General features: G+C 58.4%; 101 protein-coding genes, 3 pseudogenes and 1 riboswitch (2 of these 105 cut by a window edge). Of the genes and pseudogenes, 35 read left to right on the top strand and 69 right to left on the bottom strand.

The features are described 5' to 3' along the window. On the bottom strand, positions 1 to 154 hold the start of the coding sequence (locus tag AAFN47_RS08870) for a DUF4396 domain-containing protein (RefSeq protein ID WP_499808853.1). It extends 749 nt beyond the left edge of the window; 154 of the gene's 903 nt are visible here — the first part of the coding sequence; its start codon is at positions 152 to 154; its stop codon lies beyond the left edge, outside the window. A 401-nt stretch (positions 155 to 555) separates the two neighbouring features. Between AAFN47_RS08870 and AAFN47_RS08865 the strand changes: the two genes are divergently transcribed. The 3 genes from AAFN47_RS08865 (at position 556) to AAFN47_RS08855 (ending at position 3,285) form a co-directional block, all read left to right on the top strand. Further along, positions 556 to 1,542: a taurine ABC transporter substrate-binding protein gene (locus AAFN47_RS08865; protein WP_499808852.1), complete on the top strand. Its 987-nt coding sequence runs from the start codon at positions 556 to 558 to the stop codon at positions 1,540 to 1,542. A gap of 71 nt (positions 1,543 to 1,613) precedes the next feature. After that, the gene (locus tag AAFN47_RS08860; RefSeq protein WP_499808851.1) at positions 1,614 to 2,414 is read left to right on the top strand and encodes a taurine ABC transporter ATP-binding protein; all 801 of its coding nucleotides are present in this window, start codon (positions 1,614 to 1,616) and stop codon (positions 2,412 to 2,414) included. 4 nt (positions 2,415 to 2,418) lie between these two features. Then, the gene (locus AAFN47_RS08855) at positions 2,419 to 3,285 is read left to right on the top strand and encodes an ABC transporter permease (protein WP_499808850.1); all 867 of its coding nucleotides are present in this window, start codon (positions 2,419 to 2,421) and stop codon (positions 3,283 to 3,285) included. A 15-nt stretch (positions 3,286 to 3,300) separates the two neighbouring features. Here the strand turns inward: AAFN47_RS08855 and AAFN47_RS08850 are convergent, their stop codons facing one another. From AAFN47_RS08850 to AAFN47_RS08830, 5 genes are all read right to left on the bottom strand, one after another. Then, the gene (locus tag AAFN47_RS08850) at positions 3,301 to 3,606 is read right to left on the bottom strand and encodes a PepSY domain-containing protein (RefSeq protein ID WP_499808849.1); all 306 of its coding nucleotides are present in this window, start codon (positions 3,604 to 3,606) and stop codon (positions 3,301 to 3,303) included. A 20-nt stretch (positions 3,607 to 3,626) separates the two neighbouring features. Then, on the bottom strand, positions 3,627 to 4,175 hold the full coding sequence (locus tag AAFN47_RS08845) for a protein-methionine-sulfoxide reductase heme-binding subunit MsrQ (protein WP_499808848.1): 549 nt from the start codon (positions 4,173 to 4,175) through the stop codon (positions 3,627 to 3,629). A gap of 198 nt (positions 4,176 to 4,373) precedes the next feature. Further along, entirely contained in the window at positions 4,374 to 6,815 is a 2,442-nt protein-coding gene (locus AAFN47_RS08840) for a GcvT family protein (protein WP_499808847.1), read from the bottom strand. Between the two features lie 72 nt (positions 6,816 to 6,887). Further along, on the bottom strand, positions 6,888 to 8,048 hold the full coding sequence (locus AAFN47_RS08835; protein ID WP_499808846.1) for an NAD(P)/FAD-dependent oxidoreductase: 1,161 nt from the start codon (positions 8,046 to 8,048) through the stop codon (positions 6,888 to 6,890). 13 nt (positions 8,049 to 8,061) lie between these two features. Continuing rightward, a complete protein-coding gene (locus AAFN47_RS08830) occupies positions 8,062 to 8,298 on the bottom strand; it encodes an Lrp/AsnC ligand binding domain-containing protein (RefSeq protein ID WP_499808845.1) in 237 nt (78 codons plus the stop codon). 196 nt (positions 8,299 to 8,494) lie between these two features. On the opposite strand from AAFN47_RS08830, the gene AAFN47_RS08825 reads away from it, so the two are divergent. Then, positions 8,495 to 9,322 (top strand): hormone-sensitive lipase, encoded by an 828-nt coding sequence (locus tag AAFN47_RS08825; protein ID WP_499808844.1) that lies wholly within the window; start codon positions 8,495 to 8,497, stop codon positions 9,320 to 9,322. Between the two features lie 19 nt (positions 9,323 to 9,341). On the opposite strand, the pseudogene ccoS reads toward AAFN47_RS08825, so the two are convergent. The 8 genes and pseudogenes from ccoS to ccoN all read right to left on the bottom strand — a co-directional run. Then, positions 9,342 to 9,488: pseudogene (gene ccoS / locus AAFN47_RS08820) on the bottom strand (cbb3-type cytochrome oxidase assembly protein CcoS); the annotation flags it as partial. After that, positions 9,485 to 11,791: a heavy metal translocating P-type ATPase gene (locus AAFN47_RS08815; RefSeq protein WP_499808843.1), complete on the bottom strand. Its 2,307-nt coding sequence runs from the start codon at positions 11,789 to 11,791 to the stop codon at positions 9,485 to 9,487. The pseudogene ccoS and the gene AAFN47_RS08815, both read right to left, overlap by 4 nt. Further along, entirely contained in the window at positions 11,788 to 12,294 is a 507-nt protein-coding gene (locus AAFN47_RS08810; protein WP_499808842.1) for a FixH family protein, read from the bottom strand. The genes AAFN47_RS08815 and AAFN47_RS08810 overlap by 4 nt, the downstream gene beginning before the upstream one ends. Before the next feature lie 5 nt (positions 12,295 to 12,299). Continuing rightward, the gene (gene ccoG / locus AAFN47_RS08805; protein ID WP_499808841.1) at positions 12,300 to 13,862 is read right to left on the bottom strand and encodes a cytochrome c oxidase accessory protein CcoG; all 1,563 of its coding nucleotides are present in this window, start codon (positions 13,860 to 13,862) and stop codon (positions 12,300 to 12,302) included. A 145-nt stretch (positions 13,863 to 14,007) separates the two neighbouring features. Beyond that, positions 14,008 to 14,871, bottom strand: coding sequence for a cytochrome-c oxidase, cbb3-type subunit III (gene ccoP / locus AAFN47_RS08800; RefSeq protein ID WP_499808840.1), 864 nt, complete (start codon positions 14,869 to 14,871; stop codon positions 14,008 to 14,010). Positions 14,872 to 14,899: 28 nt separating this feature from the next. Beyond that, a pseudogene (locus tag AAFN47_RS08795) lies at positions 14,900 to 15,052 on the bottom strand (cbb3-type cytochrome c oxidase subunit 3); the annotation flags it as partial. A gap of 9 nt (positions 15,053 to 15,061) precedes the next feature. Beyond that, positions 15,062 to 15,796, bottom strand: a complete 735-nt coding sequence (gene ccoO / locus AAFN47_RS08790; RefSeq protein WP_499808839.1) for a cytochrome-c oxidase, cbb3-type subunit II — start codon at positions 15,794 to 15,796, stop codon at positions 15,062 to 15,064. Between the two features lie 12 nt (positions 15,797 to 15,808). Further along, the gene (ccoN, locus tag AAFN47_RS08785) at positions 15,809 to 17,428 is read right to left on the bottom strand and encodes a cytochrome-c oxidase, cbb3-type subunit I (RefSeq protein WP_499808838.1); all 1,620 of its coding nucleotides are present in this window, start codon (positions 17,426 to 17,428) and stop codon (positions 15,809 to 15,811) included. A gap of 226 nt (positions 17,429 to 17,654) precedes the next feature. Here ccoN and AAFN47_RS08780 point away from each other — a divergent pair, with 226 nt between their 5' ends. Then, positions 17,655 to 18,137, top strand: coding sequence for a hemerythrin domain-containing protein (locus AAFN47_RS08780; protein ID WP_499808837.1), 483 nt, complete (start codon positions 17,655 to 17,657; stop codon positions 18,135 to 18,137). Between the two features lie 90 nt (positions 18,138 to 18,227). Here AAFN47_RS08780 and AAFN47_RS08775 read toward each other — a convergent pair whose 3' ends face one another. The 3 genes from AAFN47_RS08775 to AAFN47_RS08765 all read right to left on the bottom strand — a co-directional run bounded on the left by AAFN47_RS08775 (position 18,228) and on the right by AAFN47_RS08765 (position 19,979). Further along, entirely contained in the window at positions 18,228 to 18,752 is a 525-nt protein-coding gene (locus AAFN47_RS08775) for an RES family NAD+ phosphorylase (RefSeq protein ID WP_499808836.1), read from the bottom strand. Beyond that, positions 18,749 to 19,138, bottom strand: a complete 390-nt coding sequence (locus tag AAFN47_RS08770; protein ID WP_499808835.1) for a hypothetical protein — start codon at positions 19,136 to 19,138, stop codon at positions 18,749 to 18,751. The genes AAFN47_RS08775 and AAFN47_RS08770 overlap by 4 nt, the downstream gene beginning before the upstream one ends. Before the next feature lie 109 nt (positions 19,139 to 19,247). Beyond that, on the bottom strand, positions 19,248 to 19,979 hold the full coding sequence (locus AAFN47_RS08765; RefSeq protein ID WP_499808834.1) for a Crp/Fnr family transcriptional regulator: 732 nt from the start codon (positions 19,977 to 19,979) through the stop codon (positions 19,248 to 19,250). Positions 19,980 to 20,220: 241 nt separating this feature from the next. On the opposite strand from AAFN47_RS08765, the gene hemN reads away from it, so the two are divergent. Both hemN and AAFN47_RS08755 read left to right on the top strand, forming a co-directional pair. Beyond that, entirely contained in the window at positions 20,221 to 21,567 is a 1,347-nt protein-coding gene (hemN, locus tag AAFN47_RS08760) for an oxygen-independent coproporphyrinogen III oxidase (protein WP_499808833.1), read from the top strand. Positions 21,568 to 21,624: 57 nt separating this feature from the next. Then, a complete protein-coding gene (locus tag AAFN47_RS08755; protein WP_499808832.1) occupies positions 21,625 to 23,238 on the top strand; it encodes a GMC family oxidoreductase in 1,614 nt (537 codons plus the stop codon). Here AAFN47_RS08755 and AAFN47_RS08750 read toward each other — a convergent pair whose 3' ends face one another. Next, complete coding sequence (locus AAFN47_RS08750; protein ID WP_499808831.1) at positions 23,239 to 26,187, bottom strand: ATP-binding protein; 2,949 nt, start codon at positions 26,185 to 26,187, stop codon at positions 23,239 to 23,241. A 413-nt stretch (positions 26,188 to 26,600) separates the two neighbouring features. Between AAFN47_RS08750 and AAFN47_RS08745 the strand changes: the two genes are divergently transcribed. Together AAFN47_RS08745 and AAFN47_RS08740 are read left to right on the top strand one after the other, a co-directional pair. Then, the gene (locus AAFN47_RS08745; protein WP_220226734.1) at positions 26,601 to 26,906 is read left to right on the top strand and encodes a hypothetical protein; all 306 of its coding nucleotides are present in this window, start codon (positions 26,601 to 26,603) and stop codon (positions 26,904 to 26,906) included. A 10-nt stretch (positions 26,907 to 26,916) separates the two neighbouring features. Next, entirely contained in the window at positions 26,917 to 28,827 is a 1,911-nt protein-coding gene (locus tag AAFN47_RS08740; RefSeq protein WP_499808830.1) for a RiPP maturation radical SAM C-methyltransferase, read from the top strand. A 57-nt stretch (positions 28,828 to 28,884) separates the two neighbouring features. Here the strand turns inward: AAFN47_RS08740 and AAFN47_RS08735 are convergent, their stop codons facing one another. From AAFN47_RS08735 to aptA, 7 genes are read right to left on the bottom strand one after another with little or no spacing between them, the layout of a single operon-like run. Beyond that, complete coding sequence (locus AAFN47_RS08735; protein ID WP_499808829.1) at positions 28,885 to 29,868, bottom strand: ABC transporter substrate-binding protein; 984 nt, start codon at positions 29,866 to 29,868, stop codon at positions 28,885 to 28,887. 26 nt (positions 29,869 to 29,894) lie between these two features. Continuing rightward, positions 29,895 to 30,755 carry an ABC transporter permease gene (locus AAFN47_RS08730; RefSeq protein ID WP_499808828.1) on the bottom strand — a complete coding sequence of 287 codons (861 nt, stop codon included), beginning with the start codon at positions 30,753 to 30,755 and terminating at the stop codon, positions 29,895 to 29,897. Continuing rightward, entirely contained in the window at positions 30,752 to 31,648 is an 897-nt protein-coding gene (locus tag AAFN47_RS08725; RefSeq protein ID WP_499808827.1) for an ABC transporter permease, read from the bottom strand. Before AAFN47_RS08725 ends, AAFN47_RS08730 begins: the two co-directional genes overlap by 4 nt. Then, complete coding sequence (locus AAFN47_RS08720) at positions 31,648 to 32,445, bottom strand: ABC transporter ATP-binding protein (protein ID WP_499808826.1); 798 nt, start codon at positions 32,443 to 32,445, stop codon at positions 31,648 to 31,650. Before AAFN47_RS08720 ends, AAFN47_RS08725 begins: the two co-directional genes overlap by 1 nt. Positions 32,446 to 32,481: 36 nt before the next feature. Further along, entirely contained in the window at positions 32,482 to 33,936 is a 1,455-nt protein-coding gene (gene hydA, locus AAFN47_RS08715; RefSeq protein ID WP_499808825.1) for a dihydropyrimidinase, read from the bottom strand. A 57-nt stretch (positions 33,937 to 33,993) separates the two neighbouring features. Next, the gene (locus AAFN47_RS08710; protein ID WP_499808824.1) at positions 33,994 to 35,241 is read right to left on the bottom strand and encodes a Zn-dependent hydrolase; all 1,248 of its coding nucleotides are present in this window, start codon (positions 35,239 to 35,241) and stop codon (positions 33,994 to 33,996) included. Between the two features lie 21 nt (positions 35,242 to 35,262). Then, positions 35,263 to 36,582 carry an omega-aminotransferase AptA gene (aptA, locus tag AAFN47_RS08705; RefSeq protein WP_499808823.1) on the bottom strand — a complete coding sequence of 440 codons (1,320 nt, stop codon included), beginning with the start codon at positions 36,580 to 36,582 and terminating at the stop codon, positions 35,263 to 35,265. Positions 36,583 to 36,837: 255 nt separating this feature from the next. On the opposite strand from aptA, the gene AAFN47_RS08700 reads away from it, so the two are divergent. Beyond that, positions 36,838 to 37,473, top strand: a complete 636-nt coding sequence (locus tag AAFN47_RS08700; RefSeq protein WP_499808822.1) for a TetR family transcriptional regulator C-terminal domain-containing protein — start codon at positions 36,838 to 36,840, stop codon at positions 37,471 to 37,473. A 293-nt stretch (positions 37,474 to 37,766) separates the two neighbouring features. Further along, positions 37,767 to 37,919: a hypothetical protein gene (locus AAFN47_RS08695; RefSeq protein ID WP_499808821.1), complete on the top strand. Its 153-nt coding sequence runs from the start codon at positions 37,767 to 37,769 to the stop codon at positions 37,917 to 37,919. Positions 37,920 to 37,970: 51 nt separating this feature from the next. On the opposite strand, the gene AAFN47_RS08690 is transcribed toward AAFN47_RS08695, so the two are convergent. Both AAFN47_RS08690 and AAFN47_RS08685 read right to left on the bottom strand, forming a co-directional pair. Beyond that, positions 37,971 to 38,903, bottom strand: a complete 933-nt coding sequence (locus AAFN47_RS08690; RefSeq protein WP_499808820.1) for a DMT family transporter — start codon at positions 38,901 to 38,903, stop codon at positions 37,971 to 37,973. 114 nt (positions 38,904 to 39,017) lie between these two features. Further along, a complete protein-coding gene (locus tag AAFN47_RS08685) occupies positions 39,018 to 40,133 on the bottom strand; it encodes an Mrp/NBP35 family ATP-binding protein (protein WP_499808819.1) in 1,116 nt (371 codons plus the stop codon). Positions 40,134 to 40,340: 207 nt separating this feature from the next. Between AAFN47_RS08685 and AAFN47_RS08680 the strand changes: the two genes are divergently transcribed. The 6 genes and pseudogenes from AAFN47_RS08680 to AAFN47_RS08655 form a co-directional block, all read left to right on the top strand. Then, entirely contained in the window at positions 40,341 to 40,625 is a 285-nt protein-coding gene (locus AAFN47_RS08680; RefSeq protein WP_220226722.1) for an acyl carrier protein, read from the top strand. A gap of 52 nt (positions 40,626 to 40,677) precedes the next feature. Beyond that, positions 40,678 to 41,169, top strand: coding sequence for a 3-hydroxyacyl-ACP dehydratase FabZ family protein (locus AAFN47_RS08675; RefSeq protein WP_499808818.1), 492 nt, complete (start codon positions 40,678 to 40,680; stop codon positions 41,167 to 41,169). 16 nt (positions 41,170 to 41,185) lie between these two features. Beyond that, complete coding sequence (locus tag AAFN47_RS08670) at positions 41,186 to 42,388, top strand: beta-ketoacyl-ACP synthase (protein WP_499808817.1); 1,203 nt, start codon at positions 41,186 to 41,188, stop codon at positions 42,386 to 42,388. Between the two features lie 52 nt (positions 42,389 to 42,440). Then, on the top strand, positions 42,441 to 43,724 hold the full coding sequence (locus tag AAFN47_RS08665) for a beta-ketoacyl-ACP synthase (RefSeq protein WP_499808816.1): 1,284 nt from the start codon (positions 42,441 to 42,443) through the stop codon (positions 43,722 to 43,724). Between the two features lie 50 nt (positions 43,725 to 43,774). After that, on the top strand, positions 43,775 to 44,812 hold the full coding sequence (locus AAFN47_RS08660; RefSeq protein ID WP_499808815.1) for a zinc-binding dehydrogenase: 1,038 nt from the start codon (positions 43,775 to 43,777) through the stop codon (positions 44,810 to 44,812). Further along, a pseudogene (locus tag AAFN47_RS08655) lies at positions 44,809 to 45,717 on the top strand (lipid A biosynthesis lauroyl acyltransferase); the annotation flags it as partial. The gene AAFN47_RS08660 and the pseudogene AAFN47_RS08655, both read left to right, overlap by 4 nt. Positions 45,718 to 45,889: 172 nt before the next feature. On the opposite strand, the gene AAFN47_RS08650 reads toward AAFN47_RS08655, so the two are convergent. From AAFN47_RS08650 to cobA, 5 genes are all read right to left on the bottom strand, one after another. After that, positions 45,890 to 46,321, bottom strand: a complete 432-nt coding sequence (locus AAFN47_RS08650) for a L,D-transpeptidase (protein ID WP_499808814.1) — start codon at positions 46,319 to 46,321, stop codon at positions 45,890 to 45,892. Between the two features lie 199 nt (positions 46,322 to 46,520). Then, on the bottom strand, positions 46,521 to 47,501 hold the full coding sequence (gene cbiB, locus AAFN47_RS08645) for an adenosylcobinamide-phosphate synthase CbiB (RefSeq protein ID WP_499808813.1): 981 nt from the start codon (positions 47,499 to 47,501) through the stop codon (positions 46,521 to 46,523). 7 nt (positions 47,502 to 47,508) lie between these two features. Next, positions 47,509 to 48,519: a threonine-phosphate decarboxylase CobD gene (cobD, locus tag AAFN47_RS08640; RefSeq protein ID WP_499808812.1), complete on the bottom strand. Its 1,011-nt coding sequence runs from the start codon at positions 48,517 to 48,519 to the stop codon at positions 47,509 to 47,511. Then, the gene (locus AAFN47_RS08635) at positions 48,516 to 49,817 is read right to left on the bottom strand and encodes a cobyrinic acid a,c-diamide synthase CobB (protein WP_499808811.1); all 1,302 of its coding nucleotides are present in this window, start codon (positions 49,815 to 49,817) and stop codon (positions 48,516 to 48,518) included. Before AAFN47_RS08635 ends, cobD begins: the two co-directional genes overlap by 4 nt. Continuing rightward, entirely contained in the window at positions 49,817 to 50,605 is a 789-nt protein-coding gene (cobA, locus tag AAFN47_RS08630; RefSeq protein ID WP_499808810.1) for a uroporphyrinogen-III C-methyltransferase, read from the bottom strand. The genes AAFN47_RS08635 and cobA overlap by 1 nt, the downstream gene beginning before the upstream one ends. 70 nt (positions 50,606 to 50,675) lie before the next feature. Here cobA and AAFN47_RS08625 point away from each other — a divergent pair, with 70 nt between their 5' ends. Then, positions 50,676 to 51,044: a hypothetical protein gene (locus AAFN47_RS08625; RefSeq protein ID WP_499808809.1), complete on the top strand. Its 369-nt coding sequence runs from the start codon at positions 50,676 to 50,678 to the stop codon at positions 51,042 to 51,044. After that, positions 51,028 to 51,765: a cobalt-precorrin-6A reductase gene (locus tag AAFN47_RS08620; RefSeq protein ID WP_499808808.1), complete on the top strand. Its 738-nt coding sequence runs from the start codon at positions 51,028 to 51,030 to the stop codon at positions 51,763 to 51,765. The genes AAFN47_RS08625 and AAFN47_RS08620 overlap by 17 nt, the downstream gene beginning before the upstream one ends. On the opposite strand, the gene cobM is transcribed toward AAFN47_RS08620, so the two are convergent. From cobM to AAFN47_RS08545, 15 genes are all read right to left on the bottom strand, one after another. Continuing rightward, the gene (cobM, locus tag AAFN47_RS08615) at positions 51,762 to 52,538 is read right to left on the bottom strand and encodes a precorrin-4 C(11)-methyltransferase (RefSeq protein WP_499808807.1); all 777 of its coding nucleotides are present in this window, start codon (positions 52,536 to 52,538) and stop codon (positions 51,762 to 51,764) included. The two genes, AAFN47_RS08620 and cobM, sit on opposite strands and share 4 nt — an antisense overlap. Next, a complete protein-coding gene (gene cobJ, locus AAFN47_RS08610; RefSeq protein WP_499808806.1) occupies positions 52,535 to 54,370 on the bottom strand; it encodes a precorrin-3B C(17)-methyltransferase in 1,836 nt (611 codons plus the stop codon). Before cobJ ends, cobM begins: the two co-directional genes overlap by 4 nt. Then, the gene (gene cobI, locus AAFN47_RS08605) at positions 54,360 to 55,103 is read right to left on the bottom strand and encodes a precorrin-2 C(20)-methyltransferase (RefSeq protein WP_499808805.1); all 744 of its coding nucleotides are present in this window, start codon (positions 55,101 to 55,103) and stop codon (positions 54,360 to 54,362) included. Before cobI ends, cobJ begins: the two co-directional genes overlap by 11 nt. After that, entirely contained in the window at positions 55,100 to 56,359 is a 1,260-nt protein-coding gene (gene cbiE / locus AAFN47_RS08600; RefSeq protein WP_499808804.1) for a precorrin-6y C5,15-methyltransferase (decarboxylating) subunit CbiE, read from the bottom strand. Before cbiE ends, cobI begins: the two co-directional genes overlap by 4 nt. A 2-nt stretch (positions 56,360 to 56,361) precedes the next feature. After that, entirely contained in the window at positions 56,362 to 57,000 is a 639-nt protein-coding gene (locus AAFN47_RS08595; RefSeq protein WP_499808803.1) for a precorrin-8X methylmutase, read from the bottom strand. A gap of 2 nt (positions 57,001 to 57,002) precedes the next feature. Next, entirely contained in the window at positions 57,003 to 58,151 is a 1,149-nt protein-coding gene (locus AAFN47_RS08590) for a sirohydrochlorin chelatase (RefSeq protein ID WP_499808802.1), read from the bottom strand. After that, positions 58,148 to 58,378 (bottom strand): DUF6732 family protein, encoded by a 231-nt coding sequence (locus tag AAFN47_RS08585; protein ID WP_499808801.1) that lies wholly within the window; start codon positions 58,376 to 58,378, stop codon positions 58,148 to 58,150. The genes AAFN47_RS08590 and AAFN47_RS08585 overlap by 4 nt, the downstream gene beginning before the upstream one ends. Positions 58,379 to 58,622: 244 nt before the next feature. Next, positions 58,623 to 59,261, bottom strand: coding sequence for a cob(I)yrinic acid a,c-diamide adenosyltransferase (gene cobO, locus AAFN47_RS08580; protein WP_499808800.1), 639 nt, complete (start codon positions 59,259 to 59,261; stop codon positions 58,623 to 58,625). Continuing rightward, positions 59,254 to 63,003, bottom strand: coding sequence for a cobaltochelatase subunit CobN (gene cobN, locus AAFN47_RS08575; RefSeq protein WP_499808799.1), 3,750 nt, complete (start codon positions 63,001 to 63,003; stop codon positions 59,254 to 59,256). Before cobN ends, cobO begins: the two co-directional genes overlap by 8 nt. Before the next feature lie 2 nt (positions 63,004 to 63,005). Next, positions 63,006 to 64,079 carry a cobalamin biosynthesis protein CobW gene (cobW, locus tag AAFN47_RS08570; protein WP_499808798.1) on the bottom strand — a complete coding sequence of 358 codons (1,074 nt, stop codon included), beginning with the start codon at positions 64,077 to 64,079 and terminating at the stop codon, positions 63,006 to 63,008. A 5-nt stretch (positions 64,080 to 64,084) separates the two neighbouring features. Beyond that, positions 64,085 to 64,609 carry a bifunctional adenosylcobinamide kinase/adenosylcobinamide-phosphate guanylyltransferase gene (cobU, locus tag AAFN47_RS08565; RefSeq protein ID WP_499808797.1) on the bottom strand — a complete coding sequence of 175 codons (525 nt, stop codon included), beginning with the start codon at positions 64,607 to 64,609 and terminating at the stop codon, positions 64,085 to 64,087. Further along, positions 64,606 to 65,343 (bottom strand): CbtA family protein, encoded by a 738-nt coding sequence (locus AAFN47_RS08560; RefSeq protein ID WP_499808796.1) that lies wholly within the window; start codon positions 65,341 to 65,343, stop codon positions 64,606 to 64,608. The genes cobU and AAFN47_RS08560 overlap by 4 nt, the downstream gene beginning before the upstream one ends. Before the next feature lie 12 nt (positions 65,344 to 65,355). After that, positions 65,356 to 65,535 (bottom strand): CbtB domain-containing protein, encoded by a 180-nt coding sequence (locus AAFN47_RS08555; protein ID WP_499808795.1) that lies wholly within the window; start codon positions 65,533 to 65,535, stop codon positions 65,356 to 65,358. A 41-nt stretch (positions 65,536 to 65,576) separates the two neighbouring features. Further along, positions 65,577 to 65,903, bottom strand: a riboswitch (cobalamin riboswitch). Positions 65,904 to 65,956: 53 nt separating this feature from the next. Then, a complete protein-coding gene (locus AAFN47_RS08550; RefSeq protein WP_499808794.1) occupies positions 65,957 to 66,709 on the bottom strand; it encodes a GGDEF domain-containing protein in 753 nt (250 codons plus the stop codon). Positions 66,710 to 66,995: 286 nt separating this feature from the next. Next, positions 66,996 to 68,453, bottom strand: a complete 1,458-nt coding sequence (locus tag AAFN47_RS08545) for a cobyric acid synthase (protein WP_499808793.1) — start codon at positions 68,451 to 68,453, stop codon at positions 66,996 to 66,998. Between the two features lie 468 nt (positions 68,454 to 68,921). Here AAFN47_RS08545 and AAFN47_RS08540 point away from each other — a divergent pair, with 468 nt between their 5' ends. Both AAFN47_RS08540 and AAFN47_RS08535 read left to right on the top strand, forming a co-directional pair. Then, entirely contained in the window at positions 68,922 to 69,902 is a 981-nt protein-coding gene (locus AAFN47_RS08540; protein ID WP_499808792.1) for an SH3 domain-containing protein, read from the top strand. 29 nt (positions 69,903 to 69,931) lie between these two features. Beyond that, a complete protein-coding gene (locus AAFN47_RS08535) occupies positions 69,932 to 70,948 on the top strand; it encodes a L,D-transpeptidase (protein WP_499808791.1) in 1,017 nt (338 codons plus the stop codon). 31 nt (positions 70,949 to 70,979) lie between these two features. Here the strand turns inward: AAFN47_RS08535 and fdhF are convergent, their stop codons facing one another. Together fdhF and AAFN47_RS08525 are read right to left on the bottom strand one after the other, a co-directional pair. Continuing rightward, positions 70,980 to 73,769 (bottom strand): formate dehydrogenase subunit alpha, encoded by a 2,790-nt coding sequence (fdhF, locus tag AAFN47_RS08530; RefSeq protein WP_499808790.1) that lies wholly within the window; start codon positions 73,767 to 73,769, stop codon positions 70,980 to 70,982. A 21-nt stretch (positions 73,770 to 73,790) separates the two neighbouring features. Then, complete coding sequence (locus tag AAFN47_RS08525) at positions 73,791 to 75,467, bottom strand: NADH-ubiquinone oxidoreductase-F iron-sulfur binding region domain-containing protein (RefSeq protein ID WP_499808789.1); 1,677 nt, start codon at positions 75,465 to 75,467, stop codon at positions 73,791 to 73,793. A gap of 283 nt (positions 75,468 to 75,750) precedes the next feature. Here AAFN47_RS08525 and AAFN47_RS08520 point away from each other — a divergent pair, with 283 nt between their 5' ends. Both AAFN47_RS08520 and bmt read left to right on the top strand, forming a co-directional pair. Continuing rightward, positions 75,751 to 76,761 (top strand): glycine betaine ABC transporter substrate-binding protein, encoded by a 1,011-nt coding sequence (locus AAFN47_RS08520; protein ID WP_499808788.1) that lies wholly within the window; start codon positions 75,751 to 75,753, stop codon positions 76,759 to 76,761. A gap of 110 nt (positions 76,762 to 76,871) precedes the next feature. After that, positions 76,872 to 77,882, top strand: coding sequence for a betaine--homocysteine S-methyltransferase (bmt, locus tag AAFN47_RS08515; protein ID WP_499808787.1), 1,011 nt, complete (start codon positions 76,872 to 76,874; stop codon positions 77,880 to 77,882). Between the two features lie 95 nt (positions 77,883 to 77,977). Here bmt and AAFN47_RS08510 read toward each other — a convergent pair whose 3' ends face one another. The 3 genes from AAFN47_RS08510 to AAFN47_RS08500 all read right to left on the bottom strand — a co-directional run bounded on the left by AAFN47_RS08510 (position 77,978) and on the right by AAFN47_RS08500 (position 81,038). Next, positions 77,978 to 78,550: a hypothetical protein gene (locus AAFN47_RS08510; protein WP_499808786.1), complete on the bottom strand. Its 573-nt coding sequence runs from the start codon at positions 78,548 to 78,550 to the stop codon at positions 77,978 to 77,980. A 176-nt stretch (positions 78,551 to 78,726) separates the two neighbouring features. Next, a complete protein-coding gene (locus tag AAFN47_RS08505; RefSeq protein WP_499808785.1) occupies positions 78,727 to 79,392 on the bottom strand; it encodes a ferredoxin in 666 nt (221 codons plus the stop codon). Between the two features lie 86 nt (positions 79,393 to 79,478). Then, on the bottom strand, positions 79,479 to 81,038 hold the full coding sequence (locus AAFN47_RS08500) for a trimethylamine methyltransferase family protein (protein ID WP_499808784.1): 1,560 nt from the start codon (positions 81,036 to 81,038) through the stop codon (positions 79,479 to 79,481). A gap of 335 nt (positions 81,039 to 81,373) precedes the next feature. On the opposite strand from AAFN47_RS08500, the gene AAFN47_RS08495 reads away from it, so the two are divergent. From AAFN47_RS08495 to AAFN47_RS08465, 7 genes are all read left to right on the top strand, one after another. Then, on the top strand, positions 81,374 to 82,075 hold the full coding sequence (locus AAFN47_RS08495; protein ID WP_499808783.1) for a corrinoid protein: 702 nt from the start codon (positions 81,374 to 81,376) through the stop codon (positions 82,073 to 82,075). A gap of 84 nt (positions 82,076 to 82,159) precedes the next feature. Continuing rightward, positions 82,160 to 82,747 (top strand): DUF1638 domain-containing protein, encoded by a 588-nt coding sequence (locus tag AAFN47_RS08490; RefSeq protein ID WP_499808782.1) that lies wholly within the window; start codon positions 82,160 to 82,162, stop codon positions 82,745 to 82,747. 176 nt (positions 82,748 to 82,923) lie between these two features. Continuing rightward, positions 82,924 to 83,568 carry an exopolysaccharide biosynthesis protein gene (locus AAFN47_RS08485; RefSeq protein WP_499808781.1) on the top strand — a complete coding sequence of 215 codons (645 nt, stop codon included), beginning with the start codon at positions 82,924 to 82,926 and terminating at the stop codon, positions 83,566 to 83,568. 147 nt (positions 83,569 to 83,715) lie between these two features. Further along, on the top strand, positions 83,716 to 84,021 hold the full coding sequence (locus AAFN47_RS08480) for a virulence factor (RefSeq protein ID WP_499808780.1): 306 nt from the start codon (positions 83,716 to 83,718) through the stop codon (positions 84,019 to 84,021). Further along, complete coding sequence (locus AAFN47_RS08475) at positions 84,018 to 84,923, top strand: methylenetetrahydrofolate reductase (protein ID WP_499808779.1); 906 nt, start codon at positions 84,018 to 84,020, stop codon at positions 84,921 to 84,923. The genes AAFN47_RS08480 and AAFN47_RS08475 overlap by 4 nt, the downstream gene beginning before the upstream one ends. Before the next feature lie 10 nt (positions 84,924 to 84,933). Next, a complete protein-coding gene (locus AAFN47_RS08470; protein WP_499808778.1) occupies positions 84,934 to 85,890 on the top strand; it encodes a methyltetrahydrofolate cobalamin methyltransferase in 957 nt (318 codons plus the stop codon). Positions 85,891 to 85,910: 20 nt separating this feature from the next. Then, positions 85,911 to 87,959 (top strand): ASKHA domain-containing protein, encoded by a 2,049-nt coding sequence (locus AAFN47_RS08465; RefSeq protein ID WP_499808777.1) that lies wholly within the window; start codon positions 85,911 to 85,913, stop codon positions 87,957 to 87,959. On the opposite strand, the gene AAFN47_RS08460 is transcribed toward AAFN47_RS08465, so the two are convergent. Then, positions 87,918 to 88,862: a LysR family transcriptional regulator gene (locus tag AAFN47_RS08460; protein ID WP_499808996.1), complete on the bottom strand. Its 945-nt coding sequence runs from the start codon at positions 88,860 to 88,862 to the stop codon at positions 87,918 to 87,920. The two genes, AAFN47_RS08465 and AAFN47_RS08460, sit on opposite strands and share 42 nt — an antisense overlap. A gap of 146 nt (positions 88,863 to 89,008) precedes the next feature. Between AAFN47_RS08460 and AAFN47_RS08455 the strand changes: the two genes are divergently transcribed. Both AAFN47_RS08455 and AAFN47_RS08450 read left to right on the top strand, forming a co-directional pair. Continuing rightward, positions 89,009 to 89,269: a hypothetical protein gene (locus tag AAFN47_RS08455; protein WP_499808776.1), complete on the top strand. Its 261-nt coding sequence runs from the start codon at positions 89,009 to 89,011 to the stop codon at positions 89,267 to 89,269. 325 nt (positions 89,270 to 89,594) lie between these two features. Further along, complete coding sequence (locus AAFN47_RS08450) at positions 89,595 to 90,608, top strand: GlxA family transcriptional regulator (RefSeq protein ID WP_499808775.1); 1,014 nt, start codon at positions 89,595 to 89,597, stop codon at positions 90,606 to 90,608. Between the two features lie 8 nt (positions 90,609 to 90,616). Here the strand turns inward: AAFN47_RS08450 and AAFN47_RS08445 are convergent, their stop codons facing one another. Continuing rightward, positions 90,617 to 93,127 carry a GcvT family protein gene (locus AAFN47_RS08445; RefSeq protein ID WP_499808774.1) on the bottom strand — a complete coding sequence of 837 codons (2,511 nt, stop codon included), beginning with the start codon at positions 93,125 to 93,127 and terminating at the stop codon, positions 90,617 to 90,619. Between the two features lie 265 nt (positions 93,128 to 93,392). Here AAFN47_RS08445 and AAFN47_RS08440 point away from each other — a divergent pair, with 265 nt between their 5' ends. After that, positions 93,393 to 95,093 carry a hypothetical protein gene (locus AAFN47_RS08440; protein ID WP_499808773.1) on the top strand — a complete coding sequence of 567 codons (1,701 nt, stop codon included), beginning with the start codon at positions 93,393 to 93,395 and terminating at the stop codon, positions 95,091 to 95,093. A 29-nt stretch (positions 95,094 to 95,122) separates the two neighbouring features. Here the strand turns inward: AAFN47_RS08440 and AAFN47_RS08435 are convergent, their stop codons facing one another. From AAFN47_RS08435 to AAFN47_RS08365, 15 genes are all read right to left on the bottom strand, one after another. Next, positions 95,123 to 96,532: an aspartate aminotransferase family protein gene (locus AAFN47_RS08435; RefSeq protein ID WP_499808772.1), complete on the bottom strand. Its 1,410-nt coding sequence runs from the start codon at positions 96,530 to 96,532 to the stop codon at positions 95,123 to 95,125. A 48-nt stretch (positions 96,533 to 96,580) separates the two neighbouring features. Beyond that, positions 96,581 to 97,009, bottom strand: coding sequence for an EamA family transporter (locus AAFN47_RS08430; RefSeq protein WP_499808771.1), 429 nt, complete (start codon positions 97,007 to 97,009; stop codon positions 96,581 to 96,583). Between the two features lie 113 nt (positions 97,010 to 97,122). After that, positions 97,123 to 98,439 (bottom strand): FAD-binding oxidoreductase, encoded by a 1,317-nt coding sequence (locus AAFN47_RS08425; protein ID WP_499808770.1) that lies wholly within the window; start codon positions 98,437 to 98,439, stop codon positions 97,123 to 97,125. Next, entirely contained in the window at positions 98,436 to 99,875 is a 1,440-nt protein-coding gene (locus AAFN47_RS08420) for a UbiA family prenyltransferase (RefSeq protein ID WP_499808769.1), read from the bottom strand. Before AAFN47_RS08420 ends, AAFN47_RS08425 begins: the two co-directional genes overlap by 4 nt. Positions 99,876 to 100,137: 262 nt before the next feature. After that, positions 100,138 to 100,689, bottom strand: coding sequence for a DUF924 family protein (locus AAFN47_RS08415; RefSeq protein WP_499808768.1), 552 nt, complete (start codon positions 100,687 to 100,689; stop codon positions 100,138 to 100,140). Between the two features lie 367 nt (positions 100,690 to 101,056). Then, entirely contained in the window at positions 101,057 to 103,063 is a 2,007-nt protein-coding gene (locus AAFN47_RS08410; RefSeq protein ID WP_499808767.1) for an acetyl/propionyl/methylcrotonyl-CoA carboxylase subunit alpha, read from the bottom strand. Positions 103,064 to 103,071: 8 nt separating this feature from the next. Then, complete coding sequence (locus AAFN47_RS08405) at positions 103,072 to 104,679, bottom strand: carboxyl transferase domain-containing protein (RefSeq protein ID WP_499808766.1); 1,608 nt, start codon at positions 104,677 to 104,679, stop codon at positions 103,072 to 103,074. Between the two features lie 11 nt (positions 104,680 to 104,690). After that, positions 104,691 to 105,854: an isovaleryl-CoA dehydrogenase gene (locus tag AAFN47_RS08400; RefSeq protein ID WP_499808765.1), complete on the bottom strand. Its 1,164-nt coding sequence runs from the start codon at positions 105,852 to 105,854 to the stop codon at positions 104,691 to 104,693. 3 nt (positions 105,855 to 105,857) lie between these two features. After that, positions 105,858 to 106,457 (bottom strand): TetR/AcrR family transcriptional regulator, encoded by a 600-nt coding sequence (locus AAFN47_RS08395; RefSeq protein ID WP_499808764.1) that lies wholly within the window; start codon positions 106,455 to 106,457, stop codon positions 105,858 to 105,860. A 111-nt stretch (positions 106,458 to 106,568) separates the two neighbouring features. Beyond that, positions 106,569 to 107,393, bottom strand: coding sequence for an ABC transporter ATP-binding protein (locus AAFN47_RS08390; RefSeq protein WP_499808763.1), 825 nt, complete (start codon positions 107,391 to 107,393; stop codon positions 106,569 to 106,571). A gap of 70 nt (positions 107,394 to 107,463) precedes the next feature. Continuing rightward, on the bottom strand, positions 107,464 to 108,753 hold the full coding sequence (locus AAFN47_RS08385) for an ABC transporter substrate-binding protein (RefSeq protein ID WP_499808762.1): 1,290 nt from the start codon (positions 108,751 to 108,753) through the stop codon (positions 107,464 to 107,466). A 73-nt stretch (positions 108,754 to 108,826) separates the two neighbouring features. Beyond that, positions 108,827 to 109,903: a branched-chain amino acid ABC transporter permease gene (locus tag AAFN47_RS08380; protein ID WP_499808761.1), complete on the bottom strand. Its 1,077-nt coding sequence runs from the start codon at positions 109,901 to 109,903 to the stop codon at positions 108,827 to 108,829. 12 nt (positions 109,904 to 109,915) lie between these two features. Beyond that, a complete protein-coding gene (locus tag AAFN47_RS08375; RefSeq protein WP_499808760.1) occupies positions 109,916 to 110,917 on the bottom strand; it encodes a branched-chain amino acid ABC transporter permease in 1,002 nt (333 codons plus the stop codon). Between the two features lie 27 nt (positions 110,918 to 110,944). Further along, entirely contained in the window at positions 110,945 to 111,742 is a 798-nt protein-coding gene (locus AAFN47_RS08370; protein ID WP_499808995.1) for an ABC transporter ATP-binding protein, read from the bottom strand. Between the two features lie 35 nt (positions 111,743 to 111,777). Then, positions 111,778 to 113,757 carry an AMP-dependent synthetase/ligase gene (locus AAFN47_RS08365; protein WP_499808759.1) on the bottom strand — a complete coding sequence of 660 codons (1,980 nt, stop codon included), beginning with the start codon at positions 113,755 to 113,757 and terminating at the stop codon, positions 111,778 to 111,780. Positions 113,758 to 114,040: 283 nt separating this feature from the next. Here AAFN47_RS08365 and AAFN47_RS08360 point away from each other — a divergent pair, with 283 nt between their 5' ends. Continuing rightward, entirely contained in the window at positions 114,041 to 114,886 is an 846-nt protein-coding gene (locus tag AAFN47_RS08360) for an alpha/beta hydrolase (protein ID WP_499808758.1), read from the top strand. Positions 114,887 to 115,035: 149 nt separating this feature from the next. Then, positions 115,036 to 115,343, top strand: partial view of an invasion associated locus B family protein gene (locus AAFN47_RS08355; RefSeq protein ID WP_499808757.1) — the start only. It continues 415 nt past the right edge of the window; the window shows 308 of its 723 coding nt (coding positions 1–308); its start codon is at positions 115,036 to 115,038; its stop codon lies beyond the right edge, outside the window.

Below are 115,343 nucleotides of genomic sequence, written 5' to 3'. Positions count from 1 at the left end.
AGGTCAACAGATAGAAGAACAGACCCAAGACGCCGGTATAGGCCGTTACCAAAATCCAGGCGGCGCGCTGAACCCAGCTTGTGACGCCATTGCTGACGGAGTCCCAGATGACGAATGCAAGACTGAGTCCCGTCATCAAAAACCATACGGTCATTGCGCCGTCGAGCATAATCGAAGCCCCCAAACTGTTCGCGACGAAAATAAATCTAACGGGATTGTTGAGGCCCTGGCAATCGCAAACTACAACCGCGCGATTGAGCGGTGTGGGCGCCAGTTGCTTTCGACCAAAGGATTAGACAGCCCAACACGCCTGTATTCAAAGGACTATTTCCATGACGTTTCTGGACTGGCGCCAAGCAGGAGTCAGGGCTGGCACTACCTTTGGCGTTATCTATTGCGGCCTAATGGCATAGGCGCAGTTGAGTTGATGAATACTGGACGTGGGGCCGTTTTCGCGGAATATTGCAGTGTGATGACGGCGCTCAATCTCGCGCCTTCACAGTTTGAAGAAACCGGATCAACTGGTCGCCTCCATAACAATCAAAGGGGAATAAAATGTCCTTCAAGACGAAACTCGCCGCGATCGCCGCCGGAGCGATGATATCGGTCACTGCTTCCATTCCAGCCGCTCTGGCGATGGATGAAATCACTGTCGCCTACTTCCTGGAATGGCCGACGGCCAACCAGGTCGCCCAGATGAAGGGAACCTATGACGATGAAATGGGCGTCAAGGTGAAATGGCGCGCCTTCGGAAACGGCAACGAGATGACCCAGGCGATGGTCTCCGGCGACGTCCAGATCGCTTACAGCCAGGGCTTCGTTCCATTCGTTGTCGGCGTAAGCACCGGCGCGCCACTCAAGCTGGTCGGCATCGCAGTAACGTATGCCGAGAATGACAATTGCATCGTGCGCGACGACGCGGGCATTACCAAGGACAACGCAAAGGACCTTGAAGGCAAGAAGGTGGCGACGCCGATCGGCAACGTCACGCACTACAAATTGCTGAAGACCCTCGATCACCTTGGCGTCGACGTGAACAACGTCAACCTGGTGCAGATGAACCCGCCGGACGGCGCTGTCGCGCTGGCACGCGGCGATGTCGTCATGGCATGCGGCTTTGGCGGCGCGTTGACCCGCATGCGTGAATTCGGCAAGCCGCTGATGACCGGCGCCGAGCAGGAAGCCGTCGGCATCAACACGTTCGACATCATCACGGTCACCAACGAGTTCGCCACCGAGCACCCCGATCTCGTCGAAAAATTCCTCGACGTGACCGAAAAGGCGAACGAGGCCTACAAGGCCGATCCGGACGCAGCCCTGCCAGTGATTGCCCAGGCGTCCGGCATGGACGCGCAGGCGACCAAGGGCATGATCGCCAATTTCGGCTTCCCGACCGCTGAAGACCAGAAGAGCACAAACTGGATGGGCGGTGGCGTTCAGGAAATGACCAAGGGCGTCGCCGACGTCATGGTCGCAGCCGGCGGCATGGACGCAGCGCTCGACAGCTACGAACAGTTCATCGATCCGAACTATCTGCCCTGATCGACGGGCAGCGACACGGGAGCCGTTTCACGGCTCCCCTTTATCTTTTCAGAACCGGTCAGGAGTAAGCGATGTCCGGTATTACGATCGATGGCGTGTCCATGGTCTTTACGCTGACCGGGGGTGGCGAAGTCCACGCCCTGCAGGACGTAAACCTGGATATTCGCGAAGGCGAACTCGTTTCCGTGCTGGGTCCGTCTGGGTGCGGCAAAACGACGTTGCTGAACATCATCGCCGGTTTTCTGGCGCCAACCGCCGGCGAAGTCCGGCTGAACGGCAAAGTCGTGCGGGGACCAGGCTCCGAACGCGGCATGGTGTTCCAGCAGGGCGCGCTGTTTGAGTGGCTTACGGTCGCCGACAATGTCGCGTTTGGTCCAAACATGGCGGGCAAGCCGCGGGCCGAGACACGCGACAGGGTGGAGCATCTTCTGGCGACGGTCGGCCTTGCCGATTTCGGCAAGAAGCCGGTCTATCAACTGTCCGGCGGCATGCAGCAACGCGTGGCGCTGGCCCGTTGCCTTGCAAACGATCCGGACGTCATCCTGATGGACGAGCCGCTCGGCGCCCTCGACGCCCTGACGCGCGAGAAAATGCAGGGCCTTGTGCTGAAGCTCTGGAAAGAGACCGGCAAGACCATCATCCTGATCACCCATTCGGTCGAGGAGGCGCTTTTCCTCGGTGAGAAACTGATCGTGATGGCGCCGCGGCCCGGACGCATCGAAAAAATCTATGACCTGCCATTCGCAGACGAGGGCATGACGAAAAGCCCGCGCGACATCAAGGCGGGGTCCGAATTCGTGGCTAGGCGTGAGGAAATCCTGTCCATGATCTGGGAAATGGAGGAGGAGATCATGGGACAGGCGACAGGATAGAGACATGTCAGAAAAGAAAGAACCTTCCGACATCGCCATCTGGCTGGGCCTTGCCGACAACGCATTTACCCGACAGAAGACGGCCAAGTTCGGCGACGCAAGCGCGATCAATTCCGGCCGCTTCTACAGCATTATCATTGTTTTCGGCCTCGGCGCCCTATGGGTGCTAACCTCGGTCGCCGGCGTCATAGAGCCGTTCTACTGGCCGACCATCGGCGGCACCTGGAACCGGATCTACCTGCTGGTCACCGAAGGGTTTCGCGGAGTCCCCTTGTGGGAGCATGTCGGCATCAGCGTCTTCCGGGTGCTGTCCGGCGTCTTCTTCGGCGCTCTTGTCGGAATTCCACTGGGGTTCGCTATGGGCCTTTCCTCGGTGGCGCGGGGTCTGTTCGATCCGGTCGTCGAGTTCATGCGTCCCATTCCGCCGCTCGCGCTTATTCCACTGATCATTCTGTGGTTCGGCATCGACGAGACCGCGAAGATATTCCTGCTGTTCCTGGCGTCATTGTTCATCATGACCATCGCGGCGCGCTCCGGCGTTTCCAGCGTGCGTATATCGAAAGTTCACGCCGCCTACTCGCTCGGCGCGTCCAAGGCGCAGATTCTGCGCCACGTCATCCTGCCGAATGCCCTGCCCGAGATCTTCACGGGCCTGCGCACGTCCATGGGTGTGTGCTGGGGTACGGTGGTCGCCGCCGAACTCGTCGCCGCCGACCGCGGCGTGGGCTCAATGATCATGATCGCCAAGAACTTCCTGCAGACCGACACGGTCGTCATCGGCATCATCATCATCGGCATCATCGGCTACATCATCGAAATCCTGATGCGTTACCTCGAGCGCTGGCTGATCCCCTGGAAGGGCAAGGGCTGACCTAGCGACAGCCTGTCAGTCCTCTTTTTTGAAGAGAACCTGACCGCGACGCGCGATCAGCAGAAGCTCCAGCGTCAACGGATCGTAATAGGCCTCGACGCGCTGTCCTTCCGGCGTTGTGCCGTAGGCTTCATAACATCCGCCATCTTCCTTGATCCGGGTGACTTGCCAGCCGTCGGCGGTCATCTTTTCTTTGAGCTGGTCCGAAGACTGCCAGGATGTCTTGTCACCGGAATCGCAGGTCATGAGGCCGGTCGCGAAGGCGGGCGTCGTAACGGCCGCGAGAACTGCTGCAGAGGCGATAGTGCGGGCGAAAGTCATGTCGTTTCCTTTTCTCATCGTTAACGGGCAATCTGAGCATTGACGCGAAGATTGAACATCTTCCAAAGTCTGTAGATTTCGAGCAGAGCAAGCGGCGCGAAGTTGACAAGCGCCGCCGCCATGTTGTCGTGGATCAGTATCCAGTGAGCGAGCGTCAGCAACGCCGCCGGATAAACCCAGCGCTGCAGCGGCTTCCACCACGAGAGCAGGTAGCGCTGCACGGCGTTGTTGCTGGTCACGGCGAGCGGGATGAAGATCGCCAGCGCGATCCAGCCGGTCCATATGCCGGGCGCTCCAATTTCATCGAGAACGAGTTTCAGCGTCCCCATATCGGCAAGATAAAGCAGCGTATGAGCGAGGGCGTAACCAAAGGCGGCGACGCCCAGATAGCGGCGCCTGCGCATCAGCCAGACCGGCCAGCGCGCTCTCGGGAAAAGCATGCGCAGCGGCGTGATCATCATGGCGACGATCATGAACCGGGCTGCGAACTCACCCGTCGGATGCAGCAGGGCCTGAACCACCGGCTGTCCGTCTTCGAGGGGCTCTCCGCCCAAAAGTCCGATCATCATGGGAATTCCCGGCAAGGCCAGCAGGAACCAGAAGAAGAGTCGGGAATTCAATATTTTGGTCAACGTGCGTCACTCTCAGATACGTGAAAAGAGAGGTGGCGCATCAAAGAGGCAAGACAAGGAAACGTGCGAAAATAACCCTTCGCAAAATGTAATAGGCCTGACGGCTGATACATTTCGATACACTTTTGTCGGCTTTCAGCGTTTTGAACGCGGACGAAGATTGCCCGGATCGAACGGGGCTTCGGCAAGCACAAGGGCCCGACGACGCTCTCCGAAGACGCCGATTTCCAGTTCACTTCCCGCACGCGTGAATTCCGGCGGGACATAGCCAAGAGCAAGGGATTTTCCGGTGCGATGACCGTAACCGCCCGACGTCACCAGACCAACGGGCGTTGAACCGGAATAGACAGGAGCGCCGCCTGGCGCCTCCTCGCCGTCGCCCGGCGCCAACTCCATCATCACGAAATGGATCGGCGACCCGATTTTCTGCTCCCTCAGAAGCGCCTCGCCCCCGACAAAGGTCGGTTTTTCGAGGTCAACGAAGCGTTGCAGGCCCGACGCCAGCGGCGAGAATTCCGTAGACAGGTCCTGCTTCCAGGACCGAAAACCCTTCTCGATACGCATGGAGTCAAGGGCGTACATGCCGAAGTGACCGAGCCCGAATTCGTTTCCAGCCGCAAGCAACCGTTGGTGAACCGGGACCGCGACTTCAGCGGGCAGATGCAGTTCGAACCCGAGTTCTCCGGTATAGGACATGCGCATGACGTATCCCCGCGCCATGCCGATGGTCACGGGACGCACAGCCATCCAGGGCAGAACGGCGTCGCCCATATCTTCCTTTGCGACCGCTTGCAGCAACGCCCGGGACTTCGGCCCGGCAAGGGCGAGCGTCACATGTCTCGGGGTCAAATCCTCAACCGTTACAGATCCGTCATTCGGCATGTGCGCCTTGAGCAGATCCCGATCATGCCAGTGACCCGAGGCGCCGCCGACAAGCCAGAACCGATCGTCTTCGAGGCGCGCAACCATCATTTCCGACACCAGGGCGCCGGTGGAAGAACAGAAATAGCCGAGCGTGACCCGCCCGGTTCGCGGCAGCCTTCCCGCCATTACGCCATCCAGCCAACCCGCGGCGTTTTCGCCAGCAATCTCGAACCGGCTGAAGCCTGTCAGGTCCAGCAGACCGACACTGGTCGTCACCGTCTCGACTTCGCGAGCGATCGCGTCGTGGAAATGCGGTAGGCCGAACGTCATGTCCGGCTCCGGCCGGTCACCTTCGCCGGCGAACCAGAGCGGCCGTTCCCAGCCTCCAAAGGAACCGAACTGCGCGCCAAGCGCCGCCAGCCTGTCATAGAGCGGCGAGGTTAAGGCCGGCCTGCCGGCAGGCCATGGACGATGCGGCAGGTTGATCGCGTATTCGTTCTGGTAGACCTCAATCGCCTTGACGGTGGCGTAGGTTTTCGTGGCGTAGTCGCCGAACCTGCGTGGATCGACGCACCAGAGATCAAGTTCCGGCCCGCCATCAACGATATATTCTGCAATGGCTTTGCCCGCCCCACCGGCCTGGGCGATTCCGAAGGTGAAGACACAGGCCTCGTAGAAATTCGACAGACCCGGCGCCGGTCCCAACAGAGGCAGACCGTCCGGCGCATAGGGGATCGGTCCGTTGATCACTTTCTGGACGCCGGCGGTCGCCAGCATCGGAACGCGTTTGCAGGCGGCGTCGATATACCATTCGAGCCGGTCGAGATCGTCCTCGAAAAGCTGAAACGAAAAATCCTCCGGCGTTCCCCCGGTCAACCAGTGGGGCGTCGCCCGCCATTCATAGGGTCCGAGGATGAGGCCCTGTCGCTCCTGACGCAAATAGTAGCTGTCGTCCGGATCGCGCAAAAGCGGGATATGATCCGAAAGCTCCTCGAGTTCGGACACAGCCTCCGTGACGAGATACTGATGGGACATGGTGACCATCGGTATCTCGCGCCCAACCATCCTGCCTATTTCATCGGCATGATAGCCTGCAGCGTTGACGACGACAGCGGCATGGATATCGCCCTTGTCGGTCGCAACGTCCCAACTGCCGTCTTTTCTCTGTTTGAGGCCGGTGACCTTCGTAAAACGGACAATCTTTGCGCCGCGATCGCGAGCGCCCTTGGCGAAGGCCTGGGTGAGTTGCGCCGGATCGACGTCGCCGTCATCCGGATCCCACAGACCACCCACCAATCCGTCGCCATTCATCCAGGGGTAATAATCGTCGAACATCCCGGAAACCGTGAGCGGCCGCATGTCGATGCCTGCAGCGTTCGCCATGGCCGCCACATGCTCGAATTCCTGCATGCGCTCCTTGTGCTGGGCAAGGCGAACCGACCCGGTGCGGTGTCTGGTCATCGGATATCCGACGTCCTCGCCCAGCCGGTCGTAAAGGCGGGACCCGTAATTCTGCAGTTTCATGATCGTCAGGTTGCCGGAGAAACTCGGCGTATTGCCCGCCGCATGCCATGTCGATCCGGACGTCAGTTCGTTCTTCTCGATCAGGACTGCGTCCACGACGCCGGACAGGGCGAGATGATAGAGGCAACTGGCGCCGACGGCGCCGCCGCCGATGATCACCACCTGTGCATGTGCCGGCAAATCAGGCATGTCTTGCTCTCCGCTGCTGCAAACGCAGCAAAGATCACAAAGTATCGAAAATCAACGGCAAATCTTCGGCATTCAGCCGGACGCCAGTTCCCGGCGCGCCATCATGTGCGCGCGCGCCATGTTCACAGCATCAACGCACAGGAGTTTGTCGCCGAGGAAATAACGCACGGCGAAGGAGCGGTCGTCCATGCCGCCGTCCAGTTCCGCCCTGTCATAGCCCTGATTGAGGCCGGCGATCTGCAATTTCACGTCATACTGATCCGACCAGAACCAGGGAACGGGATCGTAGTCTGGTTGCTCGGACAGCATCGCCATGGCCGCGTGCTTGCCCTGATCGATGGCGTTCTGAACGCTTTCGAGCCGGATGTGGCGGCCATAGCGCTTTGAAAAGAATGACGCGCAATCGCCCGCTGCGTAAACGTCTGCGGCGGATGTCCGGCATTGGCCGTCGACAGTGACGCCATTGTCGACATCAACGCCCGCCTGCTCGGCAAGGTCTGTCACGGGAAGCGCCCCGACGGCCACGAGAACCAGATCCGCCGGAATAGCATCGCCATTCTCCAGTCGAACCGCCTCGACGTGATCCCCGCCCTCCAAAGCGGCGATCCGTGTCTGCGTCTTTATTACAACGCCCATTTCCGTATGCAGGGCGTGGAAGAAGGCGGAGAGATCCGGGCTCACGACGCGTTGCATGATCCGGTCCGCGCCTTCGAGAACCGTCACCGGATTGCCGCGTGCGCGCAATGCCGAGGCCACCTCCAGTCCGATATATCCGCCGCCGATGATGACAACCCGCATATCCGGGTTCAGGATCCCGGAAATCCGGTCCACATCCTTGATGTTGCGGAGCGTAAAGACGCCTTCCAGATCCGTCCCCGGCAGGCTTATGTCGCGCGCCTTCGTTCCCGTGGCCAGAAGCAGCTTCGAATAGGCGATGGTCTCGCCGCTTTCGAGCGTCACCGTGTGTTCAGCCGGATCGATTGACGCGACCGGCGACGACAATTTGAGCTTGATGCCGGACTTCTCGTAGTAGTCGTCGGCCTTGAGAAACAGGCGCGAAGCTTCCAGTTCGCCCTTGAGATAGGCTTTGGAAAGCGGTGGTCTCTGATAAGGCGGATGGGCCTCGTCGCCGATGAGTATGATCCTGCCTTCAAACCCCTGCTGCCGCAGGGTTTCAGCCGCCTTCTGACCGCACTGACCTGCGCCGACAATGACGATCGGGCTGTCGTTCATGGTTATGTTCCGCTTAGAATGCAGTGAATGTCATTGTGGTCAGCGAACGGGCGATACCGCTTATGTCCAACACGTTGTCATGGATGTATTTGCCGATATCCTCGCCCTTCGGAACGTATATCTTCATCATGAGATCGAACTCCCCGGATGTGGAATAAAGCTCCGAAATGATCTCTCGCTCGTATAGCGCGTCGGCTACGGCGTAGGCCTTGCCCGGATGGCATTGCAGTTGCACGAAAACACAGTTCATCTCTGACCCTCGCAATTCGATAGACCGTGTATCACACCGGGCGCAGATCGTTGCAAGTCGCGCGCGTGGAATTTTGTCGCAATGCAGATTAACGCGTATTCGCTTCAGGCGCGCCGCAAACGTGCATTTGTCCGCCGATTTGTGTATGACGCGTCAATAGCAATGCTGCGACAGGAAACGGGAGCCGCACGCCGCCATGCTGATGCACCAGATTTCGGATTGGGACGACGCATACGCCAACGCGCCCCACATTCCCGGCGCACAGGACTATCCCGCGTCCTGGACGCTCAAGGCCCGCAAATTCCGCGACGCGTTGGCGCGCGACGGCAGGGCTGAAAACGGCCTCGCCTACGGGCAGGGAGACCGCAACCGGCTGGATCTCTTTCACCCGAAGGGACAATCGCGTGGCCTCGTCGTCTTCATCCATGGCGGCTACTGGAAGGCGTTCGACAACGCATCCTGGTCGCATCTCGCCCAGGGCGCGCTGGAACAGGGCTACAGCGTCGCCATGCCCAGTTATACGCTGTGTCCGGACATTCGCATTGCCGGCATCACAGCCGAGATCGGAAAGGCGATCGCCTTCGCCGCCTCACGGGTTGCAGGACCGATACGGCTGACCGGTCACTCCGCGGGCGGCCACCTCGTCTCGCGCATGGTCTGCAAGAACACGCCGCTCGACGGCGATATCGTCGCACGCATCGAACGCGTTGTCTCGATCAGCGGCGTGCATGATCTGAGGCCGCTCATGCATACGGAATTGAACGACACCCTGAAGATCGATCGCAGGGAAGCGCTGACGGAAAGCCCCGCCCTGCTGGAGCCGATCACCGGCACGCAGCTCGTTTGCTGGGTTGGCGGCGGCGAACGCCAGGAGTTCCTGCGTCAAAACGCATTGCTCGCCAATATCTGGAATGGTCTGGGCGCCGCCACGGCAAGCGTTGAAGAACCGGACCGGCACCACTTCAATGTGATTGACGGTCTTCAGGATCCGGCCCATCCGCTGACCTGTACGGTGTGCCGGTAGCAGATCCCTCGCTGCCCTTCGGCGCCTCGTCATCATCATCAAGGATACGATAGGCGGCGCCTTCCAGGTCGTCGTACTGACCGCTTTTGATCGACCACAGAAACGCGATCAATCCCAGCGCGCCAAGAAACAGGGCGATCGGGATGAGGAACAGGAGGCCTGTCAAACTCGGGCTCCTGCGCCTGACGTCGTCGCGACCTCCCGCTCAGCAGGTTCGAAAGACTTTTGCACGCCAACCAGACGATCGGAGCCAAGGCGCAGGCGCAGCGAATTCAGGATGACGACAATAGAAGAGGACGACATCGCGATCGCGGCGACCAGCGGACTTGCGAATCCGAGAACCGCCGTCGGGATGGCGATCAGATTGTAGAGGATCGCAAGGGCGAAGTTCTGCCGAATGAGATTGCCCGCGCGCACCGAGGTGTCGAGTGCAATCGCGACGGCGTCGAGGCTGCTATGGAGGAACACGAAGTCGGCGGCGTTGCGTCCGACATCGGCGGCGGTCGCCGGAGCCATGGAGACATGCGCGCGACTGAGCGCCGGAGCGTCGTTCAGTCCGTCGCCGACCATCAGCACCTTCCAGCCTTCACTTGCGAGCGCTGCAATACGATCCTGTTTGCCGGATGGCAACACCCCAGCGCGAAAGGTCGCCACACCCAGCAGCCGGGCGAGCCTTTCGACAGCGCCGAGCCTGTCGCCGGATAGTATCTCGACATCGATCCCGCGGTTTTTGAGCGTCGCAATGGTTTCGGCCGCTGCCGGACGCAACCGGTCCTCGAACTGGAACACGGCGAGAAACCGTCCGTTCACCCCGAGAACTGCCTGGGTCGTCGACGTTGCGGCGCCCTCGTCCTCACCCTCCTCCAGCGCCCATTCGGCGCGCCCGAGGCGGTATGTCCGGCCATCGACCACGCATTCGACGCCCTTGCCCGGCGCCTCGCGCAACCCTGTAAGCGTCTCTTCCAAATTTTCGCTTTGTGGCGCAGCGCCAGCCAGAGCGCGGGCCAGAGGATGCCGCGAATGCCGGCCAATGGCTGCGGCAATGGAGAGACTATGCGGATCGACGTCCTGCGCATTGACCAGAACCGGCTCGCCCATTGTCAGGGTGCCTGTCTTGTCGAAAACGGCCATATCCGCCTCGGCCATACGTTCCATGGCGGATCCATCCTTGACCATGATCCCGTTTTTGAACAGGCGTCCCGCAGCAACCACCTGGACCACGGGAACGGCCAGGCCGAGCGCACAGGGACAGGTGATGATCAGCACCGCGATGGCGATATACAGCGCGTGACCGAAGTCTCGGGAGACAACCATCCAGCCGACAAAGGCGAGCAGCGCCGCCAAGTGGACGGCGGGCGCATAGAGCTCTGCGGCCCGGTCTGCGATACGGCGATAACGCGCCTTGCCGCCCTCGGCGGCCTCCATCAGGCGAACCATCTCTGCGAGGAAGGAATCGCCAGCCGAGGCCGTCGCCTTGATTGTCAGCGGGCCGGTGAGGTTGAGCGTTCCCGCCTGGATCAGGGAACCGGGCGAAATGCGCAGCGGCGCGCTTTCCCCGGACACAAGCGAAGCGTCCATGTCGCTTTCACCAACAATGACCCGGCCGTCGACCGGAACGCGATCTCCCGCAGCGAGCAGAACATGCATGCCAGGCTCGATTGCTTCGGTCTCGATGAAGGTTCGACCGCCGTCCTCATTCAAGATGGAAGCGCCGCCGGGCGCGAGCTTGCGAAGACCGGCGACCGCATTGCGCGCCTGCTCGCGCATCACATGATCCAGAGTGCGCCCGATCAGCAGGAAGAACATCAGGGTCACGGACGCGTCGAAATAGACGCGTTCGCCCGAATGCATCGTCTCGTAAAGGCTCATCGCAAAGGCGAGGATCACGGCGAGCGTGATCGGGACATCCATGTTGAGCCTGCCCTTGCGCAACGCTGCAAAGGCTGAGCGATAGAAAACCTGTCCTGAATAGGCCAGCGCCGGGATGGCGATCAGCGCGGAAATCCAGTGGAACATGTCGCGCGTCGCAGCGTCGGCGCCCGACCAGACCGAGACGGACAACAGCATGATGTTGGCGGCCGCGAATCCAGCGACAGCCAGCGATCTCAGGAGGACGCCGAGCGTCTTGTCCTTTTTGTCAGCCGAGAAATCGAATATATGCGCTTCATAGCCGAGGTCCTGCAGCGCATTGACGATGCCAGAGGGCGCGCCGTCTTCACGCCAAATAACGCGCACGCGCCTGGTGGAGAGATTGACCCGCGCTTCGTTCACGAAAGGAAGTTTGCTAAGACCCGCTTCGACCGTCCTTATGCACCCGCCGCAATGAACGCCGGGCAGAGCAAGATCCAGCTGCTTAAGTCCATCACCCGCCGGCCTGCTGGCAGCGCGCAATTCGGCGTCGGAATGCCCGGCCGCGCGCATCGTCTCGAGTTCCGCGGAGGCTTCGCTTCCGGCGGCGCAGCAGCTCATTTGTCTGCGCCCGGATTACGGACAATGAAGCGTCGGGTTTCGCTGTACAGCACTGAATCGCCATCCTTCACGCTGATGCGGGCGAGCCATTGCCCCGTCGCGATGGCGCTTTGCGATTCAAACCGGCCGCGGCTCTGGGGCAAAAGGCGCACCTCGCGGTCCTGGAGTTCGCTGGCCGGCCGCTGAAACAGAACCACGACCTCTTCGGCCTCGATCGGCGCGCCCGACGCGTCGTCAAGCGTGTAGACAATGGTCTCGCCGTCAACGTCCAGATCGGACACCCAACCGCGCTTGTGCAACGCCTTTGTCGCCTCGACATCCTCGTCGAAATGCTGGCTGGCGACATAGGTGTTGTGAACGATGAGGCCGCTCCAGCTGTGACTCGCGAAGTAGGCCATCGTCAGATTGACGCCAATCACCACTGCAAAGAAAACAACGATGATCCCGAACATGTGCCGGCCGGTAAACTCGGCAGGACGAAAGATACTGTTGAACAGGCTCATCGCCTTTACTCCGGTGCGTTGAACACGGCGTTGTACCGATCGTACTCTCCGCTTGCCTTGTCTTCGGCGATGAAATGGAAGGACTGGCGCCCCCCCGCGATTTCGCCGAGCGGCTGGCGGACGTATACCTTCAGCGTCCTTAACCTATCAGGTTCAACGGGAACCGCGAAGGACGTTCCTTCCGGCTGATCGATGTCGTTGATCCTCATTGTCGCGCCTGGCAAGCCGTCAAGCGACAGGAAGATGACGCGTGGCTCGGGTATCATGTTGAGCAGCTTGACGGTGTAGCCGTTTCGAATGTCACCGTCAGACAGCGTGACAAATTGCGGATTGCGATCGTGGAGAACATTGATCTCCAGCCGGTCGCGCGCAAGCAGCGCATAAAGCAACGCCAAACCGACCAGCGCCCATACGCCAAGGTAAAGCAACGTGCGAAAGCGGAAGATGATGCGCCAGTTGAAATGCGTTACCCTGTCACTGAAACTGCCATCGGCGTTTCGGACCTGCCGGGGATCGATATCCGTCGTTCCGCCATTCGTGGCGACTGCCATGTTGTTTTCGTAATCCGAAAGCGTGGCGTAGGAAATCAGTCCGCGCTCACGACCGAGCTTATCCATGACATTGTCGCAGGCGTCGATACACAGCGCGCAGGTGATGCATTCGAGTTGCTGGCCATCGCGTATGTCGATCCCCATCGGACAGACGACAACGCAGGCGTTGCAGTCGACGCAGTCGCCGACAACCTTTCCCTCAGCCTTCGCTTTCTTGGCGTGACGCGAGCGCGGTTCGCCGCGCCAGTCATTGTAGGTGACGACAAGCGATTTCTCGTCGAGCATCGTCGCCTGAATGCGCGGCCAGGGACACATATAGGTGCAGACCTGCTCACGCATGAGTCCGCCGAGCAAATAGGTCGTCACCGTCAGCACCGCAATGGTGATGTAGGCGACGGGCGCAGCCGCGCCTGTCAGGACCTGCATCAGCAGGGTGGGAGCATCGGCGAAGTAGAAAATCCAGGCGCCGCCGGTGGCGACTGCTATCAACAGCCAGATCGCATGCTTGGAAATACGCTTGAACAGCTTGCCAGAAGTCCAAGCAGCGTTGTCCAGCTTGATGCGCTGGTTTCGATCGCCCTCGATTGCCCTTTCCACGACAAGAAAGAGATCGACCCACACCGTTTGCGGACAGGTATAGCCGCACCAGGCGCGACCGACGGCCGATGTGACGAGGAACAATCCGAACCCTGCCATGACAAGCAAGCCTGCGACGAAGAAAAACTCCTGCGGCCAGATTTCGATGAAAAAGAAATAGAAGCGTCTGTTGGCGATGTCGATGAGCACGGCCTGATCGGGCGCAAAGGGTCCACGATCCCAGCGAAGCCAGGGCGTCAGGTAATAGATGCCCAGCGTCACGATCAGGACGATCCACTTGAAATTGCGGAACTGTCCTTGCGCCCTTTTCGGGAAGATCTTCTTGCGCGCTTCGTAAAGCGGCTTGCGCGCCCAAGCGGCGTTGACCGCTTCTGCGTCGAATTGTTCTACATCGGCTGGTCGAGTGGTCGTGTCACTCATCATTGATTCCTGTCACGCAAACCGGCGGCCTTCATATGAGAGCCGCCACCTTGGCGTCATGACATTTGAAGCTTGTCTACGCCTTGACGCCGATCAAATGCGGCTCGCCAGCAAAGGTCTTCCCGGCGCGGAAAAAGCCTCGCCGCTACTGGCCGCCGCCGAGCGAATGGACGAAGACGGCAAGCTGCTTTGCAGTGGATTCGCCCAAACGCCCGAGCCATGCCGGCATCACGCCATGCTGCGGCTTGCCGACCTGCTTCGCGATATCGGCTTCCGTTCCGGCGTAAAGCCATATCTGGTCGGCAAGATTGGGGGCGCCCTGTTCGATATCGCCCTGCGCGTTCTCGCCATGACAAACAGCGCAGTTGTCGAGATAGACCTGTTTTCCAGGCTCCACCAGATCGGGATTGGAAGGAGCGCCGGTCAGGCTGACGACATAGGCCGCGACTTCGCGGATCTGTTGCGAATCGAGGACATCAGCGAAGGCAGGCATTTCCGAGAAATGCGTGTCGTCGTCTCCGTCGAAACGCACGCCATGCGCGACGGTCTGATAGATCTGATTTATGTCGCCGCCCCAAATCCAGCTGTCATCGTTCAGGTTGGGATAGCCGGCAGCCCCTTGCGCGCCGGAACCGTGACACTGCACGCAGTTGATCTTGAAGGCCGCCGAACCGCCAGCCACGGCGAATTGCCGCAATTCCTGGTCAGCGAGGATGTTTTCGAGAGATTCTTCCTCGATCCTTTTATCGTAGACTTCCTGTACTTTTTCAGCCTTCGCCATATCATCGGCCACGCTGGCGCGGCTCGAATAGCCAAGGATCCCCGTCGTGGCGGAATTGATCAGCGGCCAGGCTGGATAGAGGATCGTGTAGCCGATCGCCCAGACGATGGTCGCGTAGAAGAAATACAGCCACCAGCGCGGGAGCGGATTGTTGAGCTCGGTAATGCCGTCCCACTCATGTCCCGTCGTCTCGACGCCGCTGATTTCGTCAATCTGTTTTTCCGACATCATCGTCTTCCCTGTCGTTCTCGTCCGGAGATTCGTCGTCCTTCAACGGAATCTCGGCTATCTTGTCCGCTTCTTTTCTGCTGCCGGGCCGGAAGGTGTAGATAATCACCCCGACAAAGACCAGGAACAGGAAGAGAAGCCCCCAACTGTCTGCGAAAGTTCGCATCGACTGATAATCCATGACGATCCCCTAGCGGTATCCCGAGGTTGGATCGTACGTGGAAAAGTCGACCAGCGTGCCGAGCATCTGCAGATAGGCTATGAGCGCATCCATTTCCGTCAACCGGCCAGGATCGCCGTCGAAATCCGCGATCACCGCTTTCGGGTACCGTTCCTCCACGCCGGCTGTATCGGCGTCCGGATTGGCCTGAGCGATCAAGTCGGCGTAAGCGTTTTCAAGCATCTCGTCCGTGTAGGGAACGCCCACAATCCTGTTGGTTTTCAGGTGACTCTCGATGTCCCGAATTTCGAGCTCTTTATCCAGCAGGAAACTGTAGCTCGGCATGATGGATTCCGGCACCACCGAACGCGGCTCGATCAGATGCTGGACATGCCACTCGTTGGAATAGCGTGCGCCGACTCGCGCCAGATCCGGACCGGTGCGCTTCGAGCCCCACTGGAACGGATGATCGTACATCGATTCAGCTGCCAGCGAATAAGGTCCGTAGCGTTCGACCTCGTCGCGGAACGGCCGGATCATCTGGCTGTGGCAGACATAGCATCCCTCACGCACGTAGATGTCGCGACCGGCGAGCTCCAGCGGCGAGTAGGGCCGCATGCCTTCCACCTTTTCGATGGTGTTCTGCAGGTAGAAGAGAGGCGCGATTTCGACGATTCCGCCGATCGTAACCACAAGAAGCGAGCACACCAGCAGCAGCGTTGCGTTGGTTTCGAGAATTTTGTGCTTGTCGAGAAAAGATGACATTGTTCAGACCCCTCAAGCCGGTTGCGCTACCGGCTGGCTGCCGGGAATGGGTGTTTCCTGACGCTGGTGGCCAAGGATAGTCATGGCGACGTTGTAGGCCATGACGATGCCGCCAGCGAGATAGAGCAAGCCTCCGAGCGTACGCACGATGTAGTAGGGCTTCATGGCCGCCACGGTTTCAGCGAAGGAGTACACGAGGAAACCCTGGCTGTCGTATTCGCGCCACATCAGACCCTGCTGGATGCCGGCGACCCACATGACGGCCGCGTAGATGACGATGCCGAGCGTGGCGAGCCAGAAGTGCCAGTTGACCATTCTGAGTGAATACAGCCGTTCGCGATGCCACAATTTCGGAACCAGGAAGTAGACGGCGCCAAAGGAGATCATGCCAACCCATCCAAGCGCGCCGGAATGCACATGGCCGATCGTCCAGTCTGTGTAGTGGCTGAGGCTGTTGACGGCCTTGATGGACATCATCGGTCCTTCGAAGGTGGACATGCCGTAGAAGGCGACCGCGATCACCATCATGCGGATGATTGGATCGGTGCGGATCTTGTCCCAGGCCCCGGACAGCGTCATCAGACCGTTGATCATGCCGCCCCAGCTGGGCATCCACAGCATGATGGAAAACACCATGCCGAGCGTCTGGGCCCAGTCGGGCAGCGCCGTATAGTGCAAGTGGTGCGGCCCGGCCCAGATGTAGAGGAAGATCAAAGCCCAGAAGTGGATGATCGACAGGCGGTAGGAATAGACAGGACGGTTGGCCTGCTTCGGGATGAAGTAATACATCATGCCGAGGAATCCCGCGGTGAGGAAGAAGCCTACGGCGTTATGGCCGTACCACCATTGTGTCAGCGCGTCCTGAACGCCTGAAAAAAGCGAATAACTCTTTACGCCCAGAAGCGACACAGGCACTGAAAGATTGTTCACCACATGCAGCATGGCGATGGTGACGATAAAAGACAGGTAGAACCAGTTCGCCACATAAATGTGCGGCTCCTTGCGTTTCAGGATCGTCCCCAGGAACACGAGGAGATAGGCCACCCACACAATCGTCAGCCAAAGATCGACATACCATTCCGGCTCCGCATATTCGCGACCCTCTGTGATGCCGAGCAGATATCCGGTCGCCGCCATAACGATGAATAGCTGATAGCCCCAGAATACAAACCAGGCGAGATTGCCGCCGAAAAGCCGTGCGCGGGTGGTTCTCTGGACTACGTATAAGGAGGTTGCAATCAGCGCATTTCCGCCGAAGGCGAAGATTACGGCCGAGGTATGCAGGGGACGAACCCGACCGAAGTTGAACCATGGCTCGATATTGAGATCCGGGAAGGCGAGTTGAGCCGCCGCCACAACACCGACCAGAAACCCGACAACACCCCAGAAAACCGTAGCTATCGTTCCAAATCGGATAACGCCGTCCATATAGCCGGAGCGATCCTGAGCGATGACGGCGACGCCGTCCTCGGTGAATGTCGTCATCCGCAGGAGCACGACGACCGTACACAGGAGCACGAAGAACAACACCCACATATGTGCGGCGAACAGGCTGTCCTGCGCGAAAGCCGCGCCCAGCAGCGCCAGGAACGCCCCCACGGCTATGATGATGGTTTCCGTTGCGAAATTCATGTCCGTCCCCTGTCAGCATATTAATGCCCGGCGGCTCAATAAGCCTCCGGTAACGCCGGTCTTACCCTTCCAACGACGCGCTGCATTGATCCTGATCAAAGCGCGCTATCTCGCAGCGGGGCAGATTCGTGTCGTGGTGGGTTTCGAACCATTCTAAAGTCTTTGCCCAAATCAGCGCGCCTGGCAAGGGTCCCACCGGCGATTGACAGGGAGAACGGTGCAGCGGATGAGCGCTCTAGAATTTCTGACGAAAGGAGCGAAAAGCCTCGAGGCCGCGAAGTCTGACCCTGCCATAGCACTTGCCATGGTTCATGATCTGCAGATGGAACTGTGCGACACTCTCGAAGCGATCGCCGACCTGCTTCCTGACCGGCATGACAGGCGACAATGCGCGGAACTGTCGCGAGCTCTTGTTCCGATGATCATTCGAATGCACCGCTTCGAGGAAGATGTGCTATTTTCAACCGCTTTGCATCGATCCTCAGTAGCCGAACCCGTTTCCCGGGTGATCAAACGGTTTCGCGGGGAGCACAGTGAAGATGAATTCCGTATGGAGGAACTCTCGGAATTGCTGTGCGAACTCGGCCGCGAACGACAACCGGAGAATCCGGAAGCCGCTGGTTACCTGCTGCGCAGCGTTTTCGATGCGGTCCGCCGGCATTGCGCCTATGAACGGGAGTATCTTTCGAGTTTGCTGGAGGACCATTAAGTCATAGCCTCGTAAATCGACGCCGGAAGAAATCGACGAACACCCATCAGTTCAACTCCGGATAAACGTCTCATCTTCACCGAAATGGATCTATACCCAGGACGACTGGTCCCTGGGAAGCTGACCATCTGGGTCGTGGACTTCAACAGCATCAACGCTTGTCAGATTTGCAGAAAAAATAACCAGGTTTATTCCACCTGCATGGCGGAGCGACGGAAAGAGCAAGCCGCGCATTCCAGATGAGATGATGCTGTCCGCTATCTTCCAAGATGGCGGTATCTTTTTATCGATGCGGGCAAGCTTCCGCCATTGGCAATCCCAATCCCTCCAGGCAATATCCCAGTGATCCGAATTGTAGCCTTCCGACAGGTCGACGACTTCCGCCAGCGTAATCTTGTAGGCCGCAAGAGTAGCGGGCGGTGTAATGCTCGCACCCTGGCGATATTCTTCAAGAGCTGTTTGCGGAGCTTTAGAGAGATAGAGGGCTTCGACGCCTGGCCGGTTGAAACGGCCACCGTCAATGGCGGCGCCGGCTCCGCTCGTTGGTAGAAAAGCCCATCGCGGCGTAAGGTATCGATGGAAAATTACACCCGGACCGATACGAGTGGTTTTCACCCGCGAGCCCCGTTCTCCAAGTCTCGAATATAGGTGAGAACTGCTTCGGAATGGCCATCCGCGACAAGTTCCGCCGCCGTCAGGTGATCGTATTCATCGATTGGTTCGTTTCGATACCAATAGATGGCCTTCTGAAGGTCGCCAGTCAGCCGTGCTGCAGCAGAAATCACTTTAATCATCTCCCGCATCCTGCTCTGTAGACGCTCTGACGACGGATTACGCAGTGTATTGCGATGAACGCCTGTCAACTCCGCCAGGCCTGCGACCTTTACACCGAGAACCTCAGAAAACCGCGAGGGCGAGATATAAGGCGTCCGCGGTTCCTGGAGGCTGTCCACAAACTTTGAAACGACGATATGAGCTGATTCTGCGCCAGATTGTGCCATGTCAAAAACCCACACTTTTCATGCACAATATATGCACAAATTCTAGCATATCAAGAAGACATCATGCCATTGGCACCCCACCTTCGTCAGAAGAATTTCGCGCAGCCGTTCAATCGACCTGAGCGCGCCAGGCCAACCGTTCGATATCCGGCACCGTAATGTGGCGATTGTTGACGATCTGGATAACGCCGTCCTTGCGCAGTTTGGTCAACTGGCGGCTAACGGTTTCGATTGTCAGGCCCAGAAAATCGGCGATATCGGCGCGGGTCAGAGGCAGATCGAAGGTCAGTATTTCATCTTCGACGGCGCCTGGTTCGACGTGTGAGGCGATCATGTAGAGGAAATTCGCCACCTTCTCGGCCGCCGTCTTGCGGCCGAGCGTCAGCATCCATTCGCGCGCCTCGTCAAGCTCGGCCAGCGCCTGCTCATGCAGCTTGTGTTCGAGATCCGGCGTTTCTCTGATCATCTTGTCGACGATCGACCGCGGAAAGCTGCACAGCTTGACGTCGGTCGTGGCCTCGGCCGTGGTCTGGCTAGACGCGCGGAATGGTCGCCCGAGGAAATCAGGGGCGAATTGCAATCCGACGATCTGCTGGCGGCCGTCGGGCAGCATCTTGGTCAGCTTGACCACGCCTGACAGAATGTTGTTGTAACTGGAGACATTCTCCGAATCTGACATGAGTTCAACGCCCGCCTCAACGGATTTGCGGACGGAATTTTTCGATAGATACGTGAGTTGATCCGCTGAAAGCGATCCGCATACACCCTTGTGTCTGGCCTCGCAGGCTTCGCACAAAACGGGAATATTCGAATTGTGGATGTCTTTGCGCTGTCCACTCATAACGACTGCCGCTATCCCTCACAGCCGGCCTCCCGATCGCATCATTTCGCGATTTCTATTGGACCAGCATATTCATTGATTCTAATTTGCAGCTTCCCGGCGTCAAATTCAAAGAAAATCGTGACGGCAAATTGCCACAAGGCAAGCTTGCCGACCCTAAACTTGATCGGAATCAAAGCCTGACAGCCGATAATCTGGCATCACCGCGCCAACGACAACTCCGTCGCACAGGGTTCGGCAAATGCATACAGAGATACCGAAACGCTTCGCAGGCATGGCGCCACGCTATACCAGTTATCCGACAGCGCCGCATTTTCACTCGGGAGTCGACGAGGCCGTCCATGTGCGATGGCTCTCTGAACTCGCGCCTGACATTTCGCTTTCGCTGTATGTCCATATCCCCTATTGCGACCGCCTGTGCTGGTTTTGCGGCTGCGCCACCAAACAGACAAACCGGTACGACCCGGTGCGCAAGTATCTTGAGTTCATCAAGCGGGAAATCGCCTTCACCGCCGCGAAGATTGATGGCGGGGCGCGTGTGACGCGACTGCATTTCGGCGGCGGATCGCCTACCATGCTGACGCCGGAAGATCTGATCGATCTGACCCGGCATTTGCGCTCGCATTTCAATTTCGAATCCGACGCTGAAATCTGCGTGGAGATCGATCCAACGGACATGACGCCGGACAAGTGCGACGCAATGGCCGAGATCGGCCTGACGCGCGCCAGCCTCGGCGTGCAGGATTTCGATCCGGAGATTCAGAAGACGATCAATCGCATACAGACTTTCGAAGAGACCGCGGAAGTTGTATTCGCGCTGCGCGCCCGAGGCGTGAATTCACTCAATCTCGATCTGCTTTACGGCCTGCCGCTCCAGACACTCGAAACGGTTCAAAGAAGCGTGGAGCTCGCCATATCACTGGTACCCGATCGGCTGGCGTTGTTTGGCTATGCGCATGTCCCGTGGATCCGCAAGCATCAGACGATGATCGACGAAAACCTATTGCCGGGTCAGGAGCAACGTCTTGACCAGGCGTCGCTCGCATCCCGCCTGCTGCAGGATGCGGGATATCAGGCGATCGGCATAGACCATTTCGCGCGACCTGACGACACCTTGGCGGTCGCGGCGCGCGAAGGCGGGCTCAAGCGGAATTTTCAGGGCTACACGAATGACGAAGCAACCGCCCTTCTGGGTCTTGGCGCATCGTCCATCAGTCAGTTGCCGCAGGGCTATGCACAAAACAGCCCGGCGACCGCCGACTATATGCGGCGGGTCGATCAAACCGGCCTTGCGACAGTGCGCGGTTTCGAATTGTCTGCGGACGACAGAGCGCGATCCTGGGTCATCGAACGCCTGATGTGCGATTTCGGCTTCGAAGAGGCGGCGCTGAAAGCCAGGTTCGGCGCTTTGTCGCTCCCCATTTTTCGGCAAGCGGCGGAACTCGCCGCATCGGAGGGTACGATTTTCAGGTACGAGGAAGGCTTTTATCAAATCACCAGCGAGGGCCGTCCCTTTACCCGAATGATTGCGACACAGTTCGACAGCTATTTCGGCAAGGGCCCCGCCCGGCATTCAGTGGCGGTCTGATCCTCGGCGCTTGCCAAGCTACGCCTTCTGGAGGACCATGCCTTCGGGAGGGACGATATGGACCACTTCGACTACGTCATCGTCGGCGGAGGGTCGGCGGGCTCTGTGCTTGCAGCGCGTCTGAGCGAAGACCCGGGAACTACGGTTTGCCTCCTGGAAGCCGGCGGCGACTGCAAGAGCATTCTCGTTCGCGCGCCGGCCGGACTTGCCGTCATGGCGCCGAGCAAGCCCTTCAGAATCAACAACTGGGCCTTCATGACGGAGCCGCAGTCAGGTCTCGGCAATCGCCGCGGTTATCAGCCGCGCGGCAAGGGACTGGGCGGAAGCAGCAGCATCAATGCAATGCTCTATATCCGGGGCCATCCGTCAGATTACGACTCCTGGGCGTCAGGCGGCTGCGAAGGCTGGTCTTTCGCGGACGTGCTGCCCTATTTCAAGATTTCGGAAGGCAATCAGCGCGGAGGCGACGCCCTGCACAGCGCCGAAGGACCTCTGCAGGTCTGCGACCAGCCTTCGCCACGGCCTGTCACGCAAGCCTTCATCGAGGCCGGACGCCAATGCCAGATACCCTACAACGATGATTTCAACGGACCGTTGCAGGAAGGTGTCGGATACTATCAGGTCACTCAATTTGGCGATGGCGAAAGAAAAGGAGAACGGTGTTCGGCCGCCAACGCCTATCTCGATCCGGCGCTGACACGATCCAATCTCGAGGTGCGGACCAAGTCGATAGCGACGGAAATCGTATTCGAAGATGGAAGGGCGACCGGCGTACGATACCAAAGGCGGGGGAAAGAAACGCAGATCCGGGCCGATCGTGAGGTCATTCTGTGCGGCGGCGCTTTCCAGTCGCCGCAATTGCTGATGCTCTCGGGTATCGGCCCGGCGGAAGAACTCAAACGCCACGGCATAAAATTACGGAATGATCTGCCGGGAGTTGGCCAAAACCTGCAGGACCACCTCAATTTTCCGATGATTTCCCGCAGCGCCTCCACGGACATGTTCGGCTATTCCCTGGCGGGAGCGATCAAGCTGGTGTCGGAAGCCATGAAGTGGCGAAAGACCGGCACGGGCATGGTCACTTCGCCGCTTGCCGAAGGCGGCGCCTTTCTGAAGACCGATCCCGGTCTCGACCGCCCGGATGTCCAACTCCACTTCGTGATCGGCATCGTCGACTGGCACGCCAGAAAATTCCATACAGGACACGGGTACAGTTGCGATGTTTGCGTTTTGCGGCCGAAGTCCCGCGGGACCGTGACCTTGAGGGAAAGAGATCCGTACTCGGCGCCGCGCATCGACCCGCGCTTTCTTTCTGAAGACGACGATCTGGAGGCGCTTGTCGCCGGCGCCCGTCAGGCAATCGCCATCTGTGAGGCCCCCGCCCTCGCCGCTTTTCGCAAGAGCGACCTCTATCCGTTCAGCAACCTTTCGGACGACGCCCTGCGAGAATCGATCCGGCAGCATGCCGATACGATCTACCATCCCGTTGGCACCTGCCGCATGGGAACGGACGCGTCGGCTGTTGTCGATCCTCAATTGAAAGTGCATGGCGTTGGAAATCTGCGCGTGGTCGACGCGTCCGTCATGCCCACAATTATCGGTGGCAATACAAATGCGCCGACGATCATGATCGCCGAAAAGGCGGCTGACATGATCACCTCGGGAAAATGATTATATTCTCGGCAGTTGCAATACCTGCTTCACAGCTTCGCCTGTGAAGCGTTTCGCCTCTTCTCCCCCCGCTCTGGCGTGGGCGAGCGTGACGTCCGCGACGATCTGGGCGCGGAATCCCTTGTATCCGTTCTTCTCGCACAGCGGCATCACTTGCGCCAGCGTTTCATCCAACCGGTCGAAGCGGCCCTCCAGGCACAGCATTTCAATCTGCGCCGCCATCAACCAGGCCCTGAACGCGTCAATGTTTCTCTGCTCGGCAATCGCAAGCGCGGTTTTCGCCGTGTTGCGCGCTGCGACGAAATTGTCTGCATTGGCATAGGCGCGGATAAGCGGCGCTGCGGAGAATGCACAAAGAACCTCCAGACCGGCGTCCTTGCTGCGGTTGAAAGCGCCGCTCAACCAGCCGATCGCCTCCTCAGCTTCCCCTTTTGCGATATGCAGCAGTCCTTTCGAAACGGCTGAGAAGCTGGCGTCGTAGCTTGTTCCGGTTTCCTCCGCGATTTCCAGAACGATGGCGATTTCCTCTTCGGCCAGCCGAATTTCGTCGAGGGCGACAAGAGCGTTCGCCCGCGTCGCAAGCCCGAGCACGGAAACGGAGCCGTTGGTGCTGGGCGAAGCTCCCCGAAATTCTTTAAGAAACAAATCGCGATAGCGACCCGTGATAACGACAGCTCTCTGAAAATCGCCAGCGAACCAGTAGGCCTGCCCGAGGCCGAAGGCCGCATAGGCCGAATGCAGCCCGTCATCGGCGGAATTTGATTGCTCCAGCGCGTCGTGCCCCGCCCGGATCGCCTCATCGGTTCCCGAAAGGACGGTGAGCAAAATCGTCCTGTCGACCATCGCGTGCATTCGTGAACTGTGGTCGCCCACCTGCAAACTTAGTTCCTCGATTTCCTCGGCCACGTCGAGGATGCGGCGAAAATCTGCAGACGGCACCATCGCCACTCGTTTCCTGCGACGGATCTCGATGCCGAGCCGAGCCGCCGTTTCGCTTTCCTTTTCCTTCGCCAGGCAAGACAGGGCGGAATTGAAATTGTAGATCGCACTGTCGAACGCCGCACGATCAATTGCGATATTGCCGCTGTCGAGATAGCCACGAGCGGCGGTCATCCATTGTTCGCCGAGTTCCGCGTGTATGGCCAGTGTCTGGAGGAGACCCGGATCGCGACCGGGATCAAGCTGGCCGATTGCCTCAACGACATCGCGATGAATGCGGCGTCGGCGCATACGCGGCATGCCATTGTAAGCCACCTGCTGTATCAGCGCATGCTTGAACCGGCAGGTCTTGTCATTCTGACGATGGAGCACGCCATGATCGATTAAAGTCCCGATCAGCACGTCAACATCCTTCGCGCCATCTCCGAGCATGGCGACAAACAGCTCAAGCGGCAATGTATTGCCTATCACCGCCGCCAATTGAACGGCCTTGCGCTCTTCCGGCGACAGAGCGTCAAGCCGCTGCGCAATCAGCGATTGGACGGATGTCGGCAATTGCAGCGAAGTCAGTTCGAGTTTTTCGTCTGACAGACCGACGTAGCGATCAATAGCGCCTTTCTTGCGGAAATGCAGGCTGAGTTCCTCGATGAACAGCGGCGTTCTGTCACCGAATTTCTTGATGATTTTCTCGAGCGTCGGGCTTTGCGCGAAATCACCCAGGATATTCTCCAGAAACCGGTTGGTCGATTTCTCGTCGAGAGGCAGGAGATTGATCTTCTCCACCTCTCCACCGCCGAACGCAAGGGCGTCGCGCGAGAGGATGAGAAAAAGAGCCCGGTTTCCGCGCCAATGTTCGAGCATGTATTTCAGAAATTGTCGCGTGCCCTGATCGGACCAGTGAATGTCCTCGAAGAGAACGACCAACGGCGACGTCGCTGACAGTTTTCCCAACACCGAGCTCAGGCTGCTCAAGACATAGGATGCCTTTTTCTCGGAGCCAAGCTCCACCCATTTCTGATCCGCGACGATCAGCCCGAATACCGACAGCAAGGCGTTGCAGTGCATCGGATCGTCAGCGAACTCCGTCTCAAGAGCGTCATGCAGGATGCTGGTCGCTTCGGAGAGGCTGCTGCGGGTGTTTATGCCGAGAATGCGCCCGAGTTCGTTGATGACCGGCAGAAAGGCGACATGTCGGTCAAGCGAGCTGGAAGTAAAATCCAGCGTCGTGTGCGGACCAAGCAGGCGCTGGTCGAGAAATTCGTGCACCAGACGGGACTTGCCCACACCCGCCTCGCCCTGAATCGCTATCCAGCTTCTTGCGCCATCGCGAACAAGGTCCCAGGCTGCGTTAATCCGCGCGAGTTCATCTTCCCGACCGACAAAGGCGGAAAGGCCGAGACTGGTTCGATGATCCCAGCGCGAGACTGTCTTGTCGCGAGAGGTCACTTCGTAGATCCCAGTTGCGTCTTTTACGCCTTTGAGATCCTTTTCACCGAGCGCGATCGTGTTGAAAAGATTGCCGATGACCTCCTGTACGGCCCCGGAGATCGCAACCGTGTTCGGACGCGCGGATTCCTCGATACGTTTGGCCACATGGACGGTGGAGCCCGCCACTGCAAGTTCCTCGACATTGGAATGGTGGATGGTTCCGACCAGGACTTCGCCGACATGAATGCCGATCCTCAGATCGACGCGGTCGGACCCAAGTTCGTTCAGGTTTTTCAAGACCGCCAATCCGGCATGCACCGCTTTCAGCACGTGGTCTTCATCAGCTTTCGGGAGGCCAAAGAAGGCGATCGCGCCGTCTCCGGTATTGCGCGTCAAGGCGCCGAAGGATTCGCATACCTCCATGATCAGCCGGATCACCGGAGTGGTCTTTTCAAACGCTTCCTCCGGATCCAGGTCATAGATGAGTTCGGTTGACTGGACGATGTCGGCGAAAAGCACCGAACAGAAGCGACGTTCCGTCGGCTCCATATTGACTGGAATCTTTCCATCAGAGATGGCCATGGCGCCCACCACGCGATTGGCGGATCGGCGGATAGCCGTCCGCGTGCGCCTTCGACAAGAACTCAGGCCAACGATTTGCGATCTGACCCACAATCATCTCCAAGTTCGTGATTGTGACCGAACAGACTTCACTCCCGGCATCCCGCAATTTCAATGGCGCGCAATTCAATCGGAATGCGCGTGATCGCCTCCGTAATTTCAACTTACATATGGTATTTCTCAAAATCTACAGACTAGCGATTGCCGTGGCGTGATATACAGCCTCTAATTGGCTATATTTGCGATCATCTACAAAAGGTTAGGTTTGTCATCACTGCATTAATAGACATCATTACAATAAAGGAATACAGTTACTTCATCCACTTGAAATAACTCCGCGTTTATTCAAGCAACGCAAGCAACAGGGGGACGTCATGGCCGAGGCAACACACCACAAACATCCGTTGAAACTAGAGGATGTTCAGACCATCCTCGGACGCCTTATGATTGACGAGAGTTTTCGCAGCAAGTTTCACAGCGATCTCGACGGAACGCTTGCCTCTCTTGGTCTCCATGCCCCTGACGATCCGAAGAAAGACAGTGACGCCTATGATCTGATGAAAAAGATCCAGGGCATTCTGAAGGACACAGGCGAGCGCAAGACCGAAGACATCATGAAGGATCTGCGATCGGCCTATCTGGCTTCCAGTGACGGGGTGATCCGCCCGAGATGCATGTAACGCAGACCCGATGTCCAGGCCTTCGCCAGGCGCCAGGGTATCGCTCGTCTCGCTGCCGTTTTCTTCGCTCCAACATCCCAGTCTGGGGCTCAGCCTTCTGGCGACGCGCTTGCGGGAAGAGGGCTATGACTGCGGCATAGACTATTTCAGCTTCGATTTCGCCGAAACCATCGGCCTCGACAGCTATGCTCTTCTGACAGACGAGAAGTTTTACCAGTCGTTCCTTGGCGAGTGGATATTCTCGTCGCTCGTCTTTCCGCGGTCGGATGAATCGGACATTGCCTATTTCAACGACGTACTGTCGCACTATGCCAGATCACTCGAGTATCTTGTCCTAATGAGCGACGCGATCCGGGCGCGCCAGGCGGCAAGTGACTTTATCGACAGGTGCGTCGACCGGATCGCAAGCCAGGACCCGGCGATCATCGGAATCTCGACTTCCTTTCAGCAGACAGCCGCATCGCTGGCCTTCGCGCGCCGGGTCAGAGGCAGATTGAAAAATTGCTGGCTTGTCTTCGGCGGCGCCAATTGCGAGTCCGAACTTGGACGCAAGCTTCTCGGGAACCACCCGGAAATCGATGCTGTCTGCCTTGGCGAGGGAGACGAGGTGTTTCCGGAACTCGTCCGGCGGATTATTTCCGAAGAACCAATTGTCGAGCTTGACGGCGTCGTGACGCGCCATGATCCGCCTGACGCGTCGCCGTCGCAACCGCGACTCGTGACGGATCTCGATACGTTGCCTATCCCTGATTTTTCGGATTTCTATACGCAGCACGGTCAAATCAGCGAACTCCGCGAGATCAGCCCTGCCGTTCCAACGATCGAGACCTCGCGCGGCTGCTGGTGGGGAGCAAAGCACCATTGCACGTTTTGCGGCCTAAACGGACTTTCCATGGCGTTCAGGAGAAAATCCGCCGATCGCGTGTTTCACGAGTTCAGTTTTCTCGCCGACCGGTACGGACCGGATTTCGTGGTTGTCGACAATATTCTCGACCACCGATTCTTCGACGAACTGCTGCCGCGGTTCGCGGAGGACGATCGCGAATTCCTTATGCATTTCGAGGTGAAGGCCAATCTCACCTGGGATCAGGTCAGCGCCCTGTCACGAACCGGCATCCGCAAAATCCAGCCGGGGATCGAAAGCCTGAGCACGGATGTGCTGAAATCGATGCGAAAGGGCACGACACTGATCCGCAATATCCAGATATTGAAACTATGCGCCGAGGCCGGGGTCTATGTCGACTGGAGCCATCTCTACGGTTTCCCCGGGGAAACAGCAGAGCAATACGCGGCGATTGTCGACGTCATTCCGCATCTACGACACCTGCAGGCCCCTGCCGGCTGTAACAGTGTGCGGGCAGACCGCTTCAGCCCGTATTTCAACGATCCTGAAGCATTCGGCATCAAAATCCGCCCAAACAGCGCCTACCCCTATATTTATTCAGGAGATGACGTCTGCGTCGACGATTACGCCTACCACTACGACATCGTGAACCCGGTCCACGACGCGGACCTTGAACAGGCGGTCGAGGCAATGAAGACAGCGATCGCCCATTGGCAATCCGAACAGGAAACCAGCCTGCTATGCTTCGCCAACGGAACGCAGTCCCGCGTCATTGACGAAAGGCGCGGCGATGCGGTGGTTCACGCGCTTGACCCGCTTGAAACCGCGATCCTCGCCGCCTGCCCCAGCATCAGTTCCTTCGAAAAGATCGCCAAATCCGCCAACGTGAACATGGACGATGAGGATTTTCGCGATGCTGTCGCGTCGCTTGCCAACCGGGGCCTGCTGATCGTGGAAGGCAATGCTGTCCTGTGTCTCGTGTTGCGCATGCCGGGATTCAGGACGGCGCCGAACTGGGACGAGATCAGAACGCGGTCCGTCACACCCTATTCCGCCTTTGCCGACGCGCATTCCTGAGGCCATGAAAAAGGGGGCCGAAGCCCCCTTGGACAACAATCGAGAAAAACGGTTGGCTTACATGCCACCGGTGATCTTGTCCGTATAGGCGCCTTCCGGCTTCTTGGTGATCACAGGATCGGAACCGCCTGACAGCAGCGAGTTGACCGTGCGCTCATAGTCGGCCGGGTCAAGCGAACCGTCGGAATCGGCGGTCAGCTTGGCGATTTCGCCCATCATCCGCTTCTGGTGCTTTTCGGTCTGGGCGCCGGTCTCATCAAATTCGAGAACGATTTCGGCGGCTTCATCCGGATTCTCCTCGGCATATTTCCAGCCTTTCATCGAAGCCTCGACAAAGCGCTTGAACATGTCGACCTTCGCCGCGTCGTCCAGATCGGCTTCCATGACATAGAGGCCGTCTTCGAGAGTCGCGACGCCCTGGTCCTCGTATTTGAAGGTGATCAGGTCTTCCGGCGCGATGCCGGCGTCAATGACCTGCCAGTATTCATTGTAGGTCATGGTCGAAATGCAGTCAGCCTGCTTCTGCAGCAGAGGATCGACGTTGAAGCCCTGTTTCAGGACCGTCACGCCGCCATCGGAACCGTCGGTCGGAATGCCGAGCTGGCTCATCCATGAAAGGAACGGGTACTCGTTACCGAAGAACCAGACGCCAAGCGTACGGCCCGGAAAGTCTTCAGGAGACTCGATGCCGGTTTCCTTCAGGCAGGTCAGCATCATGCCGGACTTCTTGAAGGGCTGGGCGATATTGACAAGCGGAACACCCTTTTCACGCGACGCCAGAGCAGATGGCATCCAGTCGACGATTACGTCAGCGCCGCCGCCGGCGATTACCTGGGCCGGCGCAATGTCCGGACCGCCCGGCTTGATCGTTACGTTGAGGTCGACTTCGTCGTAGTAGCCCTTCTCCTTAGCGACGTAGTAGCCAGCGAACTGGGCCTGAGTGACCCATTTCAGCTGGAGGGTCAGATCGTCCGCAGCAAGCGCCGATCCGGCGGCCAGGCTCATGGCGAGCCCCATCGTGGTTGAAATCAGTTTTTTCATTCTTTCAGTTCTCCTTTGGTGGTTTCTCAGTTTCTGTAGGACGGATGCCAGAATGTCACAGTTCTCTCGAGCAGCGCGATGAGCCCGTAGGACAGGGATCCGGCAAGAGCCGCTACAAAAATCTCAGCCCAGACCATGTCGATGTTCATCCGGCCGACTTCGGTCGAAATGCGGAATCCCATACCGACAATCGGGGTTCCGAAAAATTCGGCCACGATCGCTCCGATCAGCGCCAGGGTCGAGTTAATCTTCAGGGCATTAAATATAAAAGGCATTGCTGCTGGCAAGCGCAATTTCAACAGTGTTTGCCAGTAGTTGGCTGCGTAGGTCCGCATCAGGTCGCGCTCCATGGCGTTGCTTGCCTCAAGCCCGGCGACCGTATTCACCAACATCGGAAAGAAGGTCATGACGACGACAACGGCGGCTTTCGACGGCCAGTCGAACCCGAACCACATGACCATGATCGGCGCAATGCCCACGATCGGAAGCGCAGCGACGAGATTGCCCACGGGCAAAAGACCCTTGCGCAGGAATGGCACCTTGTCGACGACGATCGCCGTGGCAAAACCGAAACCGCAACCCATGACGTAGCCGGCAAGCACCGCTTTCAGGAAGGTCTGGTAGAAATCGGCCCACAATATATCGGTGGACGCGGTGATCCTGACCCAGATGACCGACGGCGCAGGCAGAAGCACGCCCGGTATCTCGAACCCCTTGGCGAGACCTTCCCAGATGGCGATCAAGGTCACGCCGAAAAGAAGCGGTATCAGCAGGTTGATGGCGCGCGCAGCAATCACATTCTTCGGCGAGAGCTCCGCCAGTCTCGTATTGATGAACCAGGCGACCATCCAGAAAAGCGCAACGCTGATGATGATGGAATAATTCATCGCGCCATACCCATGTTACGCATGACGATCCGAGAGACGATATCGACAGCCCACACCAGAATGGCGGCGAGGACGGCGGCGCCGATGAGCGCCGTCCAGATCTGGATCGTCTGACCATAATAGGATCCGGTCAACAGCCGCGCGCCGAGCCCAGCGACGGCTCCTGTCGGCAATTCGCCGACAATGGCGCCGACCAGGCTGATTGCAACCGCAATTTTCATGGACGTAAACAGGAACGGCACCGCAGAAGGCCAACGCAACTTGAAGAAGATTTGCGCCTGCGTCGCGTTGTAGGTGCGCATAAGATCCATGTGCATCGTGTCAGGCGAACGCAGCCCCTTCACCATGCCCACCGCCACAGGAAAGAATGACAGATAGGTCGAGATCATCGCCTTCGGCAACAGGCCTGATATGCCGATCGCATTGAGGACGACGATAATCATCGGCGCGATGGCGAGAATCGGCACTGTCTGGCTTGTGATAATCCAGGGCATCAGGCTCTTGTCGAGCACCCTTGAATGGACGATTGCAACGGCCAGCCCTATGCCGAGCAGCGTGCCCATCAAAAAACCGAGCAAGGTGGACGATAGCGTCACCCAGCCATGGTAGACGAGACTGCGTTTCGAAGTAATCTTCTTGTTGACCGTCGTGTCCCACAATTCCGTGGCGACCTGGTGAGGCGCGGGAAGCACTGGCCGTTCCTGGGCCAGGGTCTTCGCAACCAGATCGCGGGTCGAGATTTCCGTACCCGCCCGCGCCGCCTGATCAAGCTCGAACTTCGAGTTCAACAGCACTGCAAAACCGTACCAGAGCATCAAAATGACCAGTACGACGACGCCGACCGGAAGAACCCGATCCAGAAAAAAGCCCGATACACCTTGCCTTTCGGTCATCAGCTTTCCGACGGCTCCCGGTCATCATAGGAGTGCCCCAGTCTCAGCCCTTCGCGCACACGATGGGCGATTTCCAGAAACTTCGGCGTCTCGCGGATGTCGAGCGGTCGGTCAGCGCCGAGATCGCAATCGATGATTTCGTGAATGCGGCCCGGCCGCGGGCTCATGACCACGATCTTTGTGGACAGAAACACCGCCTCGGGGATTGAGTGGGTGACGAAGACGACCGTCTTTTGTGTCTGCGCCCACAGCTTGAGAAGCTGTTCGTTGAGATGATCGCGCACAATCTCGTCCAGCGCGCCGAAAGGTTCGTCCATCAGCAGCATGTCGGGATCGAAAGACAGCGCGCGAGCAATCGACGCGCGCTGCTGCATGCCGCCGGAAAGTTGCCACGGGAACTTCTTCTCGAAACCGGACAGGTTCACCAGTTCGAGATTGCGTACGATGCGCGCCTTTCGCTCGGATCTTGCGACGCCCATAACTTCCAGCGGCAAGGAGATATTGCCGTGGATTGTGCGCCACGGATAAAGCGCCGCCGCCTGAAACACATATCCATAGGCGCGTGCAAGACGCGCTTCTTCAGGCGTAACGCCGTTGACCAGAATCGTGCCTCCGGTCGGCTGTTCAAGATCGGCGATAACCCTGAGCAAGGTTGTCTTGCCGCAGCCGGAAGGCCCGATCAACGAGACGAACTCGCCATTTTTGATCGTCAAATCAATGTTTGAGAGCGCGTGCACCGGCCCGTCATTCGTTTCGAATGTCAGGTTCAGTCCCTTCGCTTCGATCACCGCGTTCATAAGCGCCATCCTGCAGCGATATCAGCCTGCATGCAATCAGACCCCACTCGGAGGAATGCCTGTCCGTTCAACCGGACGCGGCGCAACCAGTTCTTTCCAGGTCGACAGGGCCTTGTTGACGGCCTGAAAAGGCTCACGTTTGACGAACTTGCCGTGACCTTCCTCCGTGCGGACCTCGCCGTCATAGATCGCGACTTTTCCGCGCGTCAGAGTAAAGCGTGGCAATCCCTTGACGTGCTTGCCTTCAAAGACGTTGTAGTCGATCGCAGATTGCTGTGTTCCGGCGGAAATCGTCTTTTCCTTGTTCGGATCCAGAACCACGATATCCGCGTCAGCGCCAACCATGATCGCGCCCTTCTTCGGATACATGTTGAGTATCTTGGCGATGTTGGTCGACGTGACGGCGACGAACTCGTTCGGGGTCAACCGTCCAGTGCTAACGCCATAGGTCCACAGCATCGGGAGGCGATCCTCGAGGCCGCCGGTTCCGTTCGGGATCTTGGTGAAATCGCCGACGCCATATCGCTTCTGATCCGTGGTGAAGGCGCAATGGTCTGTCGCCACAACCTGCAGGGAACCGGCTTGCAATCCGGCCCACAGCGAATCCTGGTGTTTCTTGTTGCGGAAGGGCGGGCTCATCACCCGGCGGGCGGAATGATCCCAGTCCTTGTCGAAATACTCGCTCTCGTCGAGCGTCAAATGCTGGATCAGCGGCTCGCCATAGACGCGGATGCCGTTCTGGCGCGCGCGCCGGATCGCCTCATGAGACTGTTCGCAGGACGTGTGCACGATATAGACCGGAACGCCGGCCATATCGGCGATTATGATGGCGCGGTTGGTGGCCTCGCCTTCGACTTCCGCCGGACGCGAATAGGCGTGGCCTTCCGGTCCGTTGTTGCCCTCGGCCAGCAGCTTCTGCTGCATGGTGGCGACGACATCGCCGTTTTCCGCATGGACAAGCGGCAGGGCGCCCAGCTCGGCGCAGCGCGAGAACGACGCGAACATCTCGTCGTCATTGACCATCAGCGCACCTTTGTACGCCATGAAATGCTTGAACGTGTTGATGCCCTTGTCCCGGACGACGGCCTCCATCTCGTTGAAGACCTGTTCGCCCCACCAGGTGATCGCCATGTGGAAGGAATAGTCGCAATTTGCGCGCTGCGACTTGTTGTCCCAACGGTTGATCGCTTCGAGCAGAGACTGGCCGGGATCGGGCAGGCAGAAATCGACGACCATGGTCGTTCCGCCTGCAAGGGCGGCGCGTGTTCCGCTGTCGAAATCGTCGGTGGAATAGGTTCCCATGAACGGCATTTCGAGATGCACATGAGGATCGATGCCTCCCGGCATCACATAACAGCCCGCTGCATCGAGGGATTCGTCACCGCTGAGGTCCGGTCCGATTTCGACAATCTTGCCGTCTTCGATCTTGACGTCGGATTTGTACGTCAGGTCGGCGGTGACTATCGTCCCGTTCTTGATGACTGTACTCATGTTGGATGATCCTTGTCTGGTAATCTGTTGTGTTCGCAAAAATCAGCGCCGTGACGCCTACTCCACGATCTCGGCGGTTTCGACGACGGCGTGGAACAGCACGTCGGTTCCGGCCCGCGCCCATTCGGGTGAGATTTCCTCGTCCTCGTTGTGGCTGAGACCGTCGACACAGGGGCACATGACCATTGAGGTCGGTGCAACGCGATTGATCCAGCAGGCGTCGTGACCGGCGCCCGAGACGATATCCTTGTGGGAGTATCCCAGTCGTTCCGCCGCGTCCCTGACCGCCTTGACGCAGTTTTCGTCGAAGGTCACCGGATCGAAATGGCCGGTAGCCTCGATTTCGATTTCCAGCCCCAAATCCTTCGCGATCGCCGGCGCTTCAGACTCAAGCCGCGATTTCATTCCATCGAGAATATCCTGATCAGGCGAGCGGAAGTCGATAGTGAACACCACCTTGCCCGGAATCACGTTGCGCGAATTTGGATAAACGTCGCAATGACCGATCGCGCCGACGGCGTTCGGCTGGTAGCTCATGGCTATCTCGTGCACGAGTTCGGTGATGCGCGCCATGCCGAGCCCGGCGTTGCGTCGCATCGGCATCGGCGTCGAACCGGTATGCGCGTCCTTGCCGGTCAGCGTCACCTGTAGCCACCACAAACCCTGGCCATGCGTGACAACGCCGATATCCTTGTTCTCGGCTTCGAGAATCGGCCCCTGTTCGATATGCAGTTCAAAAAAGGCGTGCATCTTGCGAGCGCCGGTCTCTTCTTCGCCAAGCCAGCCGATACGTTTCAGTTCGTCGCCGAAATTCTTGCCTTCGTGATCCTGGCGGCCATAGGCCCAGTCCTGTTCATGCATGCCGGCAAAGACGCCGGAGGCCAGCATCGCAGGCGCAAAGCGCGTGCCTTCCTCGTTCGTCCAGTTGGTGACGACGATCGGATGCTTCGTTTTAATGTTGAGGTCATTGAGGGTCCGGACGATTTCCAGCGCGCCGAGAACACCAAGAACGCCGTCATACTTGCCGCCTGTCGGTTGGGTGTCGAGATGACTTCCGACATAGACCGGAAGTGCATCGGGATCAGTTCCCTCGCGGCGGAAGAACATCGTTCCCATCTGGTCGACGCCCATGGTCATGCCTGCGTCCTCGCACCATTTCTGGAACAGCTTGCGGCCTTCGGCGTCTTCGTCAGTCAGCGTCTGACGGTTGTTGCCGCCACGCACGCCTGGGCCAATTTTCGCCATTTCCATAAGAGAATCCCAGAGACGATCTCCGTCGATTCTCATATTGCTCGTCAATGTCATGGAGCGTCTCCTGAATGTTTTTTAGTCGAGTGCTTTCAGGACGCCGCCAAGCGTGTCGACGATGAAATCGATATCGGATTTCTCGACGATCAGGGGCGGTGAAAGCGCAATGATGTCGCCGGTGGTTCGGATCAGCAATCCTTTGTCGTAGGCGTCGAGGAAAGCCTGAAAAGCGCGTCGCGTCGGCTCTCCTGCGATCGGCTCCAGCTCAACCGCGCCGACAATCCCGATGTTTCGGATGTCGATGACATGCGGCAGCCCTTTAAGCGAATGCAGACCATCTTCAAAATACCCGGCAAGTTCGGCGCCGCGCGTGAGCAGGCCCTCTTCCTGATAGGTTTCCATCGTCGCGATGCCGGCTGCCGACGCCATCGGGTTGCCGGAATAGGTGTAGCCGTGGAAGAACTCGATGACGTGCTCCGGACCAGTCATGAACGCGTCATGGATCTCGTTCTTCACGAACACGGCGCCCATTGGAATGACGCCGTTGGTCAGACCCTTGGCCGTGATCATGATATCAGGCACGACGCCGAAATAATCCGCGGCGAACGGCGCGCCCAGACGACCATAGCCCGTAATCACCTCGTCGAAAATCAGCAATATGCCGTGCTTGTCGCAAATCTCGCGCAGCTTCTGCAGGTAGCCTTTCGGTGGAACGAGCACGCCGGTCGATCCTGCGACGGGCTCAACGATAACGGCGGCGATGGTCGAGGCGTCATGCAGTCCGATGATCCTCTCCAGTTCATTGGCCAGTTCTACTCCGTGTTCCGGAATCCCCCTTGTGAAGGCGTTGCGCTGCAGGTCATGCGTGTGGGGCAAATGATCGACGCCGGTCAGGAGCGTGCCGAACATCTTGCGATTCGGGACGATGCCGCCAACGGAAATGCCGCCGAAATTAACACCATGGTAGCCACGTTCGCGCCCGACCAGCCGGAAACGCGACCCGTCGCCCTTCGCGCGGTGATAGGCGATGGCCGTCTTGAGCGCAGTCTCAACCGATTCGGACCCGGAGTTCGTGAACATGACGTGGTCGAGCCCGGTCGGAGACATGGCGACGAGTTTCGATGCGAGTTCGAAGGCTTTGGGATGACCCATCTGGAACGCCGGGGCATAGTCCAGCTCTCCCGCCTGCTGGCGAATCGCCTCGACGATTTTCGGGCGATTGTGACCGGCGTTAACGCACCACAGACCAGACGTCGCATCCATTACCTGACGACCATCGGACGTCGTGTAGTGCATCCTGTCGGCGCTGACGAACATGCGCGGATTCTTCTTGAACTGCCGATTTGCAGTAAACGGCATCCAGAAGGCATCAAGATTGTTTGTGGCTGAAATATTCATGGATCCAACCTCGATTATAGGCAGAGAACTCTGCCGTTTCACAATGAATCGGCCCGCTTCCCGTCGTCAAACGAAAAAACTTGACTGATTGGTCAAAATGTAGGCTAGAAGAGCGTGTAGAGACGGTCAAGGGCTTTGTTGAAGAGGCGAGGCACAACCGTGTTTTGGACGTTCCCGGCACGTCGTATTCGCGCCGTTTCGGGCGTCGAGGAGGAGACTGGAAGCCGGCCTGAAGCGCCGCCGCCACGGGACTGAATGACACAGACAAAAACAAAGACAACCCGAATTCAGGAAATTAATCGCGGCATAATCCTGGACGCTGCGCTTGAAGTATTCTCAGCCTACGGTTTCCGTGGGACGACTATCGATCAGATTGCAGAAAAAGCGGGCATGTCCAAGCCCAACCTGCTCTATTATTTTCCGCGCAAGGAAGAGATCTATGTCAACGTGCTGGAAAAGACGCTCGACGACTGGCTGACGCCGTTCCGTCATATTGACCCGAAGGGCGATCCGTTGGACGAAATGGCGAAATATATCATCGCTAAGCTGAAACTGTCAGAATCCCGGCCCGAAAGTTCACGGGTCTTCGCCAATGAAATCCTGCACGGGGCGCCAGCGATCGGCGACTTCCTGCAAACGCATCTCCGGCAGATCGTCGATCGCAAGATCGCCGTCATACGCACATGGATCGATGAAGGCAGACTTGCTCCCGTCGATCCACATCATCTCATCTTCATGATCTGGGCCACGACCCAGCACTACGCCGATTTCAAGGTGCAGATCGGCGCGGTTGTGCCTGACAGGGTTGAGGACGAGAAATTCTACGAAGAGACCGCCGCCGCGATCATCACCATTCTTTTCAACGGGATCAGACCGCGTCAGGATTACTGATACAAGCGGCCCCATTACACAACTTTAATTTGAATAATTGCTGAGCGATTTCCACCTGTATCCTGTCACACAAACAGGAGGACAGGAAAATGTTCAAATCCTTTGCAGATAGCAGAATCCGTAAAAACACACGTGAGATACGGGGCATACTGTCAAAGTCGCCTCGCCTTTCCGAACGCGACGTCTCCCGCCTGCAACAACTTGACTGGAACTTTCACTTCTGGAATCGGCTCGCCTGAGCGGACGCCACTTCGGACCGCTTGGCTCAATCAATCTATGCAGGAGATTCTACGATGTACGTAACACTCGAAGAAAGCCGCCATCGCGAAAATACGGGGCAAGGCAAGCCCGCCTCTCCGAGACCGATTGAACGGCCATCAGGAGACGAGCACTATCTGGACAAGCTCGAGAGGATCAATCATTTCCGCAAACGGCTCTCATGGTGATCTCGACAGGCTGTTGCATCTCAAAGCTTGCAGCAGCCGGCATGAGCAGCTTCACAGGTCCGGAGCGACAGCAATCACCAGCAGTCCGGCGAGGATGACAAATGCACCGGCAAGGATTGACAGATTCGCCCAGCCATGGCCGAGCATCCCTTCGTACAAGATGACAAATACAGGCGTCATTAAGCCATAGGTCAGAACCTTCGACGCCGGCAGGCGAACGGACGAGAACTGAACCAGGAAGAACGTGACCGCTGTGGTCATTGTCGCAAGATAGACAATGCTGATCCAGGCGATCGGCGGAAGCGCAGTCCAGTCGGTCGCGAAAACATCGTCAAATCCATACAGGAAAATCACCAGAAACGTCGCCGCGGTCGTCCAGTAGGTTGTGAGCAGGATCGGTTCGCCGCGATTGAATTTTTTGACAAGCGGCGCATAGGCGGCGTGGCACATACAGCCAAAAAGAAATAGCAACTCGGTATAGCCGATATCGAAGGCCAGAATGGCCTCCAGATTGCCCCCGAAGATCACCCAGACCGATCCGCTGGCCGCCAGCAAGATGGATACGAGAACGATCGGACGCGTCGTCTGACGCAGAAAAAGATAACCGAAACCGGTGCTCATCAAAGGGGTCAGGGTAAATACCGCGCCGGTTTCAATAGGGCTGATGGTCTTGAGCGCAATGAACATCGTGACGAAATAAACGGACATCAATGCGCCGAGTACAAGAAAACGCCAGCCCGCCTCTCGTGGCAACGACAATCGGCGCAGTCCCATCAAAACGATCGTGGCCATGACCAATGTCCCCAGCAGGAACCGCATGGCGTTCAAAGCCACCGGATCCACATGGGGGGCGGCGAGCGCGCCCAGAGAGAAGGACCAGGCGACGAGAGCCGCGAACAGGATCATCGCCGCGTGGCCAAGCAGCTTCTGCCGGCCTTGCGCGAGTTCATCGACGGCGAAGGATCGCGCGCTGTCCGTTTTCAAGATCGATCCACTCCCCGTCTCAAGGATGCTGTTTGCAGCGCCGACCCATTAGACGCCCGCCGCCGGACCGGCAACCCCGGATTTTTGCAGCACGCCCCGAACCGGCAGGCAGCTCTATTCGAACACGATCGCCGGCGCGCCGACCTGGCTCTCGTCGTGAAGGGAATCCTTGATCTTTTCGGCGATTTGTCTGTAGGCCTCGGCATGCGGGCTATCGGGAGCCGAAACGACGACAGGTTGGCCGGAATCGGAACTGACGCGGATGTCCATGTGAAGTGGCACCTCGCCAAGGAAAGGAACACCGATTTTTTGCGCCTCTTCACGCGCGCCGCCGTGACCGAAGATATCCGATCGCTCTCCGCATGACGGGCATACAAAGTAGCTCATGTTTTCCACAAGACCGAGAACGGGCACATCCACCTTGCGGAACATGTTGAGCCCCTTTCGGGCGTCCAGGAGAGCGAGGTCCTGCGGCGTGGATACGATGACGGCACCGGCCATAGGAACCTTCTGAGCCATGGTCAGTTGCGCGTCGCCAGTGCCAGGCGGCATGTCGACGACCAGGATATCCAGTTCGCCCCAGTCCACTTCTCTCAGCATTTGCGTCAGAGCGGAAACGACCATCGGCCCGCGCCAGATCATCGGCGTCTCCTCGTCGACGAGAAAACCCATCGACATGACCTTCAGGCCATAGGCCTGTTTCGGCGGCAGCTTTTCCTTTCCGGCCGGCGTGAGGCGTCCTGTAACATTAAGCAGTCTCGGCACGGACGGGCCATAAATATCCGCGTCGAGAACGCCTACGCGCAATCCCAGCGACTGCAGCCCGAGCGCAATATTGACGGCCGTGGTCGATTTGCCGACGCCGCCCTTGCCGGAAGCCACGGCGATAATGTGCTCGACGCCCGGAACGCCCGGCTTTACTCCCGTCGGCTGCGGTCGCGCCGAAGGCGCTTTCGGCTGCGGGGACGGCGAACCGCCCTTGCGCTCAGCCGTAAGCGCAACCATGGCCGATTGCACCCCTTCGATAGAGGTCACGGCCTTTTCGGCCGCCAGACGCAAGGGCTCCAGAGATGCGGCGAGGTCGGATGGCACGCTGATCGAGAAGAACACCTTGCCGTCAGCGATCAGAATATCGGAAACCAGGCCCTTCGAAACGATATCGCCGCCGATGGAAGCATCTCCGACCTCCCTCAATCGCGCCAAAACCTGATCACGGGTCACATTAGTCATTTGTCCATGTCCTTCTTGCTCGGGCTTTGTCTTCGCAATAGTGCACTTGGCTTTGCGGCACAATGCCGCCAGATCAGCCGAACTTTGTCGCGGCGCGGCGAACGCTGCGCCAAGCCCCAAAGTTCTTCGGATAAACGGACGACAGCCCATTGGCTTTTGCATCCGTTTTTTCTATAGGTCTCCGCTGACAATACCCAGAACAAGGATATGAGCGTGTCTGCCACATTCGACAAGGTTGCCGACATCATCGCCGAGACCAGCGAGATCGATCGGGACACCATTACACCGGAGAGCCACACGATTGACGATCTTGGAATAGACAGCCTGGACTTCCTCGATATCGTATTCGCCATCGACAAGGAATTCGGCATCAAGATTCCACTTGAAAAGTGGACGCAGGAAGTCAATGACGGCAAGGTCGGCACTGAAGAATATTTCGTCTTGAAGAATCTCTGCGCCAAGATTGACGAGTTGCGCGCGGCAAAAGCCTGACGGTTGAATACAGCCGTCAGAACCGGATCATAGGCGGCGCCAGGCACAGCGAATGTATCTCGAATATTTCCAGATGATCGATCGGGTGACGATGGTAGACGTCGCCGCCGGCAAGCTTGCGGCGTGCTCCACCACGCCTGCACAGAGCCCGGTGTTCGAAGGCCATTTCCCCGGAATGCCGCTTGTGCCCGGAGTTCTTCTGATCGAGACCATGGCTCAGGCCAGCGGCATGCTGGTGCTGGCGACCAACAATTTCGCCGCAATGCCGTTTTTGATGTCTGTCGACAGCGCCAAGCTGCGAACGTTCGTCGAGCCGCAGACGGAACTGGAAATCGAAGCCGTCCTCGAGCATGAAGGATCAGGTTACGTCGTCACGAAAGCGAAGATCGCAAGCGGCGGGAAGCGCATATGTGACGCGCAGTTGAAACTGCGCACAGTCGATTTCGACAACAACCCACAACATGATATAGCAAGCCTCGCTGGCGTCGTTCGGGACCGTGCGGCGGAAATCGGGTTGATGTCAGCAATACAGGAAAACCGGTGAACAGCGGGACTGGACCATGACCAAAGCCGAAAACGACGTTGTCATCACCGGAATAGGAATAGTCAGTTCGCTTGGCGTAGGCAGGCAGGCTCACCTGTCCGTGCTGACAACCGGCGACACAGTGGAGCCGGTTCTCGACACCGAGAGCTTCGCGCCGTACCCGGTGCACCCTCTGCCCGAGATCAACTGGTCGGATCAGATCCCGCGGCGCGGCGACCAGCGGCAAATGGAAAACTGGCAGAGGATCGGCGTCTTCACAGCCGGACTGGCGCTTGACGACGCCGGACTGAAGGAGGACCTCGAAGCCTGTTCGACAATGGATATGGTGGTGGCCGCCGGCGGTGGCGAACGCGACGTCTCCGTCGACACGATGATCGTCAATGAGGCCGCCAAGCGAAACGATCGCGACATGGTGCTCAACGAAAAGCTGACGACCGAATTGCGGCCGACACTGTTTCTGGCGCAATTGTCGAACCTTCTCGCCGGCAACATCTCCATCGTCCACAAGGTCACCGGCTCATCGCGGACATTCATGGGCGAAGAAAGCGCCGGTATCTCGGCCGTCTCCACACTGTTTGAACGCATCCGCGCGGGCCAGACGTCCCATGCGCTTGTCGGCGGCGCCTACAACGCGCAGCGGCCCGACATGCACTTGGTTTACGAAGGCATGCAGACGCTCGAACAAGGTTCCTGGCGTCCCCTGTGGGAGCGCCCAGGCGACACTGGCGGAATTGTCACCGGCTCGGCTTCCGCCTTTCTCGTGCTGGAATCACGCGCTCACGCCGAAGCGCGCGGAGCAACCATCCATGCCCGCATCGACGCTGTGGAGGGCGATCGCGGCAAACGCGACGAAGGCCGGATGGAAAGCCGTCTCGAACGGATGGCCGACATCATCAACGCGCCTGACAGTCCCGACACACTCGTCATGTCGGGCGCTTCCGGCGCACATGATCTGACGGAGCGCGAAAAGGCCTTTCTGGAGAAACACTACGGATCCGGACTTCTGCGCGGCTATTCGGGCGTGATAGGCCACAGCATGGAAGCCCAGTTCCCGATCGGGATCGCTCTGGCAGCCATGGCGCTCGGTTCGCAAGAACATTATGTGCGGTTCGATCCGGTTTCGGAAGGCGTAATGGACAAGGCCGCCCGACGGGCGGTTGTCACTTCGGTGGGTTTCTATCACGGCGAAGGTCTTGCCGGTCTCGCAGCCGACCTCTAAATCTGGACTTAATTTGCCCCTAAAAGCGGGCGCAGTGTCAGCGGAGACGGTCATGACCGCCAGCAAATACAGAGATCATCTGAACCGTCCGATCATAGCCGTGACCGGCATGGGCATCGTCACGTCCCTCGGACGCGGCAAGCAGGACAACTGGAAGGCCCTCACCGACGGCGTTTCCGGGATACACGAAATAACGCGGTTTCCGACCGAAGGCCTTTCGACCCGCATCAGCGGCACGGTCGATTTCATGGATGCGCCGAACTACGCCAGCGAAATCTCCTTCGCCATGGCCGATGCCGCGACCCGTGAAGCGCTCGAGGAAGCCGGCGTCACAGGCGAATTCGGCGGCCCGCTATTCCTGGCCGCGCCTCCCGTCGAATATGAATGGGATCACAGGTTCCGACTGGCCGACGAATATGGTTTTGCAGAGGAAACCAACAACGCCTACGACGTTTTTCTGAAGGCGATGCGGGCGCGCCCGCACAAGGATCTGACCCGCTCGGCCCTCTTTGGCGCAATCGCCGAGCGATTGGCGGAAGTCTACGGCACGCGCGGCCTGCCCGTGACCCTTTCCACGGCGTGCGCATCCGGCGCAACGGCGATCCAGCTCGGCGTCGACGCGATCCGCCAGGGACGCACGGACAAGGCGTTGACGGTCGCGACCGATGGATCGGTCAATGTCGAGGCGCTGGTCAGGTTTTCGCTGCTTTCAGCCCTGTCCACACAGAACGACATTCCGGAAAAGGCTTCAAAACCTTTCACAAAGGATCGCGATGGTTTCGTCATCGCAGAAGGCGGCGCCGCCCTCGTGTTGGAATCGCTGGAAGCCGCAGAGGCGCGCGGCGCGAATGTTTTGGGTATCGTCAAGGGATATGGAGAAAAGGCCGACCATTTTCACAGGACCCGCTCTTCACCTGACGGCGGTCCGGCGATCGCCACCGTCCAGGCGGCCCTGTCGGACGCCGGCATCGATGAATCCGGCATAGACTATATCAACGCGCATGGCACCTCGACGCCCGAGAACGACAAGATGGAGTATCTGTCGCTGTCCACGGTCTTCGGCGACCATCTGCCAAACATTCCGGTTTCCTCCAACAAGTCGATGATCGGCCATACATTGACCGCAGCCGGCGCGGTTGAGGCGATCTTCTCGCTCATGACGATAAGAACCGGAACGCTGCCGCCAACCATCAATTACGAAAATCCGGACCCCACCATCGAACTCGATGTTGTGCCGAATGTGAAACGCGAAAAAGCGGTAAACACCGTGCTTTCCAACTCGTTTGGCTTCGGCGGACAAAATGCATGCCTTGTCATGGCGGTTGAACCGGCCTAAACGCGGTTCCTAACGAAGCCAATACAGAATAGCCGGGGAAACGCCGCCTTATGCGTGCATTGCAGCTTATTGACGATCGCAAACTGGAACTGACCGACATTGCTCCGCCGGACGAACCCGGTCCTGGAGAAGTCACGCTCAGGGTCGCCGCCGTGGCGCTCAATCACATCGATGTATGGGGATGGCGCGGCATGGCGTTCGCCAAACGCAAGCTTCCGCTGGTGATCGGCGCGGAAGCCTCCGGCACCGTCGAGGCGATCGGCCCCGGCGTTTCGAATGTGCTGCCTGGGCAACTTGTCTCGATATATGGCGCGCGCACCTGTGGCCTATGTAAACACTGTCGTGAAGGCCGGGACAATATGTGCGAGCACGTGGCCGGCGTGCACGGGTTTCATCTCGACGGCTTCGCCCAGGAAAAAATCAACGTTCTGGCGCGGCAGCTTGTGCCCGCGCCACCCGGGGTCGACGGCGTAGCCGCGGCGCTCGCGCCTGTTACGTTCGGCACCGTCGAACACATGCTTTTTGATAACGCCAAATTGCAGCCCGGTGAAACCATTCTGGTTCACGCCGGCGGTTCCGGCATTGGCTCGGCCGCAATCCAGCTTGCCAAAAAGACGGGATGCACAGTCATCACGACCGTGGGCTCAGACGACAAGGTGGAAAGGGCGCGAGAACTTGGCGCCGATCATGTCATCAATTACCGCGAAGACCGGTTCGAGGGAGCAGTTCGCAAACTCACGAAGAAGAAGGGCGTGGACGTTGTCTTCGAACATGTCGGCGCCGACACATGGGCCGGCTCCATGCTGTGCATGAAACGCGGCGGCCGGCTTGTGACTTGCGGCTCCACATCGGGCGTGTCGACGCAGGTCAATCTCATGCAGCTTTTCCAACAGCAGCTAAGATTTATCGGATCCTTCGGCTGCCGAATGGAGAATCTCGCCGACGCCATGGAAAAGATGGCCCGCGGCATTGTTCATCCCGTAATCGACACGGAAGTCGAGCCTGAGGACATCGACACCGCGCTCGCCAGAATGGAAAGCCGACAGGTATTCGGGAAAATCATTTTGAGAATGGATAAAGACGCGTGAATCCAACACTCAGACAATCGATTGTCACTCTTATCAAAATTCAGGAGTGGCTGGTCGCGCAGTTTGTGTTCGCGACACTTGGGGTTTTGAAGAAACTGCCCGCTCGCAAGGCAATCCGTTTTACAGACTACATGGCGCGCAAGATCGGCCCGCTGACTCACCGGCACAAGCTTGCCCTGCAAAACCTGGAACTCGCATTTCCCGAAAAATCAGAAGAGGAGCGCGAGGCGATCGCGCTTGACATGTGGGGGAACATGGCTCGCCTGATGGCGGAATATATCCTCATAGACAAGCTGATCGACAGCGGCATCGACACTGGTCAAGGCGGCCTCATCGAGGTCGAAGGCATCGATCGTTTTCTCGATCTTGTTGAACGTCCGCGTCCGTTTATCGTGTTTACGGCGCATACAGGCAATTTCGAACTCCTGCCGGCGATTGCCGCCAGATACGGCCTTAACGTCACCGCCCTGTTCCGTCCGCCCAACAACCGATACATCGCCAACAAGTTGCTGGCCGCCCGGCGCACACATATGGGCAACCTTGTGCCGTCGCGGGCAGGCGCCGCCTGGAATCTCGCTGGCGTTCTGGATGAAAACCGAGGCGTGGGACTGCTCGTCGACCAGAAATTCCGAAAAGGCCCGACCGTGCAATTCTTTGGACGCGACGTAATCGCCAATCCGCTTTTGGCCAAGCTGGCGCGTCACTTCGACTGCGAGGTCTTTCCGGCCCGGTGCATCCGGATTGAGAATGATCGCTTCCGTCTCGAGATTGAGGAACCGATCACCATGCCGAAGGACAGCGACGGAAATGTCGATATCCAGGCGGCGTCGCAGATCGTAAACGACAAGGTCGAAAGCTGGATCAGGGAATATCCCGGACAGTGGATGTGGTTCCACGATCGTTGGGGCGATCCGAGAGGATTTCGTCTAGACCCACAGCAGATCGCGCGCGCAAAGAAATATTTCGAGAAGAACGGGCAGTGGCCGGTGCATGTGCGCCGACGCAAACCCGGCCAGCCTCTCCCGGCCCGCATGCGAAATCCGCAGCGGCCGGGCGGTCACGGTCGCAAAAAACCGTCTATTGAGTGATGATGATCCGCGTGTTGTTGAAACCTTCGCGCTCAACAAGCGAGAAGAGCATGGCGGCGTTTTTCGGATCAAGTCTCACACACCCGTGTGACGCCGGGCGTCCAAGGCGACTGATCTCGTTCGTTCCGTGCACAGCGTAACCGCCACGGAAGAAGATTGCAAACGGCATTGGCGCGTTGTTGTATTTGCGGGACTTGTGATACTTCGACAGCCATTTCGGGCTGTATGATCCGGTCGGCGTGCGGTAGGAACCGCGCCCTGTCGATACTTTCCAGCGGTACTTGACCTGCCCCCTGTGTGTAACGACCATTTCCTGCCTGGAAAGATCCACCTGAGCCATCAGCGTTGTTGCTCTGGCAATAGCTGTTTGAAACGGCACGATTGCCAGTCCGGCGACGATCGTCAGCACATATCTGAACATTTGCAGTCCCCCTGCTCCTTGATCAGTGTTCACTATTCGACATGCGATCAGATACGCATATCATCGAGACCTTTTCTTATAGTTGCACCCATTTATAGTAATAGATAACAACCTATACCAAATAAAGGTAACGGCATTCTTTCTAAAGCCGTTAAACTATTCGAAATGTGGCATATGTCACAATTTCGGGGTTTGGTTCTCAGGCGAGCATTTCGCACAAGGCCGGAATCGCCACGGCAAGGAACAGCAGAGAGCAACTCCAGCTGAAGAGCATCAACGCACGATCGAGATCGTCGACAACGACGGCGGCGCGTCCCTTCGCATTCAGATAGGGCTCCATCACGGGCGTCTTTCCGTAGCTGCGCGGACCGGACAGAGCGACGCCAAGCGCGCCGGCCATGGCGGCTTCTGGCCAACCTGCGTTCGGAGAACGATGCAATCCGGCGTCGCGAAGAACAGCGCCAGCCGCCCTCCGCGCTGACTTCAGTCCGAGGCGGATTGCCGTCGAGAGAACGAGGAAAGCAGCTGACACCCGCGCCGGAATCCAGTTCGCGATATCATCCAGCCGGGCGGCAGCCCGACCGAAATGCAGATGTCGTTCGTCCTTGTGGCCGATCATCGAATCGGCCGTGTTGAGCATCTTGTAAGCGAGTAGACCCGGAAGACCGAGGATCAGATACCAGAAAGCCGGGGCCACCACACCGTCGGAGAAATTCTCGGAAAGGCTTTCTATGGCTGCCCGACCGATTGCCGGTGCATCGAGCCCTTCGGGATCGCGCCCGACAATCTGCGAAACCGCGCGTCTGGCTTCATCCAATCCGCCAGATCGCACGGCGTTCGCGACCCTTCCGACATGCTCTGACAGGCCTTTCTGGGCAAGAAAGATGGAGATGGTAACAATTTCCAGAATGACGCCGGCGACGCCGAAACTGTAGAATATGGCCGTAAGCACCAAGCCAACAAAGGCGCTTGCGGCAAGCAAAAGTACGATCGCGAAAACACCATGTCTCCAACGGGTTTCTGCACTGTCGTCATCGTCGTTCAGATCGGACTCGCATCGATCGATCGCCTTGCCGAACAGGACTACCGGATGCGGCAACCGCCTCCACAGCCAGTCCGGGTCGCCGATCAGGCGATCAAGTACCAAAGCAAGCGCAAGGATGAGGAAGCGGGTAGCCATGTCGCAGTCAATTCCCCAGAGCTTCGGTCAGAGCGGATTGCAGGCGGGAGCGCGCCGCCTCTTCACGCGGAAGCCCGATCCGCAACCAGTCCGGTTCATAGTCAAACTTGCGAACAAGGATATGACGTTTGCAGAGACTTTCGAATAGCTGGTCGGCGCGGTCATGTCGAATGAGTGTGAACAGATCCGTGCCTCCGACCACTTCCAATCTGCACGCGCCAAGAACGTCTTCAAGTTTTTCGCGAAGCTCCCGGATATCCGATCGAATCCTGCGGACGCACTCGGCGTCGTTATAAATGGCGGCGGCGATCGCCAATGCCGGTCCGGACACCGCCCATGGTCCTAAAGTTTCCCGGAAACGCTGCAGGATCGGCTGCTGCGCAATGACGAATCCGAGCCTGAGGCCGGCAAGACCAAAAAATTTACCGAACGACCTCAGCACCAGGACACCATCTGTGATTGACGCGTATGGCGCCATGCTTAGTTCTGGCGTCAGATCGCAAAAGGCTTCGTCCACGATCAGGCAGCCGTCGCGTCGGGCAAGGTCCGGGGCCAAGGCTTCAAGCTGCGTCGGACAAAACGTGCGCCCATCCGGGTTATTCGGATTGACAACCACGACGAAACGCTCGTCCCCGGAAAGCCCGTCCAGGGACGGCGCAACCGTTACCGGATTGCCGGAACGGATAAAGCTGCGCTCGTATTCCGCGTAGGTTGGCCCAAATATGGCGACCTTGCCCTGGCCCAGAAGTCCAAGGCGCTGGATAATGCTCTGCGACCCGGGCGCAGCCAACGGCGTCTTGCCTGGCGGAAGATCGAAATAACGGGCTGCGCTGCCGCAGGCTTCATTCATGAGATCGTCATCAGGAAGCCGGTTCCACACATCGGGCGAAATTGTTGGCAGCGGCGCCGGAACCGGATTGACTCCGGTCGAGAGATCCAGCCAGTCCGACGGAGCGCCGCCATAAAGCCTGGAGGCTGCAAAAAGCCCGCCGCCATGTTCGACAATCTCGGCCTTCATGGCGTTTCCGCGATGTCGATGACATGCATGAAAGACCCCGCAACACCGCCGCGCCGCAACCCGCATCGACCGAGTTCCTCGCCGAGCGCGTCCGTCGTCTCAAACAAGCGGCCGTCTTCGGCTTCTGATACGAGCGTTGCGTAGTGGAACTCGTGGGCCGTCATCGACGCCTCAAAGAAATCCGACAGCGGTTTGATACGACGATAACCGAGATGCAGCCTTCGTTCTGCGAAGCTGGTGACAAGCGGCAGAAGCCCGAGCATGGCGTGGCTTTCACCTTCTGCATCGATCAGGGCGTCGCCGAGCGCCATGTAGCCTCCGCATTCTCCATAGACCTTTCGACCCTGTGTCGCGGCCCGGCGGACGCCTTCACGAAACCGGCCGGCGGCGGCGAGTTGTCCCGCGTGCAGTTCCGGATAGCCACCCGGAAAATAAATCGCGTCGGCGGCTTCATCCGGGGCCTCGTCGGCGAGCGGAGAAAAGAACACGATTTCGGCGCCCTGTCGGCGCCATCCGTCAAGAATATGAGCATAGGTAAAGGCAAAGGCCTCATCGCGCGCAATGGCGACGCGCTGGCCTGGCGGCGGCAGGCGGTCGGTCGCCGTTTCCGACGGCGACGCGCCGAGACTTCCGCTCGCAGCGCGCAGTGCTTTCAGGTCGCAATTCGCGTGGACCAAGTCAGCCGCATGCTCGATGAACATTTCGAGCGAAGCATGTTCGCCGGCCTGCACCAGACCAAGATGCCTTTCAGGCAGTTCGAGCCTTGCATCCCGCGGTATAACTCCGAATACATCCATGCCGTTGGCTTCGAGCGCCTGTCTCAGCATCGCTTCGTGCCTGGGACTTGCGACATTGTTGAGAATCACGCCGCCTATCATCACCTCGGCGCGATGTTGTGCAAAACCGTCGACAAGCGCCGCGATCGAATGAGACATTCGACCGCAATCGACCACGAAGACGACCGGCAGACGCAGTATTGCGGCAAGATCGCCGGCCGAGCCGCTACCGTCGGCGGCTCCGTCGAAAAGCCCCATCATTGCTTCGATGACGAGCAATCTGCCCTTGGCGACCGCCGCGCCTGCCTGCGCCTCCAGCAAGTCGCGACGCATTGCCCATGGATCGTAGTTGAGGCATGGCACGCCGCTGGCCGCCGCATGGAACGCGGGATCGATGTAATCCGGACCGGCCTTGCCGGGTGCAATTGAAACGCCATCGCGTTTCAAGGCCCGGAGCAAACCAAGCGTAAACGTCGTCTTGCCGGAACCTGACATGGGGGCGGCGATAAGAAGCCCGGCCATCAGGTCGCGCCTTTACCCAGCCACTTCATCACGTCGCGGAAGCCGACAACTGCGCCGACCACGACGACGGCAGGCGGCGAAAGTCCGGCGAGCGCAATGTCTTCTTCCGCCTGCGCCAGCGTGGTTTCAACGACCTGTTGCTGCGCGGTCGTCGCATTGCAGACAACAGCGACCTTCTCATCCCTGGAGCGGCCTGCCGCTATCAGGCGGCTTGCGATCGGGCCGATATGTTTCATGGCCATGTACATGACGATGACAGGAGAACCTTTGGCGACGCTTTCCCAGTCGATCCTGTCCGGAACGACGCCGCTGGAATCATGTCCTGTCAGGAAAGTCACGGCGTGATTGACGTCGCGATGCGTCACCGGAATGCCCGCATAGGCCAGACCACCAATCCCGGCCGTGACGCCCGGAATGATGCGAAACGGAATATCGTGTCTGACGAGCGTCAATACTTCCTCTCCGCCGCGCCCGAACACAAAAGGATCACCGCCCTTGAGACGGAGCACCTTCTTGCCCTGCCCGGCTAGCTCCGCCAGACGCAGCGAAATGTCAGCCTGTTTGGCAGACGGCTTGCCGCCGCGCTTGCCTGCATATTCCAGGGTTGCGTCGGAACGCGCGAGCTTGAGACAATCGGCATTGACGAGAGCGTCATAGACAATGACGTCAGCCTGCCGGATAGCGTTGACTGCATGCATCGTCAGCAAACCCGGATCACCAGGGCCTGCGCCGGCCAGCCAGACGGATCCCGCTTCCATAACGGGAAGATGCGGCAGCCATTCATCCATTGCCGTCTCCGTCTACCTGCACCTTTCCCACCATAGCAACGTAACCTATAACGCCAATATGAAACGCGCATTGGCGGACAATAACAATAGCGTCGGTAATGGCCTTCCTGTCAAACGCGGCCGGGCAACGGGTGCATTCGCAAAAGTCGCCGGCAAGGCGGCGCTCGACCCGCATTCGAACCGCAGTCAGGTCGATATCCAGTTCCTGCCGGAATTCGCCATCAACGCCGAATTGATTCGAAGTCTGAAGGACAGGATTCAGAACGCCAACGCTGCCAAACAAGCCCCTGAAATCGCTCATCAAAGAAAAATCAAACTTGCCGCGCCAATAGCCGGGAAGGCTCGTGACACCGCGCTTGCGACCCTGCGCTACGCATCCGTTGATGTTGATGTGATCATTGTCGATCGGGAAGGAAAAATCCTTGCCCGGACGCCCTAGAACGATTTTGATTCTGGCTGGAACGCGCGAGGCGTCCGACCTGGCCGAGCGGCTTTGCCAAAGAGGGGGGTTGCGGGTTATCTCGTCATTGGCCGGGCGTACTATGCAGCCGGTGACCGGCGCCGGCGAATGGCGCATCGGCGGCTTCGGCGGGGTCGAAGGTTTGGAGACGTTTCTCCGAGCGGAAGGCATAGACATACTGATCGATGCAACGCATCCGTTTGCCGCATCCATGTCGCTGCACGCAGCAGAAGCCGCCGGCCGTATCGGGACACCTCTACTTACGCTACTGCGTCCCGCCTGGAAGCGGCGGACTGGCGATCGCTGGACCGAAGTCGGCGGGCTTAACGAGGCCGCTTTAGCGGTCCCTGAAGGCGCCTGCGCTTTCCTGGCGTTAGGCAGCCAGCACATCAGCGCATTCGCAGAGCGGACCGACGCGCATTTCATCGTGCGAATGGTGGATCGACCGGGGCAAACTCCGCCGCTTGCCTCTTGCGAGTTGGTCATCAGACGACCCGGCGAGACAGTCGCGGATGAGATCGACCTCTTCAGGTCGCGATCAGTGACGTGCGTCGTTTCACGGAACTCAGGCGGCGGTTCGTACGAAAAGATCCAAGCTGCGCGGGAACTCGGAATTCCCGTCATTATGATTGCGCGCCCCGCTCCGCCGCCTGGAGCGACATTCGCAACGGTAGACGCGTTGCTTGCGGCCATCGGCTAGGCCTTCTGCTTCTTCTTGCCGGCGTTTCGCAAAACATGGCTGAACGAATGATCGTATAGTGACGAATCGCGGAACTGCGCCTTGCCCAGAACCGGGCCCACCATGATCAACGCCGTGCGCGTGAGTTTCGCCTTTCGCACCTGCGCCTTCATCTCCGCGAGCGTGGTGCGGATGTACATTTCGTCAGGCCACGTCGCCCGATAGGCGACCACCACTGGGCAATCCTCGCCATAATGCGGCGCCAGCGCTTCGCGGACATAATCCATGTTGCGGATGGACAGATGGATCGCCAACGTCGCGCCAGACTGGCCGAGGATTTCCAGGGTCTCTCTTTCCGGCATGGAGGAGGCCTTCATGCCAGTGCGCGTGAGGATTACCGTCTGGGCGATTTCTGGAAGGGTCAGCTCGGTTTTCAATTTTGCCGCAACGCCGGCGAAAGCCGGAACGCCCGGCACGACCTCATAATCGATATCAAGGTTATCGAGACGACGCATCTGCTCGGCAATCGCTCCGTAGATGGAGGGATCTCCGGAATGCACGCGAGCGACGTCCTGGCCTTGCGCGTGGGCTTGCGTCATCTCGTCGATGATCTGGTCAAGATGCATCGGCGCCGTATCCATGACCCGCGCTTCCGGAGGAGCCGCCGCGACGATCTCTGCCGGAACCAGGGAACCGGCGTAGAGACAGACCGGGCAGCGCTCGACAAGTCGCAGGCCGCGAACGGTAATGAGATCCGGCGCCCCCGGACCCGCTCCTATGAAGTAGACGGTCATGACGCAGTTGCTTTCGGCTTGAGGATGCTGTCGGATTTCGCCGCATAGCCGCGCGGCGTGTAGACCCACGAGCGACCGTCGCCCGTCTTGACCGTGCGGCTCATCGAGGAGCCGACGATAACGACGGTCAGCATATCGACATCATCGACATCAAGTTCAGCCAGCGGTACGACACGCACCGTTTCACCACTACGTCCGAGATTGGTAGCCAGCACCACCGGCGTGTCGGCGGGACGGGTCTTGAGCAATTCGTCCCGCGCCCAGGCGAGTTGCGTTCGGCGGCGCTTGGAGACGGGATTGTAGAAGGCGATCACGAAATCGGCCTCGCCCGCGGCCATGACGCGCCGTTTGATCGATTCCCAGGGAGTGAGCAGGTCTGACAGCGAGATCGTGCAGAAATCATGACCCAAGGGCGCGCCCATACGGGCGGCGGCCGCCTGAAGCGCAGAAATGCCCGGCGAGACCTCGACCGCGATGCGTCGCGCTGCATCGCTCAACTCCACGCCCGTATCCAGGAGTTCGAACACTAGCGTCGCCATTGCATAGATGCCCGCATCCCCCGAACACACAAGAGAGACCAAGTTTCCCGTGCCGGCCAATTCCATCGCATGGCGCACCCGCGCCTCTTCCTTGCCGAGATCGAAATCGTGACGTTGCTTTCCCTCGGCAAGCCGGCCGAGCAGATCGAGATAGAGCGAATAGCCGACAAGATCGCTGGACTGCCCAATCATTCGCGAGACTTCCGGCGAGCGCCATTCTGCGGAGCCGGGCCCGATGCCAACGACGAATAACCGGCCGCGCGCGCGACCACGCATTGCTGGCGAGACTGGTTGCGGCGAACGGGCGATCGCGCATGTCGTTCGCTGCGATTTGACTTTCGGCGCAATGAACTCGGCCTCAGGGCCGGCAGCCGCCAATGCCGCGCCTTCCGCCACGCCATGGCACCCGACTTCCCGGAACACGATTTCGGACGGATTCTCGAGCCGACCGGCTTCCGCCTCCAGTTCCACCGCCGTAAAAAACCGAGCTGGCGCATTGAAATGCCGTGCTGCAGCATGAATCGCCGCCTCATCGGCCTTGAGGTCGATCGAGTAGAGGCCTGATACGGCCGCGGGGGACAAGTTGCTTTCAGCGAGCTGTCGCTCGACCAGCGCAATCACTTCCGCGGCCTCCGCGCCGCGCTCGCAGCCAACGCCAACGCAAAGGGTCGCTGGCGCGTAGACGAGTTCCAGCGCTTCCGGTTCGATGATCGTGTCGCTGACAGTCAACCGAACAGCCGCATCATCCTCGAAAGGTATTTTCGATTGCGCCAGCCATTCCGCCTTGCCGGTCAGCCTGGCGGATCGACCAGCCACAAGCTCGGCCATGACGTCTCTGGCCTTCTCCGGATTGACCAGACGATACCCTACTGGCGGCGCGTCGAGCGCGACGCCAAATCTGAGGTCTCCCGCAGTCGTCACGGCCTCATGACCATCAAGAATTGTAGCCGCCCGCCTCGCCAGATCGTTCGCTCCATGATGGCCGCCAAGCAGGGGAACCACAATGCGCCCGTCCTCGGAGAGGCTGACAACAGGCGGATCGCTGTACTTGTCCGAAAGAACAGGCGCGAGGATGCGGATCAGCGCCCCCGACGCCATGAAGGCGACGATTGGCCGGCCGGCCTCGAAGAGATCCCTTATATGCTTTGCAGCGTCATCGAAGCGCACATCCGCATCGGCCACACGGCTCGCTGGTCCGTGCAAATCTCCACCAAATTCCTCCGCAAGCATGCGGGCGGACCCGATGCTTGTCTCGTTCAACAGGATGATCGCTGGTGGTACTTCAGCGGGCATCTGCGTGCTCCCTGCCGGCTATCGGCCACGAGGCGACCCAGTCTTCCGCGCCCTTGTAGATGAGGATCATCGAAAAATAGGGGGCATCCGCATTCATGTCGGAGAGCGGCAGAATACGCTGCTCACCGAGCGAAATACGTTCCAGATAACCGGCGCGATCCACCAGATTTAGCCCCTCAAGCAAGCTCTTTATACGATTGAAATGTCTACCGATTTTAATAATGACAACTGCGTCGGACATGGTCAGGCGCGTGGCGATCTCTTCGTCGGAAAGGGTGCCTGGCACTACAGTCAGGATATCGTTGCGCGCCGCAAGCGGCCGACCGAGTGCGGCCGCTCCCGCCATCATGGACGACACCCCCGGCACCACCTCGCAGGGATAGCGTTGCGCCAGCCGCTCATACAGATACATGAAGGAGCCATAGAAAAACGGATCGCCTTCGCACAGGACCGCGACATCCCTTCCCTCATCCAGATAGACGGACAGGTCGCGCGCTGCTTCGTCATAGACGGCTTTTGCGGGAAATCGCTCCGTGCGCATCGGCACGATGATCGGATACTCCATCCGGTCTTCCCGAATGTATTCACTGACGATGCTTCGCGCTAAACTTGGTCCCGTATCGGGTTGTGGATAGGCAACGACCGGAGCCGCGCCCAGGACGCGATGCGCCTTGAGCGTCAGAAGCTCCGGATCGCCCGGACCAATGCCGAGACCGTAAAGTGTGCCCGTCATTCGCTCTCCAACGGCTTGTCGACGGCCCATTGAGTGACCGGCATCAGCGGTTTCCAGCCTGAAAATCCGCCGACCTTTTCAAGGCGCGATACTGCGATCCTTCGCATGGTCCCGCCATGGTCCCCATGCAGGTGCGCAAGACGGGTTTCACCCTCGATCGTAACCACGTTAGCGACGAGCCGGCCGCCCGGCTTCAGGGCTTCCCAGCAGGTTTCAAACACGCCTTCGTCCGTGACTCCGCCACCGATAAAGACCGCGTCCGGCCGGTCCAGATCCTGCAGTGCGGCCGGTGCTTCACCGGTAAACACCTTGATCCGTGGTGTTCCAAGAGCCGCGGCGTTGTCAGCGATCATGCGAACGCGCTCGCGCTTCGCCTCGACAGCGAACGCCTTTGCCCCGCGTGCCGCGCGCATCCACTCGATGGCAATCGACCCGCAACCGGCGCCGACGTCCCAGAGCAAGGCAAGAGGACACGGCTTCAGCGCAGCAAGGGTCGCTGCCCGCACTTCCGATTTTGTTAGTTGCCCGTCATGGAAGAAGGCCTCGTCGGGCAGACCAGGCACAGCCGAGTAAAGGGCAGCGTCTTCGCCGGCGACGCATTCGACGCCGAGCACATTGAAATCGGCGAATTTCGGATTGTCCGGATGGTACGGGCCGACCTCCTCCGCCGTGATTTTTACTGTCCGCTCGCGATTGCCGCCCATATGTTCCAGCACGGTCATCACCGAACGGCCATAGCCGCGAGCAACCAGAATATCCGCCACTTCATGGATCGTGCGCGCAACGGAGGTCAGCGACACGATGCGGTTTTCCGGCAGGATATGGGGATGGACGCCAACCACGGCGCGTCCGTGCAAGGAAATGCAGGCGGCGTCGGAAAGCGACCAGCCAAGCCTTGCCGCAGCCAGCGAGAAGCCGGACGGCGAAGGGATGACCTGCATTTCCTCGGGCGCCAGCTTGCGCCGCATCGTTGCGCCGATTCCGAAATGCATCGGGTCTCCCGTTGCAAGGATAGTGACCGGGCGGCCGCGACGCTCTTCGAGAAACTTCAGCGTCGGACCAACGCCCATGGTCCAAGGAACGATCTCGGCTTCGGTCAGTCCCAGCGCCGCAAGATCAAGATTCTCAAGCACGCGTTCCGGAGCCACAAGCGTCTCGGTTTGCTTGACCAGTTCGATGGCCTGCGGGGTCAGCGTTGCGATACCGTCGTCGCCAATCCCCACGATGGTCAACCACGGCTTCAATGGCTGTTTCATGTTCAAGTCTTCAGCCCTCCGGCGACAGCATTGACGATACTGGAGGCCATGGCGCTGCCGCCTCGCCTCCCTCTGACGACCACGTGGGGTACAGCGCCTGCGTTAGCAATCAGAGATTCCTTGGATTCCGCTGCGCCGACGAACCCGACCGGCGTTGCGATGATGAGCGCTGGCGGCGACAAACCGCGATCCAGCAACTCAAGCAGATGAAAGAGGGCCGTCGGCGCATTTCCGATGGCGACGATGCTGTCCGGCAATCGGTCGCTCAGCGTTTCGATTGCCGCGGCGGATCGGGTCGTGCCCTGATCGGAAGCCAGTTGCGTCGCCGCTGCCGATCCGACATTGCAGAGCAATTCTGTTTCGTTGGGCAGCAATCGACGCATGATACCGTGTCGGACCATTTCGACATCGCAGATGATTGCGCAACCGTTGTCGAGCGCCGCGCGACCCGCTTCAGCGGCGTCAGGCGACATAACCATGTCATCGACGATATCGACCATGCCGCAGGCGTGAATCACTCTCACAGCAATCTCGCCCAACACCCCGGGAAATCTTAACAAATCCGCCTCGCGACGGATCGTGGCGAAGCTTTCGCGATAGATTTCCTGTGGATCGCGGATGTAGTCCATCGCGGCCTCCACTATTACTTGCCCCGCTCCATCGACTTCGGTCCATGCGGATGATCCGCATGGGGATAGGGATGGTGGTGGTGATCATGATGTCCGTGACCGTGGTCATGATCATGCGCGTGGGCATGGTCATGGTCATGGTCATGGTCATGGTCATGGTCATGGTCATGGTCATGATTGTGCAGCGGCGTGAAGGGAAGGCCATGCTTGCGGCAGAAGTCTTCGTCACGGCACGACGCATCGCAGTCGCCCTCACAGGGACAGTTCTCAAGTCCGCCGCCGATTCCCTCGACGTGATGGTGATGGCTTTCCTGCGCGGCCCCCACCTCCGCCTCGAAACCGAGAACCTGTTCGCGATATTTGCACATCTGGCAGTTCATCACCGCCTGCCCTGCCCGTGTTTCCTCGACACGATCCTCGAACGTATCAAGGACAAGGTGATGATCGTTGAGATAGTCCGCCTTGACGAAATCGATCTCCGGATGATCCGCGGCGACAATATCGGTGAAGCTGTAGATCCGCTTCACGAGAACGCCGGTGAATAGGAAATAGGGAAACACGACAATACGCCGGTAACCGAGCTTCACGGCATGCCGCAGCCCGGGCTCCACCAAGGGAAAGGTCACGCCGGAATAGCAGGTTTCGCCCCAACCGAAGCCCATGCCTTCCCACAACATCCGCATGACTTTCGCAACGTTGGAGTTGGCGTCGGGATCGGAAGCGCCGCGACCGACGACCATCAGCAGCGTCTCGTGAAGTGGGATAGTTTCCTTCTCTTCGTCGGCAGCCTCGATCGCCTCCCGGATGCGTTCGCCGGCGGCCCGGATCATCCTCAGATCAACGCCGAGTTCGCGGCCGTAATCGATCTGGATGTCGCGATGCGCCGCCTGATAGGTGTTGAGCACCGATGGAATGTCGTTCTTGGCGTGACCGGCTGCGAACAACATGCCTGGCACGGCCAGGACACGCGTGACGCCCTGCTCTCGCAGGCGATCAAGACCCGAATGAATTACCGGATTGCAGAATTCGAGATAGCCATATTCTACCGGCGTGCCTTCATAGCGCGCCTTCAATCCCTCGGCGACCTTGGCGAATTCACGCGCAGCATTCTGGTTGCGACTGCCGTGGCCGCAGACCATGATGCCGATTTTTTCCTGTTTCATGCCGCGGCCTCTTCCGCGCCGTCTGCTTCGGCTTCCGCGTCGGATTCGTTTTCAGACTTCTTTTTCTTGCCAGCCTTGTGTGCAAGGGCCGCGATGGCGGCGGCGCCCAGAGCCGCTGCAAGGCCGATCCAGTGCGAATGCCCGGCGACCTCGCCCAGATGTCCCATATGGGCGAAGGCGGGCACTGGCGATGCAAGTAAAAATGCTGCGGCTAATGTGCGTGTCATCGAAGGTCTCCAGGCGGCGTTGGTTCGTGCACGAAACGCCCGGCGGTGAATGCCGCCGCACCGGTCTGGACAGCTCCGGAATTGACCCCCGATATGGGTCGGCCTCACCGGAATTTCTCGCAGCCCGATCGCATCGGACGCCGTCACACGCTGTCGACCCTTGTAGGCTGTACGAACTATTGCGTCAAACATAAAGGCGGAGTTCACCGCCCCATACACGACACGGAGAAGCCGTCACAGCTGATCAGAATTCGATGCCGACTTGCGCCTTCACTCCAGAACGGAACGGATGCTTGATCACCTCCATTTCGGTTACAAGATCGGCAAAATCGATGAGTTCATCCTTCGCGTTGCGACCGGTGATGATCACATGCTTCATCGGCGGCTTCAGGCTGAGAACGTCCAGCACTTCTTCGAGCGGCAAATAGTCATAGCGCAGCACGATGTTCAATTCGTCGCACAACACCATATCGTGCTCGCTATCCAGAATCATCTGCTTCGCCTTTTCCCAAGCCTGGCGCGCCGCCGCGATGTCACGCTGCCGATCCTGGGTTTCCCAGGTGAAGCCCTCGCCCATGGTCGCAAGCGTCACCTGGTCGGGAAAGGCTTCCAGAACCTTGCGCTCGCCGGTCCCCCATTTGCCCTTCACGAATTGCACGACGCCCACCTTCATGCCGTTGCCGATCGCGCGAAACACCATGCCGAAGGCGGCCGTGGATTTGCCCTTGCCCTTGCCCGTGTGAACGATCGTCAGACCTTTCTTCACGGTCTTGGTGGCGATTATCTTGTCCCGGGCGGCCTTTTTCTTCCGCATCTTTTCGGCGTGACGGGCGTCGAGTTCTTCCTCAGTCATCGCTTTCAGCTTGTCCGATTTGTCAGCCATGGGCGTTTTCTCGTTTTTTCATGCCGGTGATTTCCTCCAGTGCGAATTGTGCCGAGTTCGACCGCGGTGTCCAGAGCTTGCGTTCTATCGCCTCCAGCAATCTGTCCGTCATCTCACGGAAAGCGGCGCTATTGTTTATCTCAATGAAGTCGCGCACAGCCTTGTCCGAAACAAAGGCGTCGTAGACCGCATCGAAATGATGGTCACGGACCGCTCCTGTGGTCGCTGCAAAGGCGAACATGTAGTCGACCGTCGCCGCGATCTCGAATGCGCCCTTGTAGCCGTGCCGCATGACCCCCGCGATCCATTTCGGGTTGACGACACGGGCGCGCACCACGCGACCGATCTCGTCTTCCAGCGTTCGGATCACGGGTCGTTCCGGGCGGGAATGGTCGTTGTGATAGACCGTCGGACGCGCGCCTGTAACAGACTTCACGGCCGCCGTCATGCCGCCCTCGAACTGGTAATAGTCGTCGCTGTCGAGCAGGTCGTGTTCGCGATTGTCCTGGTTCTGAATGACGGCCTCGATTGTGCCCAGCCGGCGGTCGAGCGCCTTTCGATCCCCCTCGCCTTCAACGCCGGCGCCGTAGGCGTAGCTGCCCCAGACTTTGTAAGCTTCGGCGAGATCTTCGTCAGACTGCCAACCTCTTTCGTCGATCAACGCCTGCAGTCCAGCGCCGTAGGCGCCGGGTTTCGAGCCGAAGACGCGGAAGCCGGATTTCCGAAGCGCTTCATCCGGACTTACTCCTGCCTGTTCCAGAGATACCCGCTCCGCCATCATGCGCGCGGCGACCGGGTTGTCGCCGGGATCTTCATCGAGCGCGCTTACGGCGCGGATCGCCTTGTCGAACAGTGCAATCTGATCCGGGAAGGCGTCGCGAAAGAAGCCGGAGATGCGCAAGGTCACATCAACGCGCGGTCGGCCAAGTTTGGCGATCGGCATGATCTCGTATCCGGTCACGCGGCGCGAAGCGCTGTCCCAGACCGGCTTGACGCCAATCAGCGCCAGGGCCTGGGCGATGTCGTCGCCACCGGTGCGCATGTTCGACGTGCCCCAGGCGGTGAGACCGAAGGATGTCGGCCATTCTCCATTGTCCTGTGTATAGCGCGTTATCAGCATTTCGGCTGATTTGCGACCAAGTTCCCAGGCGGTTTCCGTCGGCACGCTTCGGCTGTCCACAGAATAGAAATTGCGACCTGTGGGCAATACTTCCGGTTTGCCGCGCGTCGGCGCGCCGGATGGACCCGGATCGACGAAACAGCCCGACAGCGCCCTTAAAAAACCTTGTATCTCCGCAGCTCCGCAAGCGCGCACCGAAGGCTCCACAACATCTTTGACGCCACGCAGCACCGCCTCCGTGGCGACCCACTCCGAAGGACAGGGCTGGGAACCGGAAACGAGGTGGCTCGCTAGCAGTTCGATCCGCTCCACAGTGTCGCCATGCGTACGCCAGGCTTCGTCGGAATGTTGTGCCAGAACGTTCGGGCGCAGCCCTTCCCAAGGCGCGCCCATCGGACAATCGAGCGGGTCGAAGTCGAGAGCCAGATCTTCTGCAATCGCCCGCTGGAGGCTTGCGTCGGCGCCTTCTCCCGCGCCTCTTGGAACGCGCACAAGAGCGGTGACGAGATCATCAAGCAGCCGTCCTACCGGAGATTTGCCGAATATATGCAGACCATCCCTGATCTGCATTTCTTTGAGATCGCAAAGATAGGCGTCCAGCTTTTCGAGCGCTGTGTCGTCACTGTCGCCACCCGAGATTCCTACGTCCAAATCAAGACCGATATCGCGGACAAGATTGAGAATACGGGATTTCAGAAGCTTCAGGCGACGCGGATCGCTGCCGGAAGCCTCGTAATACTCGTCGACAAGAGCCTCCAGATCCTTCAGCGCGCCATAGGACTCGGCGCGTGTAAGCGGCGGCGTCAGGTGATCAATGATAACGGCGGCCGTGCGCCGCTTCGCCTGTGTCCCTTCGCCGGGATCATTGACAATAAAGGGATAGACATGCGGCATTGGGCCAAGCAACGCATCCGGCCAGCACTCGGCGGACAACGCCAGCGCCTTTCCAGGCAACCATTCAAGATTACCGTGCTTGCCCATATGCGCGATGACATCCGCTTCAAAATTCTCGCGCAGCCAGGCGTAGAAAGCGATATAGCCGTGCGGAGGAACAAGATCCGGTGAATGATAAGTCTCTTTCGGATCGATATTGTATCCGCGCGCCGGCTGGACGCCGATCACGGTCTCGCCGAGGCGCATCAGCGGGAGAGCGAAACTGCCTTCGCAATAGAAGGGATCGTCCTCTGGACCGCCCCAGCGGTCGATAACTTCCCCCCGGATCTTGTACGGCAGCGCATCAAAGAACCGAAGATAGTCCTCCAGGGACAGCATCTCGCGGATTTCGCGCGCGTCGACCGCCGCATTAGTGGGCCCTGCCATAAGCAGGTTCATCAGCGCGTTGCCGTCGGCGGGAACCGCGTCAACGTTGTAGCCCGCCTGTCGCATGGCATTCAGAACTTCGACCGTTCCGGCCGGGGTATCGAGACCGACGCCGTTGCCGAGCCGGCCGTCCCTGTTGGGGTAATTGGCGAGAACGAGCGCAACACGGCGGTCCTTCGGCTGCTTGCGGCGGAGTTGCGCCCAATTGGCAGCAAGACGAGCCACAAATGCGACGCGGTCGGCAACCGGTTCGTGCGTGACGATATTGGTCTCGACCGCCTCGTCCCATATACCGGCCGATTTGAAAGAAATGGCGCGGGACAGTATCCGGCCATCGACCTCGGGCAGCGCCACATTCATCGCCAGATCACGCGCCGTAAGCCCCTGCGCAGAGTCTTGCCAACTCTCGACTGTCGATCCGGACAGGATCACCTGAAGAACTGGTGCGCCGGTGGATTCCAGCACAGTCGAGCGCCGGGCGCCGCCCGGTGAAGAGACGGCGAAACCCGTGGCGTTGATGACAATGTCAGGCGGCGCCGTTTCGAAAAGAGCGCTGACCGTCGCCGCGCAAACAGGATCCTTGAGGCTGCCGACATAAACCGGCATAGGCTGCAGGCCTCGTTCCTGCAGCGCCTCGATCAGAGCTTCGACGGGCTTCGTCTGCCCCCCTTGCACGAGCGCCCGGTAAAAGCATATCGCCGCAACAGCCTTTTCCGATCCGGTCTCGATGATGTCGTCGACATGGCGAATGTCTCGCCCCGGCCACCACAGACCGGCTTTCAGCAGTGGAACCGCAGGTCCCGGCTTGTCGTCGCCAGTCAGTAGAGTTTTGGCGAAATCCAGAAAGCGGCCGGCGTTCTCGATCCCGCCCTCGACTAGATAGGACCAGAGAGCCTCTGAATCTGCTCGAGGCACAGTTCCATAGTCCAGCAGGCCGGGATCCGGCTTGTCGTCGCCTGGAAGCACCGCCAGCGCAATGCCGCGTTCGAAACACAGCGCATGAAGGGACTGCAGCGCGTAGGAAAAATAACTAGCGCCGCCGAGTGCACGCACAACAACAAGCCGCGCCTGGCCGGCAGTCTTTTCCAGATACGTGTCAACCGACATCGGATGCCTGAGCTGCATCAGACTTGCAAGGCGAAGTCGCGGCGCATCTTCACCACGCATTTTTCGCGCTTCGGCGAGGCTGGCCAGTTCGGTATCGGCTGCGGACAGAACGATCATGTCGGCCGGCGACTGGGCGAGATCAATCGCCTCCTCGCCATCCGCTATCGATCCTTTCTGCGCGACCAGAAGGTGCATGTCTAAGCCTGCGCTGCTGTTCCTGCCGCGCGTGCGATCGCATCAGATATTACAGTTCGATCCATGTCGTGCAGTCCAATCACAACGAGACGAGAGTTTGTCGCCTCACCTGGCTTCCACGGGCGATCGTAGTACCGGTCCATACGCGCGCCGACACATTGGATGACCTGTCGCATGGCCTTGCCCGGCACCGAGACAAAGCCTTTGACCCGAAGAATGTCGTGATCAGAGATAATGGACTCGAGCATGCGCGCAAATCCATCGGGATCCGGCAGTTCGCCAAACTCGACCACGAAGCTTTCGAATTCATCATGGTCGTGATCGTGGTCTCCACCATTCTCATGCTCGATTTCATGGTGCGATTTGCGCTTGGATATCTCGTCCTCGGTCGCCGAACCGAGACCGAGCAGCACATCGTTTGCGACTTCTCCGTTGCGCGATACGATCATCGCCGTCTTGCGGCTGGCGCGCCCTGCGACTTCGACGCGCACCGCCTCTAAGCCGGTTTCGTCCAGGAGGTCAGCCTTGTTGAGCACTATCAGATCCGCAGCAGTCAACTGGTCTTCGAAAAGTTCCTCCAGCGGGCTCTCGTGATCAAGCGATTCATCGGCTTGTCGCTGCGCGTCCACACGGTCGTGGTCGTCCGCAAACCGGCCTGCCGACACCGCCGCGCTGTCGACAACGGTCACAACGCCGTCGACGGTGACCCGCGTCTTGATGCCAGGCCAGTTGAATGCAGCGACCAGAGGCTGAGGCAGCGCGAGACCCGAAGTCTCGATAACGATGTGATCCGGCCTTTCCTCGCGTTCGAGCAGCTTTTCCATGGCGGGGATGAAATCATCGGCGACCGTGCAGCAGATGCAGCCATTGTTCAGTTCCACGATGTCATCGTCACTGCAATTCTCGACGCCGCACCCTTTCAGCACCTCGCCGTCAACTCCGAGGTCGCCGAACTCGTTGATGATCAGCGCAATCCTTCGGCCATTGGCGGCGGTCAGCATATTGCGGATCATCGTTGTCTTTCCCGCGCCCAGAAAACCTGTAATCACTGTCGCGGGAATTTTTTCGCCTTGCATAGCGCTTAACCTTTCAGTTTCATGGGAAGCCCGGCAGCGACGAGATAAACCTCATCAACCAGCTCTCCCAGTATTTGGTGCAGCCGCCCGGCATGATCCCGGAACTCCCGTGCCATGCGGTTTTCAGGCACGATGCCCATGCCGACTTCGTTGGAAACCAGGATGATGTGGCCCGGCAAGCTTCTCACGCGCTCCGCCAAGTCTTCACATCGCGCCTCGACGTCCCACTCTTCCAGCATCAGATTTGTGATCCAGAGCGTCAGGCAGTCCACGAGGATCGCCTTGTCTGCGGCCGCTTCTCGAACAAGCAGTTCCGCCAGCTGCAATGGCTCTTCCAGCGTCGTCCAGTCCTGGCCCCGACGCGCGCGGTGATGGCCGATGCGCGCCGCCATCTCTTCGTCATACCCAAGGCGCGCCGTCGCGACATAGACAGCGCCAAGTCTAGACTCGTCCACCAGCCTCTCGGCAAAGCGCGACTTGCCTGATCGGGCGCCGCCGAGGACCAAAACCGACCCTGGACCCTTGGTCACGCTCCTTCTTCCAGCCTGTCCATGGCCGCCCCCATAAGCAGACCCAGAACGACCCAGAAAAACGCAGTCGTTGCAAGCGTCGCCACGGCGAACTCGGCGGCGAGCAAAGCCGGCACGTCGCTGGTAATGATCTCTGGCTGGGGAGCGCCGTAGACATGCGGCAAGGCGAGCACCACGACGCCCGCGATCTTGGCCCATATTTCGGATCGCACGACCAGCAAGTACAATCCGGTCGCCGACAGGATCACAGTGGCCACCCACCAGACCTGACGATCGGCGAGGTCCGCGGCGGGAAAGCCGGGAAGTTCAGGCGGAAGCCCGAGCGCCGGGAGAAACTGGAATGTGAGCCACCCTGCAGCGCCCCACAAGACGCCTGTCTTCGCTGTTATGGGGATTCCCGTCAACAAGACAGCGGCCAACAGAATCAAGCCGTATCCCGCTCCCACAACGAGATTTGCAAGTATCGTTCCCCAAAGCCGATCGAGGCCAAAAAGGGCGCCGCCTTCTTCTCCCTCGTGAGCATAGGCCATGGTCACGGGACTCAAAAAGTCTGTGAGAGACATAATCAAAGACTCGCTTGGCGCCAGACTTTGCTCGACACGATCCCCGCCGACATTCTCGAATTCTTCGGCATGCAGGATAAGCGGCGTGACCTTGATTTCCTGAGCGACGCTCATGAAAACGCCAGCGATCAGTCCTGCCACCAAGGCGGCAAGAAGATAACGAACCATCATTTCAGCTTCTCCTTAGTGGCAAGGAAAGCCGTATGCGTGGCGAGCGTCGTGAGCTGTGTCGTGCAGGACCGCCGAATTGGCGAAGCCCGCTCCAAAAATGAAAAATGCGCCTACAATCAAAGCCGTTACGGCTATCGTGATGCGCTGTCCCGCTGCACCAATTGTGTGCGACTTGATCGTTCTGTTAGCCATTGCAACCTCCGTGACTGGCTCGTATTCCCAATTTGCGGGCGCATTGCCCGTCACGAATGGCAGGTCTCCTGGCTCACGGATCGGCAGCGATTAGCTGCCAGGCTCACCCTCGCCTTCCCGAATTCGGCGGCGCCAAACGGACGATTCGCAGACGATTAGAGGCGTCCGTCGGTTTATGGCGCCGCCACTTCAGTGGCTTCCCGTTCGTAAAAAGCGCACCGCGCATCACACAAACGGCCGGGATCGCCTGTCCGCTCTACAGTCGCGGGGTCGGCTGCGATTAAAGCGCCCTGTTTGGGTCCGCCCGTCGCATTCCCTCTTGATCCCTTCCGGCTATGCCTTTCGGGACCATTCGTTATTTATCATTATTGCGCTGGGCGACCGGCTGTCAATCGAGAACGCCACAGAGGCGGAAATACGGTCAAACGGCGAACGGCATCGCCTTCCTGTCCGGACCATAGCTGATACGGTTGCGACCTTCGCGTTTCGATTTGTAGGCGAGCATATCAGCTTCCTGCATCGCGTCGTTGAGGTCCCCGTCCTTGCCGACATGCGTTGCTCCGATGCTGACTGTCAGCTTCATTTCGATGTCTTCGTGTCGGAAAACATGCCGCTCGACTTCGTGGCGCAAACGCTGGGCGACATGCCAACATTCTCTCGCGCTGCTGCGATTAAGAGCGATGGCAAATTCCTCGCCTCCAAGACGTCCAATAATGTCGTCCGGGCGCAGATTCTCACGAAACAAATCAGCCATCTGGATCAGCACCGCGTCGCCAGCCTCGTGGCCATAGGTGTCGTTGACGCGCTTGAAGTGATCGATATCGAGCACCATCAGGCTTGCGCTGTCTCCCAAACCCTCTCGCGTTACTCTTCCTTCCTGCAACAGGTCGATGAAGGCGCGGCGATTGAAGAGACCCGTCAGCGGATCTGTTCTGGAGAGCTTCCTGAAGTATTCCACAGCAAGATCGGCTCTCGCCTGCAGGAAAACCATGTAAAGAACAAAGGGAACGGCGACGACGACAGTGAAGCGCAAGGTGAGCAAACTATCCGCAATCTGCGCCGCGCCGCGCAACTCGCTAGCGAAGAAAACCGTATTGATCATCTGGGTAAAAACGATGATCGCCACCATGAGGATAAGCGATCTCGAGAGAATCAGGCCTCTGCGGTTGCGCACGATATTACCGAAAGAAAGGCTCATGTCGGGTAAAGAATCACGGTCAATACCCGAAGCAAAGCGAGAGACAGAGTTGGACGAGGGTTTCGTGACCACGATTTGCTTTGCCAGTTTCTTTGGATGCGCACAGCTCTCAGCAAAAAAACTTCTTGCCCGATCTGTCATACACGAACCAGTCGGCTCGGATATAGCGGAATACGCACTTTATATCAATTAGATTAAAATGGTTTACATCTCGTGATGTAACGCCTGCAGGCCTCTTTGGCCAAACAATTCGGCGTTTTCGTCAATCGCCCCGCTCAAATCCCGGAAAGTCCTTCGAAACAAGCTTTTCCAAACGTGCAGCGATGGAATCCAGCGCCTCATCAACCATGGCGCTGTAATTGACCCCGGATTGTGACAGTCCCAACCGGGTAAGATAACCCTGTCTGAAGGCGTCGTTAGCGAACAGTCCGTGAAGGTAGGTTCCGAAGACTCGTCCGTCCCGGGAGACTGCACCGTCCGGCCGGCCATCGATCGTCGAGAATGGCCTCATGCAATCGGGTCCGGAGGTGCGTCCGAGATGGATTTCGTAACCGGTCAGATCCGCATCGATAATCCGGCACTTGGCGTGGCTGTTGCGCGCGGCTTTGGACTTTTCCATCGTGGTTTCGATATCGAGAAGGCCAAGTCCCTCGACACTTGCCGGCGCACCCTCGTTCCCGTCGGGATCACGCACCATGCGACCCAGCATCTGGTAGCCGCCGCAAATGCCTGCGACGTGACCGCCGCGGCGGACGTGGCCGGCGAGATCCCGGTCCCAGCCGTTTCTTCGAAACGCAGCAAGATCGGCGATGGTCGACTTGGACCCAGGAATAATCACAAGGCCTGCTTCCCTTGGGATGGGATCGCCGGACTTGATATAGCGGACTTCGACTTCCGGTTCGGCTTTCAGCGGATCAAGGTCGTCGAAATTGGCGATTCTGTCGAGAACCGGGACAGCAACAATCAGTGCGCCGTCGCCGGCGCCAACCAGCCGTTCGAGTACCACGGAATCTTCTGGCGGAAGCCGACCTGCTTCCGGAAGCCAGGGGATAACGCCGAAACACGGCCAGCCCGTATGCCGACTGATCGCCGTAACCCCGTCATCGAACAGCGATACGTCGCCGCGGAATTTGTTGATCAGATAACCGGCGACCATGCGCCGGTCCTCTTCTGGAAGAACGGCGTGCGTGCCGACGATGGAGGCTATGACGCCGCCCCTGTCAATGTCGCCGACCAGGACCACCGGAACGCCCGCGCGGGTCGCAAAACCCATATTGGCGATATCGTTTCCGCGCAGATTGATTTCTGCCGCTGAACCGGCCCCCTCGACGATAATAATGTCGGCGTCGGCGCGGATCGCATCCCAACTCTCGAAGACCGCTTCCAGGAGGTGTCGACGGGTGTCCTGATAATCCCGGGCGCCGGCCCGGCCCCAGACCTTGCCATGCACGACGATTTGCGACCCCGTTTCAGATTCCGGTTTGAGCAGTACCGGATTCATATGAACTGACGCCGGCGTTCGGCAAGCCAGCGCCTGAAGCCACTGTGCGCGGCCGATCTCACCGCCGTCATCTGCGACCGCTGCATTGTTTGACATGTTTTGCGGTTTGAACGGTTGCACGCGCAGACCGCGGTTAGCAGCCAGGCGGCAAAGGCCGGCGACCAGCACTGTCTTGCCGACGTCAGAACCCGTTCCCTGAAGCATGATGGCCCGTGTCATGCCTCGTGCGTATCATCATCGCGGCGACAGGCAAGAAGAATGTCGATTCCTAAAGAAGAAACCGCGCCAAGGCGGCAACCCTGCGCGGTCTGGCTCCAGCATCTGGAGGTTATTTGCGCCCCGGTACGCACTACCTGATCCGGAGCGTTTGGCGTTCCCGCCACGCGTTCCTTTCTAGGCCAATAACGTTACCGTAAGGTTATCAGGACCTTAATCAAAAATGAATCATTCAATTTTTTTTCGACCTGGCGGCTCGTTCCTTGGCGTGGAACTGCTCGATCGCACTCCCCTCCGCTTGGCGTTCGAAAGTCCAGACAGGCGTCCTTTTCAACGCAGGCCGGGCTAACTTGGAAAAAGAATTTCTTCAATGAATATAAGCGCAGTCCTGTTCGTGACATAAAATGTCTTCAGGATCGCTTGAAAAAGAATTCAATAAACAAAATTACATTCAAACATCTGGAGGGAATCATGAATAATTTGAAATTTGTCTTGTGTCTTTTTCTGGTGTTGCTGACCGGAAATGCACTGTCACAAGACATGCGCACGGAAACTGTTCATTTTGCAGCCGGAACAACGGGCACATCCATCGATGGTCAAATCAAAGGCTATGACTCTGTGCTTTACATTGTTGGCGCCGCCGCCGGACAGACAATGTCGGTGCGGATGGACACCAGCAATGGCGCTAACTATTTCAATATATTCGAACCAGGAAAACAGCCGGGCGATGCGGCGATGTTTATCGGTTCGACAAGCGGCAACGACTACTCCGGAAGGCTTGCCGCAAGCGGCGACTATTCGATCCTTGTTTACATGATGCGCAGCGCAGCCCGCCGCGACGAGATTGCCCACTTTACGCTGGAGATCACTATCGACGGAAACGCCGCGCAGGCGCCCAGTCGCGACCCCGATTATGCGGACGGTCTGTCCGGCGGACCGGACTTCTGGGAGGTCACCAACGTTCCAGCCAATGACACGCTGAATGTCAGGGCCGGTCCGGGCACGGACGCCGAAGTCATCGGAGAATTGCAGAACGGCGATCCTGCGCGCAATCTGGGGTGCCGCATGGTCGACAGCGCAAGATGGTGCCAGATTGAAGCCGGCTTCGACCAGATATTCACCGGCTGGGTGAACGGACGCTATCTCAGGGAAGGCATTGCTCCGGGCGCTGCCAATGCGCAGTCGAGCGGAACCGTGCCATGTTCGACAACTTCCGGACAACCGACGCGGCAATGCCCTTTTCGTGCCTCACGCGATCCGAACGGAAACGCGACCATGTGGATCGACATCGGCTCGGGCGCCGCGCGCTACGTCGAGTTCCGAGAGGGCAACCCGATCCATACCGATCCGGGCCTTGACATAACCTATGAGCGTTTGGGTGACCTTTATCTTCTGCGCATCGGCGGCGTCGAGCGCTATGAAATTCCCGACGCCGTCATCTATGGCGGTTAAAAAACCGAACAGCTGCGAGGAGACAGGCAATGACTGACCGACTGACAAGAAGAACGCTGGTGATCGGAGCCGCTGCGGGTATCGGCGTGGTCACGACAGGGTTCGGACTCGCCCGGCAGGTGATCAAGGAAATTCACGAACTGAATCCCGGCGAATATGTCTGGCAGCCCGAACTTTCGCCAGAGGGACCGGTCGCTATCGTCGTGTCGCTGGACGACCAGCGCGTTCATGTCTACCGCAACGGCGTGCGTGTTGCAGTCTCGACGTGCTCCACGGGTAAACCGGGTCATGAAACGCCGACAGGAGTCTTTACGATCCTGCAGAAGGATAAGGATCACCACTCCTCTACCTACAACAATGCGCCAATGCCGAATATGAACCGGCTGACTTGGAAAGGGATAGCCCTGCACGCCGGAAAGCTGCCGGGTTATCCGGCCTCCCACGGCTGCGTACGCCTGCCGATGCAGTTCTCGGAAAAGCTGTTCTCGATCACCCATATCGGAACGCCTGTCATCATTGCAAGCGGCCACACTGATCCGAGGGAAGTCGTGCATCCGGGCATGATTCTAAGCGATACGGCCGAGCATCAGTTCGAAGGAGCAGTAGCCTCCCTCGAGGATCGCGAGGTGCCGGGCTTCAACCACGAAGACAACCCGACTGCGCCCGTCACGGTCCTGGTTTCAAGCTCGGACAGCAACATCACCGTCATGAAAAACGGTCACATCGTCGCCGAGAGCAAGGCGACGATCTCGGATCCCATGCGACCGCTCGGTAACCACGTGTATGTTCTGGCCGGCGCACATGACGAGTCCGGAGGGCTGCAGTGGCATTCCATCAGCCACGGCGATGTCTCAGAGGACCTCGCAACAGCGGACGCTGGCGCGATCGACCGCATCCGTGCGGACACCAACGTCGTTCAGGCAATACGCGACAACTGGCATCCCGGAACAACGCTCATAACCGTCGATGCGCCGGCGCATCCCGATACGAGGAGCAATCGCGATTTCGTCGTCGTGACGACGGAACTGGACGGCGACAGAGCCTGAGACCGACAGTCCTGGCATAGGCGACTGATTGCTATTCTGCAACGCCCGCCACTTTCAGGCTTTCAACCCGAGCCGCGCAATATTTGAACTCCGGTATTTTACCGAAGGGATCAAGCTGCGGGTTGGTCAGCCGGTTTGCCGGGCTTTCGTTGAAGCAGAACGGCATGAAGACCATGCCGTCGGCGACCTCCCGGTCCGCCCGCAGAACAGCCTCGACGGCGCCGCGCCTTGTCAGCACGGAAATCATCTGACCGGGCGTCAGCCCCTGCCTGTCGATTTCGTAGGGGTTCATCGCAGCTATACCTTGCGGCTCCAGTTCGTCCAGAACGCCGGCGCGGCGTGTCATGGCGCCGGTATGCCAATGCTCGAGCAGCCGACCTGTCGTCAGCACCAATGGATATTCTTCGTCGGGAACCTCGTCCGGCGCACGCAGATCGGCGGGAACAATAGACCCACGCCTGTCTTTCGTCGGGAAGCCGGTTGCGAAAATGATCTCGTTGCCTGGTTTGTCAGGCGCATCGGCTGGATATGTCACAGCGTCTTCCTGCTCGATGCGCTCCCATGAAATGTTATTCAGGGACGGCATCACGGACGCCATCTCCGTATAGACCTCCGAGACATGGGAGTATGTCCAGTCGAGCCCTATGCCCCTAGCGATCGCCACTACCAGTTCCCAGTCCTGACGCGCTTCGCCGGGCAAGTCCAGCGCCGGACGGCCAATCTGAACCTGGCGGTTCGTATTGGTGAACGTTCCGAGTTTTTCAGCGTGCGCCGAAGCCGGTAGCACGACGTCGGCGTGCCAGGCCGTTTCGGTCAGGAATATGTCCTGCACGACCAGGTGATCGAGTTTCGCCAGCGCGGCGCGCGCATGAATCTGGTCCGGGTCGGACATCGCCGGGTTTTCGCCCATGACATACATGCCGCGAATCTCGCCGTCGTGAATCGCGCCCATGATCTCGACAACGGTAAGTCCCCGGGCGGGATCGAGCGAACGACCCCAAAAGTCTTCGAATTCATTGCGGATATCCGGCGTCTCGACCGATCTGTAGTCCGGATAGAACATCGGAATAAGACCGGCGTCGGATGCTCCCTGCACGTTGTTCTGGCCGCGCAAGGGATGAAGTCCGGTTCCGGGACGTCCGACGTGGCCGGTCGTCAGGGCCATGGCGATAAGGCAACGTGAATTGTCCGTGCCGTGCGTGTGCTGGGAAATACCCATTCCCCAGAAAATGATCGACCGTTCCGAAGTCGCGTAAGTGCGTGCGACAGTCCGCAATGTTTCGGCGTCGACGTCGCAGACCTCGGCCATAGCCTCCGGAGAAAAGTCTCTGACCTTCTCTTTCAGCGCCTCGAAACCGGAAACGTTGGCCTGGATATATTGCTCGTCATAAAGCTTTTCCTCCACGATCACATGGAGAAAGGCGTTGAGCATCGCCACATCGCTGCCCGGTTTGAATTGCAACGCGTGGGTGGCGTGACGCATCAGATCCTGACGGCGTGGGTCCAGAACGATCAGGGTCTTGCCCAGCTTCGCCGCCTGCTTGAAATAGGTGGCGGCGACCGGATGGTTCGTGGTCGGCCTCGCGCCGATCACGATGATGCAGTCGGCGATCATCGCGTCGGTAAACGGCGCGGAAACGGCGCCTGAACCGACGCCCTCCATCAAGGCCGCCACGGACGATGCGTGGCACAGCCGCGTGCAATGGTCGACATTGTTGGTGCCGAAACCCTCGCGAATGAGTTTCTGGAAAAGATAGGCTTCCTCGTTGGAGCCCTTCGCAGATCCAAAACCGGCAATCGCCTTGCCGCCGTCCGCCTGATGAATCGATTTCAGTCCGGTCGCCGCCTTTTCCAGAGCCTCTTCCCATGTGGCCGGCCGAAATATCTCCATCGGATCGACAAAGCGCAGATCCATGTCGCCTGCCTTGGGCGCGTCTTCACGCCGGATCAACGGCGTCGTGAGGCGATCAGGCGAATGCACATAGTCAAAGCCGAACCGCCCCTTGACGCACAAGCGGTTTTCGTTTGCAGGCCCGTTGCGGCCATCGACCTGCACGATCGTATTGTCTTTCACCGCGACCTTGGTCTGGCATCCAACGCCGCAGAAGGGACAAACGCTGTCCACCACCCTGTCGAAGTCCTGAATGGCGCGTGTTCGATGATCTTCGCTCATCAGCGTCTTTTCAAACAAGGCTCCGGTCGGGCAGGCCTGCACGCATTCGCCGCAGGTCACGCATGTGGACTTTCCCATAGGGTCGCGAATATCAAATATGGGAACGGCGTGATTGCCGCGACCGCCCATGCCGATCACGTCATTGACCTGTACCTCACGGCAGGCGCGCACACAGGCGTTGCAAGCGATGCAGGCGTCGAGATTGACGGCGATCGCCGGATTGCTGTGGTCAATTCCGCGCGCGGCTTCCCCGGTCTCGAATTTCGATCTGAAACGATCCGAGCCCGCGATGTCCATAGACGCGGCCCATTGCCAGAATTCAGACTGGTTGTCAGGCGTTTCTTCGCGCGGCCGCATGTCGCTCGCCAGCAACTCGAAAACCATGCGACGGGATTTGTCAGCCCGTTCCGTGTCCGTTCGCACGACCATGCCTTCCGCAGGTTTGCGAATGCAGGAAGCCGCAAGAACCCTCTCGCCCTCGATATCGACCATGCACGCACGGCAGTTGCCGTCCGAACGATAACCGGGCTTGTCGACATGGCATAGATGGGGGATGCGCGTCCCTTCGCGCCGGGCCACCTCCCAAATGCTTTCTTCGGGAGAAGCTTCGACCGTCTTGCCGTCCAGGGTGAATTTGATCGTTGTCATCACTGTTTCCCGACGTTCATTCTAAAGGTCATTCCTGAAGAAGGTCAAAAGGTGATTGACCGGATTCGGCGCCGCCTGTCCGAGCCCGCATATGGAGGCGTCTCGCATCACCGCTTCGAGATCTCGGATCGCCTGTTCGTTGAGCGGGCCGCTTTTTTCGAGCAACGCAATCATCTTTTCCGTGCCGGACCGGCACGGCGTACATTGACCGCAACTCTCATGCTTGAAGAACTTCAGAAGATTGAGCGCAGCGTCCTTCACACTGTCTGTCTCCGACAGCACGACAACCGCATGCGAACCCACAAAACTACCCAGTTCAGCCAGTTTTCCGCCGAAATCGAGCGGAATATCGTCCATATGCGCCGGCAGAATGCCGCCAGACGCGCCACCTGGAAGATAGGCCTTGAAGTCATGCCCGTCCGCCATTCCGCCGCAGTAATCGTCGATCAACTCGCGAATGGTGACGCCGGCTGGCGCGAGTTTTACTCCAGGCTCCTTGACCCGGCCTGAAACAGACCACGAGCGTGGGCCGGGATGACCTTCCTTGCCCTTTGCGGCAAACCATTCCGCCCCGTTCTCGACGATATCGCGAATCCACCACAGTGTTTCGACATTATGATTGAGCGTCGGCTTTCCGAAAAGCCCGACCTCCGCAATATAGGGCGGACGATGGCGCGGCAGCCCGCGCTTGCCCTCGATGCTTTCGATCATCGCGCTTTCCTCGCCGCAGATATAGGCGCCAGCGCCGCGGCGAAGCTCGATATAGCCCGGCTCGATAAGCTCGGCGGATTCCAGGGCGGAGATCTCCTGGCGCAGAATTTCCAGCACTGCTGGATACTCGTCGCGCATGTAGAAATAGATGCGTTCTGCGTCGACCGCATGGGCGGCGATCAAGGCGCCCTCCAGCGTGCGGTGCGGATCGCTTTCGAGAAGGAAGCGGTCCTTGAAGGTTCCAGGCTCGCCCTCATCGCCATTGATCGTCATCAGCCGCGGGCCGGCGTAGGAACGTACGAAGCCCCATTTCTTGCCTGCCGGGAAACCTGCGCCGCCGAGGCCGCGCAGTCCCGCATCCGAAAGCATGTCGATCAGGGCGTCGATTGCGATTTCGCCGCCTCGTACCTTCTCCAGGCATTCGTAGCCGCCATATTCCTGATAAGCGAAAAGCCCGATATAGTCGGGTGTCAGGACATCGAAGCCGCCTTCGTCGGCCAGCTTGGCAATGTCGTCGGCGCTTGCATGATCGAGTTCGCGATCGCCAAGCCGGGCTGCCGGCGCCGTCGCGCAACGCCCCATGCAAGGCGCGCGTACAACGCGAACCAGAGACGGGTTCATGCGGGTTTCCAGTTCGGAAATCAAAACTTCCGCTCCGCCCATCATGCAGGACAGGCTATCGCAAACCCGCACGGTCAGCGGAGGAGGCGACGCCTCGCCTTCCTTGACGACGTCGAAGTGGTCGTAGAAGGAAGCGACTTCGTAGACTTCCGCCTGCGGCAATTTCATGAGCTCGGACAGCGCGCGCAGATGCGCGGCCGACAAGCACCCATAGGTGTCCTGGATAACGTGAAGGTTTTCTATCAGCAGGTCACGGCAAAGCGTTCGCCCATCGAGAAGGGTGCGAACATTCTCCACGGCCGCGTCGTCGAGCGGACGCCCTTTCGGCCCCCGATCCTTGCGCCTCCTCGTATCCTGCCGACTCATGACGTCCTCCAACTCCCGCACATTCTGGAATGCTTATAAAACCCCCGACAATCCGTAAACCGGCCCGAATGCGGCAATCCGACGTCGCACACTTGCGATCAGCCTGAATTGTGCTGGGCGCCGCGCTGGTAAACCGTACGGCCCGAAGCTTTTGAATGTATCCGGGAGTCTTTTTCGGAACATAAATATACGGTACGCTTTAACAGTTTCCGGCGACAGAGAAAGCAGTCAAACGAACTGCGGATAGAAGCGATTGCGCACGTGTGTGACTGATCAGGAGAATATGAAAGTGAAATTGCTCTATGCGCTGCTGTTCGTCACTACTGCGACCATCGCGCCGTCGCGCTCGCTGCTGGCTTCGGAATGCGGCGAGATCAGTATTGCACGGATGCATTGGCAATCGGCCGCGCTGCTTGCTGAAATCGACAAGCTTGTCCTGACGGAAGGCTATGGCTGCACTGTCACGCTTGTGCCAGGAGACACAATCCCGACATTTAACTCGATGAATGAACGGGGCGCGCCGGATGTCGCGCCGGAATTGTGGATCAATTCGATACGCGAGCCACTCGACAAGGCTGTTGACGAACGGCGCCTTTTCTATGGCGCCAAGGCGCTGGCCGATGGCGGAATTGAAGGATGGTGGATTCCGCATTACGTAGCGTTGACCCATCCGCACATCACCAATGTCGCTGAAGCGCTCAAGCATCCCGAGATTTTTACCGACCCGGACGATCCACAGAAAGGCGCCGTGCACAATTGCCCGCCGGACTGGAGTTGCAGCATTTCAACCCGAAACCTGTTCAAAGCGTTCGAAGCAGAAGAAAAGGGATTCAGGCTGGTGGAAGCCGGTTCCGCAGAAGAGTTGCGAAAATCAATCACAGACGCAATTGAAGGCAGAAAGGGCTGGCTTGGATATTACTGGGCTCCGACAGCCCTGCTCGGTCGATACGATCTGGTCCGATTGAGTTTTGGCGCGCCATACAACAAGACCGAATGGGACAGTTGCACGGCTGTGGCGAATTGCGAAGATCCGAAGCCGAACGGCTGGCCTTCCGCGCTTGCCTATACGGTTGTCACCAAGAAAATGCGGGACGCTTCGCCACACGCATTTGACTATCTTTCGCGCCGTTCGTGGCACAACAGCACGATCAGTCGGTTACTGGCCTGGATGGAGGAAAACGACGCCACGCCAGAGCAGGCCGCTCGCCACTTTCTCGAAGAGGACGACGAGATCTGGATGCGCTGGGTGACGCTTGACGCCGCGAACACGATTGGCGGCGCATTGGAAGATTAAAACCGGCTAGGGCCAGTTGTGGACCCAATCGGCGCCTTGACGGTCAAATCCATGATTGCACACATATAAAGACATGTTTATATGGGCAAATAATTCAATGGTGGGCCGACATGACCAGCAATCCCCTCGCAGACCTGATCGCCGAAAAAGGCGTTCTCCTCGCCGACGGCGCGAGCGGCACCAATCTGTTCGCAGTCGGACTGGAGGCGGGTGAAGCCCCGGAACTCTGGAACGAAAGCAACACGGGCAAGATCGTCGCTCTGCATCAAGGCTTCGTCGACGCCGGCTCAGATATCATCCTGACCAACAGTTTCGGCGGAACCCGGCATCGGCTCAAGCTTCACCATGCCCAGGATCGCGTCTTCGAGCTCAACCGCAAAGCAGCCGAAATCGCACGCGGCGTCGCGGATGCAGCTGATCGAAAGGTAATAGTCGCCGGCTCGGTAGGACCAACCGGTGAATTGCTCGAACCGCTCGGAGCACTGACCTATGATGATGCGGTAAAGGCTTTTATCGAGCAGATCGAAGGTCTCAAGGCGGGCGGCGTTGACGTCGTGTGGATCGAGACCATGTCGGCGCCCGACGAAATCAAAGCCGCGGCGGAGGCGTCCGTCAATTGCGACATGCCCTATGTTTATACGGGTTCTTTCGATACCGCCGGCAAGACTATGATGGGGCTGCATCCCAAGGACATTCACGGCGCGGCGAACGGCGTCGGACAAACGCCGGTCGCCGTGGGCGCGAATTGCGGCGTTGGAGCGCCTGACATATTGGCGACGCTGCTGGAAATCAGCGGCGCCAATCAAGACGCAACTGTCGTGGTCAAGGGCAATTGTGGAATTCCCGAATTCCGCGGTTCGGAAATCCATTATTCCGGCACGCCTGAACTGATGGCGAAATATGCGCATCTTGCAATGGACGCCGGCGCGACGATTATTGGCGGCTGTTGCGGCACGACCTGTTCGCATCTCAAGGCGATGCGCGCCGCAATCGACGATCATGTCGTGGGACCGAGGCCTACAGTTGAGGATATCGTCGAAAAAATCGGCCCGCTTCGCAACAAGGCCGCTTCAGAAGGTGTGGATCAGTCGCGCCGAGAGCGCAGAAGCCGTCGCAGGTAATATTACAGCCTTGGCGAAATGCGGCTGGCGCGCTTCATAATTCTGCTGTGAGCCCGAATCGGAACGGTTCGGGCTCACACGCAATTTTGTAGAAATTACGGACTGGCTGGTCGCGGACCGCCGCCGTCCTGACACCACCCAATACAGGAAATGGCGACGAGGCCTGCTGCAGCGCCCAAGGCTATGACGGCTGCTTGGTTTGCACCGCCGCCATTTGGATTTTCCTGGAGGAAAGTTGATGACCCGGAATCCAATGTCGCCGTTGCAAATGCGGCTTCAGCGATTTGCACGCAGATCGGTCCATCCTTGCCTTCCGGCTGAAGGATGCTGATTTCCGAATTCTGCGCAACGGCCAGCTCGCAATCTGATCCGACCTGCACCTGCGCCTTGCCGCCCGGCCCAATATTGATCTGGGATCCCGCAGTGATCTGCGTGCCGGCCTTCCCGTCGACGAATCCGGTCGTACCGGAGTACATGACGCTTCCGGACGAATCGGAGATCTCCCCGATGACTGGATAAGACTGCCCAGCAGATTTGGAAGAAATACACGTACAGTCAAGCGTCTGTGCTGCGCTGAAAGAACCTGAAGCCAGCAAAGCCACGCCGACGGCAATAGGTCTCAGAATAGACATGTTAAAACCTCTTGTTGAGTTATTCAAATAATACAACGGCCCTGCAGATTCACAACCTAATATTGCAGTTCCAAAAATGCTATTTCTCGGTATTGCTCATCTGCAACAGTTGTTTTGCCGGCGCAATGATGGGAGGTTGTCTGGAGCCGACATTCCATGAATGTGCCTTAGCACATAAAATACAGAGGGTTAAGATGCAACCTTGATGAAATTTACAGCGCCGCCATATGGAAGCGGAGCTGTGGTTCCACGTAGCGAAATTCCGCGCCTACTGGACAAGCATTGCGTGCACTGCACCCGGCGAGCATGCAGCTCGCACCGCCCTCGTCGCTGGCTAGGTAGGACCGGCAGGGCTCGACGGAAAATCCGCTTGTTGATATCGCCTCGGCAGGGCAAGCGCTTATGCAAGGCCTGTCACGGCAGCCGTCACAGGGATGTGGCAAATTTTGCCTTTCAGGCACGGAAAGTGTTTTGCGAAAAGCCAGCGCCGCGCGATAGCCGTGCCAGAGACCAAATGCCGGATGGATAAGGATGCCAAACGGAGACGGCCGCAGTCCTTCAATTTCCGAAACCCAGCGCTGAAATGGCCACCAGGGCTTCTCAAACGGGTAAAGGGCTTGGCATCCGAACTGTTGGGCGACCGGTTCGATAACGAACCGTGTCCAGCGATCGAGCGGGTCCGTTCCCGGCGAGCGCCTGAGATATTCGCTGAAGTGTGGCCACAGCGTCGACCCCGCATGACCGACCAGAAGGATGGTTCCGGCGGTTTCGCCGTTATCAAGCTCAGGAAGCGTTTCGGAGGCGACAAGCCCGCCCCGAAGCATCAATCCAACGTCCCGCAAGCGGCGATCCAGTTCGCCGTAGACATCGCCAATCAAGACTCGGTCTTTCCGTCTGGCGTTGTCTGCCAGACTTCCCTGTGGATCAGGTCGGCCACGATCGCCCGGCCGTCAACGGGCTTCCTTCACGTGAAGGCGTCGGGCATCGACTCCTTTTTGTGTGCAATAAATGCATTCAAACCGTCATCGACGCCAGGATCGAGATCCGGCGGCTGGTAGGATTGCAGCCACTGCCTGCATGCTTCGTTGGCACGGTTTTCGATGCGCTTTTCGCCTTCGATCTGCCACTGCTCGAAGGAATTGTTGTCGGTCAGCGAGGATGCATAAAATGCCGTCTCGAAGTTCGCCTGGGTATGAGCGCAGCCAAGATAATGACTTCCCGGACCGACTTCGCGGATTGCGTCGAGCGCCTGGGCGTTTTCGGAAAGATCCACGCCTGCGGCGAATTTCTGCATCATGCCGAGTTGATCCTGGTCGATCATGAACTTCTCATAGGAAGACACCAGCCCTCCCTCGAGCCAACCGGCGGAATGCAGCGCGAAATTCGTGCCCGCCAGCAAGGTCATGTTCAGCGTGGCTGCGCTTTCATGAGCGGCCTGGGCGTCGGGAACTTTCGAGCCGCAAAGCGATCCCCCTGTCCGAAACGGAAGGCCGCTGCGTCGCGCAAGCTGCGCGGCTCCATAGGATACGAGCGACGGTTCGGGCGTTCCGAAGGTTGGCGCGCCGGACTGCATGGAAATGGAAGCCGCAAATGTGCCGAACACGACAGGAGCCCCCGGCCGGATCAGCTGTGTGAACGCCGCGCCCGCCAGCACCTCGGCGAGAATCTGCGTCAACGTTCCTGCAACAGTCACCGGACTCATAGCCCCGGCGAGAATGAAGGGTGAAATGATGCAGGCCTGGTTGTTGCGTGCATAGACCTTGGCCGCGCCCAGCATGGTTTCGTCGAAAACCATGGGCGAGTTGGCGTTGATCAGGTTGATGAGAACGCAGTTTTCGTCGACGAAACTCTCGCCGAACAGAATCTTGCACATCTCGACGCTGTCTTCGGCGCGCTCAGGCGCCGTCACAGAGCCCATAAACGGTTTGTCCGAGTAGCGGATATGCGTATAGATCATGTCGAGGTGGCGCTTGTTCACCGGAATGTCCACCGGCTCGCAAACCGTTCCGCCCGAATGGTGGATGGACGGCGCCAAATAGGCGAGTTTCACGAAATTCTGGAAGTCCTCAATCGTGGCGTAACGACGATTGCCTTCAAGGTCGCGAACAAATGGCGGCCCATAGACCGGAGCAAAGACCGTTGCATCGCCCCCGATCTGCACCGAACGCTCCGGATTGCGGGCAAACTGCGTAAAGACCGGCGGCGCGGTTTCCAGAAGCGAACGGCAAAGCCCTTTCGGGAAATGCACCCTTTCACCGCGAATGTCGGCGCCCGCTTCGCGCCAAAGTTCCAGCGCTTCTGCGTCGTCACGGAACTCAACGCCGATCTCTTCCAGAATGGTGTCGGCGTTGTTTTCAATAAGCGTCAGGCCTTCTTCATCCAGAACCTCGTAGGTTTGGATATTCCGCTTGATGAATGGCTTCTGCAAACCGGGCCCCCCGCCGCCTCGCGAAGCTCTGCGCGCCGCGGCTCCGCCGCGCGCGCGGCGTTTCGCAGACTGACCGACTGCATTGTCCGTATCCATCTCGTTCCACCTTTAATCCGGCGTCTTCACCCGGCAATTCCAACAACTGATATGCTACCCCACGGCCTGTTAAGCGCATTTTCTGACAGCGCCAAGCGATGACGCGAAACGGACACCCGGAAACGCGCTGCATCCGCAGACAGGTCAAAGACGCGCGCGCCGTCGTTTTTCAATAAATTACACGTCGTTTTTGAAGAGACGAATTTCGCAAAATTGCATCATTCTCACAAGTGAAGCCGCCAAATGCGGTTTCTTCGAATGTCGGGTTTGTGACAGGATTCTGACGACATACCCGGTCGCCCGCGTAAAGTGCAGCTCATATCGGATTAACTGCCATGACCGATGACGACATCATCCTTTCCGACCTGCCAGACGACGAACTCGTGCAGCAGATGCACGATGATCTTTATGACGGCCTGAAGGAAGAGATCGAGGAAGCCACACATATTCTGCTCGAGCGCGGATGGGTGCCCTACGACGTCCTGACCAAGGCCCTCGTTGAAGGCATGCGGATTGTCGGAGAGGATTTTCGTGACGGCATCCTGTTTGTGCCGGAAGTTCTGCTTTCCGCCAATGCGATGAAGGCGGGAATGTCGATCCTGCGTCCTTTGTTGGCCGAAACCGGCGCGCCGAAACTCGGCAAGATGGTGATCGGGACGGTCAAGGGAGACATTCACGACATCGGCAAGAACCTCGTCGGCATGATGATGGAAGGCGCCGGCTTCGACGTTGTGGACATCGGCATCAACAATCCGGTTGAGAACTATTTGCAGGCGATCGAGGATCATGAGCCAGACATTCTGGGAATGTCCGCTCTCCTGACCACGACAATGCCCTATATGAAGGTCGTCATCGACACGCTGAAGGAAAAGGGTCTGCGCGACCAGCACATCGTGCTCGTCGGCGGCGCTCCGCTCAATGAGGAATTCGGCATGGCCGTTGGCGCCGACGCCTATTGCCGTGACGCGGCAGTAACGGTCGAAACAGCCAAAGACCTGTTGAAGCGCAAGCACAACCAACTCGCCGGGGCTCGCTAGCGGCCCCGCCAGTTTGCTGTAACCATTTTTGACGCGCGTTCAGCGTGATAGAGTGGATGTATGAAGGCAACAGCTTCGAGATCGATGAATGCAAGTCCAGTGCGCGTCATCGGCTGCGGAGCGTTGGCGCGAGAAATCCTCGACGTCTGCCGCATCAACGGGCTCGACCACGTTGATCTGATTTGCTTGCCGGCAATCTGGCACAATCGGCCAGAACTGATCGCGCCGGGTGTTCGAAAGAGCATCGGCGAAGCGCGCGAAGCCGGTTTTGAACGCATATTCGTGGCCTATGCTGAATGCGGGACCCAGGGCGAACTCGACAAGGTCTGTCTCGATGAAGGCGTCGGGCGGATCGAAGGCCCCCACTGCTTCTCCTTCTTCGCCGGCAACGACGCCTTTGCCGCAACGGAAGACGACGTCACCTCGTTTTTCCTGACCGACTTTCTGGCGCGTCAATTCGAAGCCTTCGTCGTCGAGCCTCTCGGGCTCGACCGACATCCGGAATTGCGGGACATGTATTTCGGCAATTACCGCAAACTCGTCTACCTGTCGCAAAAGGAAGATACGGATCTTCAGGAGCGCGCCAGACAGGCCGCGGACTTTCTCGAACTGGCCTATGAGTATCGGCTGACGGGATATGGCGACCTGACGAAAGCCTTGCAGTCGGCTTGACACCGGCCTCCCCTGGGCGCAAACCATCTTGCTAACGGGAGCGACAATTCCCACATAGTGTGCTCCGGCCCCCCGTCGCCGGATATTTGACGCAATTGCAGTGCAGTCGGGTGTTAGCAAAATTGCAATAGGCCTCGCCTAATGTATCGGTTCAAATAACAGGAACGAACGAAACGGTGAGCGACACTACAGCCGACAAGGTTTCCTCCGAACGCGCCGACGATGCGCAGGAGCATACGGAAAGCCTGTCCAGCCTGTTGCAGCGCCTGGCGGACACCGCCGGAGAGCGAATTACGCTGAAGGAACTGGCGACGGCTCTCGACGAACGCTCGTTCGGCGCATTTCTTCTTGTTTTTGCGCTACCGAATCTCATTCCCCTTCCGCCCGGCGCAACGCTGATCCTTGGCCTTCCGCTGATTTTCATATCCTGGCAGATCGTGGCCGGTCGACAGAAGATCTGGCTGCCGCGACGGCTCGCCAACTATTCCCTCGACAAAAAGACGCTGGTCGCCATGGTCACCAAGGTCGACCCGTGGTTGCGTCGGATGGAAGCCTGGGTGAGACCGCGCCACTGGCCTCTCAACAATCACCGTTCAGAACGGTTGTTCGGAATCTATATCCTCGTTCTGGCGGTCGTGGTCTTGATCCCGATCCCGTTCTGCAACTGGCTGCCCGCGTTCGCGATCGCCATCATTGGCCTTGCCCACACGGAACAGGACGGTAATTGCCTTGGCGTCGGCGTCGTCGTTGGGGTCATGTCGATAGCAGTACTTTTTCTCATGACACTTCTGACGACAGTGGTCTTCGCCAGCCTGCTTTAGGCGCCCGTGAATTCATGCCTTTCGACACCGGATTCGAGCCTTAAAACAGCCGCGTCGTTTTTGATGCGTTGAGCGTCGTCGTGCAGCTAGCTTGCCGGTCGGAATCTCATCATTTTAAGCCGTGCGGACATGGATCGGGAGCGGGTCATGGCGGATCTGACAATTGTTTACTGGCGTGACATCCCAGCGCAAATTATCGTGAAGAAGGGCAGGCAAAGCGCCAAACGGGAGCTTTCCCTGCGATTCACGGAAGCGATCGACATGTGCGCAATGCGCAGCGGCGCTCATGAGACGGACGACTACCTGGCGCAATGGCGACGAGGACAGCCGAAATCTGTGAGCGATGATCTGGACGCTGAAGCCGACAGGGCGGCGGCCCATATCGAGGAAACATACACCAAACAACGGCTGAAAGATCTCGTCGAGGCCGGCGGAAAGGCGGAAGCAGAATGACAAAGGTCATTAATATGAAACCGGCGCGACCAGCCCGGATCGCAGCCTCAATCGAGGTCGCCCCCAAGCAGGCGATCGAATCAGCGGATCTGCCAGGCCTGTTCCCGGAAGGCGCCTGGGTTTACATCACCGACATTGGAACGGATTCCAATGAAACGCTGGTCAGAGCCGCCAAACGGGTCCGCGATCTCGGCTACGATCCGGTTCCGCATTTCGCGTCCCGCCGCCTCACAACTCGGGCAGCGTTGGAAACACGCATACGGAAGATGGCCGAGGAAGCAGGCGTGAAGAACGTGCTTGTGATTGGCGGCGGCCTTGAGAGGCAGGCCGGCGACTTTTCCTCCACCATGGAAGTTCTTGAAACCGGCTTTTTCGACAAATACGGCGTCGACAGGATCGGCGTCGCGGGTCACCCTGAAGGCAGCCCGGATTTCACCGAAGAAGTCGCTCTGCAGGCGCTGCGCCTGAAAAAGTCCTTTGCGGAGCGTTCGGATGCTTCGATGCGGATCGTGACGCAATTCGGTTTCGACGCGGCAAAATTCATCGCCTGGGCCAATGGCCTGAATGCAAACGGAATTGATCTTCCCGTGCATCTGGGCGTGGCCGGTCCCGCGAAGATCACGACATTGATCAAATACGCGGCCATGTGCGGTGTCGGCAATTCCATCGGCTTTCTGAAAAAGAACGCCATGTCGCTGACAGCGCTTGCGACATCACATTCGCCCGAGACCGTTGTCGACCCAATCGAAGATCACGTCCTGAGCGGCGCATCCACTCCGATCCGCCAGATCCACGTTTTCGCTTTCGGGGGTTTGAAAAAGACGTCCGAATGGCTGGTTGAGCGCGGAAGCTGGCAAACCCGGATCTCGGCTGATCTCTCCTTGTCTTCCCTCCAGAATTGAGGATTGCCCCATGGCACGCACAATCGTTGCTTCCGCAACAAAGGAAATCATTATTGGTTTCGACCAGCCGTTCTGCGTTATTGGCGAACGCATCAATCCGACAGGCCGCAAGAAGCTGGCCGCCGAGATGATTGAAGGCAATTTCGAAACCGTTAAAGCCGATGCGCTGGCCCAGGTTGCGGCAGGCGCAACAATGCTGGATGTCAACGCCGGCGTGACGGCGGTGGATCCCAATGCAACTGAGCCCGCCCTGATGGTGCAGACACTGGAGATCGTCCAGAACCTTGTCGACGTGCCCTTGTCGATCGACTCCTCCGTAACGGCGGCTATCAAGGCCGGCCTTGAAGTCGCCAAGGGCCGTCCGCTCATCAACTCGGTGACAGGTGAAGAAGAAAAGCTCGAAGCAATCCTGCCGCTTGCGAAGAAATACGATGTGCCGGTCGTCGCCATATCCAATGACGAGACCGGTATTTCCGAGGACCCTGACGTCCGCTTCGCTGTCGCCAAAAAGATCGTCGAACGCGCGGCCGATTACGGCATCAAGCCCGAAGACATCGTGGTCGATCCCCTTGTCATGCCAATCGGCGCGATGGGAACAGCGGGCCAGCAAGTGTTTCGGCTTGTGCGTCGCCTGCGCGAGGAACTTGGCGTCAACACGACATGCGGCCTGTCCAATATTTCCTTCGGCCTGCCGCACAGGCACGCAATCAACGCCGCCTTCATTCCGATGGTCATCGCTTCGGGCATGACATCGGCGATCATGAATCCATGCCGTCCCCAGGAGATGGAGATGGTTCACGGCGCCAATGTACTGAATTCAACCGACCCCAACTGCCAGTTCTGGATCCGGACCTATCGCGAGAAGCCAGCGCTTTCCGCCATTGACCCGTCCGCCGCAGGCGGCGAGACTTCCGCGCAGGCTGCGTCCGGAGGCCGGCGCCGTGGAGGACGGCGCGCGCGCGCCTGACAAACAAGGACGCCTTTCGCATGGACCAGAATACCGACGCAAAGCACCCCCTGGTCCTGTTTATGCCTTCCGGCAAGCGCGGTCGCTTTCCCGTAGGAACAAACCTGCTGGAGGCGGCCCGCGAACTCGGGGTCTATGTGGAAAGCGTGTGCGGTGGGCGCGGCATCTGTGGCCGCTGCCAGATCGACGTGCAGGAAGGCCGCTTCGCCAAGCATGGCGTCACCTCGAGCGCCGACCATATTTCCGCATTTTCAGCCAAGGAACGAACCTACGCCAGCAAACGCGATCTGAAGCCCGGAAGACGGCTGTCGTGTTCCGCGCTTATAGAGGGCGATCTGGTCATAGATGTGCCTCAGGAAGGGCTGGCCCAGGCGCAGGTGGTCCGAAAGGATGCCGACAGGCGCGTCATCGAACGCAATCCGGCAATACAGATGTGCTATGTCGAGGTGGATGAACCGGACATGCACAAGCCGCTGGGGGATCTCGACAGGCTGGTCCAAGCGTTGGAAGAGGATTGGGGCTTCGCCGATATCCTTGTCGACCACCACATCCTGCCGAAAGTCCAGTCGATACTGCGAGCCGGAAAATGGGCTGTGACGGCGGTTATTCATCGGGATTTGGAAACGTCTCGCCCCAGCCTGATTGCCCTCTATCCGGGACTAAAAAACGAAGCCTACGGCATTGCATGTGATATCGGCTCGACCACAATCGCCATGCACCTGACATCGCTGCTGTCCGGCGCGGTCATCGCATCCTCCGGCGCTTCCAATCCTCAGATTCGTTTTGGCGAAGACCTGATGAGCCGCGTCTCCTATGTGATGATGAATCCGGACGGTCGCGAAGCGATGACGCGAGCCGTCCGCGAGGCTATCGTCAGGCTGATCGACAAAGTGGCCGCTGAAGCAGGCATAGACCGCATGGATATCTTCGATGCAGTGTTCGTCGGAAATCCGATCATGCACCACCTGTTTCTGGGCATCGATCCGACGGAACTCGGCGGCGCGCCATTCGCCCTGGCGGTTTCGGGCGCTATTCACTGCCGCGCAGACGACCTCGATCTCGGCCTCAACACCGGATCGCGCGTCTATCTGCTGCCGTGCATCGCCGGCCACGTCGGCGCGGACGCTGCCGCCGCCACCTTGTGCGAAGGACCGCACCGGCAAGACGAAATGATGCTGCTCGTAGATGTCGGAACCAATGCGGAAATTGTTCTCGGCAATCGCAACCGGGTCGTCGCGGCGTCCTCGCCGACCGGGCCGGCGTTTGAAGGCGCAGAGATTTCATGCGGTCAGCGCGCCGCGCCTGGCGCAATTGAAAGAGTGCGCATCGACCCTGACACACTGGAGCCGCGCGTCCGGGTCATCGGCATCGACCACTGGTCGGACGAACCGGAATTCGCCGAGCGCGCAAAGGAAACGAAGATCACGGGCGTTTGCGGCTCGGGGATCATGGAAGTCGTTGCCGAGATGTTTCTGGCCGGAATCATCTCGGAAGACGGCGTTGTCGACGGCTCCCTCGCCGAGCGCTCGCGGCTCATCGTTCAGAACGGCCGCACCTGGTCCTATGTCCTATGGGACGGTGACACCAGGCTGGCGATCACCCAGAACGACATTCGCGCAATTCAACTTGCCAAAGCAGCCCTTTACGCCGGGATCAAACTGCTGATGGAAAAACAAGGGACAGACCATGTGGACGGCATCAGGCTTGCAGGCGCTTTCGGATCGCTGATCGACCCGAAGCACGCGATGATCCTGGGGCTCATTCCCGATTGCGATCTCGATCGGGTCGCAGCCGTCGGAAATGCGGCGGGCACCGGCGCTCGAATGGCTTTGCTCAATCGCGACTATCGTCGCGAAATCGAGCAGACGGTTCGCAAGATCGAGAAGATCGAGACTGCTCTGGAACCGAGGTTCCAGGACCATTTCGTGCACGCCATGGCGCTGCCCAACAAGCTGGATCCATTCGTCAAACTTGGCGACCGCATCCGGCTTCCCGAACGCGGCGCGTCGACGAACGCCAGCGCCGGATCAGGCCGCAGACGCCGCACTCGCATCGGGCGCGAACGCTGATTCCGTAAAGTAACCGGTTTCTGCCTGCATCTCGAAAGTCGCGCGAATATGTTCCGCGACGGCGCACACCGGTGGATCGACTTCCGCGCCAACCATCATCGCCAGCCTGTAATCGCCGATTGGCGGTAATCCGTCCTCTTCACCAAGGATCACCATGTCATCGCCCACGAAAGACTTCGGCAGAGGCGCGATTGCAAGATCGGAAAGAATCGCCGCACGTTGCCCGGCGGTGTGGGCGCTCATATAGGCGACCCGAAAATCACGCCGGATGGCCTGTAGGCCCTCGACTGCGCCAGCCCTCCAGGCGCAGCCTTCTTCCCACAGCGACACCGGAAGCGGACATTGCAGGTGAGCCGTGCCTCCCTTCGCGCCCGCCCAGACGAGTTGTTCCGTTCTAACAATCTCGGAACCCGGGGGTGTCTTGTCCTTCTGGCAAGTCAGTAGCGTGATGTCGAGACGCTTCTCCTCAAAGCGTTTGACCAGGTTCGCACTCTGGTCGATGATCACGTCCACCGCGATTGAAGGATGGGTCTTGGCGAACCGTTTCAGGACACTTGGCAAGATGCGTTCGCCGACGTCGTCTGGCGACCCGAAACGCACGACGCCAGAAATCTCTGGCGTGATGAATTGGGAAATAGCCTCCCTGTTCAACGCGAGCAGGCGACGCGCATAGCTGAGCAGCATGGTTCCGTCCGTCGTCAGGCTGACGGAGCGCGCATCACGGAAAAACATCGGACGGCCAAGCGTCTCTTCAAGTTTCTTTATCTGCATCGACACCGCGGATGGCGTGCGGAATACGATAGACGCCGCAGTGGAGAAACTGCCCGTATCTGCAATGGCCACGAAGGTGCGCAGCACGTCGAGTTCAAGCAGAGGCATTGGCTTGTTCAGAGGAGCGTTCAGTCTAGTGTTCAATTTTTCTGATCCAAGTCTTAATTCTAATTCGTTTGATTGAACCAAAGATACCCACCATAGTCAATATCAAAGGTCGCGACCTTCCTGAAACCACCGGTCCTGCGGATCGGAGCAAACAGTGAAGGAACCTTATGATGAGCAACAGATACTATAATTCGAATTCACCCTTTGCCGACGTCTTCATCGAAGTTGGTCAGGGACGCCTGCTGTCCGATCTGATTTTCAGCGGCGTAAATTTTCTTGTCGACGCCTACAACAAATTCGGCCAAAAGCGCGAAGAAGCCCGGTTGAGGCGTGACACCGTGAAGGCGGTTTCGGAACTAAGTCCCGAACTCCAGCGGGATATTGGCTGGCCCGAGCGTTTTGAAAACCAGATGGCGCGGCGGCGGCGATAAAGCCGCGTGCCTGTCGCGTCCCACCTGGATCCGCCTGAAATGCAGGCCGGCGCATGTCCCTCACGCGCCGGCCTGTTTTCTGCAGTTATGGTCCGCATTGTATCGTGCGTAATGCATCGAAAAAGCTGCATAATTCCTGAACTCTGGAAGAGTTTTAACTTCACAGCCATTTGCGACTATGACAATGTTCGGGCTTTGAAAGGGAGATGAGGCGTCCTGAACGCCGGTCCTAAATAAAGGATCAGGACATTCCGGATAGGCCGGTCCTCACCCTCCTGAACTGTGGATTGCACGGGCCGTAGCCCGAACCGTGTCGCGAGGGTTGATGGCAACTCACCTAGAAGCGAATTCCGTAAAACGCACCATCGTGTTTTACGTCATACCCGATTTTTCGATGATTGCGTTCGCAACCGCGATCGAGCCGCTGAGGATCGCCAATCGCATGCTTGGTTACGACTCCTATCGGTGGCGCGTAGCGTCCATCGATGCGGGGCCTGTACGCGCTTCAAATGGCGTCGAGGTGGCGGCCAACACTTCCCTGGAAGACGAACGTCGCTCCTTGACCGGAGAGAATCGACCGTCGATGGTTTTCGTATGTTCTGGCATAAATGCCGAATCGTTCTCTCAGAAATCAGTCCAGGCCTGGCTCCGCGAAGTGCACAACCGCAACATCGCCGTCGGCGGACTTTGCACAGGCGCCTATATTCTGGCGGCGGCGGGCCTTCTGTCCGGAAAACGCTGCGCGATTCACTGGGAAGACTTGCCGGGCTTTGCCGAAAAATACCCCCGCGCCGACGTCTATGCCGACCTGTTCGAAGTAGACGACAATATATACACCTGTGCGGGCGGAACCGCCGCTCTGGACATGATGCTGAACCTGATTGGCGACGACCATGACGACAATCTCGTCAACAGGGTCTGCGAACAGGCGCTGACAGACCGCGTGCGCAGCCCCCACGACCGACAGCGCCTGCCTTTGCGGGCGCGCCTTGGCGTTCAGAACTCGAAGGTTCTTTCGATTATCGAACTCATGGAAGCAAACCTGTCGGAGCCGCTCTCGCTGCTTGAAATCGCTGATTTCGCAGGACTGTCGCGACGCCAGATCGAACGGCTCTTTCGGCAGGAGATGGGGCGTTCCCCTGCCCGCTACTATCTCGAAATCAGGCTCGATCGCGCTCGCCACCTGCTGGTTCAATCATCGATGCCGGTTGTCGAGGTCGCCGTCGCCTGCGGTTTTGTTTCGGCGTCGCATTTCTCAAAATGCTACCGCGAACTCTATGGCCGCTCGCCGCAACAGGAACGCGCCGATCGCAAGCAATTGCTGACCTCCGTGGCCTGACGTAAGCGTCAGGCCCTTAGCGCTTCATTGTCCGGATCGAACGGGCTTTCAGCGACCACGACCGCATCATACATGTCACCAAGAATGCGGATGCTGACTGTATTTCCGGGCTCCGCCTGTTCCGGCCGCACCATGGCGAGCGCCAGAGATTTTCCGCACCGCCAACCGTAGGAACCATGGGTCGCACGACCAACAAGAGCGCCGTCCTTGTAGATCGCCTCATTGCCCCGAGCGTCGGCGTCGGTGACGCCCTGTACTTCCAGCGTGACGAAGTTCCAGTCGAGCCCATTCTCGCGCTTGCGCACAACCGCATCGCGGCCGATGAAATCTCCCTTGTTCGGCTTGATGAAGCGATCGAGGCCGGATTCGTAGGCATTGTATTCGATCGAGAGCTCACGCGGGATCAGGCGATAGGATTTTTCGATCGCCATCGCCGTCATGGCGCGAATTCCGAACGGCTTGATTCCGTATTCGGCCCCGGCCTCCATAATCAGGTCGAAGATGGTGTTTTGCTGTTCGATCGGGTGGTGCAATTCCCAGCCAAGTTCGCCGACGAAATTGACCCGGAGAGCCTGTGCAGTCGCCGGACCGATGTTCACCTGCTTTCCCGAAAGCCACGGGAAGTCGGGGTTCTCGAGACTGGCGCTCGTAACCTTATGCAGGACTTTCCGGGACTGGGGCCCAGCCAGCACCAGCACGCCAAGCCGCTCGGTGATGGCGTTCAGACGCACAGATCCATCCGCAGGCGCAAGTTTTCGAAGACAGTCATGATCATGCGCCTCGAAGGCGCCGGCGGACACCAGGTAAAAACGCCCGGGCGCCCATTCATAGACCGTAAATTCGGAACGCACGCCGCCTTGTTTCGTCAGCAGATGCGCAAGCGCGATCCGGCCCCGCTTCTTCGGGATGGAATTGGCGAGAATGGAGTCCAGCCAGTCACGCGCGCCAGGTCCCGAGACTTCCATTTTCGCAAAAGCCGACATGTCCAGAAGGCCGACTTTTTCATGAACGTTGCGAATTTCCTCGCCGATGTGCTCGAAGTAGTTGGAACGACGGAAGGACCAGATTTCCTTGATATTGCCGTCGGCGTCCGGCTCCGGATGATTGTGATTGGTGAGCACGTCAGGCTTGTCAATGTCATCGACATTGATGGCGTAGCCTTCCGGCGCGAACCAGTTCGGCCGCTCCCAGCCATAGACAGACCCGAAAACCGCGCCCAGTTCATTCATGCGATCGTGGCAGGGCGCCCGCTTCAGCGGCCGCGCGGCGCCGCGCTCTTCGTCGGGATAGTGCGGCGTGAACACATTGGCGTAGGCTTCCTCGTTCTTCTCGCGCAGATATCCTTCTGTGGCGTAAGGTCCGAAACGGCGCGGATCGACGCCCATCATGTCGATGGTCGGTTCGCCTTCGACGATCCATTCCGCAAGCTGCCATCCGGCGCCGCCGGCGGCCGTTACGCCAAAGGAATGCCCCTCGTTGAGCCAGAAATTCTTGCGGCCCGGCGCCGGTCCAACGATCGGAGAGCCATCCGGCGTGTAGGCGATCGCGCCGTTATATACTTTCTTGATTCCGACTTCGCCAAAATAGGGAACCCGCTCGATGGCGGTTTCGATATGCGGCATCAACCGCTCGATATCCTCTTGGAACAATTCATACTCGGAATCGTCCGTCGGACCGTCCACATAACAGCACGGCGCGCCCTTTTCGTACGGTCCGAGGAGCAGTCCACCGGCCTCCTCGCGCATGTACCAGGAAGAATCCGACTCGCGCAGTACGCAAAGCTCCGCGCCGCCTTCGGAACGAAACTTCCTGATCTCCGGATGCGCCTCGGTGACGATGTACTGATGCTCCACCGGAATGACCGGAACATCCAGCCCAACCATGGCGCCGGTTTTGCGTGCGAAGTTACCGGTGCACGAAACGACGTGTTCGCAGACGATATCGCCCTTGTCCGTCTTCACGACCCAATTGTCGTCATCCTGCTGCTCGATGGCTGTGACGACAGTGTTTCGGTAGATGGTCGCTCCCCGGTCTCGCGCGCCCTTGGCGAGCGCTTGCGTCAGATCGGCAGGCTGGATATAGCCGTCTTCCGGATGGACGATCGCGCCCAGAAGCCCGTCCACATTGACGTAGGGCCACTTGGCGGCAATATCTTCCGGCGTCATGGGTTCGACTGAGATACCCAGCGTTTCGGCAACGCCCATATAGTATTCATACTCGTCGAGACGATCCTTCGTTCGCGCGAGACGCACGTTCGTCACCTTGCGGAAGCCGGTGTCCATACCGGTTTCCTTCGCCAGATCCTGATAGAAGCGTACGGAATATTTGTGGATCTGCCCGACTGAGTAGCTCATGTTGAAGAGCGGCAAAAGACCCGCGGCATGCCAGGTTGACCCCGATGTCAATTCCTTCCGTTCGAGAAGGACCACGTCGTCCCAGCCTTTCTTCGCCAGGTGATACAGAGTCGAAACGCCGACCACGCCACCACCAATGACAACTGCTCGCGCTTTGTCTTTCATGTCCACGCCCTTCCAGGGGCCACTCGGGCCGGTTTGTTAGATTACGGATCAACTATGCCGCCGAGCACAACTGTGCTACCGCCTGTTTGCGACATGCAAAAAACGGCCGGCGACCTGCGGTAGACAGGCGCATGAAAGTTGCGGGATCTGCGCCGCAGTTTACCTTTGCTTGGTGAAGCCCTGCTATTTACTCGCGCGAATTGCATTTCAAAGTTTGATGGACAACATGTTGGAATCACCAGGATCCGGGACAGCCAAAAGCGGCTTGTTTTCATCAGTACTGACCAGCCCGCAATTGTGGCTTGTGATATTTCTGTGCCTGTTGGCGGCGATGCTCAGCTACCCGGTCGCCCTGATGATCGGTCCCATGTACTGGGACACATTTATCTATCTTGACGCTGCGGGACGCATCGCTCAGGGGCAAACGCCGATTGTGGACTTTTTCGCGCCGGTCGGGCCGCTCGGCTACTATCTCTTCGCTCTGTTCGAGTGGCTTTTTCCAAAAGGCAATCCACTGCTTCTCGCAGACTGGTGCATTCTCGTCATCGCCGCTCCTGTGATGTCGCTGATCCTTTTAGACATCGGACCACGCTCACGCGCAGTTGCTTGGTCGCTGCTGGCCGGTTTCTTGATTTTCGCAGCGCTGCCTTTCAATGTCGTCGGATTCTACCCCTATCCGGGTGTTGAGGGTTTCGGCATTTATAATCGTCAGAGCGCGCTTTTGATGTATCTCCTGACGACTGTGGTTCTCTTCGTCGACAACAGATCGATCCGTCTTGCCCTCTTCATTATACTGACTCTTGCGCTGTTTCTGACAAAAATTACGGGCTTTATCAGCGGCGGCCTGGTTCTCGCTTTTGCCTTCGCATGCGGCCTGATCAGAGTGCGCACGGCGATCATGACTGCCGTCATGTTTCTGGCGTTCCTTGAAGCCTGGCAGCTTTATGACGGAACGATCGGATACTACATTCAGGATATTCTGGCGCTGACCACGCGGAACGAAGGCGTCCTCCTTCCCCGTTTTCTTACCGCGACTTCGCTCTTCACCGGCGTCGTCTTCGCCAGCGGCCTACTCGGACTCTATCTGATTATAAGCGATATGAAGGATGGCGCGGGGCGGTTCGTCACGCGGATGACCGGTTCGACGATCGACGATTCAGCCTTCGCCATTCATCGTGACTGGCTTTGGCTGGGCGTCCTGCTCTTTGCAGGTCTGTTCTTCGAGACCCAGAACACCGGAAGCCATGCATTCATTATCGTTCTTCCCGGCGTGCTCAAGATCTGGCTCAACAACCGGCGCCGGCAGCACGCCTCCACCACTGTACTTGTACTTCTGATCGCCTTTATGTGCGTTCCGATTATCGGCGGCGTGCTCCACAAGGCTATCCGAACGACGGCTGTTTCCCTCATGGGTGACAACTATGCCCTCGAAAACCGCAATCTCGGCACGATCGGCCAGGTCATCGTAAAAGACGTGTCATACGAACGCGCCGAGAGAATGAAAAAACACTATGAGGAAAACGTTCCGGTGACCCGGCGACTGTCCGAGGAGGGAGAAATGACGTCCTTCCTTCTCTATTCGGAACCCGGTTTCCAGGCAATGTGGCTGATGATGCACGACGAACTCATCGACGCCATCCAAGCTTACGAGCAGGAGAACGATGTCACTTTCGACACGATATTCACACTTGATTTCACCAACATCGTGCCCTTTGTGATGAACCGTAAAGCGCCTGAACACGTCGCCATCGGCGCCGATCCCTTCCGGGCTATCCCGCCGCTTGACGCAAGCACCACACAGGCGGTCCGGGACACAGACCTCATACTCTCACCAAAATGCCCGGTGACTCCGGCGATCCTGCTTCTGGAGGAAATCTATCGCCCGGCGCTGGACAAGCACCGAAAAATAGAACTCACGGCATGTTTCGATGCCTATATTCTCGAAACGGATGTGCCGGCACAATAGGCCCTGCCCGCCGCTCAAGGCGCGCGGCGTTACTTGACCTGGCTCGCGACGAAATCGCGCACGATAGCAATGATGCCGCGTCCAAGCAGCGAGTCGAGCGCTGAAACGAAGGTGTCTACATGTTCCTTCCCGCAAATCAGAGGCGGTTCAAGACGGATGACATTGCGATTGTATTCGGTGAAGGCGACAAGTACGTCATAATCACGCAACAGGAGCGCGCCGACGAAGCCGGATAGCGATCCTTTCAGTTTCTCGTCCAGTACAGAGACCACGGGGCGCAAAACAACCGGCAGCGTCTGGCTGAAGTCCTGAAACTCGAGCCCCACCATCAACCCCTGACCGCGAACGTCCTTGATGATTTTCGGATACTTGCCTTGCAGGCGCTGCAGTTCGGAAAGGAGATAAGCGCCCTGTTCGGCGGAATTGTCTATCAGCCCCTCGTCATACAGAACGTTGAGGCCTTCGATCGCTGTAATGCACGCTTCGCCAATACCGCCGAAAGTGGCGGGACCATGGATTAGCGCGGTGCCGGGCTTTCCATAGGCTTTCATATAGACGTCGCGCCGGGCGATCATCGCGCCCATTGCGGTCTTGCCGGCGCCAAGTGATTTTGCAAGCGCCGTCACGTCAGGCACGACGCCGGCGTGTTCGAAGGCATAGAAGCGACCCGTGCGTCCGACGCCGCACTGAACCTCGTCGGCGACCCACAGAACGCCATGCTTGTCGCACAGCCGTCGCAGTTCCTGCCAGAAAGCCGGCTCCGCTCCGACAATGCCGCCGCCACCCTGAACCGTTTCAAGAACAATTACACCGATCTGCGGATCGGCTTCGAAGGCGCTTCTGATGGAATCGATATCGCCAAAAGGCACGCGGATGGTGTTTTCGACCAGACGGAACTGCCCGCGATAGAGCGGTGAGTCTGTCAGAGAAAGCACGCCCTTCGTTTTGCCATGGAATGAGTTCTCTGCATAGACCACCTTGTGTCGTCCCGGTCCTGCGGCGCGTTCGGCCAACTTGACGGCGGCCTCCATGGCTTCCGAACCGCTGGAGCCCAGAAAGACCATGTCCAGGCTGCCGGGCGAAATCTCGGCAAGGTTCTTTGCGAGCGCCGCAGCATATTGCGATATGAAAGCGATGGCTATTTCGTGGCGCTTTTCATCCTGGAAGCGCTTACGGGCTTCGAGCACTCGTGGGTGATTGTGCCCAAGCGCGAGCGAACCGAATCCGCCAAAGAAATCGAGGATTTTTCGGCCGTTCTGATCGATGTAGTACATGCCCTCCGCCGTCTCGATCTTTATCTTGTTGAATCCGAGCAGCTTCATGAAATGCAACTGTCCGGGATTGAGATGATCCCGGAAAAGCGTGATCATTTGTTCAATGCCCAGCGCCTTGGCGTCTTCGACGCCCAGAAGAGAAGGTTTGGTTGTTCTGACACTCATGGTTCGATCGCTCCAGATATTTCGTGACGCGTCCGGATGGTCACGGCATCAATCAACGTGGCTGTCGTCGCCAACATCGTGTTGCGGAATGACCGTCGCCGACACTTCGCGGCCTGACTGAGCCACAAGAATAGTGCCCACACAGATCAGGGTGATGCCGGCAATCCGCCAACCGCCCAGAGTTTCGTGAAACACGAAGAAGGCGAACAGCACCACGATGACATAGGCGAGGCTCAAAAACGGATAGGCGAATGACAACTCCACCTTGGTAAGGACGTAGATATGCGTCGCCATGGAGACGACAAACGAGACGAGCGCAAAGAACACCCAGGGATTGAAGGCGATCTGCAGAATTCTGACAACCGGATTTCCGGCGAATATATCCAGTTCGCCCAATGAATTGGCGCCTTGTTTGAGCAGCAATTGTGCGCCCGCATTGGTCAGAACGGTGAATAGGATAAATGGTATGTAGTTCATAACGAAGTCCCGTTTCTGATTTCCTGCCACAAATACAAGTAGAATCGGTGAAGCAAGAGGGTTAACGCTTGTTTGCGTTTGCGAATGGCCGTGTCATTGCTGCGATCGTTCGGTCAGTTCTGCTTCTCCAATGTCATGGCGGTCCGTCTCCAGAAATCCGACATCAGGGCTGGATCCCTGACGTTTTCGAGGTCGCGCCAATTCGGGAAGGATCCGGCGAATACGTCCGCCGGCATGCGCCCGTCCTTGTAGGGATTGACCGCCCCGCCGGCCTCCATGACGATACGATCAAGCGCGTCCAGCAATGTCTCTGTCGGCTTGCCCCGATTAGCGAAATCGAGCGTCAGCGTAAAACCCGGTCGCGGAAACGATAAAAGACCCGGTGATTTTTCGCTGCCAAACCGCTTGAGAACAGTCAGGAATGAAGCGTGACCATGCGCTTGAGCGCATTCCAGCAGCCTGATTGTTGTCTGCCTGCCAGTGATTTCCGGATAAACGCTCTGGTGCTGGTGAAGCCCCCGTGGTCCGTAGAGCCGGTTCCAGTGACCCAGCGCATCAAGCGGGTAGAAATAACTCCGCCAGGGGACTTCCCGAACGCTCGACCCGGCATTTTCCTTGCGGAAATACAATGCGTTGAAGACGCGCATACTCATCGAGTTCACAAGGCTGATCGGAGGTGTGAACGGTACGGAAAGCCGTGCATGACTGCGGGGCGGGGCGGCCTGTTCTTTGCCTTGCGCATGATCCCCACCCAGAAGCAGGCCGCGGCCAAAGTCGCCGCCTCGCGCTGACTGGTCAATCCAGGCGACGGCGTATTCATGGTTGCGATCGAAGCTCTCGAAAGCGTCGAAATAGCCGTCGATGGATGAAAATCGCAACGTATGTTGAAGGATATCCGACCCGGGCGTCCGAACCAGGCGAATGACGGCGTCCGTAATCAAACCCGTCAGACCCATCCCGCCTATCGTCGCTGCGAAGAGCTCGCTGTTTTGCCGCCTGTCGCACTGTATCGTCCCGAGATCGCTGCGCATCAATCGGAAGGATTGCAACCAGTTTCCAAAGACGCCGCGTCGATGATGGTTTTTGCCATGCACGTCATTGGCGATAGCGCCGCCGACAGTCACATATTGCGTTCCTGGCGTCACTGGCGGAAAGAATCCGCGCGGAATGGCGTAGGCAAGGATATCGGACAGTAGGACGCCGGCCTGGCAATGCAGATCGCCTGTCTCAGGGTCGAATTCGATTATCCGATCGAGACTACGACAATCGACAAGTGTCCCTGCGTCATTATGGCAGCTGTCGCCATAAGAGCGGCCGTTGCCGAATGGAAGAAAACCACCGGGGATCCCGCCGTCGATTACACTAATGGAAGCAGCGTCGACGCCGCTACGGTCCCGGAGCCGCAGCCGGCCCCAGCTTTCATAGCTCATGTGGGAAAGGCGACCGCCAACGCCATCAGCAGAGCCCCGGTTGCGGTGACGAGTTGGCTGCGCCAGTCGCGAATGATGAAGACCACGGGATCGTCATGCATCTGTTCCCTGCGCGCCAGCATCCATATTCTGAGCAGCATGTAGAGGATCAGCGGGCACAGTGGCCATAGGAAAAGGGGCGACTGATAAATTTCCCGGGTCTCTTCACTGTGGATATAGAGAGCCAGGACGAGGGCCGCTGCAAAGGCAGAGGAAATCCCGGCCTGTCCGATCATCTCGAAATCAACGGCGTAATATCCGCGACCGACTTTTTTCGATCCCTCCGATGAATCAAGTTCCTGAAGTTCGACATAGCGTTTGACGAGGGCAAGGGACAGGAAGAAGAATATTGAGAAAGCCAGCAGCCAGAACGAGAGGCTTGCCCCGACGGCCGCCGCGCCGGCGATGATCCGCAGCGTGAACAGACCGGCCAAGGTGAACACATCCACGAGCAGTTTCTTCTTGAGAAAGAAGGAGTAGACGGTCGTGGCTCCCAGATAGGCGGCGAGCACCAACAAAAAAACCGGCGGCAGGAGCAAGCCCAAAGCCAAAGATGCGACAAGCAGGCCGCCGGCGAGCATGATGGCGGTTGGTATGTCGAGCTGGCCACTCGCGATGGGGCGAAAACGCTTTGTACTGTGACGCCGGTCATTCCTCAGATCGGCGAGATCATTAAGGATATAAACGCTGCTCGCCGCGAAACTGAAAGAGAAGAAACCGATAATACCGTCCAGCGCATAGAGAAGCTCAAAATATTCGTGCTGGAGAACAATCGGAACGAAAAGCAGCGTGTTCTTCAACCATTGATGAACCCGCATGGCTTTCAGCGAAGTGCGGAACGCATTGCCATATTCTACGAGAACTTCCGCCTGCGAATTGTTCTTGAGCCACAGGCCAACCGAGCCGTGGGGGCGCACGAGATAGACGTTGTGGGCCGCGTCGAAAACCGGGATGTCATCGTTACTGTCGCCAAGATAATCGAAGCCCTTCTCGCCAAAATGCTCGACCAGAAGATCGCGTTTGCGCAGCGACGTGAGATTGATCGCTTTATTCGTATGAAATACGCCATCGAACATGCCGAGATGATCCGCGATACCATTGGCCACCTCCCCCGGAGCGCCGGTCACGAGAAGGATATGGCGTCCCCTGGATTTCTCCGCTTTTAGCCAATCGAGGATTTCCGGCCGAAATGGCCACTGCGCCGGATCGGTTTTTTCACGCTTGCTGACCTCGCATTTCAGCGTAGCCTTTCCGTTCAACACCCAACGAATGACGCTGAAGATCATGAATGGATTGCGGAGCAACAGCCGCAACAGACTTTCCCACAGCGTATCGGTCGCGACGAGTGTTCCATCGAGATCAACACAGAGCGGCTTGTCCTGGGAAATTTCAGACACGACAGTCATTCTTAAAACCAAACAGCTTCAAACACGCCTCGATTGTGGCACGCCATCTACTAACCGTAGATAAACCTGTTTGAAACAGGCCTCCTCACCGACAGAAAGTTGTAAAACTGGTTATCAACTACTTGCTATAAGCAATGTCAATAAATTCAACAGCGACCATTGTATACGCTTTATTGGATTAAATTTCAGAGAAACCGTTCAAAAACACATATTTTGTTTGTCTTCTCGACGTCTGAACGCACGAATATTGTGCTCAGAATCCTGCTCCCGGCTTCGCCAGATAGGCCTCTTCCTCGGGTGTCGAAACACGCCTCAAAATTGCATTTCTGTGCGGAAAACGGCCAAATTTTTCGATGACGTCGAGATGCGCCAGCGCATATTTCATCAGATTTTCATCATTCAAGGTTTCAAAGAGCGCGACGCTACGATTCTGATCCTCGATGCGTTCCGAGTGTTCGAACGGAATATAAATAAACAGCCTGTGTTTTTCAGGCGTCTGAAGATCAAAACCCTTCTCTATTGCCAGCGTGGCTTCCCTGAGCGCCAAAGGATCGGTCGCGAAAGCATGCGGGCTGTTTCTGAAAATATTGCGAGGAAACTGGTCGAAAACAATGATCAAGGCAAGTGCAGCCTCCGGCGTCTCGCGCCATTCCTGCGGAACGTGCGCGGAAAGCGCCAGGTGCGTGTCCATGAAGCGCTTTCTGATGGCGCGATCGATCTCCTCGTTCTTCTCGAACCAGTTTCGTTCCTCCAGTTCGTCGAACCAAAATGTCGTCACATCGCGCGGCGCCAAAATATTCTCCATTCAAGCCTCCCGAATTGACTGATAGGTCGTCAACTGCGTCTTCAACGCCGCAAAAATACGCCATCAAGCCGAATCAGCGCGAATCATTTTTTACGCAACAATGCGTTTGCCAATCACAAACTGCTCAATCGACTAAACCTTAACCATATGAAATATATGCACAAAAAAAAGGCTGCATAATTGCAGCCCTAGTCTAGGGAGGAAATTGAAACTGCACACACACCAACTACAGTAAAAAGTCTACGCAAAATACGACATTATGCAACCAGGCAAGCAACTTATAATGTGGATTGGCCTTCAAACAAAAAGATCTTCGTTTGTCTGTGGACAGAAAGTCTAAACAGAAAACTGTTCTTGAAAAATCCACCTAGTCATCGATTTTCGTTTCCAGAATAACCAGAACAACTCCGTCTTTTACCTGACTTCCCTCTGAGACGGTAACTTCAGCCACGATCCCGTCACCCGGCGCCTCCAGGGTCATCTCCATCTTCATCGCTTCCATCACGATTATCGGAGCGCCCAATTGCACCTCATCGCCCTCTGCTACGGTGATCTGCTTGATTATGCCAGGCATCGGAGCGACGAGCCTGTCGCCTGGCGCCTGGACATCATCGTCTGTCGACGCATCTGCCGGGATCTGGAATGTATGGGTCCGACCGCCCATAAAGACGGCCACCGAACCCTTTTCCCGAACACAGTGAAGATTGACCTGGCGATTCCCAAACCCTGCCCGGTAAAGCCCGTCACTGGCGTTGAAGAGCACGAACTCCAGTCCAGCGCTGCTCGTTCGGTCCGATCTGTCTATTGCAGCGGACCAGCGAGCCTGCGAATGCCGATATAGCGTGACCGCGAAATCGACGCCGTCGGCGACAAGATGAACGATCCGCTTCGCGGCCGTCCAGTGGGACCAGGGGCCAATCGTCACAAAGGGGTCGTTGCCGTGCGGCGCGTATCCGACGCCAACAGCCGACAGCGCCGCAAGCGCAAGCATTTCGTCAGAGGCCGGATTAGAGGCCGAGAGCGATGCAATTTCGCGATCAATGAGGCCGGTGTCGACGCCTCCCTGCGCAAATTCCGGGTTGCGGCACAGCCGCCATAAAAATTCGAGATTTGTCGTCGCGCCTGCAATCTCGGTTCTGGCAAGCGCGGCCGCCAGACGACTGAGGGCAATGTTCCGGTTTGGACCGTGGACAATCAGCTTGGCGATCATCGGATCGTAAAACGGCGTGATCTCGTCCCCGGCCCTGACGCCGGAATCGACCCGCGCCGGCTCGCCGGGAAATGAGAGATGCTGCAGGACGCCCGTCGCAGGAAGAAACCCCTTTTGCACATCCTCCGCATAGATCCGGGCCTCGAAAGCCCAGCCGGAAAATTCCAGCTCCCCTTGGCTCATGGGCAGCGGTTCACCGGCGGCGACCCGCAACTGCCATTCGACAAGGTCTAGCCTGGTGATCATCTCGGTCACCGGATGTTCGACCTGGAGCCTTGTGTTCATCTCCATGAAGTAGAAGCGATCGGGGTGCAGTCCATCGCTGGCGTCGACGATAAACTCGACCGTCCCCGCGCCGCTGTAGCCAATGGCTTTGGCCGCCTGCACAGCCGCTTCGCCCATGGCCGTGCGCATCTCGGCTGGCATGCCGGGTGCCGGCGCTTCTTCTATGACCTTCTGGTGCCGGCGTTGCAGCGAGCAGTCGCGCTCGAACAGGTAGACGTGATTTCCATGATCGTCGCCAAAGACCTGCACCTCGATATGACGAGGCGTGGCGACGAATTTCTCGACAAGCACCCGACCGTCGCCAAAGGAAGCTTCCGCTTCGCGTTTCGCGGCTGACAACGCGTCGCCAAACTTCGAAGGGTCGGTAACGAGCCGCATTCCCTTTCCGCCGCCGCCTGCGCGCGCCTTGATCAGCACCGGATAGCCAATTTCGTTCGCCTTGCCGGCCAGCACCACCAGTTCCTGGGTCTCGCCGTGATAGCCGGGAACCACCGGCACGCCGGATTTCTCCATCAGCGTTTTGGCGGCGTCCTTCAGACCCATCGCCCGAATGGCTTCGGCGGACGGTCCGATAAAGACGAGCCCGGCGCGTTCAACCGCGTCCACGAAATCCGGGTTTTCGGACAAAAAGCCGTAGCCCGGATGAATTGCTTCCGCTCCGACGTCGTGCGCAGCCTCGATGATGCGATCGCCGAGCAGATAGCTTTCTGAAGCCGCGGCCGTCCCGATTCGAACCGCCTCGTCCGCCATCGCGACATGCAGAGAAGCCGCATCCGCGTCGGAATAGACGGCGACGGTCGCAATACCCATCTCCCTCGCCGTTCGCATGATCCTGCAGGCGATCTCTCCGCGATTGGCGACAAGTATCTTGGAGAACATGGCCACTCCTACATCCTGAACACGCCGAAGCGCGTATCCTCGATCGCCCGGTTGCGGGTTACCGACAAAGACAGACCAAGCACTTCGCGGGAACGGCAGGGATCGATTATTCCGTCATCCCACAATCGCGCAGACGCATAGAGAGGATGTCCCTGATGCTCGAACTGCTCGATGATCGGCCGTCGGAACTCGGCCTCGTCCTCGGCGCTCCACTCGTCGCCGCCGCGCTCTATTCCTTCCCGCCGCAAGGTTGCGAGAACGCCGGCGGCCTGCTCGCCGCCCATCACGGAGATTCGGCTGTTCGGCCATGACCACAGAAAGCGCGGATCGTAGGCGCGGCCGCACATGCCGTAATTGCCGGCGCCAAAGGATCCGCCAACGATCATCGTGATCTTCGGCGTCGCGGTTGTTGCGACCGCCGTCACCAGTTTCGCGCCGTCCTTGGCGATGCCGCCGGACTCGTATTTCTGACCGACCATGAAACCGGTGATGTTTTGCAGAAACACAAGCGGAATGCCGCGTTGGGAACACAGCTCCACGAAATGCGCGCCTTTCAGCGCCGATTCCGAAAATAGCACCCCGTTGTTGCCGATAATGCCGGTCAGTATTCCGTGGATATGGGCAAAGCCGCAAACCAGGGTCGCGCCGTAACGCGCCTTGAATTCATCGAAGCGGGAGCCATCGACAATCCGGGCGATAACCTCGCGAATATCGTACTGCGTCTTCATGTCCGTCGGCACGATGCCCGCGATTTCCGCGGGGTCATAAAGCGGATCTTCCGGCGCCTGGCCGCTCATTGGTTCTTTGTCGCCGGCGCCCAGATTGGCGACGGCCCGTCGGGCGAGCGCCAGCGCATGCGCGTCGTCCCGCGCCAGATGATCGGCGACGCCGGACAGTCTCGTATGAACATCGCCGCCACCGAGATCTTCCGCTGAAACGATTTCTCCGGTTGCGGCCTTGACCAGAGGTGGCCCCGCGAGGAAGATCGTTCCCTGATTGCGGACAATGATCGTCTCGTCAGACATGGCCGGAACATAGGCCCCGCCAGCCGTGCAGGATCCCATCACGACGGCGATCTGCGCAATGCCGCGCGCCGACATGTTGGCCTGATTGAAGAAGATCCGGCCGAAATGCTCGCGGTCCGGAAACACCTCGTCCTGGTTCGGCAAGTTGGCGCCGCCGCTGTCGACGAGATAGATGCAGGGCAACCGGTTCTCGAGAGCGATCTCCTGCGCCCGCAAATGCTTCTTGACGGTCATCGGAAAATAGGTGCCGCCCTTAACGGTCGCATCGTTGCAGACGATCATCGCGTCCCGGCCCGATACACGGCCGATCCCGGCTATGAGGCCCGCCGAAGATATCTGTTCGCCATACATGTCCCACGCCGCAAATTGTCCGACTTCCAGGAACGGCGAATCGCTGTCGAGAAGCCGTCGAACCCTTTCGCGCGGCAAAAGCTTGCCGCGGGCGACGTGGCGATCCCGCGACTGGTCGCTTCCCCCTTTTTCAATGCACCCCGCGATATCGCGCATTTCGTCCGTCAGCGCTTTCATCCGGGCGCTGTTGGTCCGGAACAGGGTCGAGGACGGGATGATCTGTGACTTGATCTCGGACATGGCTTTCCCGGTCAGGCGGTTTCGGCGAACATTTCGCGACCGATCAGCATGCGTCTGATTTCCGACGTTCCAGCGCCGATCTCATAGAGCTTGGCGTCGCGCAGCAGACGGCCCGTTGAGTATTCGTTGATATATCCGTTGCCGCCGAGCGTCTGGATGGCCTCGAGCGCAACCTGCGTCGCCTTTTCCGCCGCGTAGAGAATGCAGCCGGCCGCGTCCTTTCGCGTGGTCTCGCCGCGATCGCAGGCGCTCGCCACGGCGTAGACATAGGCGCGGCAGGCATTCATTGTCGTATACATGTCAGCAAGCTTGCCCTGCATCAACTGGAACGCGCCAATCGGCGTGTCGAACTGCCGCCGTTCGTGCACATAGGGCATGACGACGTCCATGGCGGCGGCCATGATGCCGACCGGACCACCGGCCAGAACGACGCGCTCGTAATCCAGCCCGGACATCAGAATGCGGACGCCCTGCCCGACTTCGCCCAGAACATTCTCATACGGCACCTCGCAATCCTCGAACACCAGTTCGCAGGTGTTGGAGCCGCGCATGCCCAGCTTGTCGAGTTTCTGGGCCGTGGAAAATCCGCTCATCGATTTTTCGATCAGAAAAGCCGTGATGCCCTTCGGACCAGCGTCCATGTCGGTCTTGGCGTAGACAACCAGTGTGTCCGCGTCCGGACCATTGGTGATCCACATTTTGTTGCCGTTGAGGACGAAGCGGTCGTTTCGCGCCTCTGCCCGCAGCTTCATCGAAACCACATCCGATCCGGCGCCGGACTCGGACATCGCCAGGGCGCCGACATTTTCACCGCTGCACAGCGCAGGCAAGTAGCGTTCCTTCTGCTCTTTCGTGCCCCAGCGATTGATCTGGTTGACACACAGATTGGAGTGGGCGCCGTAGGACAGTCCGACCGAGGCGGACGCGCGAGAAATCTCCTCCATCGCCACGGTATGGGCCAGATATCCCATGCCCGTGCCGCCGTATTCCGGATCAGCCGTCATGCCGAGGAGACCGAGAGATCCGAGTTCGGTCCACAGTTCCATCGGAAACTGGTTGCTGCTGTCGATTTCGGCCGCCTGCGGAGCAATCTTCTCCTGTGCGAAACGATGAACGGTGTCGCGAAGAAGATCAATCTCCTCGCCCAATCCGAACGCCATCCCCGTCGTAAACATCGCCTAAACCTCCTTCAGTCCGACTGTGCCGGATATCATTCCCACGTAAAGCGCCTCGATTTCGCTGAGCGACAATCGGCCGCTGTTCCGATACCAGTTGGTGACGCCGGTCAGCATGGCGATCAGCGCCATAGTCGTCACACGCGGATCGGAAATCTGAAAAGTTCCGTCCGCCACACCGCGTTCGAGGATGTCCTGCAAACCTTTTTCATAGCGCTTGCGAAGAGCTTCGATGTCGCGAAAATTCTGTTCCTCCAGATTGCGGAGCTCCATATAGGAGATAAAGACCTCCTCGCCGCATTGCGTGTGATAGCGAAGATGAAACCGCACAAACGCAACCAGGGCCTCTCCGGCCGGAAGTCCTTCCACCCGTTCCGCCTCCCACGCCGTTAACAGACGCTCCATATGGGAAACGAGCAGATCTCGAAGCAAATGCTGCTTGGTCGGGAAATGATTATAGATAGCGCCGGCCTGCAAATCGATTTGCCGGGCAATCTGCCGCATGGACACCGCCGCATAGCCGTGTCGCGCAAACAGAAGAAGCGCAGTCTGCCGCACCTTGTCGGCAGTTTCCGTTCCAACCGATCCTACCTTGCGCGCCATCAGACCATCCAGACGCACCACAATCGCACGATGCGCATTTAAATAAATGAACGTTCGTTCAATTAATAGCGAGCCGGTTTGCGCAGGTCAACCCCTCCCAACATCCAGCCGCTATGACAGCCAACGCTTGCGCCGCTTGTAATGCTTGACGTCGCGGAAGGACTTTCGGCCTTCTCCGCCAACGCCGAGGTAAAATTCCTTCACGTCCTCATTCTCACGCAGCTCATCCGCCTTTCCGTCGAGAACAATCCGGCCGGATTCCAGGATATAGCCGTAAGTGGCGTATTTGAGCGCGATATTGGTGTTCTGCTCGGCGAGCAAAAACGAGACGCCTTCGTTGCTGTTCAAGCTCTTGACGATCTCGAAAATCTCCTCGACCAGTTGCGGCGCAAGCCCCATCGACGGCTCGTCGAGCAGGATGGTTGAAGGCCGAGACATCAGCGCCCGGCCGATGGCGCACATCTGTTGCTCACCGCCCGAGGTGTAACCAGCCAGCGATTTGCGGCGCTCTTTCAGCCGTGGAAAATAGGTATAGACCATCTCCAGATCGTCCTGGATCTTGGCTCTGCCGTCGCTACGGGTATAGGCGCCGGTCATGAGGTTTTCCTCGATCGTCAGATGGCCGAAGCAATGGCGGCCTTCCATCACCTGAATACATCCCCGTTTCACGAGGTCCGACGGCGACAGTTCCTGTATCTCGTTTCCCTCGAACTGAATATCGCCCTTCGTCACTTCGCCGCGCTCGGCCTTCAGAAGGTTCGATACGGCCTTGAGCGTCGTCGTCTTGCCGGCGCCGTTTGCGCCGAGGATAGCCACAATGCCGCCGCGCGGCACGGTCAGGGAAACACCCTTCAGCACCAGGACCACGTGATTGTAGATGACCTCGATATTGTTGATCCTGAGGATCGGCGCTGTGTCGTCGACTTTCTGAAGCATGGCCTTGCGAGTCCCGCATTGTGTCCGGTAGCGGCCGGCGATTTCTCGCCGGCCGCGGTGTCAGGGGCTGCTAGTTGCAGCGCTCTTCTATGTTGTTTTCCTGCGCATAAGCCGAAGAGTCCTCGGCAATCAGCGGATCGACGATTTCGCGATCAGCCGAAATCCAGTCGGTGATGACCTTCCACTCACCGGCGCTCGCATCCCATTGCTGGATCTTGCCGACGCCTGATCCGCCGTGGTTTTCACAGGAGACCGCGAATTCCGGACCGAATTCCGGAAGACCGAGTTCCGTCATCTTGGCCGCAGTAATCTCCAGGGCCTCCATGCCATCGCGCATCATCGAAGCGTCGATTTGCTTGGTGTCATGGATTTCCTGGGCCTTCTTGGCGGCCTCGACGGCGAGAAGCGCAGCATACATGCCGCGATTGTAGAGGACTTCCTTCGTATGGGTTCCGTCACCGGCAGACTTGCCGGCGTCGTAGACATATTTCTGAAGATCCTCGTAGATCGGATAGTCGCCGCCTGGATTAGCGAGAGCCAGCGCCTTGTAACCGTTGGCGCCGTCGCCGGCAGGCTCGACGTCGTTCTCGGATCCCGACCACCAGATTCCGATGAAGTGATCCATCGGGAAACGGATATTGGCGGCTTCCTGGACGGCGACCGAGTTCATCACGCCCCAGCCCCACATCAGAACATAGTCCGGACGTTCGCGGCGAATCTGCAGCCACTGCGATTTCTGCTCCTGCCCCGGATGATCGACCGGGATAAGCATCAGTTCGAAACCGTGCTTCTTGGAGAGCTCCTCAAGGGTGCGGATCGGCTCCTTGCCGTAGGCGGAGTTGTGATAGACGAGTGCGATTTTCTTACCGCTGAGATCGCCGCCTTCCTGATCCATGATGTGCTTGACGGCGATCGATGCGCCGTCCCAATAGGTGGCCGGATAATTGAACACCCACTTGAACACCTTGCCGTTGGCGGCCGAGGTGCGGCCATAGCCCATGGAGTGCACCGGAATGCCGTCTGCAGTCGCCTTGGGAATGAGCTGGTAGGTGATGCCCGTGGACAACGGCTGATAGATCAGCGCGCCTTCGCCCTTGGTGGATTCATAGCACTCCACGCCCTTTTCTGTGTTGTAGCCGGTTTCGCACTCAACGAGGCGGATCTTCTCGCCGTTGACGCCGCCGTCACGTTCGTTGATCAGCGTCAGATAGTCGGCGTAGCCGTCGGCGAATGGGATGCCGTTCGGCGCGTAGGGGCCGGTTCGGTAGCTGAGCGCCGGGAAAACCAGATCGGCCATCGCCGGCGGGGCACTGACCATGGCGGCAAGCACACCGGCCATGGCGATTTTTGTCAATTTCATGTCTCTCCTCCTGGGGTTTACAGACATTTCGATATTCCCTTCCTCCCGAAAGGAATTCATTCGGCGCGCGCCCCTAATAGGGGAACGGCCATAAACGCAGTTTCTCCTTGGTCAATCGCCAGAGCTGGGCCAGCCCGTGCGGCTCCACGATCAGGAAAAATATGATCAGACCGCCGATCAGCATGATCTGCAGATGAGCGGCGACGTCCGTCGGCCAGCCGAATTGGTTGACCATGATGTTCTTGAAAAGCACCGGCAAAAGCACCAGAAACCCGGCTCCAAGGAAGGAGCCCAGAATCGAGCCCAGACCGCCAATGATCACCATGAAGAGCGCAAGAAACGATTTGTCGATGCCAAAGGCCTCGGTGACTTCCACCGCGCCCAGATAGACCGAGAAGAAAAGCGCTCCGGCCATGCCGATATAGAAGGACGATACGGCGAAAGCGGACAGTTTCGCCCTGAGCGGCGACACGCCGATGATTTCGGCCGCGATATCCATATCCCTGATCGCCATCCAGGAACGTCCCATGCGGCCGCGTGTGAGGTTGCGCGCCACCCAGGCGAACACGAAGACGATTGCCAGACAGAACAGATAGGTCGCCCAAGGCAATGAGTTCGGACCTGTCACCGCTATTCCGAGGATAGTCCGTTCAGGCGCCGTGATCTGCCCCGACGCCGAGTAGTTGTAGAACCAGGGAAACTTGTTGAAGACCCATATCAGGAAGAACTGCGCCGCAAGGGTCGCCACCGCGAGATAGAATCCCTTGATGCGTAGCGAAGGCAGACCGAACAATATTCCGACGCCGGCGGTCACGAATCCTGAAAGCACGACCACGATGAACATGTTGAGGTCGGGAAACGCCGTCATGATCTTGTAGCATGCAAACGCCCCGACGGCCATGAAACCGCCCGTGCCAAGCGACACCTGGCCGCAATAGCCAGTAAGGATGTTCAATCCAAGCGCCGCCAGCGCCCACACGAGGAAGGGCACCAGAACCGCCTTGTTCCAATAGTCGTTGATGAAGAAGGGAACGACGGCGAAGGCCAACACCATCACTGTCCAGAACAGCCAGCGCTCCGACCGGATCGGAAAGGTCTGCTCGTCGGCCCGGTAAGTGGTCTTGAAGTCGCCTGCTTCACGATAGAGCATTGTTCCCTCCCCCTATATCCGCTCAATGATCCGGTCGCCAAACAGGCCCTGCGGTCTGAACAGCAGGAAGGCGAGCGCCACGACATAAGCGAACCAGTTCTCGATGGCGCCACCCACCATCGGCCCAATATAGGCTTCGGCAAGCTTCTCGCCGACCCCGATGATCAGACCACCGACGATGGCGCCCGGTATGGAGGTAAAGCCTCCCAGGATCAGCACCGGCAGAGCCTTGAGCGCAATCAACGACAAGGAGAACTGAACGCCGGATTTTGCCCCCCACATAATGCCTGCGACCAGCGCCACGAACCCGGCGATCGACCAGACGATCACCCAGATCTTGCGCAGCGAAATGCCCACGGACAGAGCCGCCTGATGATCGTCGGCGACGGCGCGTAGCGCCCTGCCGGTAGCGGTGTACTGGCTGAACAGCGATAGGGCCGTCACCAACACCACCGCAATGATCGTCGCGCTGATGTCCAGCTTGTCGATATACATGCCCCAGTAGTCGGCGTCTTCCGGCGCCCAGGCGCGCGTCACGTCTTCCCACCAGAAGGAGCCGCCGGACGGCAAGCCGACATCAAGTGTCTTGACGTCCGATCCCCACATCAAATCGCCGAAACCCTCCAGAAAATAGGCGAGTCCTATCGTCGCCATAAACAGAATGATCGGCTCCTGATTGATCAGATGGTTAAGAACGAATTTTTCGAGAACCCAGGCCAGCGCGATCATCACGACCATGGTCAGCAATATCGCGAGGACGGTCGGCAATCCCGGTCCCCAATTATGGATATCCGTGTCGAAGATCGCATTGATAAGGTGGGAAAATGGCACCTGACCCGTCTGCAGACCGACCAGCGTCAACGCCGCGAAAAGCGCCATGACGCCCTGTGCGAAGTTGAAAATACCGGAGGCCTTGAATATCAGCACAAAGCCGAGGGCGACAAGGGAATACATGATCCCGGCCATCAGACCGTTGATGAAGATCTCGATAAAATTCAGGAACGCGGGGCTCACCTGACTGCTCCTCCTGTCTGGCGCCGGTCAGTCATGGCTGACACCGAGATATGCGTCGATGACATCCTGGTTATTGCGCACCGCGTCCGGCGTTCCATCGCCGATCTTCTGGCCGTAGTCGAGGACCACGACCCGGTCGGAAAGATCCATGACCACGCCCATATCGTGTTCGATCAACGCGATTGTCGTGCCGAACTGCTGGTTCACGTCGAGGATGTAACGGCTCATGTCCTCCTTCTCCTCGAGGTTCATGCCGGCCATCGGCTCGTCGAGAAGCAGAAGCGAGGGTTCGGCGGCAAGCGAGCGCCCGAGTTCGACCCGCTTTTGCAGGCCATACGGCAACCGCCCGACCGGGGTCTTTCGAATATGCTCGATTTCCAGAAAATCGATAATGCGTTCGACAATCTCGCGGTTCTCGATTTCCTCCGTTTCCGCCGGTCCGCGCCACAGAGCCTGCCAGAGCATGTTGCGCTTCATCAACGTGATGCGCCCGGTCATGATGTTGTCGAGAACGCTCATGCCGTGAAACAGAGCGATGTTCTGGAAGGTGCGGGCAATGCCGTGATTGGCGGCTTCGTGCGGTCGCATGCGGCTGCGCTTCTGGCCACGAAAGGTGATCGTGCCCTTTTGCGGATGATAAAATCCGTTGATGACGTTCAGCATAGAGGTTTTGCCAGCGCCGTTGGGGCCGATAATCGCGCGAATTTCGCCCTTCAGGATGTCGAAGGATATGTCTGTGATCGCCTTTACGCCGCCGAATGACAGCGAGATATTGTCGACGACCAGCAGCGGATCGCCTTGTTCGATCCCGTCATCAGGCCGCATGAACCGAAACTCTTGCGTCGGGTGAACATGAACGTTCATTCCGCAGCCTCCTTCGTAAAGCTGGGTGCGTGTTCTTTCATTTCGCGGATCTCCACGGTCGCCGCGATCTTGCCCTTTCGGCCGTCTTCGAAGATCACTTCCGTCTCGACATGCTTGGAGGTCGAGCCGTCGTAAAGCGCCTCGATCAACGGCTCGTAACGTTCCGAAATGAAGGAGCGCCGCACCTTCTGGGTCCGGGTGAGCTCGCCATCATCGGCGTCAAGTTCCTTGTGAAGCACGAGGAAGCGATGGATCTGCGAACCGGCCATCATTTCCTCGGCGGCCAATTCGCGGTTCACCTGATCCACATGATCCTCCATCATCCGGTAGACCTCCGGATGAGCGGCGAGTTCCTGATAGGACCCATAAGAGATATTGTTGCGCTCCGCCCAGCTCGCGACGGACGTGAGGTCGATATTCAGGAAAACCGTGCAATAGGGGCGACCGTCGCCAAAGGCTACGGCTTCCTTGATGTTCGGGAAGAATTTGAGCTTGTTCTCTATGTATTTCGGCGCGAATAGATTGCCGTTGGAGAGCTTGCCGACATCCTTGGCCCGGTCGATGATCTTGAGGTGGCCTTCCTGATCGAAAAAGCCCGCGTCGCCGGTGTGGACCCAGCCCTCTTCCGTCTTGGTCGTGCGGGTCGCCTCGTCATTCTTGTAGTAGCCGAGGAACACGCCAGGAGAGCGGTACAGCACTTCTCCGGAGCTATCGTCGATGCGAATCTCGACATCCGGCGAGGGCCGGCCAACGGTGTCGGCGCGGATCTCCCCATCGGGTTGAGCGGTTATGTAAACAGATGCTTCCGTCTGGCCGTAAAGCTGCTTCAGATTGAGCCCCAGCGCACGATAGAAACGAAAGATTTCCGGACCGATCGCCTCGCCCGCTGTATAGCCGACCTTCAGGCGGCTGAAGCCCATGCGGTTTTTCAGCGGGCCATAAACAAGGATATCTCCGATCCAGTACTTTATCCGGTCCGCCAGCCCCACGGGCTCGCCGTTCAGGATCGGTTCGCCAACCTTGCGCGCATGCGCCATGAAATTGTCGAACATCCGCTTCTTGGTCTTTCCGGCGTCCTCCATGCGCACCATGATCTGTGTCAGCAGGATCTCGAAGACGCGGGGCGGGGCAAAGAAGTAAGTTGGCGCGATCTCCCGCCGGTCTTCCGTCACTGTGTCCGGGCTTTCCGGGCAGCAGACGCAATATCCGGCCGTGTAGGCCTGGGCGTAGGAAAAAATGTGATCGCCGACCCAGGCAAGCGGAAGATAGGCGATCGTCTGTTCATGCTCATCCAGACGATCGAACGCGTTTCCGTTAAGCGCGGAAATCACCAGATTGTCGAAAGAAAGCATCACGCCCTTCGGCCGTCCGGTCGTGCCTGACGTGTAAAGCATGACCGCGAGTTCTGCCCCCTCTCCCCGGTCGATCGCCTGCAACCAGTCGGCGTCGCCGGAGGATTCGAAAATCTCCCCGCCGCGGGCCTGAATGGAATCGATGGAGAACAGATGGTCCTGATCGTAGTCGCGCATGCCGCGGACTTCGTCGTAAAGCACGCGCTGCAGCGAAGTAAGCTTGTCCTGCATGGAAAGAACTTTGTCGACCTGCTCCTGATCCTGACAGATCGCCATGACGACTTCGGCGTGTTCGAGGACGTAGACCATCTCCTCGGCGACTGAATCGGCATAAACAGGCACCGGCACGCCGCCAATCGCCTGTATCGCGCAGAAGGACCAGTAAAGGCGCGGCCGGTTGGAGCCGACAATGGCGACCTTGTCGCCTTTTTTCAGGCCGAGTTCGCGCAGACCCAGCGAAAGCGCCCTGATCTCCACAAAAAGTTCGGCCCAGCTCCAGCTTTGCCAGATGCCGTAGCTTTTATGGCGCATCGCCGTGCGGTCTGCGTATCGCTCTGCATTCAGCACAAGATATTGCGGAAAGGTAACCGGCTTCCGGCCGGCCTTTTGGCCCGACTTTGGCATTACCCCAGATTCTCCTCCCAGTCCGGCCGACTCCTCAATCGACCGATGAAGCTTATAGCCTCAATAGACGCTCAATGATTAATTGAACGCTCGTTTATTTATGCACATTCCCCGAATCTTGCAAGCAGACTTTGGTTGAATGCCCACAGATTCATTTTTATGGAGGCAAGCTATGGAATTTGACCAAACCTGTAAATTGGAATTTGAAAGGCAACTTGAAACGGCCTTCAGAAAGTCAATCTGTCCACTGGACCATTGATCGATCGGCGATAAAGTATATCAAATGACGAAAATCCTGCGAAGCATCATCTACCTTATCGTGATCGCGGTCGTGCTCTACGCAGCGGCGGCAGGCTTCATGTACGCGACACAGCGCGACCATGTATTCACCCCTTCCGGCGTGTTGTCCGATCCGGCGGACAAAGGCCTTGAAGGGGTGATCGTCGAGGATGTGACAATGGCGGACGGCGTTGTGGTGAGGGTGTGGCGCGCAGAGCCCGCGCGACACGATCTGCCGACAGTTCTCTACTTCCAGGGCAATGGGGGAAACATTTCAACCCGCGCGCCGCGTTTCCAACAAATCATGGAAAGTGGGCTTGGTCTTTACGCGCCCGCCTACCGCGGCTATCCCGGCAGCGAAGGGTCGCCCTCGGAAGAAATGTTCATTTCCGACGCGCTTCATCATTTCGACCGCGCGGACGCCATTTCATCCGGCGTCGTTCTCCACGGCGAATCTCTGGGCGCCGGGGTCGCTACCGCCGTAGCGGCTGAGAGAGGCGCGGAAGCGCTCGTCCTTGAAGCTCCGTTTACAGCGACGGTAGACATCGCCGCTGACGCCTATCCCTGGCTTCCGGTCTCGTTCCTCATGAAGGACCAGTTCAGAAGCAGGGACCGTATCATCGACGTGATGGAGCCTGTTCTCATCCTGCACGGGACGGATGACAGAGTGGTTCCGTTTTCTCATGGCCAGGCTCTGTTCGCTCATGCAAATAACCCGAAAGAGTTTGTTGTATTCGATGAAGCCGGACATACGGATTTGTGGAGACTTGGGCTACGCGACCGGATGCTGGAATTTCTCAAAGAACATGATCTGATTGAAAGGTCGAACCTGCCTGTCGGAGATGGTTGACGGCGAGCGATAGAGTTTCATATGCGCCAGGCCTGTATTGGCGACCAGCCGCCCCGTTAATCCTGCGGTTAGATCCATCTATTTGCAACTTGAAGAAAAGTCGGTCCGGATGGTAGGTCTTGCGGACCTTTTCGTATCGTCGAGATCCCATGCGCTTTGCCTTCATCACACTTCTGATTGCTTTGTTGGCCGCCGTTCTTATCGCGATTGTTGTGGTGCCGCCGGGAGATTTGCGCCGTTTCCAGAACCGGGTCGAAGTGATTGTCGCAAATGTCCGGGCCCGGATTGAATCGGCCGGGGGCGGCGATGCGACCACAACCGCTTCCAGTGAAGCCAAAATCGAACCCGCCGCACAAAAGACAGGAATGAGCAGACCCGCGAGTCAAGCGTCGCGGACCACGCAAACGACGCGCACCACCGCGTCTCGCGTCACCCCGGAAAGTCCCGCGGAAATTCG

This window comes from Hoeflea sp. CAU 1731 (assembly GCF_039888615.1).
GTDB lineage: Bacteria > Pseudomonadota > Alphaproteobacteria > Rhizobiales > Rhizobiaceae > Flavimaribacter.
The sequence above is the reverse complement of the archived record's forward strand: the minus strand, read 5'-3'. Positions and strand labels throughout refer to the sequence as shown.

Excerpts from the sequence above, each read along its gene's own strand:
- AAFN47_RS08865 (WP_499808852.1), top strand. The coding sequence starts at position 556 with ATGTCCTTCAAGACGAAACTCGCCGCGATCGCCGCCGGAGCGATGATA.
- AAFN47_RS08860 (WP_499808851.1), top strand. The coding sequence starts at position 1,614 with ATGTCCGGTATTACGATCGATGGCGTGTCCATGGTCTTTACGCTGACC.
- AAFN47_RS08855 (WP_499808850.1), top strand. The coding sequence starts at position 2,419 with ATGTCAGAAAAGAAAGAACCTTCCGACATCGCCATCTGGCTGGGCCTT.
- AAFN47_RS08850 (WP_499808849.1), bottom strand. The coding sequence starts at position 3,606 with ATGACTTTCGCCCGCACTATCGCCTCTGCAGCAGTTCTCGCGGCCGTT.
- AAFN47_RS08845 (WP_499808848.1), bottom strand. The coding sequence starts at position 4,175 with ATGATGATCGGACTTTTGGGCGGAGAGCCCCTCGAAGACGGACAGCCG.
- AAFN47_RS08840 (WP_499808847.1), bottom strand. The coding sequence starts at position 6,815 with ATGCCTGATTTGCCGGCACATGCACAGGTGGTGATCATCGGCGGCGGC.
- AAFN47_RS08835 (WP_499808846.1), bottom strand. The coding sequence starts at position 8,048 with ATGAACGACAGCCCGATCGTCATTGTCGGCGCAGGTCAGTGCGGTCAG.
- AAFN47_RS08830 (WP_499808845.1), bottom strand. The coding sequence starts at position 8,298 with ATGAACTGTGTTTTCGTGCAACTGCAATGCCATCCGGGCAAGGCCTAC.
- AAFN47_RS08825 (WP_499808844.1), top strand. The coding sequence starts at position 8,495 with ATGCTGATGCACCAGATTTCGGATTGGGACGACGCATACGCCAACGCG.
- AAFN47_RS08815 (WP_499808843.1), bottom strand. The coding sequence starts at position 11,791 with ATGAGCTGCTGCGCCGCCGGAAGCGAAGCCTCCGCGGAACTCGAGACG.
- AAFN47_RS08810 (WP_499808842.1), bottom strand. The coding sequence starts at position 12,294 with ATGAGCCTGTTCAACAGTATCTTTCGTCCTGCCGAGTTTACCGGCCGG.
- ccoG (WP_499808841.1), bottom strand. The coding sequence starts at position 13,862 with ATGAGTGACACGACCACTCGACCAGCCGATGTAGAACAATTCGACGCA.
- ccoP (WP_499808840.1), bottom strand. The coding sequence starts at position 14,871 with ATGTCGGAAAAACAGATTGACGAAATCAGCGGCGTCGAGACGACGGGA.
- ccoO (WP_499808839.1), bottom strand. The coding sequence starts at position 15,796 with ATGTCATCTTTTCTCGACAAGCACAAAATTCTCGAAACCAACGCAACG.
- ccoN (WP_499808838.1), bottom strand. The coding sequence starts at position 17,428 with ATGAATTTCGCAACGGAAACCATCATCATAGCCGTGGGGGCGTTCCTG.
- AAFN47_RS08780 (WP_499808837.1), top strand. The coding sequence starts at position 17,655 with ATGAGCGCTCTAGAATTTCTGACGAAAGGAGCGAAAAGCCTCGAGGCC.
- AAFN47_RS08770 (WP_499808835.1), bottom strand. The coding sequence starts at position 19,138 with ATGGCACAATCTGGCGCAGAATCAGCTCATATCGTCGTTTCAAAGTTT.
- AAFN47_RS08765 (WP_499808834.1), bottom strand. The coding sequence starts at position 19,979 with ATGAGTGGACAGCGCAAAGACATCCACAATTCGAATATTCCCGTTTTG.
- hemN (WP_499808833.1), top strand. The coding sequence starts at position 20,221 with ATGCATACAGAGATACCGAAACGCTTCGCAGGCATGGCGCCACGCTAT.
- AAFN47_RS08755 (WP_499808832.1), top strand. The coding sequence starts at position 21,625 with ATGGACCACTTCGACTACGTCATCGTCGGCGGAGGGTCGGCGGGCTCT.
- AAFN47_RS08750 (WP_499808831.1), bottom strand. The coding sequence starts at position 26,187 with ATGGCCATCTCTGATGGAAAGATTCCAGTCAATATGGAGCCGACGGAA.
- AAFN47_RS08745 (WP_220226734.1), top strand. The coding sequence starts at position 26,601 with ATGGCCGAGGCAACACACCACAAACATCCGTTGAAACTAGAGGATGTT.
- AAFN47_RS08740 (WP_499808830.1), top strand. The coding sequence starts at position 26,917 with ATGTCCAGGCCTTCGCCAGGCGCCAGGGTATCGCTCGTCTCGCTGCCG.
- AAFN47_RS08735 (WP_499808829.1), bottom strand. The coding sequence starts at position 29,868 with ATGAAAAAACTGATTTCAACCACGATGGGGCTCGCCATGAGCCTGGCC.
- AAFN47_RS08730 (WP_499808828.1), bottom strand. The coding sequence starts at position 30,755 with ATGAATTATTCCATCATCATCAGCGTTGCGCTTTTCTGGATGGTCGCC.
- AAFN47_RS08725 (WP_499808827.1), bottom strand. The coding sequence starts at position 31,648 with ATGACCGAAAGGCAAGGTGTATCGGGCTTTTTTCTGGATCGGGTTCTT.
- AAFN47_RS08720 (WP_499808826.1), bottom strand. The coding sequence starts at position 32,445 with ATGAACGCGGTGATCGAAGCGAAGGGACTGAACCTGACATTCGAAACG.
- hydA (WP_499808825.1), bottom strand. The coding sequence starts at position 33,936 with ATGAGTACAGTCATCAAGAACGGGACGATAGTCACCGCCGACCTGACG.
- AAFN47_RS08710 (WP_499808824.1), bottom strand. The coding sequence starts at position 35,241 with ATGACATTGACGAGCAATATGAGAATCGACGGAGATCGTCTCTGGGAT.
- aptA (WP_499808823.1), bottom strand. The coding sequence starts at position 36,582 with ATGAATATTTCAGCCACAAACAATCTTGATGCCTTCTGGATGCCGTTT.
- AAFN47_RS08700 (WP_499808822.1), top strand. The coding sequence starts at position 36,838 with ATGACACAGACAAAAACAAAGACAACCCGAATTCAGGAAATTAATCGC.
- AAFN47_RS08695 (WP_499808821.1), top strand. The coding sequence starts at position 37,767 with ATGTACGTAACACTCGAAGAAAGCCGCCATCGCGAAAATACGGGGCAA.
- AAFN47_RS08685 (WP_499808819.1), bottom strand. The coding sequence starts at position 40,133 with ATGACTAATGTGACCCGTGATCAGGTTTTGGCGCGATTGAGGGAGGTC.
- AAFN47_RS08680 (WP_220226722.1), top strand. The coding sequence starts at position 40,341 with ATGAGCGTGTCTGCCACATTCGACAAGGTTGCCGACATCATCGCCGAG.
- AAFN47_RS08675 (WP_499808818.1), top strand. The coding sequence starts at position 40,678 with ATGTATCTCGAATATTTCCAGATGATCGATCGGGTGACGATGGTAGAC.
- AAFN47_RS08670 (WP_499808817.1), top strand. The coding sequence starts at position 41,186 with ATGACCAAAGCCGAAAACGACGTTGTCATCACCGGAATAGGAATAGTC.
- AAFN47_RS08665 (WP_499808816.1), top strand. The coding sequence starts at position 42,441 with ATGACCGCCAGCAAATACAGAGATCATCTGAACCGTCCGATCATAGCC.
- AAFN47_RS08660 (WP_499808815.1), top strand. The coding sequence starts at position 43,775 with ATGCGTGCATTGCAGCTTATTGACGATCGCAAACTGGAACTGACCGAC.
- AAFN47_RS08650 (WP_499808814.1), bottom strand. The coding sequence starts at position 46,321 with ATGTTCAGATATGTGCTGACGATCGTCGCCGGACTGGCAATCGTGCCG.
- cbiB (WP_499808813.1), bottom strand. The coding sequence starts at position 47,501 with ATGGCTACCCGCTTCCTCATCCTTGCGCTTGCTTTGGTACTTGATCGC.
- cobD (WP_499808812.1), bottom strand. The coding sequence starts at position 48,519 with ATGAAGGCCGAGATTGTCGAACATGGCGGCGGGCTTTTTGCAGCCTCC.
- AAFN47_RS08635 (WP_499808811.1), bottom strand. The coding sequence starts at position 49,817 with ATGGCCGGGCTTCTTATCGCCGCCCCCATGTCAGGTTCCGGCAAGACG.
- cobA (WP_499808810.1), bottom strand. The coding sequence starts at position 50,605 with ATGGATGAATGGCTGCCGCATCTTCCCGTTATGGAAGCGGGATCCGTC.
- cobM (WP_499808807.1), bottom strand. The coding sequence starts at position 52,538 with ATGACCGTCTACTTCATAGGAGCGGGTCCGGGGGCGCCGGATCTCATT.
- cobJ (WP_499808806.1), bottom strand. The coding sequence starts at position 54,370 with ATGCCCGCTGAAGTACCACCAGCGATCATCCTGTTGAACGAGACAAGC.
- cobI (WP_499808805.1), bottom strand. The coding sequence starts at position 55,103 with ATGACGGGCACACTTTACGGTCTCGGCATTGGTCCGGGCGATCCGGAG.
- cbiE (WP_499808804.1), bottom strand. The coding sequence starts at position 56,359 with ATGAAACAGCCATTGAAGCCGTGGTTGACCATCGTGGGGATTGGCGAC.
- AAFN47_RS08590 (WP_499808802.1), bottom strand. The coding sequence starts at position 58,151 with ATGAAACAGGAAAAAATCGGCATCATGGTCTGCGGCCACGGCAGTCGC.
- AAFN47_RS08585 (WP_499808801.1), bottom strand. The coding sequence starts at position 58,378 with ATGACACGCACATTAGCCGCAGCATTTTTACTTGCATCGCCAGTGCCC.
- cobO (WP_499808800.1), bottom strand. The coding sequence starts at position 59,261 with ATGGCTGACAAATCGGACAAGCTGAAAGCGATGACTGAGGAAGAACTC.
- cobN (WP_499808799.1), bottom strand. The coding sequence starts at position 63,003 with ATGCACCTTCTGGTCGCGCAGAAAGGATCGATAGCGGATGGCGAGGAG.
- cobW (WP_499808798.1), bottom strand. The coding sequence starts at position 64,079 with ATGCAAGGCGAAAAAATTCCCGCGACAGTGATTACAGGTTTTCTGGGC.
- AAFN47_RS08560 (WP_499808796.1), bottom strand. The coding sequence starts at position 65,343 with ATGATGGTTCGTTATCTTCTTGCCGCCTTGGTGGCAGGACTGATCGCT.
- AAFN47_RS08555 (WP_499808795.1), bottom strand. The coding sequence starts at position 65,535 with ATGGCTAACAGAACGATCAAGTCGCACACAATTGGTGCAGCGGGACAG.
- AAFN47_RS08545 (WP_499808793.1), bottom strand. The coding sequence starts at position 68,453 with ATGACACGGGCCATCATGCTTCAGGGAACGGGTTCTGACGTCGGCAAG.
- AAFN47_RS08540 (WP_499808792.1), top strand. The coding sequence starts at position 68,922 with ATGAATAATTTGAAATTTGTCTTGTGTCTTTTTCTGGTGTTGCTGACC.
- AAFN47_RS08535 (WP_499808791.1), top strand. The coding sequence starts at position 69,932 with ATGACTGACCGACTGACAAGAAGAACGCTGGTGATCGGAGCCGCTGCG.
- fdhF (WP_499808790.1), bottom strand. The coding sequence starts at position 73,769 with ATGACAACGATCAAATTCACCCTGGACGGCAAGACGGTCGAAGCTTCT.
- AAFN47_RS08525 (WP_499808789.1), bottom strand. The coding sequence starts at position 75,467 with ATGAGTCGGCAGGATACGAGGAGGCGCAAGGATCGGGGGCCGAAAGGG.
- AAFN47_RS08520 (WP_499808788.1), top strand. The coding sequence starts at position 75,751 with ATGAAAGTGAAATTGCTCTATGCGCTGCTGTTCGTCACTACTGCGACC.
- bmt (WP_499808787.1), top strand. The coding sequence starts at position 76,872 with ATGACCAGCAATCCCCTCGCAGACCTGATCGCCGAAAAAGGCGTTCTC.
- AAFN47_RS08500 (WP_499808784.1), bottom strand. The coding sequence starts at position 81,038 with ATGGATACGGACAATGCAGTCGGTCAGTCTGCGAAACGCCGCGCGCGC.
- AAFN47_RS08495 (WP_499808783.1), top strand. The coding sequence starts at position 81,374 with ATGACCGATGACGACATCATCCTTTCCGACCTGCCAGACGACGAACTC.
- AAFN47_RS08490 (WP_499808782.1), top strand. The coding sequence starts at position 82,160 with ATGAATGCAAGTCCAGTGCGCGTCATCGGCTGCGGAGCGTTGGCGCGA.
- AAFN47_RS08480 (WP_499808780.1), top strand. The coding sequence starts at position 83,716 with ATGGCGGATCTGACAATTGTTTACTGGCGTGACATCCCAGCGCAAATT.
- AAFN47_RS08475 (WP_499808779.1), top strand. The coding sequence starts at position 84,018 with ATGACAAAGGTCATTAATATGAAACCGGCGCGACCAGCCCGGATCGCA.
- AAFN47_RS08470 (WP_499808778.1), top strand. The coding sequence starts at position 84,934 with ATGGCACGCACAATCGTTGCTTCCGCAACAAAGGAAATCATTATTGGT.
- AAFN47_RS08465 (WP_499808777.1), top strand. The coding sequence starts at position 85,911 with ATGGACCAGAATACCGACGCAAAGCACCCCCTGGTCCTGTTTATGCCT.
- AAFN47_RS08455 (WP_499808776.1), top strand. The coding sequence starts at position 89,009 with ATGAGCAACAGATACTATAATTCGAATTCACCCTTTGCCGACGTCTTC.
- AAFN47_RS08450 (WP_499808775.1), top strand. The coding sequence starts at position 89,595 with ATGGCAACTCACCTAGAAGCGAATTCCGTAAAACGCACCATCGTGTTT.
- AAFN47_RS08445 (WP_499808774.1), bottom strand. The coding sequence starts at position 93,127 with ATGAAAGACAAAGCGCGAGCAGTTGTCATTGGTGGTGGCGTGGTCGGC.
- AAFN47_RS08435 (WP_499808772.1), bottom strand. The coding sequence starts at position 96,532 with ATGAGTGTCAGAACAACCAAACCTTCTCTTCTGGGCGTCGAAGACGCC.
- AAFN47_RS08430 (WP_499808771.1), bottom strand. The coding sequence starts at position 97,009 with ATGAACTACATACCATTTATCCTATTCACCGTTCTGACCAATGCGGGC.
- AAFN47_RS08425 (WP_499808770.1), bottom strand. The coding sequence starts at position 98,439 with ATGAGCTATGAAAGCTGGGGCCGGCTGCGGCTCCGGGACCGTAGCGGC.
- AAFN47_RS08415 (WP_499808768.1), bottom strand. The coding sequence starts at position 100,689 with ATGGAGAATATTTTGGCGCCGCGCGATGTGACGACATTTTGGTTCGAC.
- AAFN47_RS08410 (WP_499808767.1), bottom strand. The coding sequence starts at position 103,063 with ATGTTCTCCAAGATACTTGTCGCCAATCGCGGAGAGATCGCCTGCAGG.
- AAFN47_RS08405 (WP_499808766.1), bottom strand. The coding sequence starts at position 104,679 with ATGTCCGAGATCAAGTCACAGATCATCCCGTCCTCGACCCTGTTCCGG.
- AAFN47_RS08400 (WP_499808765.1), bottom strand. The coding sequence starts at position 105,854 with ATGTTTACGACGGGGATGGCGTTCGGATTGGGCGAGGAGATTGATCTT.
- AAFN47_RS08395 (WP_499808764.1), bottom strand. The coding sequence starts at position 106,457 with ATGGCGCGCAAGGTAGGATCGGTTGGAACGGAAACTGCCGACAAGGTG.
- AAFN47_RS08390 (WP_499808763.1), bottom strand. The coding sequence starts at position 107,393 with ATGCTTCAGAAAGTCGACGACACAGCGCCGATCCTCAGGATCAACAAT.
- AAFN47_RS08385 (WP_499808762.1), bottom strand. The coding sequence starts at position 108,753 with ATGAAATTGACAAAAATCGCCATGGCCGGTGTGCTTGCCGCCATGGTC.
- AAFN47_RS08380 (WP_499808761.1), bottom strand. The coding sequence starts at position 109,903 with ATGCTCTATCGTGAAGCAGGCGACTTCAAGACCACTTACCGGGCCGAC.
- AAFN47_RS08370 (WP_499808995.1), bottom strand. The coding sequence starts at position 111,742 with ATGCGGCCTGATGACGGGATCGAACAAGGCGATCCGCTGCTGGTCGTC.
- AAFN47_RS08365 (WP_499808759.1), bottom strand. The coding sequence starts at position 113,757 with ATGCCAAAGTCGGGCCAAAAGGCCGGCCGGAAGCCGGTTACCTTTCCG.
- AAFN47_RS08360 (WP_499808758.1), top strand. The coding sequence starts at position 114,041 with ATGACGAAAATCCTGCGAAGCATCATCTACCTTATCGTGATCGCGGTC.